This is a genomic window from Streptomyces sp. BE20, assembly GCF_036322525.1.
Lineage (GTDB): Bacteria > Actinomycetota > Actinomycetes > Streptomycetales > Streptomycetaceae > Kitasatospora.
In genome coordinates this window covers 57,672-168,317 of sequence record NZ_JAQYWW010001005.1, presented here as the reverse complement: position 1 = coordinate 168,317, position 110,646 = coordinate 57,672, and the positions used below count along the sequence as shown (strand labels likewise).

Annotated in this window: 95 protein-coding genes, 1 tRNA gene and 3 pseudogenes (1 of these 99 cut by a window edge); 43 read left to right on the top strand and 56 right to left on the bottom strand. The window is 74.5% G+C overall.

Annotated elements, in window-relative coordinates; genetic code table 11:
* Positions 1–51 precede the first annotated feature (51 nt).
* Together PUR61_RS45525 and PUR61_RS26245 are read left to right on the top strand one after the other, a co-directional pair.
* Entirely contained in the window at positions 52–135 is an 84-nt protein-coding gene (locus PUR61_RS45525) for a hypothetical protein (RefSeq protein WP_443035189.1), read from the top strand.
* Between the two features lie 289 nt (positions 136–424).
* Positions 425–1,060: a DinB family protein gene (locus PUR61_RS26245; protein ID WP_329881867.1), complete on the top strand. Its 636-nt coding sequence runs from the start codon at positions 425–427 to the stop codon at positions 1,058–1,060.
* A 52-nt stretch (positions 1,061–1,112) separates the two neighbouring features.
* On the opposite strand, the gene PUR61_RS26240 is transcribed toward PUR61_RS26245, so the two are convergent.
* Positions 1,113–1,697, bottom strand: coding sequence for a pyridoxamine 5'-phosphate oxidase family protein (locus PUR61_RS26240; protein ID WP_329881866.1), 585 nt, complete (start codon positions 1,695–1,697; stop codon positions 1,113–1,115).
* Positions 1,698–1,874: 177 nt separating this feature from the next.
* Here PUR61_RS26240 and PUR61_RS26235 point away from each other — a divergent pair, with 177 nt between their 5' ends.
* The 4 genes and pseudogenes from PUR61_RS26235 to PUR61_RS45520 all read left to right on the top strand — a co-directional run bounded on the left by PUR61_RS26235 (position 1,875) and on the right by PUR61_RS45520 (position 7,681).
* A complete protein-coding gene (locus tag PUR61_RS26235) occupies positions 1,875–2,684 on the top strand; it encodes a DeoR/GlpR family DNA-binding transcription regulator (protein ID WP_329881865.1) in 810 nt (269 codons plus the stop codon).
* Between the two features lie 547 nt (positions 2,685–3,231).
* A complete protein-coding gene (locus PUR61_RS26230) occupies positions 3,232–5,376 on the top strand; it encodes an alpha-galactosidase (protein WP_329881864.1) in 2,145 nt (714 codons plus the stop codon).
* Between the two features lie 178 nt (positions 5,377–5,554).
* Positions 5,555–7,228: pseudogene (locus tag PUR61_RS26225) on the top strand (NPCBM/NEW2 domain-containing protein); the annotation flags it as partial.
* Entirely contained in the window at positions 7,220–7,681 is a 462-nt protein-coding gene (locus tag PUR61_RS45520; protein ID WP_443035236.1) for an NPCBM/NEW2 domain-containing protein, read from the top strand. The pseudogene PUR61_RS26225 and the gene PUR61_RS45520, both read left to right, overlap by 9 nt.
* A 78-nt stretch (positions 7,682–7,759) precedes the next feature.
* Here PUR61_RS45520 and PUR61_RS26220 read toward each other — a convergent pair whose 3' ends face one another.
* On the bottom strand, positions 7,760–8,194 hold the full coding sequence (locus tag PUR61_RS26220; protein ID WP_329881863.1) for a CBS domain-containing protein: 435 nt from the start codon (positions 8,192–8,194) through the stop codon (positions 7,760–7,762).
* 149 nt (positions 8,195–8,343) lie between these two features.
* Between PUR61_RS26220 and PUR61_RS26215 the strand changes: the two genes are divergently transcribed.
* The 7 genes and pseudogenes from PUR61_RS26215 (at position 8,344) to PUR61_RS26185 (ending at position 14,065) form a co-directional block, all read left to right on the top strand.
* Complete coding sequence (locus PUR61_RS26215) at positions 8,344–9,258, top strand: helix-turn-helix domain-containing protein (RefSeq protein WP_329881862.1); 915 nt, start codon at positions 8,344–8,346, stop codon at positions 9,256–9,258.
* A gap of 61 nt (positions 9,259–9,319) precedes the next feature.
* Entirely contained in the window at positions 9,320–9,790 is a 471-nt protein-coding gene (locus PUR61_RS26210) for a VOC family protein (RefSeq protein WP_329881861.1), read from the top strand.
* Positions 9,791–9,795: 5 nt separating this feature from the next.
* The gene (locus tag PUR61_RS26205; RefSeq protein WP_329881860.1) at positions 9,796–10,197 is read left to right on the top strand and encodes an MmcQ/YjbR family DNA-binding protein; all 402 of its coding nucleotides are present in this window, start codon (positions 9,796–9,798) and stop codon (positions 10,195–10,197) included.
* A 35-nt stretch (positions 10,198–10,232) separates the two neighbouring features.
* Positions 10,233–11,405, top strand: a complete 1,173-nt coding sequence (locus PUR61_RS26200) for a saccharopine dehydrogenase (RefSeq protein ID WP_329881859.1) — start codon at positions 10,233–10,235, stop codon at positions 11,403–11,405.
* On the top strand, positions 11,402–12,064 hold the full coding sequence (locus tag PUR61_RS26195) for a TetR/AcrR family transcriptional regulator (RefSeq protein ID WP_329881858.1): 663 nt from the start codon (positions 11,402–11,404) through the stop codon (positions 12,062–12,064). Before PUR61_RS26200 ends, PUR61_RS26195 begins: the two co-directional genes overlap by 4 nt.
* Before the next feature lie 123 nt (positions 12,065–12,187).
* Positions 12,188–13,066: pseudogene (ligD, locus tag PUR61_RS26190) on the top strand (non-homologous end-joining DNA ligase); the annotation flags it as partial.
* A gap of 147 nt (positions 13,067–13,213) precedes the next feature.
* Positions 13,214–14,065: an ATP-dependent DNA ligase gene (locus tag PUR61_RS26185; RefSeq protein ID WP_329881873.1), complete on the top strand. Its 852-nt coding sequence runs from the start codon at positions 13,214–13,216 to the stop codon at positions 14,063–14,065.
* Between the two features lie 220 nt (positions 14,066–14,285).
* Here PUR61_RS26185 and PUR61_RS26180 read toward each other — a convergent pair.
* The 4 genes and pseudogenes from PUR61_RS26180 to PUR61_RS26165 all read right to left on the bottom strand — a co-directional run.
* Positions 14,286–14,843: pseudogene (locus PUR61_RS26180) on the bottom strand (type 1 glutamine amidotransferase domain-containing protein); the annotation flags it as partial.
* A 69-nt stretch (positions 14,844–14,912) separates the two neighbouring features.
* The gene (locus PUR61_RS26175; RefSeq protein WP_329881857.1) at positions 14,913–15,281 is read right to left on the bottom strand and encodes a PRC-barrel domain containing protein; all 369 of its coding nucleotides are present in this window, start codon (positions 15,279–15,281) and stop codon (positions 14,913–14,915) included.
* Positions 15,281–15,874: a DUF3040 domain-containing protein gene (locus PUR61_RS26170; protein ID WP_329881856.1), complete on the bottom strand. Its 594-nt coding sequence runs from the start codon at positions 15,872–15,874 to the stop codon at positions 15,281–15,283. Before PUR61_RS26170 ends, PUR61_RS26175 begins: the two co-directional genes overlap by 1 nt.
* Positions 15,875–15,941: 67 nt before the next feature.
* On the bottom strand, positions 15,942–16,394 hold the full coding sequence (locus PUR61_RS26165) for a hypothetical protein (RefSeq protein WP_329881855.1): 453 nt from the start codon (positions 16,392–16,394) through the stop codon (positions 15,942–15,944).
* Positions 16,395–16,856: 462 nt separating this feature from the next.
* Here PUR61_RS26165 and PUR61_RS26160 point away from each other — a divergent pair, with 462 nt between their 5' ends.
* Positions 16,857–17,387, top strand: a complete 531-nt coding sequence (locus PUR61_RS26160; protein ID WP_329881854.1) for a GNAT family N-acetyltransferase — start codon at positions 16,857–16,859, stop codon at positions 17,385–17,387.
* A gap of 112 nt (positions 17,388–17,499) precedes the next feature.
* Here the strand turns inward: PUR61_RS26160 and PUR61_RS26155 are convergent, their stop codons facing one another.
* Complete coding sequence (locus tag PUR61_RS26155; RefSeq protein ID WP_329881853.1) at positions 17,500–17,676, bottom strand: TNT domain-containing protein; 177 nt, start codon at positions 17,674–17,676, stop codon at positions 17,500–17,502.
* Between the two features lie 63 nt (positions 17,677–17,739).
* Between PUR61_RS26155 and PUR61_RS26150 the strand changes: the two genes are divergently transcribed.
* Both PUR61_RS26150 and PUR61_RS26145 read left to right on the top strand, forming a co-directional pair.
* The gene (locus PUR61_RS26150) at positions 17,740–18,441 is read left to right on the top strand and encodes a recombinase family protein (protein ID WP_329881872.1); all 702 of its coding nucleotides are present in this window, start codon (positions 17,740–17,742) and stop codon (positions 18,439–18,441) included.
* 651 nt (positions 18,442–19,092) lie between these two features.
* Positions 19,093–19,668: an RICIN domain-containing protein gene (locus PUR61_RS26145; protein WP_329881852.1), complete on the top strand. Its 576-nt coding sequence runs from the start codon at positions 19,093–19,095 to the stop codon at positions 19,666–19,668.
* Between the two features lie 404 nt (positions 19,669–20,072).
* On the opposite strand, the gene PUR61_RS26140 is transcribed toward PUR61_RS26145, so the two are convergent.
* The 6 genes from PUR61_RS26140 to PUR61_RS26115 form a co-directional block, all read right to left on the bottom strand.
* Positions 20,073–20,561 carry a hypothetical protein gene (locus PUR61_RS26140; RefSeq protein ID WP_329881851.1) on the bottom strand — a complete coding sequence of 163 codons (489 nt, stop codon included), beginning with the start codon at positions 20,559–20,561 and terminating at the stop codon, positions 20,073–20,075.
* Positions 20,562–20,944: 383 nt separating this feature from the next.
* On the bottom strand, positions 20,945–22,366 hold the full coding sequence (locus PUR61_RS26135) for a geranylgeranyl reductase family protein (protein WP_329881850.1): 1,422 nt from the start codon (positions 22,364–22,366) through the stop codon (positions 20,945–20,947).
* Between the two features lie 185 nt (positions 22,367–22,551).
* Entirely contained in the window at positions 22,552–23,079 is a 528-nt protein-coding gene (locus PUR61_RS26130) for a transporter substrate-binding domain-containing protein (protein WP_329881849.1), read from the bottom strand.
* A gap of 78 nt (positions 23,080–23,157) precedes the next feature.
* Positions 23,158–24,258 (bottom strand): calcium:proton antiporter, encoded by a 1,101-nt coding sequence (locus tag PUR61_RS26125; protein WP_329881848.1) that lies wholly within the window; start codon positions 24,256–24,258, stop codon positions 23,158–23,160.
* 73 nt (positions 24,259–24,331) lie between these two features.
* Positions 24,332–26,086, bottom strand: coding sequence for a protein kinase domain-containing protein (locus tag PUR61_RS26120; protein WP_329881847.1), 1,755 nt, complete (start codon positions 26,084–26,086; stop codon positions 24,332–24,334).
* Positions 26,087–26,092: 6 nt separating this feature from the next.
* Positions 26,093–26,911 carry a serine/threonine protein kinase gene (locus PUR61_RS26115; RefSeq protein ID WP_329881846.1) on the bottom strand — a complete coding sequence of 273 codons (819 nt, stop codon included), beginning with the start codon at positions 26,909–26,911 and terminating at the stop codon, positions 26,093–26,095.
* 267 nt (positions 26,912–27,178) lie between these two features.
* On the opposite strand from PUR61_RS26115, the gene PUR61_RS26110 reads away from it, so the two are divergent.
* From PUR61_RS26110 to PUR61_RS26095, 4 genes are all read left to right on the top strand, one after another.
* Positions 27,179–28,132: an SDR family NAD(P)-dependent oxidoreductase gene (locus PUR61_RS26110; RefSeq protein ID WP_329881845.1), complete on the top strand. Its 954-nt coding sequence runs from the start codon at positions 27,179–27,181 to the stop codon at positions 28,130–28,132.
* 148 nt (positions 28,133–28,280) lie between these two features.
* Positions 28,281–28,688, top strand: a complete 408-nt coding sequence (locus PUR61_RS26105) for a hypothetical protein (protein ID WP_329881844.1) — start codon at positions 28,281–28,283, stop codon at positions 28,686–28,688.
* A 324-nt stretch (positions 28,689–29,012) separates the two neighbouring features.
* On the top strand, positions 29,013–30,059 hold the full coding sequence (locus PUR61_RS26100; RefSeq protein WP_329881843.1) for a polysaccharide deacetylase family protein: 1,047 nt from the start codon (positions 29,013–29,015) through the stop codon (positions 30,057–30,059).
* Positions 30,060–30,367: 308 nt separating this feature from the next.
* Entirely contained in the window at positions 30,368–31,384 is a 1,017-nt protein-coding gene (locus PUR61_RS26095; protein ID WP_329881842.1) for a GNAT family N-acetyltransferase, read from the top strand.
* Between the two features lie 31 nt (positions 31,385–31,415).
* Here the strand turns inward: PUR61_RS26095 and PUR61_RS26090 are convergent, their stop codons facing one another.
* From PUR61_RS26090 to PUR61_RS26080, 3 genes are all read right to left on the bottom strand, one after another.
* Positions 31,416–32,549, bottom strand: a complete 1,134-nt coding sequence (locus PUR61_RS26090; protein ID WP_329881841.1) for an aminotransferase class I/II-fold pyridoxal phosphate-dependent enzyme — start codon at positions 32,547–32,549, stop codon at positions 31,416–31,418.
* Entirely contained in the window at positions 32,546–33,280 is a 735-nt protein-coding gene (locus tag PUR61_RS26085; protein WP_329881840.1) for a helix-turn-helix transcriptional regulator, read from the bottom strand. Before PUR61_RS26085 ends, PUR61_RS26090 begins: the two co-directional genes overlap by 4 nt.
* A 105-nt stretch (positions 33,281–33,385) precedes the next feature.
* Positions 33,386–35,035 carry a YVTN family beta-propeller repeat protein gene (locus tag PUR61_RS26080; RefSeq protein ID WP_329881839.1) on the bottom strand — a complete coding sequence of 550 codons (1,650 nt, stop codon included), beginning with the start codon at positions 35,033–35,035 and terminating at the stop codon, positions 33,386–33,388.
* Between the two features lie 432 nt (positions 35,036–35,467).
* Here PUR61_RS26080 and PUR61_RS26075 point away from each other — a divergent pair, with 432 nt between their 5' ends.
* A complete protein-coding gene (locus tag PUR61_RS26075; protein WP_329881838.1) occupies positions 35,468–36,361 on the top strand; it encodes a PaaX family transcriptional regulator C-terminal domain-containing protein in 894 nt (297 codons plus the stop codon).
* A gap of 55 nt (positions 36,362–36,416) precedes the next feature.
* Here the strand turns inward: PUR61_RS26075 and PUR61_RS26070 are convergent, their stop codons facing one another.
* The 10 genes from PUR61_RS26070 to PUR61_RS26025 all read right to left on the bottom strand — a co-directional run bounded on the left by PUR61_RS26070 (position 36,417) and on the right by PUR61_RS26025 (position 59,433).
* The gene (locus tag PUR61_RS26070; RefSeq protein ID WP_329881837.1) at positions 36,417–37,796 is read right to left on the bottom strand and encodes a hypothetical protein; all 1,380 of its coding nucleotides are present in this window, start codon (positions 37,794–37,796) and stop codon (positions 36,417–36,419) included.
* 100 nt (positions 37,797–37,896) lie between these two features.
* On the bottom strand, positions 37,897–42,924 hold the full coding sequence (locus PUR61_RS26065; protein ID WP_329881836.1) for a hypothetical protein: 5,028 nt from the start codon (positions 42,922–42,924) through the stop codon (positions 37,897–37,899).
* A complete protein-coding gene (locus tag PUR61_RS26060; RefSeq protein WP_329881835.1) occupies positions 42,921–44,945 on the bottom strand; it encodes a CHAT domain-containing protein in 2,025 nt (674 codons plus the stop codon). Before PUR61_RS26060 ends, PUR61_RS26065 begins: the two co-directional genes overlap by 4 nt.
* 5 nt (positions 44,946–44,950) lie before the next feature.
* Entirely contained in the window at positions 44,951–45,535 is a 585-nt protein-coding gene (locus PUR61_RS26055) for a hypothetical protein (protein WP_329881834.1), read from the bottom strand.
* Between the two features lie 238 nt (positions 45,536–45,773).
* Positions 45,774–47,621 (bottom strand): non-ribosomal peptide synthetase, encoded by a 1,848-nt coding sequence (locus PUR61_RS26050; protein WP_329881833.1) that lies wholly within the window; start codon positions 47,619–47,621, stop codon positions 45,774–45,776.
* A 145-nt stretch (positions 47,622–47,766) separates the two neighbouring features.
* On the bottom strand, positions 47,767–49,107 hold the full coding sequence (locus tag PUR61_RS26045) for an MFS transporter (RefSeq protein ID WP_329881832.1): 1,341 nt from the start codon (positions 49,105–49,107) through the stop codon (positions 47,767–47,769).
* Between the two features lie 4 nt (positions 49,108–49,111).
* Positions 49,112–49,987, bottom strand: a complete 876-nt coding sequence (locus tag PUR61_RS26040; RefSeq protein WP_329881831.1) for an alpha/beta fold hydrolase — start codon at positions 49,985–49,987, stop codon at positions 49,112–49,114.
* A complete protein-coding gene (locus PUR61_RS26035) occupies positions 49,984–56,391 on the bottom strand; it encodes a non-ribosomal peptide synthetase (protein ID WP_329881830.1) in 6,408 nt (2,135 codons plus the stop codon). The genes PUR61_RS26040 and PUR61_RS26035 overlap by 4 nt, the downstream gene beginning before the upstream one ends.
* Positions 56,392–56,737: 346 nt before the next feature.
* Positions 56,738–57,844 (bottom strand): ATP-grasp domain-containing protein, encoded by a 1,107-nt coding sequence (locus PUR61_RS26030; protein ID WP_329881829.1) that lies wholly within the window; start codon positions 57,842–57,844, stop codon positions 56,738–56,740.
* A 629-nt stretch (positions 57,845–58,473) separates the two neighbouring features.
* On the bottom strand, positions 58,474–59,433 hold the full coding sequence (locus tag PUR61_RS26025) for a helix-turn-helix transcriptional regulator (RefSeq protein WP_329881828.1): 960 nt from the start codon (positions 59,431–59,433) through the stop codon (positions 58,474–58,476).
* An 88-nt stretch (positions 59,434–59,521) separates the two neighbouring features.
* Between PUR61_RS26025 and PUR61_RS26020 the strand changes: the two genes are divergently transcribed.
* Complete coding sequence (locus PUR61_RS26020; protein WP_329881827.1) at positions 59,522–60,349, top strand: SDR family NAD(P)-dependent oxidoreductase; 828 nt, start codon at positions 59,522–59,524, stop codon at positions 60,347–60,349.
* 40 nt (positions 60,350–60,389) lie between these two features.
* Here the strand turns inward: PUR61_RS26020 and PUR61_RS26015 are convergent, their stop codons facing one another.
* Positions 60,390–61,238 carry an SAM-dependent methyltransferase gene (locus PUR61_RS26015; protein ID WP_380362985.1) on the bottom strand — a complete coding sequence of 283 codons (849 nt, stop codon included), beginning with the start codon at positions 61,236–61,238 and terminating at the stop codon, positions 60,390–60,392.
* A gap of 354 nt (positions 61,239–61,592) precedes the next feature.
* On the opposite strand from PUR61_RS26015, the gene PUR61_RS26010 reads away from it, so the two are divergent.
* The 5 genes from PUR61_RS26010 (at position 61,593) to PUR61_RS25990 (ending at position 66,486) form a co-directional block, all read left to right on the top strand.
* Positions 61,593–62,036 (top strand): RrF2 family transcriptional regulator, encoded by a 444-nt coding sequence (locus tag PUR61_RS26010; protein WP_329881826.1) that lies wholly within the window; start codon positions 61,593–61,595, stop codon positions 62,034–62,036.
* 124 nt (positions 62,037–62,160) lie between these two features.
* Positions 62,161–63,375 carry a globin domain-containing protein gene (locus tag PUR61_RS26005; RefSeq protein WP_329881825.1) on the top strand — a complete coding sequence of 405 codons (1,215 nt, stop codon included), beginning with the start codon at positions 62,161–62,163 and terminating at the stop codon, positions 63,373–63,375.
* A gap of 188 nt (positions 63,376–63,563) precedes the next feature.
* Positions 63,564–64,310, top strand: coding sequence for a (Fe-S)-binding protein (locus PUR61_RS26000; protein WP_329881824.1), 747 nt, complete (start codon positions 63,564–63,566; stop codon positions 64,308–64,310).
* Between the two features lie 14 nt (positions 64,311–64,324).
* Positions 64,325–65,782 carry a lactate utilization protein B gene (locus PUR61_RS25995; protein ID WP_329881823.1) on the top strand — a complete coding sequence of 486 codons (1,458 nt, stop codon included), beginning with the start codon at positions 64,325–64,327 and terminating at the stop codon, positions 65,780–65,782.
* A complete protein-coding gene (locus tag PUR61_RS25990; protein ID WP_329881821.1) occupies positions 65,779–66,486 on the top strand; it encodes a LutC/YkgG family protein in 708 nt (235 codons plus the stop codon). Before PUR61_RS25995 ends, PUR61_RS25990 begins: the two co-directional genes overlap by 4 nt.
* Positions 66,487–66,496: 10 nt before the next feature.
* On the opposite strand, the gene PUR61_RS25985 is transcribed toward PUR61_RS25990, so the two are convergent.
* On the bottom strand, positions 66,497–66,907 hold the full coding sequence (locus PUR61_RS25985) for a PPOX class F420-dependent oxidoreductase (protein ID WP_329881820.1): 411 nt from the start codon (positions 66,905–66,907) through the stop codon (positions 66,497–66,499).
* 172 nt (positions 66,908–67,079) lie between these two features.
* Positions 67,080–67,907, bottom strand: coding sequence for a dimethylargininase (ddaH, locus tag PUR61_RS25980; protein WP_329881819.1), 828 nt, complete (start codon positions 67,905–67,907; stop codon positions 67,080–67,082).
* A gap of 515 nt (positions 67,908–68,422) precedes the next feature.
* On the opposite strand from ddaH, the gene PUR61_RS25975 reads away from it, so the two are divergent.
* Entirely contained in the window at positions 68,423–69,205 is a 783-nt protein-coding gene (locus tag PUR61_RS25975) for an SGNH/GDSL hydrolase family protein (protein ID WP_329881818.1), read from the top strand.
* Between the two features lie 138 nt (positions 69,206–69,343).
* Here the strand turns inward: PUR61_RS25975 and PUR61_RS25970 are convergent, their stop codons facing one another.
* Positions 69,344–69,751: a ribosomal maturation YjgA family protein gene (locus tag PUR61_RS25970; protein WP_329881817.1), complete on the bottom strand. Its 408-nt coding sequence runs from the start codon at positions 69,749–69,751 to the stop codon at positions 69,344–69,346.
* Positions 69,752–70,045: 294 nt separating this feature from the next.
* Here PUR61_RS25970 and PUR61_RS25965 point away from each other — a divergent pair, with 294 nt between their 5' ends.
* Entirely contained in the window at positions 70,046–71,500 is a 1,455-nt protein-coding gene (locus PUR61_RS25965) for a DUF2252 domain-containing protein (RefSeq protein ID WP_329881816.1), read from the top strand.
* Between the two features lie 78 nt (positions 71,501–71,578).
* On the opposite strand, the gene PUR61_RS25960 is transcribed toward PUR61_RS25965, so the two are convergent.
* Genes PUR61_RS25960 through PUR61_RS25950 form a run of 3 tightly spaced genes read right to left on the bottom strand, consistent with a single transcriptional unit; the run spans position 71,579 to position 74,492 of the window.
* Positions 71,579–72,274, bottom strand: coding sequence for an alpha/beta fold hydrolase (locus tag PUR61_RS25960; protein ID WP_329881815.1), 696 nt, complete (start codon positions 72,272–72,274; stop codon positions 71,579–71,581).
* Positions 72,275–72,333: 59 nt separating this feature from the next.
* Positions 72,334–73,932: an MFS transporter gene (locus PUR61_RS25955; protein WP_329881814.1), complete on the bottom strand. Its 1,599-nt coding sequence runs from the start codon at positions 73,930–73,932 to the stop codon at positions 72,334–72,336.
* Positions 73,929–74,492 carry a helix-turn-helix domain-containing protein gene (locus PUR61_RS25950; protein ID WP_329881813.1) on the bottom strand — a complete coding sequence of 188 codons (564 nt, stop codon included), beginning with the start codon at positions 74,490–74,492 and terminating at the stop codon, positions 73,929–73,931. Before PUR61_RS25950 ends, PUR61_RS25955 begins: the two co-directional genes overlap by 4 nt.
* Before the next feature lie 232 nt (positions 74,493–74,724).
* Between PUR61_RS25950 and PUR61_RS25945 the strand changes: the two genes are divergently transcribed.
* Both PUR61_RS25945 and PUR61_RS25940 read left to right on the top strand, forming a co-directional pair.
* Positions 74,725–76,017, top strand: a complete 1,293-nt coding sequence (locus tag PUR61_RS25945; RefSeq protein ID WP_329881812.1) for a DUF5685 family protein — start codon at positions 74,725–74,727, stop codon at positions 76,015–76,017.
* Positions 76,018–76,166: 149 nt separating this feature from the next.
* On the top strand, positions 76,167–77,351 hold the full coding sequence (locus PUR61_RS25940; protein WP_329881811.1) for an alpha/beta hydrolase family protein: 1,185 nt from the start codon (positions 76,167–76,169) through the stop codon (positions 77,349–77,351).
* Here PUR61_RS25940 and PUR61_RS25935 read toward each other — a convergent pair.
* From PUR61_RS25935 to PUR61_RS25910, 6 genes are all read right to left on the bottom strand, one after another.
* Positions 77,324–77,512, bottom strand: a complete 189-nt coding sequence (locus PUR61_RS25935) for a hypothetical protein (protein ID WP_329881810.1) — start codon at positions 77,510–77,512, stop codon at positions 77,324–77,326. The genes PUR61_RS25940 and PUR61_RS25935 overlap by 28 nt on opposite strands.
* Positions 77,505–77,669, bottom strand: coding sequence for a hypothetical protein (locus PUR61_RS25930; RefSeq protein ID WP_329881809.1), 165 nt, complete (start codon positions 77,667–77,669; stop codon positions 77,505–77,507). Before PUR61_RS25930 ends, PUR61_RS25935 begins: the two co-directional genes overlap by 8 nt.
* Before the next feature lie 82 nt (positions 77,670–77,751).
* Entirely contained in the window at positions 77,752–79,014 is a 1,263-nt protein-coding gene (locus PUR61_RS25925; RefSeq protein ID WP_329881808.1) for a cytochrome P450 family protein, read from the bottom strand.
* Between the two features lie 227 nt (positions 79,015–79,241).
* Positions 79,242–79,643 (bottom strand): pyridoxamine 5'-phosphate oxidase family protein, encoded by a 402-nt coding sequence (locus PUR61_RS25920; protein WP_329881807.1) that lies wholly within the window; start codon positions 79,641–79,643, stop codon positions 79,242–79,244.
* A gap of 220 nt (positions 79,644–79,863) precedes the next feature.
* Positions 79,864–80,499, bottom strand: coding sequence for an MBL fold metallo-hydrolase (locus PUR61_RS25915; protein ID WP_329881806.1), 636 nt, complete (start codon positions 80,497–80,499; stop codon positions 79,864–79,866).
* A complete protein-coding gene (locus PUR61_RS25910; RefSeq protein ID WP_329881805.1) occupies positions 80,496–81,581 on the bottom strand; it encodes an S-(hydroxymethyl)mycothiol dehydrogenase in 1,086 nt (361 codons plus the stop codon). Before PUR61_RS25910 ends, PUR61_RS25915 begins: the two co-directional genes overlap by 4 nt.
* 446 nt (positions 81,582–82,027) lie before the next feature.
* On the opposite strand from PUR61_RS25910, the gene PUR61_RS25905 reads away from it, so the two are divergent.
* Complete coding sequence (locus PUR61_RS25905) at positions 82,028–83,269, top strand: cytochrome P450 (RefSeq protein WP_329881804.1); 1,242 nt, start codon at positions 82,028–82,030, stop codon at positions 83,267–83,269.
* Positions 83,266–83,706 (top strand): ferredoxin, encoded by a 441-nt coding sequence (locus PUR61_RS25900; RefSeq protein WP_329881803.1) that lies wholly within the window; start codon positions 83,266–83,268, stop codon positions 83,704–83,706. The genes PUR61_RS25905 and PUR61_RS25900 overlap by 4 nt, the downstream gene beginning before the upstream one ends.
* An 88-nt stretch (positions 83,707–83,794) precedes the next feature.
* On the opposite strand, the gene PUR61_RS25895 is transcribed toward PUR61_RS25900, so the two are convergent.
* Positions 83,795–85,024, bottom strand: a complete 1,230-nt coding sequence (locus PUR61_RS25895; RefSeq protein ID WP_329881802.1) for an aminoglycoside phosphotransferase family protein — start codon at positions 85,022–85,024, stop codon at positions 83,795–83,797.
* Positions 85,025–85,156: 132 nt separating this feature from the next.
* On the opposite strand from PUR61_RS25895, the gene PUR61_RS25890 reads away from it, so the two are divergent.
* Positions 85,157–85,717, top strand: coding sequence for a hypothetical protein (locus PUR61_RS25890; protein ID WP_329881801.1), 561 nt, complete (start codon positions 85,157–85,159; stop codon positions 85,715–85,717).
* Between the two features lie 115 nt (positions 85,718–85,832).
* On the opposite strand, the gene PUR61_RS25885 is transcribed toward PUR61_RS25890, so the two are convergent.
* Entirely contained in the window at positions 85,833–86,768 is a 936-nt protein-coding gene (locus PUR61_RS25885; RefSeq protein ID WP_329881800.1) for a PhzF family phenazine biosynthesis protein, read from the bottom strand.
* 153 nt (positions 86,769–86,921) lie between these two features.
* Complete coding sequence (locus PUR61_RS25880; protein WP_329881799.1) at positions 86,922–88,019, bottom strand: DUF5937 family protein; 1,098 nt, start codon at positions 88,017–88,019, stop codon at positions 86,922–86,924.
* A gap of 100 nt (positions 88,020–88,119) precedes the next feature.
* Between PUR61_RS25880 and PUR61_RS25875 the strand changes: the two genes are divergently transcribed.
* The 4 genes from PUR61_RS25875 to PUR61_RS25860 all read left to right on the top strand — a co-directional run bounded on the left by PUR61_RS25875 (position 88,120) and on the right by PUR61_RS25860 (position 92,410).
* Complete coding sequence (locus PUR61_RS25875) at positions 88,120–89,526, top strand: MFS transporter (RefSeq protein WP_329881798.1); 1,407 nt, start codon at positions 88,120–88,122, stop codon at positions 89,524–89,526.
* Positions 89,527–89,701: 175 nt separating this feature from the next.
* Positions 89,702–90,505 carry an MBL fold metallo-hydrolase gene (locus PUR61_RS25870; protein WP_329881797.1) on the top strand — a complete coding sequence of 268 codons (804 nt, stop codon included), beginning with the start codon at positions 89,702–89,704 and terminating at the stop codon, positions 90,503–90,505.
* Positions 90,506–90,511: 6 nt separating this feature from the next.
* Entirely contained in the window at positions 90,512–90,943 is a 432-nt protein-coding gene (locus PUR61_RS25865; RefSeq protein WP_329881796.1) for a nuclear transport factor 2 family protein, read from the top strand.
* 189 nt (positions 90,944–91,132) lie between these two features.
* Positions 91,133–92,410 carry an NAD(P)/FAD-dependent oxidoreductase gene (locus PUR61_RS25860; RefSeq protein ID WP_329881795.1) on the top strand — a complete coding sequence of 426 codons (1,278 nt, stop codon included), beginning with the start codon at positions 91,133–91,135 and terminating at the stop codon, positions 92,408–92,410.
* 155 nt (positions 92,411–92,565) lie between these two features.
* On the opposite strand, the gene PUR61_RS25855 is transcribed toward PUR61_RS25860, so the two are convergent.
* The 4 genes from PUR61_RS25855 to PUR61_RS25840 all read right to left on the bottom strand — a co-directional run bounded on the left by PUR61_RS25855 (position 92,566) and on the right by PUR61_RS25840 (position 94,847).
* Positions 92,566–92,712 (bottom strand): hypothetical protein, encoded by a 147-nt coding sequence (locus PUR61_RS25855; RefSeq protein ID WP_329881794.1) that lies wholly within the window; start codon positions 92,710–92,712, stop codon positions 92,566–92,568.
* Between the two features lie 57 nt (positions 92,713–92,769).
* The gene (locus PUR61_RS25850; protein ID WP_329881793.1) at positions 92,770–92,925 is read right to left on the bottom strand and encodes a hypothetical protein; all 156 of its coding nucleotides are present in this window, start codon (positions 92,923–92,925) and stop codon (positions 92,770–92,772) included.
* Positions 92,922–93,320 carry a DUF7848 domain-containing protein gene (locus PUR61_RS45515; RefSeq protein WP_443035235.1) on the bottom strand — a complete coding sequence of 133 codons (399 nt, stop codon included), beginning with the start codon at positions 93,318–93,320 and terminating at the stop codon, positions 92,922–92,924. The genes PUR61_RS25850 and PUR61_RS45515 overlap by 4 nt, the downstream gene beginning before the upstream one ends.
* Positions 93,321–93,632: 312 nt before the next feature.
* Positions 93,633–94,847, bottom strand: a complete 1,215-nt coding sequence (locus tag PUR61_RS25840) for a helix-turn-helix domain-containing protein (protein ID WP_329881791.1) — start codon at positions 94,845–94,847, stop codon at positions 93,633–93,635.
* A 388-nt stretch (positions 94,848–95,235) separates the two neighbouring features.
* Here PUR61_RS25840 and PUR61_RS25835 point away from each other — a divergent pair, with 388 nt between their 5' ends.
* Positions 95,236–95,832, top strand: a complete 597-nt coding sequence (locus PUR61_RS25835) for a hypothetical protein (RefSeq protein ID WP_329881790.1) — start codon at positions 95,236–95,238, stop codon at positions 95,830–95,832.
* A 227-nt stretch (positions 95,833–96,059) separates the two neighbouring features.
* Positions 96,060–96,794: an XRE family transcriptional regulator gene (locus PUR61_RS25830; RefSeq protein WP_329881870.1), complete on the top strand. Its 735-nt coding sequence runs from the start codon at positions 96,060–96,062 to the stop codon at positions 96,792–96,794.
* Between the two features lie 17 nt (positions 96,795–96,811).
* Here PUR61_RS25830 and PUR61_RS25825 read toward each other — a convergent pair whose 3' ends face one another.
* The 5 genes from PUR61_RS25825 to PUR61_RS25805 form a co-directional block, all read right to left on the bottom strand.
* Positions 96,812–97,012 carry a hypothetical protein gene (locus PUR61_RS25825; RefSeq protein WP_329881789.1) on the bottom strand — a complete coding sequence of 67 codons (201 nt, stop codon included), beginning with the start codon at positions 97,010–97,012 and terminating at the stop codon, positions 96,812–96,814.
* A gap of 61 nt (positions 97,013–97,073) precedes the next feature.
* Positions 97,074–97,298, bottom strand: coding sequence for a hypothetical protein (locus PUR61_RS25820; protein WP_329881788.1), 225 nt, complete (start codon positions 97,296–97,298; stop codon positions 97,074–97,076).
* Between the two features lie 33 nt (positions 97,299–97,331).
* Positions 97,332–97,403, bottom strand: a tRNA-Pro gene (locus PUR61_RS25815).
* A 153-nt stretch (positions 97,404–97,556) separates the two neighbouring features.
* A complete protein-coding gene (locus PUR61_RS25810; protein ID WP_329881787.1) occupies positions 97,557–99,170 on the bottom strand; it encodes an alpha/beta hydrolase in 1,614 nt (537 codons plus the stop codon).
* Positions 99,171–99,771: 601 nt separating this feature from the next.
* Positions 99,772–101,049, bottom strand: coding sequence for an MFS transporter (locus PUR61_RS25805; RefSeq protein ID WP_329881786.1), 1,278 nt, complete (start codon positions 101,047–101,049; stop codon positions 99,772–99,774).
* Positions 101,050–101,451: 402 nt separating this feature from the next.
* Here PUR61_RS25805 and PUR61_RS25800 point away from each other — a divergent pair, with 402 nt between their 5' ends.
* The 3 genes from PUR61_RS25800 to PUR61_RS25790 all read left to right on the top strand — a co-directional run bounded on the left by PUR61_RS25800 (position 101,452) and on the right by PUR61_RS25790 (position 105,810).
* Positions 101,452–103,920 (top strand): molybdopterin cofactor-binding domain-containing protein, encoded by a 2,469-nt coding sequence (locus PUR61_RS25800; protein ID WP_329881785.1) that lies wholly within the window; start codon positions 101,452–101,454, stop codon positions 103,918–103,920.
* Between the two features lie 112 nt (positions 103,921–104,032).
* Entirely contained in the window at positions 104,033–104,500 is a 468-nt protein-coding gene (locus PUR61_RS25795; protein WP_329881784.1) for a (2Fe-2S)-binding protein, read from the top strand.
* 119 nt (positions 104,501–104,619) lie between these two features.
* Positions 104,620–105,810: an alpha/beta hydrolase family protein gene (locus PUR61_RS25790; RefSeq protein ID WP_329881783.1), complete on the top strand. Its 1,191-nt coding sequence runs from the start codon at positions 104,620–104,622 to the stop codon at positions 105,808–105,810.
* Between the two features lie 136 nt (positions 105,811–105,946).
* Here PUR61_RS25790 and PUR61_RS25785 read toward each other — a convergent pair whose 3' ends face one another.
* The 5 genes from PUR61_RS25785 to PUR61_RS25765 all read right to left on the bottom strand — a co-directional run.
* Positions 105,947–106,546: a TIGR03086 family metal-binding protein gene (locus PUR61_RS25785; protein ID WP_329881782.1), complete on the bottom strand. Its 600-nt coding sequence runs from the start codon at positions 106,544–106,546 to the stop codon at positions 105,947–105,949.
* Positions 106,547–106,697: 151 nt separating this feature from the next.
* A complete protein-coding gene (locus PUR61_RS25780) occupies positions 106,698–107,453 on the bottom strand; it encodes an SDR family NAD(P)-dependent oxidoreductase (RefSeq protein ID WP_329881781.1) in 756 nt (251 codons plus the stop codon).
* 506 nt (positions 107,454–107,959) lie between these two features.
* Positions 107,960–108,724 carry a transglycosylase family protein gene (locus PUR61_RS25775; protein WP_329881780.1) on the bottom strand — a complete coding sequence of 255 codons (765 nt, stop codon included), beginning with the start codon at positions 108,722–108,724 and terminating at the stop codon, positions 107,960–107,962.
* A 670-nt stretch (positions 108,725–109,394) separates the two neighbouring features.
* On the bottom strand, positions 109,395–110,063 hold the full coding sequence (locus tag PUR61_RS25770) for a response regulator transcription factor (RefSeq protein ID WP_329881779.1): 669 nt from the start codon (positions 110,061–110,063) through the stop codon (positions 109,395–109,397).
* A gap of 196 nt (positions 110,064–110,259) precedes the next feature.
* Positions 110,260–110,646, bottom strand: partial view of a sensor histidine kinase gene (locus PUR61_RS25765; RefSeq protein WP_329881778.1) — the end only. Its footprint extends 1,326 nt past the window's final position; only the last 387 of its 1,713 coding nucleotides appear in the window; the start codon falls outside the window, past its right edge; its stop codon occupies positions 110,260–110,262.

Sequence of the window (110,646 nt, the reverse complement as noted above, 5' to 3'; positions counted from 1 at the left end):
GGCGGCACCACCTACGCCCCCCAGGCCCACCAGGCCACCAAGGCCCAGCAGATCGCCATCGGCGAAAAGGTCCTCGCCGCCCAGGGCCCCGGCGCCTGGCCCGTCTGCTCCGTCAAGGCCGGCCTCACCAAGTAACACCCCACCCCCACACACCCCACCCACCGGGCAACCCACCCACCCGGCCCACGACAACGCCGCTGCACCGACCACACCACCGGTCAGGTCCAGCGGCGTCGTGCATCCCCCCCACACCCCCACGGATGCGCAAAACCCACACCACGCGCGAGACGGACCCGAAAAGGTGTCGCCGCCCGGCCGCCGCTGTGGAAGGGTTCGGCCAGTCGGACCGGACGGTCCGGTGCCGCGCCCCTGCCCGCGCCCGGCGCACAGCTCGCACGCGCGCGCCCATCGGAGGAACGTCCGGATGACCCTGCCCGCACGTCTGGTCCCCCTGCTGGAACAGTTCGACTTCGCGCACCGCCGCCTCTCCGACCGGCTGGCCGGACCGGTGATGGACAGCGGCAACGGCACGGACGTCCCGGTCGGGCCGCTCACCGACGACGAGTACCTCTGGGAGCCGGTCCCCGGCTGCTGGTCGGTCCGCCGCCACGCGGACGGCCCCGGGGAGCGCGCCGCCCTGCTCGTCGGCCCCGGCACCTGGGGCCGCGACGCCTCACCGGCCCCGCACCCCGTCCCGCCTCCCTTCACCACCCTCGCCTGGCGACTGAGCCACCTGACCGAGATGCTGGCGCTGCGCGCCGACCACACGACCGGCACCCGCTCGCTGACCAGGGACGACCACCCGGTGAGCGGCGACGCCGACTCCGCGGTCAAGGGCTTCGACAGCGCGGCGGGCGCCTGGCGGGCGACGCTCCTCGCGACCGACGACGCCGCGCTCGACACCGTCGGCCACAGCGCGTACCCGTACGGCAGCGACCCGGAGGATCCGTTCCTCGACATCGTCTGGTGGGTCAACCAGGAGCTGCTGCACCACGGCGCGGAGATCGCCCTGCTCCGCGACCTCCACCGCTCCCACGCGCGGCCGGAACCGCTCTCCTGACCGGAGCCGCCGACCCGGACCGGTTACGCGGGCCGGTCGCGCGGGCCGGTGGTCACGCGGGCCGGGCCGGCAGGGGGAGCGGCAGCGCGGGCAGCCCGTCGAGGCTGGTGCCGACGTACGGCTTGCCCTCGCAGTAGGTGTTGAACTCCTCGTCGGTCTTCCGCCCGAAGTACTGCGTGTGCAGGTCGCGGTCACCCTGGTAGTCCATCAGCGGCACCGCGAACCCGCAGGAGTCGCTGACCCGCTCCGCCACCACCAGCACGATCGCCCGCAGCCCCGCCCCGTCGACCGCCGGGTCGAACTCGCCCAGCAGCCCCGCGAACCGCGGGTCGTCGCGGAACACCGCCTCGCCCTTCCCGTGCACCCGGACGACCGTCGGCGGCCCGTCGAACGCGCACCACATCAGCGTGACCCGCCCGTTCTCCCGAACATGGGCGAGCGTCTCCGCCGTGGAGCCCCCGAAGTCCAGATAGGCGAGGGTGAGTTCGTCGATCACCACCAGCGTCCCCGCCCGTCCCTTCGGCGAGACGTTGACGTGCCCCTCGCCCGCCAGCGGAGCGCTGGCGACGAAGAACACGGGCTGTCGCTCGATGAACCCGCGCAGGCGGCCGTCGATCTTCTCGTATGTCTTTCCCATACGGCCATTCTGGCGACTGCGCCGACCGGGCCGATCGGATATTCGCCATCCGGGACACTCCGGGGCGGCGCTCCCGCCTGCGGCTTCCCGCCCCGACCGGCCGCGACCCCACCGGGTTGACTATCCTTTGGGGCCTGTTCGCTTCCGATGTTCTACCAGGGTGAGGGGAGTCGGGTCTTGGCCGACACCGGGCTGCTGGCCCACCAGCGTCAGGCGCTGATCGCCGAGATGGTGCGCCGCAGCGGGGCCGTGCGCGTCGCCGAGCTGGTCGATCAGCTGGGCGTCTCCGACATGACCGTGCGCCGCGATCTCGATGCGCTGGAGCGTTCGGGTGTGGTGAAGAAGGTGCACGGCGGCGCGGTCGCCGCCTCGGGCACCGCCATCGACGAGCCGGGTTTCGAGGCGAAGTCCGGTCTGGAGTCCGCCGCCAAGGCCGCCGTCGCGGAGACCGCGGCGACGCTGGTCGAGCCGGGGAGCGTGATCGCCATCGCGGCGGGGACCACCGCCTACGCGGTGGCGGCCAGGCTCCTGCACGTGCCGCGGCTCACGGTGGTCACCAACTCCCTGCCCGTCGCCGAGCTGATCCGCTCGGCCGGTGAGAAGGGTGAGCCGGGCTCGCCCTCGCTGCTGCTGACCGGCGGTTCGCCGACGCCGTCCGCCGCGCTGGTGGGCCCGCTGGCCGACCTGGCCGTCCAGTCCCTCCACGTCGACCTGCTGATCCTGGGGGCCCACGGGGTGTCCGAGAAGGCCGGCCTGACGACGCCCAACCTCGCGGAGGCCCAGACCAACCGGGCGCTGGTCGCCTCCGCCCGGAGGGTCGCCGTGGTGGCCGACCACACGAAGTGGGGGGTCGTCGCGCTCAGCGGCTTCGCCACGCTCGACGAGATCGACGTCTTCGTCACGGACTCGGAACTCAACGCCCAGGCCCGCAGCACGCTCGCGGAGACCGTCGGGGAGCTGGTCGTCGCACCGCTGCCGGAGGCATGACCGCCCGACCGGCAGCGGCGGCCGGGCGCCGTTCCGCCGGACCGAGTCGGCGCCGTCGGCGATGAGACCGCGCCGCCGTTCCCGGACGCCGGGGACGGCGGCGTCGAGCGCCCTCGTCACACCCTTCACGCGGTCGCCCCGGCCTGCGCCGACCCGTGGCACGAGACCGCCCTCGGCGCAGGCCGGGCCGGGACGCCGCGCACACCCGGCGGCCGGAGGCCGGCCGCGCCGTCCCGACCTCCCGGGCAGCCCGAACGGCCTGCGGTCCCACCGCTGGTTCGCGCCACAACGGACCGCCTCAATCCATCAGAACCCAACCCATTCAAACGTCATGTGAAATATCACACCTTGCATGTGCTCGCCGTCAAGCCCTGGCAGCTGTCGAGATCGAGCCGTGACATGCCATATGGGACAAGCAAGTCGCGAATGGACAGGTCCATGCACACCTCTTGAGGGCGCCTCACGGGCATGCCTATGCTGCGTTGCTTTCCGTTTGAAAAACAGACAGAAAGCACCATCTGGCTCCCCCACCCACCTTGGAGCACCCATGCGCAGACCCGCGCCGCGTCTCCTGCCGCGCACTCTGCTCGCCCTCACCCTGGCCGCGTCCGGGCTGGCCGCGACCGCCCTCGGTCCCGCCGCGGCGACGGCCGCCACCGGCCGCGCCCCGAGCGCCGGACAGGCCGGCCCGACCTCTCCGGAGGCGACGGGTACGGCTCAGGACGGCGGACTCGCCCCCACCCCGCCCATGGGATGGAACTCCTGGAACACCCTCGGCACCGGCGTCACCCAGGAGGAGGTCGTCCAGACCATCGACTTCATGTCCTCCCGCGGCCTGGTCGCCGCCGGCTATGACACCGTCACCGTCGACGACGGCTGGTCAGTGGGCCACCGCGACGGCCAGAGCACCGACCTGGTCAAGAACTCCTACGGCGCGATGCAGCTCTACGACGCCGCGGGCAACCCGGTCAGCGGCACCGACGGCACCGGGTCCGACCCGACCACCGGCCACCTGGTGCCCCACCCGGACCGCTTCCCCTCCCGCGTCGTCGACGGCCGGACCGTCAACGGCATCGAGTACCTGTCCTGGTACGCCCACCGCAAGGGCATGAAGTTCGGTCTCTACGCCACGACCACGTACACCACGTGCCAGGGCCGTCCCGGCAGCCTGGGGCACGAGAGCGTCGACGCCGCCGACTTCGTCGCCTGGGGCGTCGACTTCGTCAAGTACGACGACTGCCCCTACGGGCCGCCCGTCCTGGGTCCCGACGGCCACAACTACGGCACCCAGGGCCAGGGCAGGGAGCTCACCCGTTCGATCTACGCCCGGGTCCAGGACTTCCGCCGCGCCCTGGACGCCGCCTCGGCCGCCCGGAACAGCCCCCGGGTGACCCTCAGCGTCTCCGCCCAGCCCGTCCACACCGGCGTGCCCCACCTGCTGGCCGGCGACGACCCGGCCCGTACCGATCCGGTGGTGGTCGCCGCCGGAACCCCCGCCCGCGAGGCGCCCGGGTACGCGCCGACCGGCGTCTGGTGCGGCCAGGTCGCGAGCCTCTGCCGGATCGGCGGCGACCGCGGCCCCGACCTCGAAGGCGTGCTGTACAACGGACAGTTGCGGACCTCGCTCGGCTACCCCGGCAACGTCCGGCCGGGCAGCTGGAACGACATGGACATGATGTTCGCCGGTTGGCAGGATCCGTACGGCCTGTACGGGGTCACCGACCACTGCACCTGCCACAAGCCGATGACCGACACCGAGTCGCGCAGCGAGATGGCGATCCTCGCCATGATGGCCTCCCCCTTGATATCCGGCACCGATCTGCGCACCGCGGCGGACTCCGTGCGGACCGACGAGGGGTACACCTGGTCCACCGGCATCTCCGACTCCGCCCTGGCGATCTACAAGAACGCCGACGTCATCGCGGTCGACCAGGACCGTCTCGGCAAGCCCGCCACCCTGGTCGGCGCCCCGCCGACCAGCAGCACCGCCCCGCTCGTCCTCAAGCGCCCCCTCGCGGACGGCGACACGGCCGTCCTGCTCGTCAACCAGGACCCGGCCGGCTCCCGCACGATCTCCACCACCCTCGCCGAACTCGGCCTGACCGGCCCGGGTTACACGTCCAAGGAGCTCTGGACCGGGGCCACCGGCACCGTGACCGGCGCGCTCGGCGCCCAGGTCGCCCCGCACGGCGTCGCCATGTACCGCCTCAAGGCGCTGCCGACCACCGTCCCGGCCGCCGTCATCGGCGACGGCCGGTACCACGGCATCAGCGCGGGGGGCACCGGCGGCCAGGCCCTGGAGGTGCGCGGCACCTGCAGCTCGCCCGACGGCTCGACCGTCGGCGTCAACACCTGGTGGAGCTGGCACACCTCGGAGCAGTGGATGTTCAGCCCCAACCCCGACGGCACCGTGCACATCACCGACAACTGCCGCACCGACACCCAGGTACACGGCACGCTGACCGGAGGCAACGGGCCCGGCTGGGCCGTCTGGGTCCTCAACCGGCACGACCCCGCCAGCCCGCACCAGAAGTGGCGGGTCGTCCAGGACACCGCGACGGGCGCGCTGACCATCACCAACGTCGCCACCGGGCTGGCCCTGAACGCCCCGCAGGCCGCCCCGACCTCCACGGTCGTCATCAGCCCGCCGGACCCGGCCGCCGCAGGCCAGGCCTGGACGCTGCTCTCCTGAGCCACCGCTCCCGCACAGCCGCACTCCCGCACTCCCGCGTTCCCGCACAGCCGCACAGCCATGGTTCCCGCTCCCCCGCACCAGGGGCGCCGGGCCCGGCCCTCCGGCCGCCCGGCGCCCTCCCCGAACCAACTTCCCTGTGCACCAGCCAGTTCGGTTCCGACCCCATGGAGGACTCGTGCGATCCCCCAACCGCAGGCCGGCCCGCCGCGCAGCGACGGCGCTGACCGCCCTCGCCCTGTTGGCCGGCGGCACCGCCCTGACCACCGGGCTCCAACTCGCCGCCGCGCCCCCGGCGGCAGCCCTCGACAACGGCCTCAACCTGACGCCCCAGATGGGCTTCAACAACTGGAACTCCACCTACTGCGGCGCGCAGTTCAACGAGGCGATGATCAAGGGCATCGCCGACATCTTCGTCAGCAAGGGCCTCAAGGCGGCCGGGTACCAGTACGTCAACCTCGACGACTGCTGGGCACTGCCCGACCGCGACGCCGCCGGCAACCTCGTCCCCGACCCGGTGCGCTTCCCCCACGGCATCAAGTCCCTCGCCGACTACGTCCACGCCAAGGGCCTGAAGTTCGGCATCTACTCCAGCGCCGGCGACCACACCTGCGACGTCAAGGGCTTCCCCGGCGGCCTCGGCCACGAGCAGCAGGACGCCAACCTGTGGGCCTCCTGGGGTGTGGACTACCTCAAGTACGACAACTGCAACAACCAGGGCGTCAACGCGCAGACCCGCTACAAGGCGATGGGCGAGGCGCTGAAGAAGACCGGCCGCCCGATCCTCTACAGCATCTGCGAGTGGGGCAGCACCGGCCCGTGGAACTGGGCGCAGCCGGTCGGCAACTCCTGGCGCACCACCGGGGACATCAGCGACACCTGGCAGAGCATGATCTCCATCGCGCAGGCCAACCAGGGCCTCGCCGGATACGCCAAACCCGGCGCGTTCAACGACCCCGACATGCTGGAGGTCGGCAACGGCGGCATGACGGGCACCGAGTACCGGACCCACTTCAGCCTCTGGGCCCAGATGGCCGCCCCGCTGATGATCGGTACCGACCTGCGCACCGCCGAGCCGGAGACGTTCGAGATCCTCACCAACACCGACGTGATCGCGGTGGACCAGGACCCGCTCGGCCGGCAGGGCACGGTGGTCTCCCGGGAGGGCGGGCTCGTGGTCATGAGCAAGCCCCTGGCGGACGGCAGCCGCTCGGTCACGCTGACCAACGAGGGCTCCTACGACACGACCGTCACCACCACCGCGCAGGCCGTCGGCATCGGCGGCGCGACCTCCTACACCGTCAAGGACCTGTGGTCGAAGAAGTCCACCACCGGCGACGGCACCCTCAGCGCCGTCGTGCCCGGACACGGCACCGCGATGTTCCGCGTCACCCCGCGGTCGCCGGTCTCGCCGCCGAACGGGATGACCCAGCTCAGTGACCTGCCGTTCGGCTCCGTGACCAACATGTGGGGCCCGGTCGAGCGCGACCGCAGCAACGGCCAGCACGAGCGGGGCGACGGACAGACCATCAGCATCCGCGACACCGCCTACCCGAGGGGCCTGGGCGTGCACGCCGGCAGCGACATCACCTTCCACCTGGGCGGCACCTGCAGGAACCTCGTCACCGACGTGGGGGTCGACGACGAGGCCTACGGCAACGGTTCGGTCGTCTTCCAGATCTACCGGGACGGCACCAGGGTCGCCGACAGCGGCACGCTCACCGGCAAGGACCGGGCCAAGCGGCTGACCGCCGACCTCACCGGCGCGAACGAGCTGCGCCTGGTGGTCACCGACGCCGGTGACGGCACCAGCTGGGACCACGCCGACTGGGCGGGTGCGCGGATCGCCTGCGGCAACGGCCCGGCGGCTGGCACGCACCAGCTCTCCGACCTCGCCTGGTCCTCCGCGGGCAACAGCTGGGGCCCGGTCGAGAAGGACATGAGCAACGGCGGCAACCAGGCCCGGGACGGCCGGACCATCACCATCGCCGGCACGACGTACGCCAAGGGCCTGGGCGTCAACGCGTTCAGCGAGATCGTCTACTACCTCGGCGGCGCCTGCTCCTCGGTCACCACCGAGGTCGGGGTGGACGCCGAGGCGGAGGGCCGGGGCACCGTCTCGTTCGAGATCTACAAGGACGACGTCAAGGTCGCCGACAGCGGCCGGGTCACCTCGGCGACCCCCGCGAAGCGGCTGACGGCCGACCTGGCCGGGGCGAACGAGCTGCGGCTGGTCGTCACCGACGGCGGTGACGGCACCAACAGCGACCACGCCGACTGGGCCGCCCCGGTGCTCACCTGCTGACACCGGCACGACGACGGGAGCCCCCGCGCCGTCCGGCGCGGGGGCTCCCCTGTGGCCGGGCGCGGCAGGACCGCGGCGTCACCGCTTCATGTAGACGCTGTCCATGAACTCGATGATCTGCCGGTCGGTCAGGCGCTGTCCGTCGCGGTGGCCCATCGCCAGGTCGGCCTCGCTGATCATGCCGACCAGCCGCTCGCCGTCGATGACCGGGATCCGGCGGATCTGGTGCTGCTCCATCTTGCTCAGCACCGCGTCCATGCTGTCCTCGGCCCTGACGCAGTGCAGGTGCCCGGCGAGTTCCATGGCCGTCATCCCGGCCGGGTCCCGCCCTTCGGCGATACATCGCAGGACGATGTCGCGGTCGGTGATGATGCCCTTCAGCTTCTGGTCGTCACCACAGATCGGGAGGGCGCCGACGTTCATGTCGCGCATCATCATGGCGGCCTCGGCGAGCGTCTGGTCGGCGCGGATGCACTGGGCGCCGGTGTGCATGATGTCTCGGGCAGTCGTCACGGGGACTCCTCCTCAGGATCTCCCCCCGAGCACCGGGCAGTCCGGTGCGTTCACCATAGGCACGACGCCGCGGGCCCGCGAGCCCACCGCCCGCGGGCCCGGTGACCGGCCGGTCACCGCCGGGGCCCGGACGGGCCGATACTGGAAGCGTGACGGAGCAGCCGGCCGGTACGTCCGGTGGAGCGACGACGACCCGCGACGTGGTGGACGAGGCGGTCCGGGCCCGGCCCGCGACGGCCCTGCGCCCGTACGTGGCCTGGTACTCGGGGTACCGCCAGCGCGGACTGGCGCCCGCCCTGCACCGGGGCCTGCCGTCCCCGTACCTGACCTTCATCCTCACGCTGGACGAGCCGCTCACCATGGCGGGCCACCCCGACCCGGCGCAGCCCCCCGGGAGCTTCACCACCCTGGTCGGCGGCCTGCACACCGCCCCGGCCCTGATCACGCACGACGGCCGCCAGTCCGGCATCCAGCTCTCGGTACACCCGCTGGCGGCGCGCGCCCTGTTCGGTCTGCCCGCCGGGGAGCTCGCCGGGCTGGACGTGCCGGCCGAGGCCGTGCTCGGTCGGACCGTCGAACGGCTCCAGGACGCCGTACGGGCGGCGGCCGGGTGGCCGGAGCGGTTCGCGGCGCTGGACGGCGCGCTGCTCCGGCTCGCGCGCCCGTCCGGCCAGGTGCCGCCGGAGGTCGTCCGGGCCTGGCACGTGCTGCGGCGCAGCGGCGGGGCGCTTCCGGTCGCGGACCTCGCCCGCGAGACCGGCTGGAGCGGGCGGCACCTCCAGGACCGGTTCCGCCGGGAGACCGGGCTGACCCCGAAGGCCGCGGCCCGGGTGATCCGGTTCGACCGGGCCCGCCGGCTGCTGGTCCCGACCGGCCCGGTGCCCCGGCTGGCGGAGCTGGCCGTGCGGTGCGGCTACTTCGACCAGGCGCATCTGGCCCGCGAGTTCCGTGCGCTGGCCGGGTGCGCGCCGAGCGTCTGGCTGGCCGAGGAGGGCTCGGACGAGGTGAAGTTCCGAAACGTCCAAGGCGAGCCGGTCGTGGCGGCGCCAGAGTGGGACGCATGACGGCCGACCGGCCGGGCGTCCGCCCCGTCCCGGCCGCCGCTATCCCGAGGAGGCATCCGCCATGGACACCGAGACCACCGACACCGGGGCCACGAGCACCGCGGCCGCGAGCGGCGGGGCCGCACCGGCCCCCCAGGTTTGGCCGAGCCTGCGGGCCGCCGACGCCCGGGCGCTGATCCGCCACCTGGTGGAGGCGTTCGGATTCGAGGAGGTCGTCGCCTACGGCGAGGGCGACTTCGTCACGCACGCCGAGCTGGCCTGGCCGGAGGGCGGCGGGGTGATGCTGGGCTCCGAGCGGCCGACGCCCGAGGGCTCCGCCCCCTGGCCCGGCGGTCCGGGATCCTTCACCGCGTACGTGGTGACGGCCGACCCGGACGCCGTGCACGCGCGGGCCGTCGCCGCCGGGGCGCGGATCACCGCAGCGCCCGCCGACACCGACTACGGGTCGCGGGGCTTCGCCGCCGCCGACCCGGAGGGCAACCACTGGCACTTCGGAAACTACCCGGGCGCGCCCCGCCCGTCGGCCGGGTGACCCCGGTGGCCGACCACCCACCGGCCGGCCACGCACCGTTCGACGGCGGCCCGGCCGCCGTCGAACGGCTGCGGGCGATCTGCCGGGCGCTGCCGGAGGTCGACGAGCGGGTCAGCCACGGCGAGCCGACCTGGTTCGCGGGCACCGGCCGGCGGGCGCGGGTGTTCGTGATGCTCGCCGACCACCACCACGACGACCGCCTCGCGTTCTGGTGCCCGGCGGCGGCCGGTGCCCAGGAGTTCCTGACCGCCGAGGAGCCCGACCTGTTCTTCCGGCCCCCGTACGTCGGCCACCGGGGCTGGATCGGCGTCCGTCTCGATCTTCCGGCGCTCGACTGGGAGCGGGTCGAGGACCTGGTCGGGGACGCCCACGCACTGGTGTCGGGCCGGGCCGGCCGGCCGAGCTAACGCCCCTTTTAGGTCGGGTGACCTATTTTTCTCTCATGACCACCTCCGACACCACCGAAGCCACCGCGGCCACCGGCAGCACCGACCACGCCGGCACCCGCCCCGCAGGCGTCCACGACGCCCTCACCCACGACCCCGACGGCCCCGTCCTGCTGGTCGGCGGCTACGGAACGGTCGGCGGGGAGCTGGCCCGCCTGGTCGCCGCCGACCACCCCGTCCTGCTCACCGGCCGGACGGAACAGCGCGCCGCCGCCCTCGTCCAGCAGCTCGGCGGCGCCCCGCACGCGGCCTTCCGCCGCTGGGACCTCGCCGACCCCGCGCCGTTCACGGCTGCGGTGCGCGCCGTCGTCGGCGTCGTCAACGACCCCGACGACCGGGTCCTGCGAGCCGCCGTCCTGGGCGCGGTCCCGTACGTGGACGTCACCCGCTGGACGGCCCGGCTCCAGCGGGCCACCACCGTGGCCGCCCTGCTGCGCCCGACCGCCCCGGTCCTGCTCTCCTCCGCCTGGATGGGCGGGGTCACCAGCCTGGTCACCGCCGCCCTGGCCGAGCGGCTCGGCGGCGCGGAGCGCGTCGAGACCGCCGTCCGCTGGGACCTCGCCGACCGCGCGGGCGCCGACTCCGTCGAGTTCATGGACCGCCTCGGTCTGGACTACGAGGTGATCCGTGACGGCCGCCGCCGCCCGGTCACCCCGCTCAGCGACGCCCGGACCGTCCGGGTCGGCGCCCACCCCACCCGGGTGGCCTGCATCGACACGCCGGAGCAGTTCACCCTGCCACTCGTCCTGGGCACCGCGACCGCCGTCACCCGGATCGGATTCAGCTCCCTGACCAGCACCCGCGCCCTGCTGGCAGCCAAGCACAGCGGCTTCTTCCGCTGGGGCCGGGGCGACCGGTGGGAGCCCGCCCGCCGGGCCCTCCTCCACTCCCCCGGCGAGGGCGGCACCGCCCTCGTACGCGTCGACGTCTCCCACGCCGGCCGGACCCTCAGCGCCGTGATCGAGGACCGCGCCGGACAGGCCCACCTCACCGCCGTCGGCGCCCTGCTCGCCCTGCGCCGCGTCCTCGGCACCGACGGCGCCGCGCCGCCCGTCGGTGTGGCCTTCCCCGAGCAGGCCCCCCGGCCCGCCCGGGTCCTCCCCGACCTGGCCGACCTCGGCGTCACCGTCGAGGTCCGGTCCGCCCACGACACGAAGGCGGCCGCATGACCTCCGCACCCGGCCCCGACGCCGAAGCCGCCCCCGACCCGCTTCCCGACCCCCTCCCGGACCCGTCTCCCGGAACTGCGACCGGCGGACGGGGACGGAAGGGGGCGCAGCGGCGGACGGAACTGCTCGACGCGGCGGAGGAGGTGCTGGTCACCGGGGGCGGGGCGGAACTCTCGATGCGGGCCGTGGCCACGGCCGCGGGGGTCCGGCTCGGGCACCTGCAGTACTACTTCCCCACCCACGCCGACCTGGTGGCAGCCGTACTGGAGCGGGTGCTCGGCCGCTCGGCGGAGCGCCTGGCACCGCTGCTGGCGCCGGGCACGGACGACCGGGCCGGGGAACTGGTGACGGCGTTGCTGGCGGAGCAGGAGGACGCCCGGCTGGTGCGCCTGTTCGCCGAGGTGTGGGCACTCGCGGCGCGGGACACGGCGGTGGCGGGCGCGGTCCGGCGGTTCTACGACGAGTACCGGGAGCAGGTGGCGGCGTTCCTGGCCCGGACCCGGCCGGAGCTGCCGGAACAGGTGCGCCGGGCCCGCGCGGCGGTCTTCGTCATGCTGGTGGAGGGAGCCGCCCTGTTCCGCTCCGGGGTGGCGGGCGACCGGGAGCCTGCCTCCGACGGGGAACTGCTCCGGGCCGCGCTGGCGCTGCTCGGCCCCTGAGTCGGCGGCTCCCCCGGGCAGGGTCGCGCCGGATCGGGAGTACGGGCAGACTGGCCGCAGGGGGCCCGGCCGGGACGCCGTGCCCGCCCGGGCCTGACGACCGGTGCAGGCTCGGAGGCGGCGATGCCGCAGATGCTGGTGGACGGGCGCACGCTCGCGCTCTCGCACCTGGACAAGGTCTACTTCCCGCGGACCGGCACCCTCAAGGGCGAGGTGCTGCGCTACTACGCGGCCGTCCACACCGCACTGCTGCCGCACCTGCGCGACCGGCCGGTGTCGTTCCTGCGCTGCCCGGACGGCGTGGCGGGCGAGGTGTTCATCGCCAAGAACCCGCCCGCCGGGACGCCCCGCTGGGTGCGCACCGTCGAGGTGCCGAGCAGCGGCGGGGACCTCCGTCAGGTGGTGCTGGACGACGGGGCCGCGCTGCTCTGGGCGGCGAACCTGGGCTGCCTGGAACTGCACGTCCCTCAGTGGCACGCGGCAGAGCCCGGGAGGGCCGACCGGTTGGTGCTGGACCTCGACCCGGGCGCCGGAGCCACCGTCCTCACCTGCCGGACGGTGGCCGGGCTGCTGCGCGACCGCCTCGCGGAGGACGGGCTGGAGGCGTGGGTGAAGACCTCCGGCGGCAAGGGACTGCACCTGCTGGTGCCGCTGGAGCCGACGCCCAGTCAGCAGGTCTCCGGGTACGCCAAGGCGCTGGCGGCCGAGCTGGAGGCGGCCCACCCGGACCTGGTCGTGCACACCATGGCGAAGGCCCGGCGCACCAACCGGGTGCTGGTCGACTGGTCGCAGAACGCCGCCCGGAAGACCACCGCCGCTCCGTACACCGTCCGGGCGCAGGACCGGCCGACGGTGTCGACGCCGCTGACCTGGGAGGAGCTGGGACGGGCCCGGTCGGCGGAGGCGCTGGTGTTCACGATCGCCGAGGTGCCGGAGCGGCTGGCCCGGCTCGGGGACCTGTATGCACCGCTCCTCGACCCGGAGCGGGCCCGCCCGCTGCCGCGCGCCACCGCCGCCCCGGGACCGACCGGCCCCGCTTCCACCACCGCTTCCACCACCGCACCCGCGGCCGCCGCTTCCGCTTCGGCCCGGACGGTGCGCCGGCCCGCCGTGGCGGACCCCGCCGTCCTGGAGCCCCCGGTGGAGGTCATGCGCCCGGCCGCCGTCCCGGCCGTCCCGGCGGCGGACGGGCTGGGCGGTTCGGGCGTGCTGTACGAACTGAAGCTGGACGGCTTCCGCTGCGTGGCGTTCGCCCGCGGGGAGCGCGCGCCGTACCTGCAGACGCGTTCGGGCCGGGACCTCGCGGCCGACTTCCCGTCGATCGCCGCCGCCGTCGCCCGGCTGCCCGCCGGACTGGTGCTGGACGGGGAGCTGGTCGCCTGGCGCGGCGGCCGGTTCGCCTTCGAGGAACTGCTGCGGACCCGGCAGGCGCGGGCCTCGGAGGACGTGGCGCTCGGATTGGTCGCCTTCGACCTGCTGGCCCTGCCCGGCCGGGACGTCCGGCGGCTGCCGCTGACCGACCGGCGGCGGCTGCTGCTGGCCGCCCTGGCCGACGTGCCGCCGCCGGTCCAGCCGGTGCTGGCGACCACCGACCGGGCGGAGGCGCTGGCCTGGATGGAGCGGCTGGCCGACACGGGGGTGGAGGGGCTGGTCTGCAAGGCGGCCGGTTCGAGCTACCGGGCGCGGGGCGCGGGCCACGTCTGGGTCAAGTACCGGCGCGGCGACACCCTGGACGCGACGGTGCGCGCCGTGACCGGACCACCGGCCCGGCCGCGCGCGCTGGTCCTGGAGCTGGACGACGGACGGGTGCTGTTGTCGTCCCCGCCGCTGTCGCCGCTCCAGTCGCGCCGGGTGGCGGAGGCCGCGGCCGGCCTGCTGGGCCCCGCGGTGCACGATCCCCAGTACGGGGCCGTCCGGCCGCTGGCCACTCCGCTGCGGGCCGAGGTGACGGTCACCGGGCGGACGGCGACCGCGACCTTCGTGCGGTTGCGCGGGGACTGATCCGGGCCCGCCGAACGGCCCGTGACTACTCCGGCGTGGGCGGGGCGGGGCGTTCCGCGGCGGGCCGTTCCGTGGCGGGCAGTTCCGTGACCGGGCCGTCCGTGACCGGGCGTTCCGCGGCGGGCCGTTCCCCCGTGGCCGGGTGCCCGGCGGCGGTGTGGCGCGAGGGTTCGGGCGTGTGGGCGGTGGGCCACGGCGGGGGCGGGCCCTTGCCGGCGGGCGCGTGCGCGAACTCCGTCACCAGCACCTCCTCGAAGGCCGGCAGGTCGGCCGGTTTCCGGCCGGAGACCAGCACGCCGGGGCCGTCGCGGCAGACATGGACCGGTTCGTCGACCCAGTGGGCACCCGCGTTGACCAGGTCGGTGCGGATGCCGGGCCAGGACGTGAGCGTGCGTCCGCGCACCGCGTCCGCCTCGATCAGTGTCCACGCGCCGTGGCAGATCACCGCGACCGGCCGACCCTCGGCGCACAGGTCGCGGACGAATCCGACGGCGGCCCGGTCCAGCCGCAGCCGGTCGGGGCCGGCGACGCCGCCGGGCAGCACCAGTGCGTCGTAGTCTGCCGGGTCCGCCTCGCCGACCACGTCGTCGACAGGGAAGGTGTCCGCCCGCTCCAGCCCCCGGAGGGCCTGGACGCGCCCGGGACGGGTGGAGAGCAGCCGGGGCGTGCCGCCGGCCTCGGCGACCGCCTGCCAGGGAGAGGTCAGTTCCACCTGTTCGACACCCTCGGGCGCGACCAGGAACGCGACCGTCCGCCCGGTGAGGACGACGAAGGTCATCCGTCCCACCCCGCTCTCGTCAGCTCCGGTCCCGGAAGGGGCCCGGCGGCCCCGTACGGGCCGTTTCCGTCAGGGCCCGGGAGTACCGGTCCGGCGTTCGTCCTGCACGTAGTGGTCGGCCAGGGCCGCCCGGCCGTGCGCGGTCAGGCCGCCTCCGGTGTGGTCGACCGCGGCGGGCGGCGGGGCGGAGCGGATCCGGGCGCGTGGGCAGTCGAGGTGGACCACCAGCTCCAGGTGGTCGATCCGGGCCACGAGTCCGACCGGGACCAGCACGGGGGCGCCCGGCACCCACGGCCGGGTGTCCACCAGCAGATGGTCCCCGGCATCCTGCTCGACCCGGCCGAGCGGACCGTCGGTCGCCTCGACCTCGTAGCCGACCAGCGTCAGGTCGGTGCTGTGGTGGGAGCCCGGACGGTACTCCCACAGGTCGGTCGTCATCACGCCTCCGGGTCGTCCCAGGGCCGCCGTTCGCGGTGCTGCCGGTGCTCGCGATCCTGGCGGCGGTCACCGTGCGGGCGCCGGTCACGGCGGTCGCGGCGTTCTCGGCGGCGGCGGGAGCCGCCGCGGTCGTCGGGTCCACCGGCCCCCTTGGCGAAGTCCGGGCCGCCGGCGGGATACCGCCCACCGGGATCCCGGCCGCCCAGGTCCGGACCGCGCAGGTCCGGCCGGCGGGCCGAGTCGCCCAGGTCGTCCGCACCGCCCTGCTGGTGCCGGTGCTGGTGGTGCAGCAGCGCCGCGATGCCGGCCGCGAGGGCGACACTGCCCGCCCACAGCACCGCCACACCGATCAGCACGGCCGCCGTGGGCTTCCGCACCGCGATGCTGAGGCACACCGCGGACATCACCAGCCCCGTCATCGCCACCCCGGTCGGTACCCGGCGGGCGAGGCCGCGTACCGCACGCCGGCCGCGGCTCGGACGTTTGGCGCCCATCGTGCTCAGCCGCCGGTCGAGGCGGCTGTCCTGGCGCAGGTCGTCCTCGATCTCCTCAAGGAGACGTCGCTCCCGTCCGCTCAACGCGGGTCCGTCCATCTCGGTCACCTCCGGGCTTCCGGTGACGGTGTCCACTCCTCCGGGCGGATGCCCGGTCCGGTATGTGCTAACCGCTCCGGCCCCCGGGCGCGACGGCGACCGGGAGACGGCCGGCGCCGAACGCCCGGGGCCGGGCGAGCAGGCTGTCGTCCAGCACGCGCAACAGGGCGACGGCGTCGCGGTGCACCTCGGCCGCGCCCGCCGCCCGCAGCTCCGGGGCGGTCGCGCCGCCGCCCCGTACGGCGACACAGGGCACTCCGGCCCGGCGCGCCGACCGCACTTCGGGAACGCTTCCGGCGACGAACACCGCGTGGGACGGCATGCCGCCCACCAGACCGAGCCCGGCTCCGAGCGGATCGGACCCCGGCGCGGTCACCGTGAGTACCGGTGCGCCGACCGGTCCGGGGGCGGTGAGGACCACCGTCCAGCCCCGCGCGGCGCACTCGCGCAACAGTTCGGCGGAGCCGGGCGACGCACCGCGCCAGTCGGTCCCGAAGAGTGCCGCCGAGATGACCGTCATGGCTCACCGATCCCGTTCCGCACCGCGTACCGGCGCGCCCTTCCAGACTAGGCCCGCACCCCCTGCCTCCGCCCGGCGCGACGGCGTCCGCGCAGCTCGGGGCGGGACCGGAGCGGTGGCGCCGCCAGTTGGACCGGGACGGGAGCACGGGGCCGGCCTCCGCCGCGGCGCGCAGCGCGCCCGTGCGCTCACCCGGAGTGATCGCGGCCACGGGGACGGGCAGTCCGACGGGCGAGCGGCCGGGCGGTCGGGCGGGCGGAGCGCGCGGGTCGGTGGCGAGGCAGCGCGGGCGGTGTTGCCGAGCAGCCCTCGCCGGCCCGGTCGACAGCGGCGAAGGCGGCGGCGTCCCCGCTCCTCCGGCCGACGGCGCGTCGGTGGTGCGGAGCGGGTGCCGGAAGGCGAGGTCCGGGTCGGCCGGGGACGACGGCGCGACGCGGCGCGCGGGCGTGCCACGATCGGGGCATGCGCGACCTCGTCACCGTCCACACCGCCCGGTTGGACCGCACGGCCCGGGAGGCGGTCCGGGGCCTGCTGTCCGAGGAGTTCGACGACCTCGCCGAGGAGGACTGGGAGCACGGACTCGGCGGCCTGCACGCGCTCGTCCGGGAGGGCGGCCTGCTGGTCGGCCACGCGTCCGTGGTCCAGCGCCGGATGCTGCACGGCGGGCGCGCGCTGCGCACCGGCTACGTGGAGAACGTCGTGGTCCGGGCCGACCGGCGCGGGCGCGGCCACGGCGCGGCACTGATGACGGCGTTGGAGGAGGTGATCCGAGGCGGGTACGAGCTGGGGGCGCTCTGCGCGGCGGACGACGCGGCGCGGTTCTACGCCGCGCGCGGGTGGCTGCCGTGGCGAGGTCCGCTCGCCGTGCTCGCTCCGCGGGGCCCGGTACCGACCCCGGAGGAGGAGGGCGCGGTGTTCGTGCTGCCGGGGGCGGCTCCGCCGGACCTCGGCGGGCGGTTGGCCTGCGACTGGCGCGACGGCGACGTCTGGTGACCGGCTCCCGTCCGGTGGCCGCCGGGGCCGGACGGGAGCCCGCGGACCCACCGGCTCCGGCCCGGCCGGAGCCGGGGTGACGGGCTCGGGCCGGGCAGGGCCGGAGCAGGGATCAGATGCGGGCCAGGTACCCGTTGTCGACGAGCCAGAGCACGTTCGGCCTGGACGGGCCGTTCGGCACCAGCGCGGCGTCGAGCTGGTACCGGAAGCCGTAGCCGGGCTGGCCGAACCAGGGCGCGATCGGGCCGGCGTGCACCTTGAACGGCTTCAGGACACAGTGGTCCTCCAAATGTAGTTTCTGCTTGTGGACAAGGAGCTGATCGGCCGAGTGAAGCAAGGCCAGTTCAACGGCATGAACTGGGCCGGTCTCACCCGACTTTCAACCGAAGAGGTAGAAGGGGAGCTCCCAGGCTCCGAAGAGCCGGGCAAGATCCCGTACCTTACGGGGAGGGACATCAAGAGCACCGACGAACACGAAAGAGACGATCGAGAGTACGTCGAGAGGCGTGGTGGAAAGTACGTCTGGACTTATCGAGAGCCGGACACCTCCGCATGGAAGCGGCGCCGAGTGAAACTGCCCGACGGGACTTACATCCATCGCGTAATTCGACCCGTCCTGGACAACGCTCTGGAAAATCTCAGAGCCCGCCGAGCACCCAATGGCGAACGGCTTGACGGGTTGATAGTTGTTGACCTTGATCGCCTGACACGCGACCCGCGCCGCCTAGAAGACTGTATCGACGTCGTTGAACGTTACGGAATTCCAATCATCGACATCAGTGGATCTCTTGATCTCTTGACTGATAAGAGACCCCATGGCCTACCGCGTCCGACCGGAAGCCAGCGCCGCCGCCCTCCAGGCCGAAGAAGGCGAAGCCGCCTACCTCGTCCAGCGCCTCTACACCCACGAGAGCAGCGGCACCCGCGCCCGCTACACCGCACTCCTGCCCATGGAAGAAGTCACCGGCACACTGCGCCCGCATGCCCCATCCCGACGAGCGTGCTGCCCTCCACGTCCCGGAGAACACCCCACCGCTCACCTCCCGGCGCGTGACCAGAACCCAGGCCGACGCCACACCGCTCACGATCACCCACCGCCCCGTTGTCCGGTAGCCGGTAGCCGACGCACGCATAGCGAGGCTGTATCCGGGGCGATCGCCCCCGGCCACCGCCCTGGAGGATGCTCAGACCGATCCGCGTCTTGGTATCGCCGTCCCCCGTCTCGGTGATCGGGCACGGCGGACACGCGTCGGCGGCCGGGGTATCGGCGGGCACCGCGCCAGTGGCGGAGGTCGGGGTGACACCCGCGAGTACCGCCAGAAGCAGACCCCCGGCGGGCAGCAGATGCCCGGCCGGCGGTTTGAAATTTCCCGGCCCCCACGGATGTTGATCACGGCACGACCCGAGGGTCCCGTGAACATCCCACCCATGTCGGAGAAATGCCCCTTAGGGTGACTTGGTCACCGTAAGTCCAATGACTCTACGATTAAACGACTCCCGTCGGGCCATTTGTGTACGTGTACTTCATTTCGGGGTGATTGGCGCCTGATTTCATCAATCAATTCATATCGGCACGAACCATGCATTTAAAATTCCTTGCGGTATCTACCCCTTCGGGCGGTCGTCGCATAGAGTTCAGGGTGGCACTCGATACGTGCCACGTCGGAAAACCTGTAAGTAAGTGGAGGGGTCAATGCTTCAGGTCATGAAGAAGGTAATTCGGGCAGGGGGCGCCGCCACTCTGGGGGCGACTCTCGTCTCCGCCACCCTGGTCGGAGCGGCCAACCCGGCCTCGGCCGAGACCACGGCCACGCGGACGCAGGTCACCGCCCAGAGCAGCAGTGCTCAGCTCGCCGGGCTCACGGTCGCCGGGCAGCACTACCAGAACGCGAACAGCGGAAAGTGTCTGGTCGTGCAGGGGAGTACCTACGGCAACGGTGCCTTCCAGTACACCTGCGACGACTTTGACGACCAGAAGTGGACCGTCCGCTGGGTCACCCAAACGAAGGCCCAGATCGGCAAGGTCGGCACCAACCTGTGCCTGGTCGTGCAGGGTCAGAGCAACGGCAGCGGAGCCTTCCAGTACGGCTGCGACAGCCGGTTCAACGACCAGCTCTGGTACACCTACAGGGACAGCGCCGGCCGGTATCAGTTCGAGAACGCGAACAGCAACGGGAAGTGCCTGGTCGTGCAGGGTATGGGCCTCGGCAACGCTGCCTTCCAGTACGATTGCGTCAACACCTTCGAGGCAGCCAAGGACCAGTGGTGGGTGGTGTACTGAACCCGCCTGGTTGATCGCGCGCGGACCTAGATGACGAGGGCTGCTGCGGTGCTCGCACCGAGGTGGATCCAGTCGCACTCATCGTAGCGCTGAGGCCTGCACTGGCTGGTGCAGGCCTCAGTCGTGCGCCTGCACGTCAGGCGGACCGTCATGTCGGTGGCAAGGCGTGTACTCCGCGCCATGGGCACCCTTCGGCTCGAATCACGGTCCGAAGCTGCCGGGTCGCACCCCAGCCTGCCTTCGTACCGCCGACCGACTTGTTGTTGTCGAATACTTTCTTCACTCACTCAAGGGCGGCGCACAGCGCCGCCGGTCGCCCCCGGCGCCCCGGCCGGGCATGCGGCCTGACGGCCGGTCCCGGCCGGACACCAGGACGCCCGACGGCGCACGACCCGCCTCAGCGCTCAGTCATCGACAGAGCGCCCCTCAGGGCTGTCACACACCGCACGGCCCGACACCTGCCGCTCCGTCATCCGGTAGAGCGCACTGCGCAGCTTCCTCGCCCCCGACAGCGTGCCCCTCAGGTACACGACCCCACGCCCGTCGTCCGACCACCCCGCCTGAGCCCGCACCTGATCATCACCGTGCAGCCCCAACCCGGCCGGCACCGTGTTCAACTCGCCAGCCGCCGCCCGCGCCTCCAACCACGCCGCCTCATTTCCGGTGCGCTTGTCGCCGATCAGCTCGCGGCCGACCGGGCCCCTGGTCGGGAGGTCGGCGGGACCGAGCCGGGGGTCCCCGTGGCGGTCGGCCTCCGAGCACTCGTTCGAGGGAGTCGTCGCGGCCGCCCGGGCGGCGAGCACGTCGGGGGCCGAATCGGCGGCCGCCGGGATGCTCGGGACTAGCGGGGCCACGACCGCGGCGAGCGGTGCGGCGAACAGGCGAAGGCGCACGAGGTCTCCGTCGTGAAAGCCGCCGGGTGGGTCGGTGGTCCGGTGGTCCGGTGGCCGATGGCCGGCGGCCGTTCGGCGCCGGCCGGGACCGGCCGGTGACGGACGGTGGCAGGCCGCAGGGCGCGACCGGCCGGATCCTCCCGGACACCGGGCGATCAGTCACCCTCCGTGTCCGGGCCGCGACCCAGGCAAGCGGATCACCTGACCCCGCGTCAACACACCGGGCCCGCAGTGCCGTCGATTCCCCCGGATTCGGCCAACCTGCGCACGCCGGCCACCGGGGGCGCGCAGACTGGAGGGTCACGCCCCCTCCCGTCGCGGTCTCCGCCGCGCGGCGGCCGGAGCGGACCGGCGGCGCGAGTCCTCGCGGCGGGACCTGGCGGTCAGCCCCGGCTGCTCGGCGCCAGCCGACCGAGCAGATGGAGCAGCCGGTCCAGCGCGTCGCGGGAGTTGGGCTCGGTCAGGTTGACCATCAGACGGAACGCCACCTTCAGCACGGCCGGGTTGCCGAGTCCGGCGGCCCCGGCCGCGCCGAGCAGCCGGGGGCGGCCCAGGGCCTCGGCGACGAGCCTGCCGAGCGCGAAGTAGCCGTCATAGGCGGCGCGCAGCGCCTGCGGATAGGCGCGCAGGGCGAGTTCGCGCCCCCGGTCGGTGCGCCGCGCCAGCGCCTGGACGACCGTCTCGGCGGCGAAGCGGCCGGACTCCATCGCGTAGGCGATCCCCTCGCCGGTGGCCGGGCTGACCGTTCCGCCCGCGTCGCCGACCAGCAGGAGTCCGTCGGCGTAGTGGGGCTGGCGGTTGAGCCCCATCGGGAGGGCGGAACCGCGGACGGGCTCGGTGACCCCCTCGGGGGTGTAGCCGTACTCGGGCGGCAGGTCGGCGCACCAGCGGCGGAGCAGCTCGCGCCAGTCCACCTCACCGGCCACGGCGCCGGTGTCGAGCACCCCCAGGCCGACGTTGGCGGTCCCGTCGCCCATCCCGAACACCCAGCCGTAGCCGGGCAGCAGGCGCCGTGCAGGGTCGCCGGGGTCGCGCAGGTCGAGCCACGCCTCCAGGTAGCGGTCCTCGTGGCGCGGGGTGGTGAAGTAGGTCCGGTACGCGACGCCCATCGCACGGTCGGTCCGGCGGTAGCGCTTCATCGCGAGCGAGAGCCGGGTGGAGTTGCCGTCGGCCGCGACCACCAGCGGCGCGCGGTAGACGACCGGGCGGCGTTCCTCGCCCAGCCGGGCGGTGACACCGGTGATCCGGCCGGACCGCTCGTCGATCATCGGGCCCGACACGTTGGCGCGTTCGACCAGCCGGGCACCGGCCGAGGACGCGCGGCGGGCGAGCAGCTCGTCGAAGTCCGCGCGGCGCCGGACCAGCCCGAAGCCGGGGAAGGCGGACAGCTCGGGCCAGTCCAGCTCCAGCCGGCGCCCGCCGGCGACCAGCCGCAGGCCGCGGTTGTGCAACCAGCCGGCCGACTCGGAGACGTCGATGCCCAGATCGACCAACTGCCGTACCGCACGCGGGGTCAGGCCGTCGCCGCAGACCTTCTCGCGGGGGAACGACGACTTCTCCAGCAGCAGCACGTCCAGCCCGGTGCGGGCCAGGTGGTAGGCGGCGGTGGAACCGGCCGGACCCGCGCCGACGACGATCACGTCGGCGCTGTCGACGTCCGGACCGTCGGGGCCGGCACCCTCCGCTGTGTCCCGGTCCCGGTCGGGACCGGCCGCGTCGGGACCGGCCGTCGCCGGGGCGGTGCCCGGGCGGCCGGTGCCCGGGCGGGCGGGGTCGGTGGACGGCTGCTGTGCTGGGCCGGGCATTCGGCGCTCCCACGGGTGTCGGTCGGTCGGTTCGGCGGCGGACTCGGCGGTCTCAGACGATATGGACACTGTCCACCGCGCCGCGCCCCGACACGCGGACCCGTTCCGACGACCGGTGGGGACCGGCCGTCGGGATGCCCCCGGGGGCGGACCCGGAACGCCGCCGCGCCCGCCGCCGGGTTCCGCTACCGGACTCCGCTGCCGGGTTGTGCCGTCGGAAGCCGCCGTCGACGACGGCGCCGGAGAACACCCCCTTCCGGATGTTCCACTTGGTCAGGGCCCGGTCGTACTCGCCGTTCCGGATCAGCCGGTCCACCGTCTTCACCAGGACGTCCCGCAAGGCGGTTCGTCCTGGCCGGTGCCGTGCCGGACGGCCACCGCGCGGCCGGAGAGCTCTCCGGGGCGGAGAGGTCCAGCGGGTTGCCCGCCTTGACCACCATCGAGGTGCCGGTCGCGAGGTGGTCGACGAAGTCGACGGCCGCGTCGGCCCGGCAGCCGTCCTCGGCGGCCCCGAGCCGGCGCTGCCGGGTGTCGACGACGGCGGACATCGCCAGGTCCGGGTGCCCTGTCCGGACGGCCGGAATCAGCCGGTCGAAGGGCAGGTCGGTGAACGCGACCCGCAGGCCGAGGTGGCGCCCGATCGCCCGGGCGAGCTCCGGATCGAGCCCGGCGGGGTCGCCGGGCGGGTCCTTGAAGTCGTCGCCGGGGCACACGACGCGGGCGGGCCGGCGACCGCTCCCGGTCGCCGGCCCGCCCGGTCCGTCCTGCTCCCCCGCGGCCGCGGGGCCGTGTCAGGGATTGATCGCCAGCACCACGTAGGCCGCCAGGATCGCCAGGTGCACCCCGCCCTGGAGCGGTGTCGCCCGGCGCGGCATGACCGTCAGGGTGCCGACGATCAGGGTCAGCACGAGCAGCACCAGGTGCGAGGAGTCGAGGCCGAGCACCAGCGGGCCGGTGAGCCAGATCGAGGCGATCGCCACCGCCGGGATGGTCAGGCCGATGCTGGCGAGCGCCGAGCCGAGCGCGAGGTTGAGACTGGTCTGCACCCGGTTGCGGACCGCCGACCGGATCGCCGCGATGGTCTCCGGCAGCAGCACGAGCAGGGCGATCACGACACCGACCACCGAGGCGGGCAGCCCCGCGGAGTCCACGGCCGACTCGATGGTCGGCGAGACGCCCTTCGCCAGGCCGACCACCGCGATCAGCGCCACCCCCAGCAGCATCAGGCTGGTCACGGTCGCACGGACGGTCGGCGGCGCGGCGTGGTCCTCCTCGTCCAGCACCTTGCCCTCCGGCGTGACCGGCAGGAAGTAGTCCCGGTGCCGGACCGTCAGGGTGGCCACGAACAGCCCGTAGAGCAGGAACGACGCCGCTGCGGCGAAGGCCAGCTGGGCGGGCGCGAACTGCGGGCCCGGCGAGCTGGTGGTGAAGGTCGGCAGGACGAGGCTCAGCGCGGCCAGGGTGCCGATGGTGGCGAGCGCCGCGCCCGTCCCCTCGGCGTTGAACACCGCCACCCGGTACTTGAGGGCCGCCACCAGGAGTGACAGACCGAAGATGCCGTTGCAGGTGATCATCACCGCGGCGAACACGGTGTCGCGGGCCAGCGTCGCGGCCTTGTCACCGCCGTCCGCCATCAGCGTCACGATCAGCGCCACCTCGATGACCGTGACCGCCACCGCCAGCACCAGTGAGCCGTACGGCTCCCCCACGCGGTGGGCGACCACCTCGGCGTGGTGCACGGCGGCGAGCACGGCGCCCGCCAGGAAGCAGGACACCAGGGCCACCACCCAGCCGGGCAGATCGCGGTGCCAGGTCAGGACGAGAACGAGGAAAGCCGCCGCTGGGACGGCGGTGGTCCACTGGGTGGCGGCCGATCGGAGCTTGGTGAACATGCGGCCGAGCATCGCATCCCGGAGTGCTCGCGGCCGGGTGACACCGCCGGGGAGGGCGAGGATGTGGCCCACCTCATGTACCGGAACCGCCCTGGTCAGCGTACTCGGCGAGGTAGCCGAGGACCTTGGCGACATGCGGCTTCACCCGCTCGGGGACGCCCCCGGCGTCGGCGACGGTCTTGTCGCTCGTCCGGTAGCCGGCCGCCACCAGGGCGGGCAGGCCGGTGGTGAAGCCGCGCTGTTTGAACCGCTGGTCGAGCCAGCAGACGTAGTTGCCCATCGAGGCGATCGCGTCGGCAGGATCGAGGTGGTTCTTCACGCCGTCGTGGTCGCCGTCCTGCGCCCAGGCGTTGAAGACGGCCGGCGTCCACATGGCGACGCCGTACTCCCCCGTCGCGGGGCGGGCGGCGGCCGGGTCGAAGCCGGATTCCGCCTTGAGCATCGCGGCCAGCAGGACCGGGGTGATCTCGGGTTCGGGACAGCGGCGGGCGGCGTCGTCGATCGGGCCGCGCAGTGCGGCCGGCACGTCGGCGCCGGGCGGGATCGCGCCGGGCAGCGGGGCCGTGACCGCCGACCCTGCCGCGGACCCCGGCCGGGGGACGGCCGGCTCCGGGGAGCCGGAGAGGGCGAGCAGGGCGCCGGCCGCCGCGAGCAGTGGGGCCACCACCGCGCGACGGCGCCGACGCCCGTTGGCGGCCGTCCCCGGCGGGGCGGGGTCCGGGGAGCCGGGGTCCGGGGAGGCCGGTGGTCCGGCGGCTCCCTGCGGGGCGGCCTCCCGGAGGGCCGTGGCGAGGAGGGCCGCGAGGTCGACCTCCGAGCGCCGCGCGCGGTCGGCCGCCAGGCAGGCGGTGACCAGGGGCCGCCACGGCGCGGGGAGCGCCCCGTCGAGGCGGAGCGGGGCGGTGCCGCGCGCGTAGGCGAGGGCGGCCAGCGAACGGGCCCGCGCGGTCGCGCCGAGGAAGGGGTGCAGACCGGTGAGCACCTGGTGGGCGAGGACGCCGAACGCCCAGAGGTCGGCACTCGGCCGGAGTGCGACCCCGCGGGCTCCGGTCCGCTGCGACCACCACTCCGGCGGGACGTGGTCGGGCGAGCCGAGCGGCGGGGCGTAGGCGTGGGTGCCCTCCAGTTCGGCGGTGAGGCCGAAGTCCGCGAGCTTGGCGGTGCCGTCGGGCATCAGCAGGACGTTGCCCGGCTTGAGGTCTCCGTGGACCCAGCCGACGGCGTGCATGTGGGTGAGGCCGGCCCCGACCTCGGCGAGGATCCGTTCGGCGCCGGGGACGGCCCCGGGCGGGCCCGCCGAGGCGAGGACGTCCTGGAGACTGCGGTCCGCGCGTTCCATCACCAGGGCCACCGCTCCGTCCAGGCCGGGGTGGGCCCGGTCCCGGACGGTGACGACGGCGAGGGTGCGGATCAGGTGGGGGTGATCGGCGAGGCGGCTGAACCGCATCTCGCTGCGGGCGACCTGCTCCATGGTGCGGCGCTGGCCGGGGCTGAGCAGTGCGGGACGGAGGAACTTGACGGCGGCGTCCGGAGGTTCGGCCGACCCGGGAGCCGACCCGGGGGCGGTCCCGTCCTTGCGGGCCGCGTAGACGCTGCCCCACGCACCGGCCCCGATCGGCTCGCCGACCAGGTACCCGGCGACGGGGTAGCCCGGCGGCACCTCGAACACCGGCTCGCCGACCGCCTGTTCGTCCGTTCCGGCCGTGGCCACCTCGACCGCCGCCCGTCCGCCCGCCGCCCGTCCGCCCGCAGGTGCGGCACCGGCCGGTGCCCCGGCCGGATCGCCCGGGACCGGCTCGGCCGCGCGGGCCCGGTCGAGCGGTTCCACGGCGGGTCAGCCGGTGCGCCGCGGCGGGAGCAGCGTCAGGTGCTCCTCCCGTACGAGGTCGAACTTGAGGGCCAGTGCCACCAGTTCCTCCCGCTTGCCACCGGCGCCGCCCTCGCCCGGACCGTCCTCCGGCGCTTCGCGGAGCCGGAGCTTGCTCGCCACCAGGTAGTCGATGTGGTAGTTGACGGCCGAGCGGGTGAGCCCCGCACAGGCCGGCAGGGCACGCAGCCGGGCCACCACCTCGGTCGCGCCGGGGACGGCGGCGGCGGACGGCGAGCGCAGCCGCGGTTCGCAGAGGGCGAGCAGGACGAGGAAGTACTTCGAGGTCGGGTCGAGGGCGAACGGGCTGACCGTCCGCTCGCCGCCCGCGCCCGCCGGCGAGCCCGGCACGCCGTCCAGGTAGGCGTGCTGGGGGGCGAAGACCTTGAAGGCGACCGGTTCGCCGAGAGCCGGCAGGAGGATCCGGGAGAACTCGAACGGAACCGGTGCGCCGAGCCGTCCGGGAGCGACCTTGACGTGCTCGCCGGCCCCTTCGAGGTTCTCGACGACATAGGTCGCGGTGGCGCTGAAGTTGGAGAGCCGCCAGTAGTCCTCGGCCGCGGTGATCTCGCCGGCGCGGCGCGAGACGCCCTGATCGGCGATCGGCACGCCGATCGGGCGTCCGGGCTCGCCACGCCCGAACTCGACGGCTTCGCCGGGGCCGAGGTGCAGCAGCGCGGGGCGCCGGGGCGGGGCGGTGCGCGGTGGCCGGGTCAGCCGGGCGAAGCGGCGGTCGGGCGGTACCGGCGGGCGGGGGTCGGGAAGTTGCACGATGACCGTGTCCATGCAGGTCACCTCCGTGGGTCGGCTCGATCGTAGCCGTCCGAACGGCCCCGCGCCGGTCCGCCACCCGTACGAGTGAACGCCGTGTCGGAGGGCGCCAGTTGGGTGGTGCGAGCCAGAGGTGTGCGCCTCCTCCGCAGGAGGGAGGAGGGTTCTCCTCCGGCCGGCCGGCGGACCGGGGCCGACCGGCCGGGAGACCCGGCCGATCGGCCCGCCGATCGGGCCGGTCGGCCGAGGGACACGCCGACCGCGGACTGTCAGGGTTTCGCCATGGACATCAACAACTCCCCCTCCCTCCCGCCGGGTTCGCCGTCGGACCCGGGCCGCCGGGCCCTGCTCGGCGCGTCGGCGGCCGGGCTGGTGGCAGCCGCCGCCGGCCTCGGGGCCGCCGGGCAGGCCCAGGCCGCACCCGCCGAGCGGCGCAGGCCGCGCCGGTTCGAGGACCGGTCGGTACTGATCACCGGCGCCACCTCGGGCATCGGCCGGGCCGCCGCCCTCGCGTTCGCGGCGGAAGGCGCCCGGGTCGGCTTCTGCGGCCGGCGCGTCGAGGCGGGCCGCCGCGTCGAGCAGGAGATCCGCCACGCCGGGGGCGAGGCCACCTACTTCCCGGCCGACGTACGCGATCCGGCCCAGGTCGAGCGGTTCACCGACCAGGTGGCCGCCCGGTACGGCGGTCCGGACATCGCGGTCAACAACGCCGGTATCGGCAGCGGCAAGCAGCTCCACGAGCTCACCGTCGCCGAGTGGGACGACGTGCAGGACACCAACGCCCGGGGCGTCTTCCTCGCGGTCAAGTACCAGGTCCCGTACATGCTGCGGGCCGGACACGGGGTGATCGTCTGCACCTCCTCCGCCTCCGCCGAACGGGCCCGGCCGAACGGCGCGGCCTACTCGGCGAGCAAGCGGGCGGTCCAGGGCATCGTGATGTCCGCCGCGCTCGCGTACGGCGCGCAGGGCATCCGGATCAACGCGATCCTCCCGGGCACCACGGACACCGCGTTCGTGCGACCGCCGGGCGTGCCGGACGCGGACTGGGCCCGGTTCAAGCAGGCTTTCGGGCCGCTGAACGTCGAGGGGCTGGAGCGGATGGCCGAACCGGAGGAGATCGCCCGGGCCGTCCTGGCGCTCGCCTCGGACGACTTCTCCTACCAGACGGGCACCTCGGTCCTGGTGGACGGCGGGGCGTCGGCCGGACGCCGGATGGTGCTGCCGCCGACCACCTGACGGTAGTCGTGACGTCACCGGCATGATTGCGGAATGTAGTTGAACGGTCACCTTGGGTGTGATGCAACACACACGGGGCATGTCCACGATCTGTGCAAGACTCGTCCCACAGAGTGAGATTCCCTTTCATTCCAAGGAGGTTCATATCATGCGCGCTCGTATCGCAGCTCTGATAGTGGCGGCGGCAGGGATCACTGTGGCGACGATCCTCCCGGCCTCGGCTGCGGCAACGACCGGCGACGCCGCGGGAGCGGCCTGCACGACCCTCGTCAACCACCCGTGCGTATGGCAGGAGAAGGACGGCGGAGGGATCGTCGGTGTGGCCCAGGTGTCGGCCGACCCGGCACAGCTGACGGTCGTCCAGGTCGAGGTCCGCACCCAGCGCGCCTGGGGCAGCCCGTGGGTGACGGTCGCGTCCGCGACCACCGTCACCCACGGGTTCGCCAGGGCCGTGACGCCCCGCGTGGTCACCGACGACCTCAAGCTCATCTGCGCCACCGGCGGCCCCGCCCTGGACGCGGCGCAGCGGGTGACCACCTGTACCGGCCCGTTCTGACGCCCCGTCCGCGCCGGAAGGGTTCATGAGCCGGGGCCCCGCGCCCCTGCCCAGGGCCGGCCGCCGGTCCCGCAACCGGCGGCCGGCCCGTCCCGCGCGCCGCCCGGGTCACGAGCCTGCCGACAATGCGCCATCCTCGCTCCGAAAAGCCGCCCGCCACGCACAACCCTCCTCGGAGCATGGGATTTTGCACTACCTTGGTATTGCGTGGAGCGGGGCGGGCCGCCCACCCGACAGGTGTGCGCCCGAGCGGCCGCGCCTGCCGCTGCACCGTGTTCCGCCCCGCCGCCGAAGCACCGACGGGGAGGAAGGGGGAGCGCGTCCATGCCCGACGGAAGCGCCCGATCGACCGGGGCCGCCGATGGCCACCTCATCACCACGACCGCGCCGCGCGGCGACACTCCGGCCGGGGGCGGCACCGGCCCCGGCCTCGCACCGCCGCGCGGGCGACTGGCCGGCCGCCGCGCCACCGTCGACGCCGTCCTGCGCAACTCGCCGCTCCAGCCGCTGTTCCGGCTCGCGGCCACCCGCCGGCTCGCGGTGCTCGCCTACCACGGCGTGGACGACCCGCAGGTCTTCACGCTCCAGATGGAGCGTCTGGTCCGGATCGCCCGTCCCGTCTCGCTGCCCTCCGTCGTGCAGGCCGTCCGGACCGGTCGGCGGCTGCCGGCCCGCAGCGTACTGGTCACCTTCGACGACGGCGACCGCACCGTGCTCTCCGAGGGGCTGCCCGTCCTGACCCGCCTGGGCATCCCCGCGGCGGCGTTCGTGGTGACCGACCTCGTCGACGGCGACCGGCCGTTCTGGTGGACCGAGGCCGCGTTCCTCGCCGCGCACGGCGGCACCGCCCACCGGCTGGCCGACTGCCCGCCGGGCGCGGTGGTCCGCCGGATGAAGTCCCTCGCCGACCACGACCGTCGCGCCGCCCTCGCCGAACTCCGCGAGACCGCCACCGAGCCCGCACCCCGCCAGGAACAGCTCACCCGCGAGGACCTCCGGACGCTGCGCCGGCACGGCGTGGAGATCGGCAACCACAGCGCGGGCCACGCGTGTCTGGACCGGTGCGACGACGACACCGTCCGCGACGAGATCGCCCGCGCCCACGACACGCTCACCGGCTGGCTGGACGGCGAGCCGCCGACCGCCTTCGCCTACCCCAACGGCAACGTCGACCCGCGGGCCGACGCGGAACTCCGGCGCCTCGGCTACCACGTCGGCTTCCTCTTCGACCACCGGCAGGACCGGCTGCTCCCGCCGAACCCGCTGCGCATCAGCCGTCTGCGGGTCAACTCCACCACCGGCCGGGACCGCTTCGACACCATCCTCTCCGGCCTCCACCCCACCGTCCACCACCTCCGTGGCGGTGCCTGAGCGGGGCCCGGACCTCACCGGTGGTGGTGGACCCGGACGGCCTGCGCCGAACGCCGCCACCGGGCGACCGGATTCCGGGAGAATGCGGACCGGCCCGCGACCGGCCGCCGACCGGCGGTGCACCGGGGGCGGGAGAGGCGTGGGGGGCTGGAGACGTGGGGACGAGGCACACCGATGCGGCGGGTTCGTTGCCGGCCGTTCCAGAACAGGCCGGGTCGGTGCCGGCCGGAGCGCAGTCGGCCGGAGCGAGGCCGGTCCGGTACCGGACGGCCGCCCTTCCGCCGGAGGTCGTCGACGGATGGCGGGAGTTGGCAGCCGGTGAACCCGGCGGATCCTGGTTCACCACGCCGGAATGGGCACTCGCCTGGTGGGAGACGGTCGGCGCGCGCGAGGGCGCGGGGTCGGAGGCGGGCGAGATCGTGGTCTGGCGGGAGCCGGACGGCCGGGTGTCGGCGGTCGTTCCGCTGCTGCGGACCACCCGGCGGCTCCACCCGCGGGCACCGGTCGCCGTCCCGTGCCTGACGGTCCTCGGTTCCGGCCCGGGCGCCGCGGACCACTGCGGGTTCGCGGTCGCACCGGAGCGCCGGGCCGACGTGGCCGACTGGCTGGCCCGGCGCGGCCGGCGCCGCAGCCTGCTGCTCACCGACCTCGACCCGGACCAGGCGGACCTGCTGCCGCCGGGCGCGGTCGAGATCGGCCGCACCCCCTGCCCGCGCGCCGATCTGACGGCGGGGCCGGACGCGCTGGGCTCACGCCAGTTCCGGGCCGACCTGCGCCGCTACGGCCGGAAGCTGGCCGCCGAGGGGATCACCTTCCGGTGGGTGCCGCCGGCCATCGCGGAAGCCGAACTCGCCGAACGGTTCGACCTGTTGAAGGCGGCGGTGCGGCTGCACCGGCTGCGCCGGGCCGCGCTCGGCAAGCCGACCACCTTCGACGCCGCCCGGGCGCCGCTGCACGTCCGGGTGATCGAGCGGGCCGCCGCGACCGGCCGCGGCGACGGCCCCGCCTTCCTGGTCGCCGAACGGGAGGGCGAGGTGGTGGGCGTGCTCTACGGCTTCCAGTGGAAGCGCACCTTCTCCTACTACCAGATCGGCTGGGACCAGACCTGGGCGCCGCAGCGGCTCGGCACCGCGGTGATCGCCGAGGCGATCCGGGCCGCGGCCGGACGGCGGCTGTCCACCTTCGACTTCCTGCGGGGCACCGAGCCCTACAAGTACCGCTTCGACGCGGTCGACCGGGAGGACATCTCCTGGCTGGTGCCGCACGGCGCCTCGGGCGCGCTGCTCGGACTCAAGTACCGGTCGAAGGGCGCCCGTTCGACCTGATGAGACCCCAGTTCTGTGCAGCGGGGTCGGACTACCGCCGGCCCTCCAGCCAGCCGGCGAACGCGTCCAGGGCGGGGCCCGGGTCACGCCGGCCGAGGCCGATCCGGAACCGGTCGGTGGGCGTCGGGGCCAGGTCGGAGCGGTAGATGGAGGCGGGCAGCAGCAGGACCCCCGCTTCCTCGACCAGCCCGGTGCAGAACGCCTCGACGCCGTCCCGGCCGAGGTAGCGCGGGTAGGCGACGCAGCCGCCGTCCGGGGTGCGCCACTCGAAGAGGTCCGCGAAGCGCGCGAAAAACGCGTCGAAGAGCGGGAGGTTGGCGTCGATGACGGCCCGGTTGCGGCTCAGGATCCCCTCGCGGGCGTTGATCGCGATCCGGGCCAGGATCTCGCTGGGGGCGGAGTTGCAGATCGTGGTGTAGTGCTTGGCGCGCTCCAGTCGGGAGCGCAACTCGCGGTTGCGGCAGGCGATCCAGCCGATCCGCAGGCCGGGCAGGCCGAGCGACTTGGAGGTGACGTTGAGCGAGAGGGCCCGCTCGGAGAGGTCCGCGGCCTGCGGCAGTGTGCGGGCCCGGTCACGCTCCAGGCCCCGGTAGACCTCGTCGCTGAAGAGGTGGATTCCGCGCTCGTCGCAGAGTTCGGACAGCCGGACGAAGTCGGCGGCGCCGATGACCTTCCCGGTGGGGTTGTTCGGGAAGTTCACCGAGACCACACGGGTGTTGGGGCGCAGCGCGGCGGTGAGCCCGTCGAGGTCGAGCGCCCAGTCCCGGTCGGGGTCGAGGGCGACGCCGGTGACCTCGCAGAGGGAGAGCGGCACGGTCTCGGCGGACTGGTAGTTGGGGGTGAGGACGACGGCGTGGTCGCCGGGGCCGAGCAGCACCTGCATGGCGAGGTTGAGGGCCTCCTGGGCGCCGCCGAAGCAGATGACGTCGTCGGCGTCCACCCGGTCGTACATGCCGGCGATCGCGTGCCGGAGCGCCGGGTCGCCGAAGGTCTCGGTGTAGCCGAGGGTGAGGGACTCCCAGGCGTGGCGGTCCTCGGGGCCCGCCAGGGCGAGGAGTTCGGACATCGCCATGGTCTGCGCGTCGGAGGCGGTGAGGTGGTGGCGGGCGGTGAACTCCCAGCGGGAGAAGTAGGTTTCCAGCCGGAAGTCGGGCAGCTCGGTCATCTCTCGGTCCTCGGTGCTCGGTTCTTCGATGTGGGGTTGCCCGGTGCGCGGTCCGCCGGTCGGGGATCCGGCGCCGGTTCGGGGACGGGGGCGGGCTCGGGGGCGGACCCGTCGCGGAGTTCGGCGAGCAGGGTGTAGACGGTGGACCGCGACACCTTGAGCGCGGTGGCGACGGCCGGCACGGCCCGGCGGACGGCGAGCACTCCGGCCTGGTCGAGTTCGCGGAGCACGGCGAGCCGGTCCTCGCGGCCGAGCCGCTCCGGGGGCCGGCCGTGGGCCCGGACGTAGCCTCCGATGACGTCGTTCATCCGCTCGGTCCAGTCGTGCTCGAAGAGCGGTTCCGGGCGTGGGGCCGTGGGGGCGGCGAAGCCGGCCAGGAGGGCGGCGGCGTGTTCGAGCGGTCCGCGGTCGAGGTTGACGCAGAGGACGGCGGCGGGGCGTCCGTCGTCGTCGCGGAGCACCGCGCTGACCGAGGAGAGCCGGCGGCCGTCGGGCAGCAGTTTCGGGTAGGGGCCGTAGACGTCCGGGGCGGACTGGTCCAGGGAGTCGAGTTCGCCGAGCAGGGACGGGTCACCGGGGGCGCGGCCGCCCATCGGGTTCCAGACGGCGAGCACCTCGTCCCGGACGGCGTCGTGCAGCACCACCTCGGCGTAGGGCCCGAGCAGCAGGGCCACCGCCCGGCAGACGGGCTCCCAGGTGCGGGCGCGCCGGTCGGGGGTCTCTGGGGTCATGTTCGGACTGTACGTCCAGACTGGACGTTTCGTCCAGCAGTGGCGCGGGCCGGCGCGACGACGGGCCCGCCCCCGGTCGGAGGCGGGCCCGTCGCGGAGAGGCGGTCAGTCGCAGCTGATCAGCAGGCCGAGGGTGGCCCGGCAGGTGCGGGCGGCCGCGTCGTTGGCGGGCGCGGTGTCGACCGGGGCGCCGGCCGTGCGGGTGGTGGTGACGGTGAACGTCCGGCCGAGGTTGAGCAGGCCGACCTGGACGGTGAAGTGGCGCGTGACGGAGGCGCCGACGGCCAGCGGCTGGGTGAGGGCGCAGGTGAGCTTGGAGGCCACGATGGTGCAGTCGCCGCTGTACGAGCCGAAACCGGCGGGCAGCGACGAGGTCACGGTGGCGGCGGTGACCTGGCCCGGACCGTTGTTGGTGAGGGTCAGGGTGTAGTCCACCCGGCCGCCGAACAGCCCGGGCACCGGGGTGGCGGCGAGCGCGACGCCGAGGTCGGCGGCGGGCGCCTGGTACTCGAACCGGCCGGCCGTCACGACCGCACTGGTGCCGCCGGGCGTGGTCACCCGGACGTCCACCGTCCCGGCGGCGGCCGAGGCGGGCGCGGTGGCCGTGCACGCGGTGTCGGTGCAGGAGAAGGAGGCCGCGTTCCCGGCGGCGCCGAAGCCGACCGCGGTGGCGCCCGACAGGTCGGTGCCGGTGACGGTGACGACCGTGCCACCGGCCTGCGGACCGCTCGCCGGGCTGATCCCGGTGACCACCGGAACCGGCAGCGGGAAGCCGAGGACGGTCACCGTGTCGCCGCCGAAGTCGGCGAGGTAGCCGCGCCGGCCGTCGGGGGCGAGCGCCAGGGTGAAGGGGTTCGCCCCGACCGGGACGGTGGCGGTCACGGCGCCGCTCGCGGCGTCCAGAACGCTGAGCGTGGAGTCGGCGTAGTTGGAGGCGTACACGGACCGGCCGTCGGGGGCGACGGTCACGGCGTACGGGTTGGCCCCGACCTGCACGGTGGCGGTGACGGTGTTGGTGGCGGTGGACAGCACGCTGACGGTGGAGTCTCCACCGTTCGCCGTCCAGAGCCTGGATCCGTCCGGGGCGAGCGCCAGGCCGAAGACGCCGTGGCCGACGGGGACGGTGGCGCTCACCGTGCGGGTGGCGGTGTCGATGACGTCGACCTGCTGGGCGCCGGACGCGGCGACGTAGACGTGCGCGCCGTCGGGGGCGACGGCGACCCCGTGCGGCTCGGCGCCGACCGGCACGGTCGCGACGACGGCGTTGGTGGCGGTGGACAGCACGCTCACCGTGCCGGCGTCCGCGTTGCTGACGTACGCGTGCGCGCCGTCGGGGGCGACGGCGACCCCGAAGGCGCCGGCGCCGACGGGGACGGTGGCGGTCACCGCGGCCGTGGCGGTGTCCACCACGCTGACCGTGCCGTCGAGGTGGTGGGTGAGGTAGGCGTGCCCGCCGTCCGGGGCGAACGCGACCGCGTAGGAGCCGGTGCCGGCGGTGACGGTGCCGGTCACCGCGCCACCGGCGGTGTCCAGGACCGTCACGACGCCGCTGCTCTGGCTGGTCACGTAGGCCCGCCCGCCGCCCGGGGCGACCGCGACGCCCGCCGGGTAGGGCGCGACGGCCACCGTGGCCGTCACGGCGGGCGGCGGCGCGGCCGCGGCGGCGGTGCCGGGCTGGACCAGCAGGGCGGCCGTGGCGGCGGCGGTGGCCGTCACGGCCGTCCAGTAGCGGCGCGGGGCCGGGCGTTGTCTCACGGAAGATCTCCAGACTCGTCGAATCGGTGCACGTCACAGCGGTGCTCGTCCCGGCCGCGCCCGTCACGCGGCGCGGTCACGCCGGTGCGCGTCACGGTGGCGCCGGTGGCGGCGTTGCCTGTCACGGCAGCGCTCGTCACGGCGGTACCGGGCGGGCCGCCCGTCGGGCGGCCCGGGGGGACGCCCGGACCGCCCGAAGCGTAGAAGGCCGACTGACTGAGCGTCAGGAGATGACTGCGATTGTCTTGAAATATTCAAACTCGGTCAGTCGGTCGTCACCCGAACTTTCCGCGGAGGCCCGGCCACCCCCCCGCCTCCGGGCCGGACGTGAAACTATTGACATGAAAACTATCGTCCGACATTCGATAGTTTGCGGCGGACTAGACTCGCCGGAGAGCACCAGCCCGTGGACACCGGAGAGGAACGGCAGCGATGACCGAGGAAGGACGGCCGGAGGTCCCCACCCGGACCCTCGTCGAGGGCATGGTCCGCGCGGACGGCACCGTCGACGCGGGCGAGCTCTACGCGGTGGCGGGCGAGCTCGGCATGACCGACCAGCAGGTCCGCCTCTGCATCAAGCGGATGGCCGCCGACGGGCTGCTCGTCCAGGAGGGGCGCGGCCGCCGGGCCGTCCTGCGGGAGACCGACCGGGCCCGGCGCGCGGCCGAACCCGAGGTCGACTTCGTCCGCCACATGTACGCCCAGGACGCCGGGCTCGCACCGTGGGACGGCCGGTGGCACCTCGCCGCCTTCGCCGTCCCCGAGTCCGCCCGTGCCGCCCGCGACGCGCTGCGCGAGTTCCTGGTCCGGCTCGGCGGCGCGGCCGTCCAGGGCGGCGTCTACGCCGGCGCCAACAGGTGGGAGCCGTACGTCGAGGCCGAGGCCGAACGGCTCGGCGTCGGGCACTGCGTCACCCTGCTCACCAGCACCGACCTGCGGGTCGGCGGCGAGAGCGACCCCCTCCGCCTGGCCCGTCGGCTCTGGCCGCTCGACGAACTCGCCGACGGCCACCGGCGCCTGGCCGCCGTCGCCGCAGACCGTCTGGCCCGGCTCACCGGCCGCTCCCCCGCCCCCACCCGGGTCGAACGCCTCGCCGTCGCCCTGGAGCTCGCCGCCGAGTTCACCCGGGCCACCGCCGACGACCCGCTGCTGCCGCCCGAGCTCCTCCCCCGCCCCTGGCCCGGCGCCGAGGCCCGCGCCCTCACCGCCGACTGCTGGCGCCTGCTGCGCCGCGCCGAGCGCGACGACCCCGCCCCCGACCCCCGCTTCTTCCGGCGCTACGACGAGGCGATGACCGAGATCACCGGTGAGCCCCACGGCTCCTGACGGGTCGTCCGGCAGGTCGTCCGGCAGGTCGTCGGACTGATCGTCCGGCAGGCGTTCACGAGGCGGCGTCCGCCGGCGGGTCCGCTCCCCAGCCGTCGAGCAGGGCCCTCAGCCGCGACGCCGACTGGGCGCCCCGGTCCCCGGGGGTGTCGGTGGCCTCATCGCCCCCCGCGCCGCCCCGCACACCGCGCGTGCGGTCCTCGGCGGCGAGCCGGAGGATCCGGTCGGTGAGGTCCTTGACGACGACGGCGTAGCGGTCCGGATCGGTGTGGAAGGCGAAGGCCGCGGCGGGCAGCAGGACACCGGCGGTCCCGGGCACCGACTTCGGGATCGGCGACCGGCGCAGCAGGGCGTCGGCGGCGGCGCGAAGGCCGGCGTCCACGCCCCGGGGGAAGAGATCGAGCAGGGTTCTGCCCCCGAGCGCAGTCAACGGGGCCGAGAGCAGGGCCCGGACGGTCGGCCGCAGTCCCTCGGGTGCCGGCCCGCTCCCGGCGGCGTGCTCGGCCCAGTGGGCCCGCAGCTCCACCGCCGCCTCCTCGCCCCCGGCCTCCGCCAGGGCGTCGGCCACCAGAGCCACCCGCACGCGGGGCACGGGGTAGCGCGGGCTCGGCGGCCCCTCCGGGGTGAGTGCCACGAAGTCCGCGAGGATGAAGGCGAACCCGGAGCCGGCGCACAGGGCTCCGTACAGGTCGGCGAAGACCTCCGGCAGCCGGTCGGTCCACCAGTCCGGGCCCTCCGCCGTCCGCCGCAGCACCTCGGACAGCTCGCCGGTGAGCCCGAACGCGTCCAGGACGCAGTGGCCGACCTCGTGGGCGGCCAGGACGGCCTCCGGCAGGTGCCGGGACTGGACGAACGGCAGCCCCACCAGCGCCACCGGCAGGGCGCGCAGCAGCTCGTCCACCCGCGCCTGCCGGTCCTCGGACACCAGGCGCGGCAGGGCGAACGGGACGGCGTGCGCCGTGAGGTGGACCAGCGGTGGTTCCACCGGGAGGATCTCCGCGCCCGGCACGGAGGAGGCAGCGGTGAGCGCGGGCCGGTAGCAGGACCAGACGAAGTCGTCCGCCAGCAGGAGGAAGTCCCCGAGCGACCGGTCGTGCCGCTGCGTGAGTGCGTCGCGCAGCCGCCACCACACCTCCTGGAGGAGGCCGAGTTCGGTGTCGGCCCGCCGGGTCTCCGCCTCCCGGACCCGGGCCAGCAGCGGGCGCAGCGCGGCGTCCACGGCGCGGACCTGGGTGTGGTGCTGCGGGAAGGGCGCTCCGGCGTCGCCCCGGCCGGCGCCGCCCCGAGCCGCACCGCCCTGACCGGCGCCTGCCTGACCGGCACCGCGCGCCCCGCTCGTGGGCCCGTCGGTGAGGGCGAGCCAGTGGTCGAGATCGGCCGCGAGCCCGTCGGCCCGGGCCAGCAGCGCCGCCCGTCGCCGCTCACCGGCGTTCACGGCCGCGCTCCGGCGGTGGCCCCGGCCGCGGCCGGGCTCGCGGCCCCGCCGACGTCTGTGTGCGGGGTGCCACGGAGAGCCTGCACAGCGGACGGACCGGTCACAGCGAGGTCCAGAGCGGCAGCAGGAGGCCGGTCGGCAGGGCGCTGAACAGCGCCGGGAGCGCGACGGTCGGCCGGGGGACGCCCAGTTGGTCCCGGGTGAGCTCCGCGACCACGACGGCGGGGTGCCGCCCGGTGAGCAGCCCGTGGATCAGTCGCCGCCGGGCCCGTTCGCTCTCGCCCGGGCGCCGCAGGAACGGGCCGATGGCCACCACGGCCGCGAAGTCCCCTCGGGCCAGGACCTCGGCGGCGAACAGGTTCCGCAGGACCAGCTGACGCATCGCCTCCTCGCGCGTCCCCGGATCCACCGCCTCCAGGACGAGGACGCTCTGCGGGGGGCGCCGCCATCCGAGGTACTCGCCGAGACCGGCGGCGTCGCTCCCGCCCCGGGAGTCCCAGTGGACGTTCAGCTTGCCCGACGATTCACGGAAAGTCCCCTGGACGTGCAGGAGTTGGGGGCCCGACGCGGAAGCACCGAAGCGCCGTGAGCGGGCCGGTGCGACCAGCCGGGCAAAGTGCTCGGCCTCGTACACCGACGACAGCGGCGCCATCGGCGCCATCAGCTCCCGGACAGCGGTGTGTTGCTGGGCGCGCGCCTCACGGGTGCCGGAGAGCACCCCGACCCGGACGGCGGCGTGGGGTTGGGCCCAAAGGCTCTCGACGAAGCGGCCGAGGGGCACGGACGGCGGGGCGTCGGAGGGTGCGGCCTGCCGGAGGTTCTGCACGACGGTCCGGAGCCGGCCGAGCGCCGCCGCCTCCCCGCTGCGCCCGGGGAGCCCCCGGTAGAGGTGAAACCCGTCCGGCGGGACCGTGAGGTGTGCCAGGGCCGCCTCCCACGGGGCGGCGAGCAGGGTGGGCTCGTACCTCGGGACCTCCAGCCGGAGGCCGCGGACCTCCTCGGAGCGGAGCAGGCCGTCCAGGGCCTCGTCCAGCAGGAGGCCGGTCTCCTCCGCCCAGTCCGCCGCCGAGGAGGAGAGCGCCGACTGGAGCCCGTCGGGACTGCGGAGCCAGTCGTCCGCGAGGTCGGCCGTCCGCAGCAGACTCACCCGGGCCCCTGGACCGGTGGACCTCAGGAGGTCGATCTCCAGGACGGGCGGCCGTCCGCGGAACCGGGTGTCGGCGGTGAGCACCAGGACGTGTTCCCGCCACTCGACGTCGACCTCGCCGGCCCCGGGAGCACCGTGCCCCTGGTCGAACAACTGCTCAGGAGGCAGGCCGAGTTCGGCGTACAGGCCGTGCGCGAACTCGGCCGACGGGCCCGTCTCCCCGGGATCGGCGCCCGCCTGGGCCGCTGTCCGGGCGACCAGTGCCGCGCACCTCGCCCTGGCGAGGCTGGGATCCCGCTCCGCCAGCAGCGACCAGGCACGGGCGACGCTCCGCCCGGCCAGGTCGCCCCGCCCCGACCTGAGCGCCACCAGCGTCTGGTAGGTGAGAACGACGGCCGCCGCCTCGGGCGCCGCCGGGTAGGCCCGTTCCAACGCGTCGGGGAGGCCCTGGAGCATGACGGCGTCGAGCGCGCCGATGTCACCGAGGACGTCCGTCTCCAGGTCGAGACGGCGCAGCCACACCGCGCTCTCGGCCGGGGCGAGCTCCCCCGCGCAGGCGCGGGCGAGGTCGACCGCCTCCTCGGACCGTCCGAGCACGCGGAGCAGTTCGGCGTAGGTCAGGCCGAGGGCCGCCGCGTCGGAGCCGGAGTTCCGCCGGGGACCGGGCCCGCAGAGCTCGGTCAACCGGGCGGCGGTGGGGCCGGTGACGGCGAGCGGCCGCCGCAGCTCGTGGAGGCGTTCCAGCGCCACCAGGCGTGCCCCCGGGGACCCGAGGGGGGCCAGGGCCTCGACGAGCTCGCCCACGAGCTCCTCGTCCCGCGCGGCTTCGACGCCCGTCAGCAGGCCGAGCACCCAGACCACCCGGTCCGGCGGCGGTGCGGCCGACCTCTCCGCGGACCGCGGACGGTCCAGCTGCCAGGCCGCCGCCTCGGGCCACCGGGCGAGCTCCGCGAGGATCGGGACCGGGACGTCCGGGGCGGGAGCGTGCTCGGACGGACCGGCCAGCCGCAGCACCCGGCCGACCAGCTCCGAGGCCTCGCTCCGGCTGCCGCCCCCGGTCACCAGCAGCCGGGCCGTCCCCACCAGCGCGGACATCCGCTCGTGGTCGGTGACGGCGCCCTCCTCCAGGGCGGGCCGCAGCGGCGCCATCGCCGCGCCGGGCGCCCTGAGCATCGCGTACGCCTCGCCGCGGAGCACCAGGCCCCGCAGGGTCACCGCAGGTTCGCTCCCCCCGTCGGACAAGCCCTCCAGCGGGCCGTCCTCGGCGAGGACGAGGCCGGGGCGATGGAGCCGGAGCGCCGCCCGGCCCGCCCACTCGGCCGTCCGGCGGCGGTCCCCGGAGCCGAGGCCCCGGTGCACGGCCAGCACCTCCTCGAACCGGCCGACGGCGAGGAGCAGCCTCAGGTGCAGCTCGGGCGCGGTCCCCGCGTCGAACCGCGGCAGCCAGGAGGCGGCGTGGCCGACCAGGCCGGAGTCCAGCAGGCTTGCCACGGCCTCGACCGACTGCTCCGACAGCGGCCCCCCGTCGGGCGCCGCCAGTCGGTCCGCCTGCACGAACGACTCCTGGGCCCGGTCGCCCTGCCCCTCCGCCAGCAGGGCGCACCCGGTGAGGTGGAGCAGTTGCAGCGCGGTGTCGCGGTCCGCGGAGTCCGGCTGCCGCTGGACCCGGGCGAGCCGGCTCCGGGCCTCCCCGAGCCGGCCCAGCCGGAGCAGCAGGGCCGCCGAGAACAGCTCCACCCCGGCGGCCAGCTCCGCGTGCGACTCCTCCGCCAGCAGGCCGGCGGCCTCGTCCAGCCGGGCGATCCCGCGTTCCCACGCCGTGAGGTCGGTGGCGCTCGCGGCGTTCCGGCCGAGCAGCACCAGGGCGCGGGCCCGGGCGACCACGGAGACCTTCACCTCGTCCAGCAGCTCCGGCGACACCAGTGCCTCGGCCAGCGACGACAGGCGGTGGTCCCGGCCGGCGGAGCGCTCCGAACCGACCAGACGGGCCCAGGTCGCGGCGCCCTCCTGCGGGTCCGCCGAGAAGCGGTGGTAGAGCTCCTCCAGCTTCCACTGCTCCCAGCGCTCCGGCTCAGCCTCGGCCCGCCGCGCGAAGTGCTCGGCGAGATCCCGGTCGAGCAGCCGGGACACCTCGTGGTCAGCGAGCAGTCGGCGCAGCGGGTGGCGGACGGTGCGGTCCAGCACCAGGCCCTCGGGGTCGTCCGGGTCCCGGTCCACCCAGGCGGCGTCACCGGCGTACCGGCTGAGGGCGGCCCAGAGGTCGGGGATCTCCCCGCCGTCGTCGGTGAAGCCGGGCACGGCCCGCAGGAAGATCGAGATGTGCAGTTCCTCGCGCTTGTCCAGGCTCGGGTCGTCCGCCGTGTTGCTGCCGCGGATCCCGCGGCGCAGGTGCGGGAGCATCACCTCCTGGACCAGCCGCAGGGTGAGCCGCCGGGGGATCACCCCGTACCGGAGGAGCCAGCGGATCCGGTCGTCGTGGACGCGTTCGAGGACACGGTCGATCGCGTAGAGGAGGCTGGGCCCGGAGGAGGCCCGGACCTGGTCGGCGGTGAGGTCCGCGGCCAGGTCGGCGAAGAGGGCCAGCGTGTACGGCAGGCCGTCACTGCTCTCCACCACGGCCGCGCGCAGCTCGGGGTCGGCGACATCGCGCACCTCCCGCAGGTAGTCGTCCGCCTCCTGCGGGTCGAAGGACTGGAGCCGCATCGGGACGGCGGGCAGCGGTACGGCATCGGCGAGGTCGTACCGGCCGGAGAGCACGATCCGGAGCCCCTCCGCCGCCAGCGCCCCGGAGAGCACCTCCGCCAGGTCGTTGATCCGGCCGCCGTCGCGGAGGACGACCTCCTCCAGGGTGTCCAGGACCAGGACGGCCCGGGTGCCCCGCCGCCGGAGGGCCTCGTCGAGGACGGCCACGAAGCGCCGCTGGATCGAGGCGCCACGGTGTCCGAGGGCCGCCCGCCCGGCGAGCCACTCGGCCGCCACCGGGCTGCGGTTCCTCGGGAGCGCCGCGAGGTCCGCCGCGTGCTCGTCGAGGAGTTCGCCGAACGGTGCGCCCGGGAGCTGCTCGTTCAACTGGGCGGCGGCCTCCAGGAGGAACAGTGCGGGGTGGGCGACCGCCAGGGCCGGGTCGCACCGGTCGAAGTCCAGGTGGGCACAGGGCACCGGGACCGGGCGCTCCTGGCAGTGCCTGGCCATGAACCAGCGCAGCAGCATGGACTTGCCGGAGCCGCCGGTGGCGTGGATCCGCAGGACCGCCGGGCCGTCGGCCTCCAGCAGGTCCCGCAGCGGCTGTTCGGCGCGCGCACGCCCGTAGTAGCCGGCGGTCCGGTGGTGGTCGGGCCGCCAGAGGGCGCGCGCCCGGACCCGGACCCGGGCCTCGGCGACGACGGCCCCGAGTTCCTCGGGCAGGAGCGCGGCGACCTGCGGGTCGGTGACGGCGTCCACGAGGTCGTGGCAGCGGGCCAGGTCGAACCGGCGGTCGGCGGCCTCGAAGGCGGCTCGGAAGGCGTCGGACTCCAACGCCCCCGCGATGGCAAGCTGCCGCAGGCTGCCGGGTTCGTCCCCGGCTTCGGCGTAGCGGGCGGCCAGTGTCGCGGCGAGCTCTCGGAGCTGCCCCGGCGCCTCCCCGCCCGGCGGCAGTCCGGTCCACCAGTCGTCCCAGCAGGGGAAGCGCAGCAGGGCGACGATCCGGTAGTGGTCCGGCCGGGCGGAGTGCTCCAGCAGGCCCTGGTCGAGCAGGTCGGCGACGTCGACCGGGCTGTCGACCGCGAGCACGGAGTGGTACAGCTCCTCGGTGAAGTCCGGGACGACGCTGCAGCGGCGGAGGACGTCGCGCCGGGTGAGGTCGAGCCGGGCCAGGAGGATCCGGGCGAGCGGGTCGCCGCGGCCGACGAGCTCGACGAGATCCTCCGGGCCCGGCCCGACCCCACCCGGGCCGGTGGGCTCGTCGGGCCCATGGGGGGAAGCAGGGCCGTTGTCGGTCATCGGGGCACCCGTCGTCCTTCCTTGAAGAGCGTCATACCGTCCTGCAGCATTGCCGGTGTCAGGTGGCCGTGCCGGGCGACGAGGATGGCCATGAACTCCTTCCACTGCTCCACACTGTCCGCTTCCACGTCCCTCACCCGGCTGTAGTCCCCCACGACCTCGCTGATCTCCTCGGCCGCGAACGCGCCGAGCGGGATCCGCCGGACGGTGTCGCGCAGCGGATAGGGCAGCAAGTCGGCCTCCTCCTCCTCGTTCAGAGCCAGGATCACCTTCGCACGCCCGTCCGGGCGGACGGCCAGCGGCTCGATCAGGTGCGGGACGATCAGGTCGGCGACGGCCCGGTGCTCCAGCCTGCCGAGACCGGCCAGGGCGAGGACCAGTCCGGTGTCCTCGCCGAGCCCGAGCAGGGCGTCGGCGAGGTGCCGAAGCGCGGTGTGCCGGCGGTCGGCGACGTGACCGACGCTGTTGCCGGGCACGGTCTCCTGCCAGACCCGGTCGGGTTCGAGGGACAGCCAGGGTTTGTTGTCGTCGGTCGTCCAGCCGTCGTGCAACTGGGCGAGCCGGTGCTCGAACCGCTGGAGCGGTTCGAGCCCGGGACCGGCCGGCCCGAGCTGGTCGACGATCGTCCGGACCAGGTCGAGCCAGGTCGCGGTCCGGCCGAGCGGGCGGAGGTCGCTCCAGACCGTGCGGGCACCGTTGCGGTACCAGATCTGCAGGGCGGACCGGACGAGGGTGGCCTTGCCGCTGGCGGCCTCGCCGACGACGGCGCTGACGGGCGCCGCGGGGCCGGTCGGCGCGAACCCGTCGAACAGCGCGCGGCGTTCCCGGACCCGGTCCACCGCGTGCCCCAGGTTCCACCGACGGTCGGTGAACCGCTTCTCGGCCTCGGCCTTGCCGCGCAGCGCGGCGTACCGCCCCAGCACGACCTCGGGGTGGACCCGGGCGGCCAGCACCGGCAGGGCCCAGTCGGTCCCGTCGACCTGGTCCACGAGCAGGGCGAGCCGGGCCGTCCGCACGGCCCGGTCGACGCTCTCGCCACGGCCGAGGGCCGTGTAGAACTCCGCCGAGAACCGGCAGGCGGTCTCGGACTCGATGCCACCGTTCATCCCCACCACCGACGCCGCACCACCGCGGAGCAGGGCCGCCAGGAGCGGCCCGGCCGCCGGTCCGGCGGTGTCGCAGGCATTCAGCACCACCAGCCTCGGCCGGTGGCCCGCCAGGAAGGCGTGGACGTTGTCCCCGGTGATCGACCAGGGCTCGGTGCCGGGCGGGCGGATCGTGAGCAGGCCCCGGTCCCCCGCGTCCCGCTGCTGGTGGCCGATCACGTGCAGGACGTGCGGGGCCACCTCCCGCAGGGTCTCGGCCAGTTCCCGGGACGTCGGGGCCCGCACCACCTCGACGTGCCACTCCCCGGACGGGCCCCCGAGCCGGGTGCGGATCCGCTCGATCTCCTCGTCCGCCCTGATCAGGGGGTCCGTCTCGCCGACGACGACCAGCACGCGGAGCGGCAGGTGCAGGGCGGCCGGAGGGTTCTCGGCGCCGAGCAGGGACGTCGGGCGGTCGATCCGGGTGAAGGTGAGACCCGGATCCCCGCTGACGCAGAGCGACTCCGCTCCGTCGGCATGGGTGACCAGCTCCCACGGGAGTTCGCGCAGTGCCGCCGGGCGGATGTCGAACAGGGTCCGGGCCTGGCGTCCGTTCTGGTGGCACGTGCGGACTTCCTCGATCCACGGACCGAGGAGGCCGAGCGCGTCCAGGGCGTCCCGCAACAGGCCGGCGACGGTACGGACGGCCTCGGGCAGCGGCGCCCCGGTCTCGAAGAGGTCCCGGCAGAGGCCGCGGTCGTCCGCGGACAGGCACTCGTCGGTGAAAGCGGCACCCTGGTGGACCGGGCGGGGTGAGCCGCCCTCCTCCGCGGGTCCGAAGGCGAGAAGGGTCGGATGGGCGCCCGAGGCGTTCGCCTCGCCGATCCGAATCAGGGTCGTGAAGGGCGGAAGCCACCCCGGTTCGTCGGCGTCCACCAGGCTCAGCCTACCCGTCGCTCCCGCAACGCCTGGGCGAACTGCTCCAGTTCGACCATGCTCCACGACCGCGGGGCGGCGGCGGACGGCCGGGCTCCGTGGGCTCCCGGCGGCAGTTCGGCGGCCCGCGGGGCACCCGGGCCGGCCTCCCCCGCCGTCCCGCCGCGCTCGGCGTCGGCACCGAGCGAGATGGCGGTCAGCAGACCGTTCAGGACCTCGCTGTCGCCGCGCGCGGCCTCGGCCGCCGCCCCCTGGCGGCCGGCCTCGGCCCGCGCGTTCGCCGCGTCCTCCCGGGCCGCGGTGAGCGCGCCGCGCTGCACCGTCCCGCCGAACGCCAGCCCGGCGGCGGCGAAGACGATGGCCTCCAGCCCGGCGAAGAGGAACACCAGCCGGTCCCAGTTGGCGTCGCCCCGCTTCACGGCGAGGAACACCATCATCGCCGTGTAGCCGAGGAGGACGGCACAGATCAGGAAGTAGATCGACCAGTGGATCGGCGGCGCGTCCGCGCGCGCGGGCGGCTCGGCCGACCCGCCCTGGTTCCGGCCCGGCCCGGCCGGCCCCCGCCCCGCTTCGGCGTCCCTGTTCGGCATTCCGTGTACCCCTCCAGTCCGCACGGGCCCGTCGGCGCCTTCGCAGCCCCCCCGGCCGACGGTGGTGCGAGTATGCCAGAAACGGAACGGCCCTGATCTCCTCTGTGGGAAAACGGACTTCACGCACCGTCAGCGCGTTCGCCCGGACGTGCGCGGCCCGCACACGCCTCCGGTCGGCGGAGGGCGTGCGGGCCGCGCTCGGGCTCGGCGGTACGGGCGCCGGGCTACGGGCGGCGGGCTACGGCGTGCCCGCCGGCGCCGTGGGTCTCGCCCGGTCGGCCGCGGCGCGGGCGGTGCGCTCCGCCATCAGCTCGGACGGGCGCAGCCGCCAACCGCGTTCGCGCAACGCGCCGCTGACCCGCAGGGCGATCAGCGAGTCGCCGCCGTGGGCGAGGAAGTCGTCATCCGGCCCGAAGCCCGGCGCACGGAGCAACTCGCCGAGCAGGATGACCAGTTGGTCCACCACAGGGATGTCCCGAGGGTCCGCCGGGGCAGCCTCCGCGGTCACCGGGGGGTGCTCGGCGGCGGCCAGGGCGGCGACCGCCCGGCGGTCGATCTTGCCCGAGGGGGTGAGTGGCAGCCGGTCGAGGACGAGGAACGGGCCCGGGACCATGTAGGCGGGCAGCCGGGAGCGCAGGCGGTCGCGGACCTCCTCGGGGGTGGGCCCGTCGGGAGTGCGCGAGATGCCGGCGCCCAGCGTCCGGCCCCCGGCCCCGTCGTCGAGGGTGACGGCCGCGGCGGCGGTCACGCCCGGGGTGTCCAGCAGGTGGCGGTCGACCTCGTCGAGCTCGATCCGGTGGCCGCGGACCTTGACCTGGTTGTCGAGCCGGCCGAGGAACTCCAGGTCCCCGCCGGGGTGGCGGACCACCTGGTCCCCCGTGCGGTACATCCGCGGGTCCGGCGCGGCCGGGGAGCCGGGCACGTCCGCGAACGGACCGGGCACGGCGGCGAAGGGGTCGGGCCGGAAGCGGTCGGCGGTCCGGTCGGGGTCGTGGAGGTAGCCGGCCGCGAGCAGCGGGCCGCCGATCCACAGCTCGCCGGGGACGCCGTCCGGGGTCGGGCGCTGCTCCTCGTCGAGGACGTGCAGCAGGCGCTCGCCCACCGGACCGCCGATCGGCAGTCCGGTGGTGCCGGGCACCGGCCGGTCGGGCGGCAGCACCAGCGCGGAGGCCGTGATCACGGCCTCCGTCGGCCCGTAGCCGTTGACCAGGGTGCAGTGCCCGAGCGGGCCGCGCCGGTGGACGCGGACGTCGTCGGCGGTGGCGCTCTCGCCGCCGACGACCACCGTGCGGACGCCGGCGAAGCCGGCCAGGTCGGCGCCCTCGGCCTCGGCGCACAGCAGCCGCCAGTAGGCGGTGGGCAGTTGGAGGACCGTCACGCCGAGGGCGCGGACCCGGTCGGCCAGCCGGGCCGCGTCGGGCGTGCCGCCGGACCGGAAGGCGAGGGTGCCGCCGGCCGCGAGGGTGGGCCAGATCTCCTCCTGGGCCACGTCGAAGCCCGCGCTGGCGAACTGCAGCACGACGTCCTCGGGGCCCAGGCCGAGCAGGTCGACGACGGCCGCGGTGTGACCGGCCAGCGCCCGGTGACCGACCAGCACGCCCTTGGGAGTGCCGGTGGAGCCGGAGGTGTAGATCACGTACGCGGGCCGGTCGCCCGCGGCCCCGGCGGGCTCCGCCGCGGCGCCGGGCCGGGCGCCGGCCAGAGCGACCGGCCCGCCGGAGCGGTCGAAGAGAGCCGCCGCGCCGGAGTCGCGCAGCAGCCGGGCGCAGTACTCGTCCGGGGCGGCCGCGTCGATCGGCAGGAACGCGGCACCGGCCAGCCAGCCGCCGAGCATCGCGACGACCAGCTCGGGGCCTGCGGGCAGCCGGATGCCGACGATGTCGCCGGCACCGACCCCGAGGGCGGCGAGGTCCCGGGCGGTCCGCTCGGCTCGTTCCCGGAGTTCGGCGTAGCCCACCTCGCCGTGCTCGGTGCGCAGCGCGACGGCCGGGCGGGCCGCGGCGGCGGCCTCGGCGGCCCGGGCCTCGATCAGGTCCGGCAGCCAGGCCTGCGCGGCCACCGCGGGCCGGGTGGCGGTGTCAGTCATCGGTCCACCTCGTGTCGGTCATCGGTCCACCTCGGGTGGAAAGGGCAGGAAGGACGGGAAGGACGGGAACTGGCGGGAACGACCGGAAGGCGCGGACGAGGACCGGCACGGCCCCCGGCGCGGTCCCCGGGGTGCCGACGGGCGGTCACACCGGCTCCGGGAGCGGCTTCACGGCGACCCGCTGCCGGCCCGCCGCGGCGACCGCGAACGCGACGCCCCCGAACGCCAGCGCGCAGCCGTAGGCCGCGTGCGATCCGGTGGTGTCGGCCAGACGCCCGCTGACCGCGGAGCCGGCGGCCACCCCGAGCCAGATCGCGGTGGCCTGCCAGGCCATCGCCTCGGTCCGGCGGGAGGCCGGGACCCCGTCCTGGACGAGCAGCATCCCGGCGACCATGGCCGGCGCCGAGGACGCGCCGGCCAGGGAGAGCACCAGGACGGCGACGACGACGTCGTTCACCAGGAGCATCGGCGCGATGCCGAGCGCCATCAGGGCCGTCGCGCCCAGCAGGATGCGGGTGGTCGACAGGTTCCACTCGCGGGCCCCGTAGGCCACGCCCGCCACCGAGCTGCCGATCCCGTAGGCGGCCAGCAGCAGGCCGGCCAGCCCCTCGCGGTGCAGCTCGGTGGTGAAGGCGACGGTGGCCATGTCGATCGAGCCCCACATGGCGCCGAAGCAGAGGTTGACCCCGGCGATCACGGCGACCGGCCCGAGGAACAGGGCGCTGCCGGCCGGCCTGGGCCCGGTCGACCTCGGGGGCTCGGTGGCGGTGCCCAGCGCGAGCAGGACGCTCCCGCCGCACACCAGCACCAGCGAGCAGACGATCCCGGCGGCCGGGTCGACCCCGGTCGCCAGGAAGGTGGCGACGATCGGCCCGAAGATGAAGATCACTTCATCGACGACCGATTCGAGCGCGAACGCGGTCGACATGATCGGCGACCCCGAGAGCAGCCCGCTCCACCGCGCCCGCACCATCGAGCCGATCGCGGGCGTCGCGGCGCCCATCACCGCCGCGGCGGGGAACAGCGTCCACAGCGGGGCCCCGCGCAGCGCGGAGAGGACGAACAGGGCGCCGTCGACCGCGCCGACGGCGGCGCAGGCCAGCAGGATCCGGCGCTGGCCGATCCGGTCCGCCAGCCGCGCCAGTTGGGGCGCGGCCACCGCGAAGCCCACGGCGGAGGTGGCGGACAGCGCCCCGGCGGTCCCGAACTCGTACCCGACGGAGCGGATGAAGAGCAGGATGCTGATGCCCGTCATGCCGATCGGGAACCGGGCGAGGAGCCCGGGGATCACGAAGCGGAGCGCACCGGGGGTGGTCAGCGCCAGGCGGTAGCGGTTGACGCCCGAGGGCGCGCCGCCCCCGGGCGCGCCGTTGCGTGCGCCGTCGGGTTCGGCGTCATGTGCGCCGTCGGGGGCGCGGTCCACGGGCGCGCCGACCGGAACGCGGTCCGCGGGCACGTCGATGTCGGGTTCGGGTCCGGCCGTCACGGGATCAGCCCGCCACCGGGTGACCGATGAAGTCCCCGAGCAGCGCGGCCAGGGCGTCCGGCTCCTCGAACTGGAGCGCGTGGCCGGTGTCGAGCTCGTGCACCCGCAGGTCCGGGTGGGTGGCGAGGAACGCGCGGACCCGGGCGTTGTCCACCAGCTTGTCGCGGGTGCCGAACACGGCCAGCAGCGGGAGCGGACCGATCCCCGCGAAGTCCTTCTCGGAGCGGACGGCGATCTCCTCCCAGGCGTCGATGGTGCCCACGGTGATCCGCAGCAGCCGCAGCTCGTCGGCGTCGATGAACGCGTGCCACTCCGGGCGGTCGGTGAAGTCCGGGGTGCGCAGCGGGATCTGGATGAAGGCGCGGTCCGGCTCGGGGGTCAGTCCGAGCTCCTCCGCCGCGATCAGGGCGGCGTCGATGGAGCGGTCCAGGACGTCGTTGTAGCGGTCGTTGAAGAAGAAGCCGGGCGAGGTCATGATCAGGCTGCTGATTACCTCCTGACCGGCGAGGCCGGTCGCGACCACGGTGGCGATCTGGGCACCGAAGCACCAGCCGGCCAGGTGGATCCGGCCGTAGGAGTCCTTCAGGTGGCGCAGCAGGTGGGCGATGTCGTCGACGGCGAGCTGACCGGCGGGGATGTGCCCGCGGCCGTCGTTGAGCCCGGAGCCGCGGAAGTCGACGGCGACGAAGGCCGTCCCGGGCAGCTGCCCGAGGCGGGTGCCGAGCGGCGCCTGCCAGCCCGAGTGGCTCATGCCGCCGTGCAGCATGACGACGACGTCGTCGGCCTGCGCGGGGCCCCAGACCCGGTAGTGGGTCCGGTAGCCGTCCGGCTGCTCGAAGGTCAGGACCTGCTCGGTCTCGGGGGTACGGGTGGTGGTCATCGGTTCTGGGTGTCCTCTCCGTCGGTCGGCAGCTGTCGCGCCCGGAGTTCGGCTCCGATCGCGCGGATCTCGTCGGTCGTGTCCAGGACGCGGCCGGTGGGGTCGGTGGTGATCTGGGCCAGGACGGCCACGTGGAGCCTGGCGACGGCCTCGGTCACCGCTTGCGGGAGCAGGCGGCCGTCCGCGTTGACGGTCAGTTCCAGGCGGGACTGGCCGATGTCGCGGCCGACGTTCACCAGGAAGGGGACGTCGGTGTGCTCGAACCAGCGGACGTCCGTGATGACGGCGCCGCCGTCGGCAGCCTCGGCGTAGGCCGGGAACTCCGTGTAGTTGAACAGCGCGGGGAAGAGCGCGACGCGTCCGAGGGCGTCGAGCCCGGCGTCGGCGCCGGCGGCGACATCGACCGCGGGGCCGGCCGCGCGGTCGTGGAGGACGTCGCGGGCGACGGCCGCGGTCGGGTAGCGGCGGTGCGGCAGGGCGCGCGCCTCCGCCCGGAACACCGCCTCGACGAGCTCGTTCCAGGTCCGGTCGGCCAGCCGGGCCCGGTGCGGCTGGAAGTTGAGGAACATGCCGGTCATCCGCTCGGCACCCTCCGCCTCCGGCCGGCCGTGGGTGAAGACGCCGGTCACCACGTCCTGCCGACCGCTGATCAGCGCGAGGACGCGCAGGTGGGCGGCGAGCATCAGGTACTTGGGCGGGCAGCCCGCCTGCCGGGCGACCTCGCGCAGCGCGGCCTCCTGCCCGGCGGGCACGGTGAGGGTCGTCTCCGTCCAGCGGTTGCCGGTGCCGTCGGGTGCGAAGCGGGGCAGCGGCGTCCCGGGGTGGTCGCGCAGGACCTCGCGCCAGAAGGCGCGGGACTGCCGCGAGTCGCGGGCCGCGACCTCCGCCCTGACGTAGTCGCGGTAGGCGGGAGCGGGCGGCACCGGCGACTGCGGCGCCGGCCCGGACGGGCTCTCCCCGGAGGGCCCGTCCCCGGACAGGCTCGCCGCGTACGAGGTGAGCAGGTCCCGGACGAGCAGCGAGAGGCTCCAGCCGTCGATCACCGCGTGGTGGAAGCCGAACGAGAGGACGAAGCCCTCCGCTCCGGTCCGGTGGGCGGCGAACCGGATCAGACCGGGCCGGTCCCAGGTGAAGCCGGAGCCGCGCTCGCGCTCGAACCACTCGTCGGCGGCACCGGGCCGCCCGGTGGCGTCGACCACGAGGTCGGGTTCGACCGCGGCGTGGACGTGCTGCAGCGGCGCCGGCCGGGCGTCCAGCACAAACGCCGTCCGCAGGGTCGCGCAGGATGCGGTCGCCTGCCGCAGCGCCGCCCGCAGGGCCTGCTCGTCCAGCGGCAGCCGGACGGTGTAGGCGAACACGTCGTGGTAGGCCGACTGGGCCGGGTCCCGCCGGGTGGCCCCGATCATCTGGAGCTGCATGGCGGTGGCCGGGTAGGCGTCGACGACGCCGTCCGGCAGATCGACCGTCGGTGCCGGAAGGCCCTCACCCGCCGGGACGGGTTCGTCCTGCACGGCGTCCCGGTCACGGCTCTCCAGCCGGTGGGCCAGGGCGCGGGCGGTGCGCAGCTCGATGACGTCGCGCATGACGGCCGCCGGGAACAGCTTGCGGATCTTGGCGAGGATCCGGATCGACGTGATGGAGTCGACGCCCGCGTCGAGGTAGTTGGCGTCCACGGCCAGGGCGTCGACGCCCAGCGCGGTGGCGATGATCCCGGCGATCGCCGTCTCCGCCCCGGCGGGACGGTCGTCCGCCGCCGTGTGCGGCGCCGCCGGTGCGGCCTCCGGCGCCCGGGTGCCCGGGAGCGTCAGCGGCTCCCTGGTGTCCGGGGCGGCGACCTGTCCCGGCGCATCCGGGGCCGCGAGCGACTCCAGCGCCTCCAGCAGGCCGTCCAGGAACCGCTCGACGGCGGAGGACTTGATCCGGCCGGGGTCGTGGCAGACCGCCAGCCGCATCACACCGTCGAACTGGTCCTTGTGGACGTGGACGACCATCGGGAAGCTGGTCAGTTCGAAGTACCGGGCGCCGTCGATCCGGACGCCGTCCGCCGGACCGGTGTAGGCGTGGAAGTCCGTGTAGTTGAACACGACGTCGAACTGCGGCCCGCCGCGCAGGCGTTCGATCTCGGCGAGCGGGAACCGCCGGTGCGGGAGAACCGCCCGCTCCGCGGCGAAGACCGCGGCGACCAGGTCGGGCCCGGGCGTCTCCGGCACCTCCACGGGGAGCGGCACCGTGTTCAGGAACAGGCCCACCATCTCGGTGCCGCCCGGGACTTCGGGCCGGCCGTGGCCGACCAGGCCGGTGATCAGGCGGGCGGTACCGGTGAGGTCGGCCAGTGCCGCGCAGTGCGCCGCCAGGTAGACCGACTTCAGCGGCGCACCGAGCCCGGCCGCACTCCGCCGCAGCCGCTCGGCGAGTTCCGCCGGGACGTCCCGTTCCAGGGTCGCCGTCTCGACCGAGCCGTCGGGCTGCGGACCGGCCGGGAGCGTGGCGGGGAACCCGGCGAGCAGGCGCCGCCAGACCTCCTGCTCCGCAGCGCTCGTGGCGCTCGCCCGCTCCAGCGCGACGTAGCCGCCGAACCCGGGTTCTGCGGCCGGTTCCGCCGGCTCCCGCCCGGCGAGCAACTCCGCGTAGCGCTCGCGGATCCCGGCCACCACGAGGGCCACGCTCCAGCCGTCGAGGATCAGGTGGTGGAACGAGACGCCGAGGTTGAACCGCGTCGCGTCCCGCAGGTGGACGCGGAACCGGACCGGCGGGGCCGCCAGGTCGAAGGGGCGGAGCTTCTCCTGCTCGACCCACTGCGCGATCGCCCGGTCCTGTCCGGCGCGGTCCAGTCCGGTGAGGTCCACGACCTCCACGGCGGCGTCGGCCCGCGGCAGGACGATCTGCAGCGGCTCGCCGTACCGCTCCAGGTCGAAGCAGGACCGCAGTTGGGGGTGGCGGGCCACCGTCGCGGCGATCGCCTGCCGGATCTGCCCGGCGCGGACCTCCGCGGCGGCCTCACCCGGTTCGGCCCCGCCGGAGCGGGCCTCGCCGGAGAACTCGTAGTCGAAGATGTCGTGGTAGACCGGCGAGTCCTCGTCCAGCAGCGAGTGGTAGATCATGCCCGACTGGAGCCTGGTGAGGGGCCACGCGTCGAGGGCGTCCGCCGGCAGCAGGGCCCGGTCGGCCGGGCCGACGAGCCCGAAGGGCCCCGGGTCCGCCGCGGCGGCCGGCTCCTGCGGGTCCCGCTCCTCCAGCGCGGCGGCCAGTTCGGCCACCGTGGGCAGGGCGATCACGTCGCGCAGTTCCACGGCGTAACCGGCCTCGCGCAGCCGGGCCGCGACCCGCAGCGCGAGGATGGAGTCGCCGCCGAGCGCGAAGAACCGGTCGTCGGCGCCGACCTCGTCGACGCCGAGCACCTCGCGCCAGACCCGGGCCACCTCGTGCTGACGAGGTCCGGCGAGCGCGGCGGCGCTCCGGGCCGACGCGCCGGCGGCGACGGGGTCGGGCAGCGCGCGCCGGTCCAGCTTGCCGTTCGGAGTGGTGGGCAGGTCCGGCACGGCCACCAGGTACTGCGGGACGAGGAACTCCGGCAGCCGGCCGCGCAGCCGGGACCGCAGGTCCTCCGCGTCGAGCCCGGCGCCCGTGGGCACCACGTACGCGGCCAGCGCCTGGGCGGCGCCGGTGGTGTGCACGACGACGGCGGCGTCCAGCACGCCCGGCAGCTCGCGCAGCACCGCCGCGACCTCGTCCGGCTCGACGCGGAGTCCGCGCAGCTTGACCTGGTTGTCGATGCGCCCCAGGTACTGGATCCGGCCGTCCGGCAGGAAGCGGGCCAGGTCCCCGGTCCGGTACAGCCGGGCCCCTGGCTCCGTGCCGTACGGGTCGTCGAGGAACACCTTCGCCGACAGCTCGTCCCGGCGGTGGTAGCCGGCCGCGACGGCCACGCCGCCGATGCACAACTCGCCCGGCACGCCGACCGGTTGCAGCACCTGGTGGCGATCCGTGACGTACAGCCGGACGTTCGCGATCGGTGTGCCGATGGGCACCACCTGGCCGGGGTAGTCGAGGGTGCACGCCCAGTGCGACACGTCGATGGCGGCCTCGGTCGGCCCGTAGAGGTTGTGCAGTTCGCAGTCCAGCGCCCCGGCGAACACCTCCAGCGTCCTGCGCGGCAGCGCCTCGCCGCTGCACACCACCCGCCGCAGGGAGCCGCAGTGCTCCGTCAGCTCCTCCGCCTCCAGGAAGACGTTGAGCATCGAGGGGACGAAGTGGACGGTGGTGACCCGGTGGTCGCGGATGACGCGCTTCAGGTACTCCGGGTCCCGGTGCCCGCCGGGTTCGGCGACGACGACGGCCGCGCCCACCATGAGCGGCCAGAAGAACTCCCAGACGGACACGTCGAAGCTGTAGGGCGTCTTCTGCAGGACCTTGTCCTCGCCGGTCAGGGCGAAGGCGTCCTGCATCCAGTGGAGCCGGTTGGCCAGCGAGTCGTGCCGGTTGATCACGCCCTTGGGCTGCCCGGTGGACCCGGAGGTGTAGATCATGTAGACGGGCGAGTCGGGACCGAGCGCGCGGACGGGGTCCGCGTCGTCCTCGGTGTCCAGGGCGGGGTCCGGCAGGACCAGCAGGGCGGCGCCGCCGGTGCCCGTCGCTTCGAGCGCCGCACGGTGCCGCTCCTGGGTGAGGATCAGCGGGAGGCCGGCGTCCTGGATCATGAACTCGATCCGGGCGGCCGGGTAGTCGGGGTCGATCGGCACGTACGCGCAACCCGCCTTGACGATCGCGAGCAGCGCGACGACCATCTCGACGGAGCGCTCCATGTAGACGCCGACGAACGGGCCGCGCGACACGCCGCCCGGCGTGTCGCCGAGCCCGGCGCGCAGCGCCCGCGCCACCTGGTTGGCCCTGCGGTTCAGCAGGTCGTAGGTGAGCAGCCGGTCGCCGTACTCGACCGCGACGGCGTCCGGGGTGCGGCGGACCTGCTCCTCGATCACGTCGACGACCGTGCCCGGCGGGTACGCCTTCGCGGTGTCGTTCCAGGTGTCGAGGATCAGGCGCTCCTCGTCCTCGCCGAGCATCGACGGGGCGCCGACCGGGGCGTCGACGGAGGTCGCGAGCGCCCTGAGCAGCCGCGCGTAGTTCCCCAGCAGCCGCTCGGCGGTCTCCGGGTCGAACAGATCCGTGTTGAACTCCAGCTCGAACTCGTAACCGCCGTCCGTCCGGGCGATGTAGAGCATCAGGTCGAACTTGGCGGCGGTCCGGCGCACGGGGCGGTAGCGGGCCGTGGTCTCGGGACCGAGGTCCAGCTCCGGCTCCGGCCCGAGCAGGGTCAGCATGGTCTGGAACACCGGGTTGTGGTTGACGGCCCGCTCGGCACCGAGGGCTTCCAGCACCTTGGGGTACGGGGCGTCGCCGTCGTCGAGCAGCCGGTCGGTCGCCTCCCGGGCCGCCTCCAGGAGGTCGCGGAACGGCGCCTCCCGGTCGACGGGCAGGGCGAGCGGGAGCGTGTTCACGAAGCAGCCGACCAGCGACAGGTCCGCCTCGGTCGGCCGGTTCAGGACCGTGGTGCCGATGGCGAACCCGTCCTGGCCGGTGTACCGGTTGAGCAGGGCCGCGTACGCCGCCAGGAAGACCGGGAAGGCCGTGGCCCGGCACTCGCGCCGGCCCGCCTCCAGCAGCGGCTCGACTTCGGTGAGCGGCACGGTGAGCGTACGGCTGCTGCCGCGGAAGGTCGGCCGGGCCTGTCTGGGGCGATCCAGCGGCATGCCGAGCAGGTCCGGGGTGTGCGCCAGCGAGTGCCGCCAGTCCTCGATCTGCTCGGCGTACTCGCCGCGCTCGAAGGCCGCCCTGCTGCTCCGCACGAAGTCGCGGAACGTGGCGGCCGGTCCGGGGCGCCGCACCGGGTTCCCCGACTCGGTGATCGCCCGGACGTCCTCGCCGACCTCCTCCAGGACGAGGCGCAGACTCCAGTCGTCGACCACGATGTGATGGGCCGTCAGCGCCAGCAGCCACCGGTCCTCGGGCAGGGCGACCAGGAGGGTGCGCAGCAGCGGAGCCGCGCCGAGGTCGAACGGCCGGTGGTGGTGGTCGGCCAGGAGGTGCTCCGCGCGGGCGTCGGCCTCGGCGGGCTCCAGCGTCCGCAGGTCGGTGAAGTCCAGCGTGTCCGGGACCGTTACGAGGACCTCGGCGCGCGGCAGGCCGTCCGGGGCCTCGCGGAACCGGGTGCGGAGCGCCTCGTGCCGCTCGACGGCCGCCCGGACGGCGCCGCGTACGGCGGCCGGGTCGACCTTGCCCGCCACCTCGAAGGCCAGGGATTCGTTGTACGCGGGTTCGTCGGGGCGGGCCAGGTGGTGGAACAGCCACAGGCTCTCCTGGGTGTAGGAGAGGGAACCGTCGTCTTGCGTGCTGGATATCAGGGTCATGACATTCCATCTGCCGCGAATGGACTGGTTTGTCTAACTCAAGACTGCGGGGTCGGCCGGCGGTGGAACGCCTGCCGAACAACTACCGAACGCCGCAGGGGTTTCAGGCCCGACGGCCACCCCGCCCCGTCGCACCCGGACCGCCCCGGGGCCGGCCCCGGGGCCGGCCCCGGACCCGGGTCCGGGCGCGACGGGGCGACAGCCGGAGGGCGCCGCTCGGCGCCCCCGGCACGGGGCAGGACACGGGAGTCGGGAAGCGGAGACCGGCGGGGGCGTCCGGTCGGCACCGCCGGGCGGCGAGCCGCCCGGCCGTGCCTCGAACACACACCCAGGACCGCGCCTCGGGCTACGCCTCGAAGGGGTCCAGGACTTCGTCGAACTCGCCCAGCAGCCCGTCCAGCGTGGCCGGTCGCTCGGCCGCCGCCGGGGCGGGCTCGGTGACGATCTCGATACACTCGGCCGCCTTCCGGGCCAGCCGGACCGCCGCCTCGGCGCTCTCGGCCTGCACGATGACGTGCCCGCACCGGTCCTCCGACCAGCGCAACTCACTGACGACGGAACCTGGTTCGACACTCACGGCGGCCACGACCACACCGTCGAGCTCCCGCGCCCGGTCCAGCCCCGCCACGGAGACGACCGTCCCGGGCGCGGCCGTGAGGAAGCGGACCGCCGCAGCGCCCCGCGCCGGCCGCAGATCGGCCAGAGGGGCGGACGGTCCGGCCAGCCGGTACGTCGCCTCCTCCAGGTCCACGCCGTACACCAGGCGCACGAGGTCGTTGATGAAGTCCCCGCCCCGCCGGCAGTGCGATTCGACGATCCGCGGCCCCTCGGCCGTGAGGATCATCTCGGTGTGCGAGGGCCCGTCCTGGAGGCCGACCGCATCCAGCAGGCGCACCGTCAGATCCCTGATGGCGGAGAGCTGTTCGCCGTCGAAGGAAGCCGGCACGACGTGCCCGAGCTCGACGACCCCGCCCTCGGTGTCCTTCGCGGTCACCGCGACGACCGTGTGCCGACCCGCCTCCGAGAATGCCTCGACACTCAACTCCGGTCCCACCAGGAGCTTCTCGACCAGGAAGTCCCCGATGCCGAACTCCTCGCACCAGGCCCACACCTCGTCGACCTCGTCGACCGAGCCGACCGGCCGCACCCCCAGGCTGCCCGAGCCCTTGGTCGGCTTCACCATCGCCGCACCGTGCGCCGCGACGAACTCCGCCAACTCCTCGCGGGTGGGATTGACCACGAACGGCACCGCCGCGATCCCCTGCTCGTTGAGCAGCGCGCGCATCACCGACTTGTCGTGCAGCAGACGTGTCGTGCGGGCGCTGTTCCCCGGCAGCCCCAGCAGGTCGACCAGGTGCCCGCCGACCAGCTGCGCCGCCTCCGTCTGCGTCACGACGCGGGTGAGGGGCCGCACCCCGTGCAGCGCCCGTGCCAGAGCGACGACGGTCGGCACGTGCTGATAATCCACCAACAACAATTGATCGCAATGCGGGACGACCGCCGGATCGAATTGCGAAGGCTTCTGCGCATAAACGACATCGACATTCGCCGGCCCGGCTTTCCGGACAAGCCGAATGCTGTCTCCAATAACCAGAACTCGCGGTTTCGCCATTGAAACAGTCCCCCTACTGGCCATGAACAACCCGCCATTGCGCGATGGCGCACCTGTGCGCCGACCGTTCGCCCCCGGTCACCGCTCCCCCGGCTTCCGGCGCGACCAGTCGGCGTCGCACGCTGATACGTGTGTGAGGCTCTAACACCCGCCCGGCGCAGCGGGGAGCAGGCGGCCGGGACAACGTCCGGGTGCGCCGCGCAGCACACCGCCGAACCGTCCGTTCATTTCCGCCTCCCCCCGTGGACCGATCCCGGCAGATCCACGCCGGGCTGTGCAGGATTCGACGAGGCACCCCGGCTCGTTGTTCCGCAGAGCCGCCCCCGGGCACCCTCGACCGCTCGGTGCCTCGATCAGCATTCCGGTGAAACACCGGCCCGTCAAGGCCCTGCCGCCGCCTGGCGCAACTGTTCTCCCGCTATTGGCAGACAGCACCTCGGGGGTACACAGCTCTCTCCACACCCCTTCCGTCACTCGGTCCCGCCGGCGCCCCGGCGGCGGAACTCGGCCGGCCCGCAGCCGTGGTGCTCACGGAAGCGGCGGGTCAGGTGCGGGTGGTCGGTGAAGCCGGCGGCGGCCGCGATCTCGGCGAGCGGCAGCCGGGTCCGGCGAACCAGGTGGCCGGCGACGTCCAGCCGGACGGCGGCCAGTTCGGCCTGGAAGGTCGTCCCCGCCCGGGTGAAGGAACGCTGCAGGGTACGCGGCGCGACGCCCAGTGCGGCGGCCACGGCGGAGAGCCGCCAGTCCGCCGCCGGCTCTCCCGCGATCAGTTCCCGTGCCGCACCCGGCAGGCCGGTGGCGGACGCCCCGGCGGCGGAAGGCCGGGCGGGACCGTGCGGGCCGACCCGATCGTCCCACCGCAGCCGCCACCCCCGGACGGCGGGCGCCGGACCGGGCCGCCAGGGTGCGTCGGGTGCCAGGACGGCGCCGTCCGCGGCGAGCAGCGCCACCTCGACCGGGCGTCCGGTCACGGCCGCCACGGCGGCGGTGTGCACCGCGCAGACGAAGACGCTCTCGGCGGACACCGGATCACCGCCCAGGTAACGCCGGTGACTGACCGTCAGTTCTCCCGGCCGCAGCACCGTCCGGGTCCGGTGGCCGACGTGGAGCCAGAGCTCGACCGGACGGGCGCGGGCGATCAGCGCGGCCATGTCGTCCCCCGTCATCAGCGCGCGCAGCAGCGGATCCCGCGGCCGCTCGAAGAGCAGCCGCCCGGCGTCGGAGACCGCCTCCCGTCCGCAGCCGTACAGCGCACCCAGCAGTTCCCGGTGCACGCCCTCGGGCACCGGAGCACCGGCGGCGAGCAGCCGACGCACGGTCCGCCCGGCCGGCCCGAGCGGCCCGGACCCGTGTCGGAGCAGCGCGGCGAGCGCGGCGCCGGCCAGCTCCGGGTGGACGGTCCGCGCCATCTCCCGTACGGCGGTGGGCACGGCGCGATGCTACCGGCGGCTGCCTGGTCCCGCGGCGGTGGCGCACTGGTACAAGCCGGCGCCCGCACCCGGCCCCAGGCTGGCCGCCATGAACGTGAACGGAAAGCGCATCCTCGTCACCGGCGGCACCAGCGGGGTCGGCCTCGCCCTGACCGGGGCCCTCACCGCCGCCGGGGCGAGGGTGGTGACCTGCGGACGGCGGGCGGACCGGTCGGGGGCCGGCCTCAGGTCGTTCACCGCCGACCTCGCGGTGGCGGGCGAGGCGACGCGGGTGGTGGACCTCGCCGCCGGGTTCCTCGGCGGACTCGACGTCGTGGTGGCCAACGCGGGCGTGCAGCACCTGATCGACCTGACCCGGGGGCCGGACCTTGAGGTCCTGGCGCTCGCCGAGCAGGAGCTCGCGGTCAACCTGCGCTCGGTGGTCGAACTGGCCGCCGCGAGCTGGCCCCACCTCACCGGCCCCGCCGGCGGGAGCGCCGGAACCGCCGGGAGCGCAGGGGACCCGGGCCGTTCCGGGAGCGCCCGCAGGGACGCCGCCCGCGGCGGCGGTCCGGGCCGCGAGACGGCCTTCGTCGCGGTGACCTCGGGCCTGGCCTACGCGCCCAAGAAGTCGGCACCGGTCTACTGCGCGACCAAGGCCGCCGTGCACACCCTGCTCCGGTCGCTGCGCTACCGGGCCGAGGACGAGACCCCGTGGCTCCGGGTCCAGGAGGTGGTGCTGCCCCTGGTGGACACGCCGATGACGGCCGGCCGCGGGGGCGCCGCCCGCAAGATCCCGCCGGCCGCGGCCGCCCGGGCCGTCGTCCGCGGGCTGGAGCGCGGCCGGCCGGTGATCGCGGTCGGCGTCTCACGGACGCTGCTCGCACTGCTGCGGGTCCACCCGGGGACGGCCTACCGGATCCTGCGGAACAGCTGAGGCGGACGCGCCGCCTCCCCCGGGCCGGCGGCGCCGCGGTTCAGCGCTTGACGGCCACGCCCCCGTACATCGCGATGCTCGCGTCCCGCACCGGCGCGGCGTCCGGGTCCGGGTTCCAGTGGTGGACCAGCGTGACCCCGGGGTCGAGCAGGTCGTAGCCGTCGAAGAAGGCGAGGGTCTCGGCCTTGTCCCGGATCTGGAGCGGGATGCCCCGGGCGTTGTACTCGCGACCGACGCCGCCGACGCCGACCGGGTCGGTGTCGCCGGTGAAGACGGTCAGGGCGAGGAAGCTGCCGGGGGCGAGCCGGTCCATCAGCCGGCGGACGATGCCCTGCGGGTCGTCCCCGTCCAGCACGAAGTGCACGATCGCGATCAGGGAGAGCGCCACCGGCCGGGAGAGGTCGAGCACCTCGCGCAGGCGCGGCGAGTCCAGGATCGAGTCGACGTCGCGCAGGTCGGCGTCCAGGTAGGCGGTGCGGCCCTCCGGGGTGCTGGACATCAGGGCGCGCGCGTGGGTCAGCACGATCGGGTCGTTGTCGACGTAGACGACCCGCGCATCCGGCGCGACGCCCTGGGCGATCTCGTGCACGTTGGGCGAGGTGGGGATGCCTGTCCCGATGTCCAGGAACTGCCGCACGCCGTGCTTCTCCGCCAAGTGGCGGACGACGCGCTCCATGAAGGTGCGGGTCGTCCGCATCGAGACCGGGAGGGCCGGCCAGGCCTTGACGGAGGCGTGGGCGGCGACCCGGTCGGGCTCGAAGTTGGTCTTGCCGCCGATGAGGTAGTCGTAGACCCGCGCCGAGTGCGGGACGTCCATCCGCAGGTCGACGCCCGTCCACCCGGTCTGTTCCCCGCCCCGGTCCCCCGATACCCAGTCAGCGCGCGACATCCTCGCCCTCCCCTTCGACCCCGTTGTCGTTTCCGTGTCACCCGTGCCCGGCCCCGGCGATCAGCCGGGCGGCGGACCCATGGTGCGCATGGTAACCGTAATCCGCGGGCAGTGGCCGCGAGTTCCGGGCCCCGGGGCGGACCTCCGGGCGGCCCCTCGGACGGGCCGCCGAGCGGCCTCCGGCCCGCTTCTGCGGCCACGTCGGCCCCCTGCGCCGCACCGACCCGACCCGCACCGCCCCCACCACCGTCCGGATCACTGCCCGGATCGCTGCCCGCGCGGGCAGCGGGCCCGGCCCGCACCCCGTGTGCAGAAAATTGGAGTCCTGCAGTCGCATTCGCTAGCCTCTCGAACGTGAGGCTGACCAAGAGCACCGACATCGCCCTCCGCATCGCCATGCGGCTGGCCGTCCTCGACGAGGAGGCCAACCCGACCACCCGCGAGGTGGCCGAGGCGGTGGGCGTGCCGTACACCCACGCCGCCAAGGTGGTCAGCCGGCTGCAGCACCTCGGCGTGGTGGAGGCGCGACGCGGCCGCGGCGGGGGGCTGACCCTCACCGCGGCGGGCCGTACCGGCTCTCTCGGACTGCTGTTGCGCGAGCTGGAAGGCGTGGGTGACGTGGTCGGTTGCGAGGACGAGCCGCCCTGTCCGCTGCGCGCGGCCTGCCGTCTGCGGGGAGTGCTGCGCTCCGCGCAGGAGGCGTTCTTCACCACCCTCGACCCGCTCTCGATCGGCGACCTGGTCGCCGCCCCGACCGGGCCGGTCCTGCTCGGCCTCTCCCGCAGACCCCCCGGCTGACACCCGTTCCCAGCCCGGCCCCAGGGCCCGCACCTGCCGGGCCCGCGCCTCCGCACGCCGCACCCGTCCGCGCATCCTCGCGGCCGATAATACGACTTTCAGATACCAATTTGGAGCGAACCCGATGCTGTCCGCCAAGTCCGCCGAGGTCGTCGAAGCCACCCTGCCCGTCGTGGGCGGTGCGATCGGCTCCATCACCCCGCTCTTCTACGACCGGATGTTCGCCGCCCACCCGGAGCTGCTGCGCGACCTCTTCAACCGGGGCAACCAGGCCAACGGCAGCCAGCGGCAGGCGCTGGCCGGCTCGATAGCCGTCTTCGCCTCCGCGCTGATCGCCGACCCCGACGGCCGCCCGGACGCGCTGCTGGCCCGGATCGCGCACAAGCACGTGTCGGTCGGCATCAGCAACGACCAGTACCGGATCGTCCACGAGCACCTGTTCGCCGCCATCGTCGAGGTGCTCGGCGACGCCGTCACCCCCGAGGTCGCCGCCGCCTGGGACGAGGTGTACTGGCTGATGGCCAACGGGCTGATCGCCGTCGAGGACCGGCTGCGCGCCGAGGCCGTCGCCGTCCAGCAGGGCGACCCGGCCGACCTCTGGCGCCCGTACACCGTGATCGACCGGCAGCAGGAGACCGACGACGTCACCAGCTACCTCGTCCGACCGGCCGACGGCCGCCCGCTGCCGGCGTCCCGGCCCGGCCAGTACGTCTCGGTGCGTGCCGAACTGCCCGACGGCGCACGACAGATCCGCCAGTACAGCCTCTCCGGAGCCCCGGACGGCGCGCTCCGGTTCACCGTCAAGCGCGCCACCGCCGACCGCCCGGACGCACCCGCCGGCGAGGTCTCCAACCACCTGCACGACCACCTGCACGCCGGGGACGTCCTCGACGTCGCGCCGCCGTTCGGCGACGTCGCGCCGGCCGACGGCGACGGACCGGTGCTGCTCGCGTCGGCCGGCATCGGCAACACCCCGATCACCGCCGTGCTGGCCCACCTGGCCGCCACCGGCTCCACCCGCCGGGTGGTCACCGTCCACGGCGACCGCGACCAGCTCTCGCACGCCTTCCGCGCCGACCTCACCCGGCTCACCGCCAAGCTCCCGGCCGGCACCGCGCACGTCTTCTACGAGCGGCCGCTCGGCGACTGGCCCGCCGACCGCACCGGCCTGGTCGACCTGTCGACGGTCGAGGTCCCGACCGGGACCACCGCCTACCTGTGCGGCCCGCTGCCCTTCCTCCGCTCGGTGCGGGGGCAGCTGCTGGCGGCGGGCGTCCCCGCCGCCGACATCCACTACGAGGTGTTCGGTCCGGACCTCTGGCTCGGCCGGGACGCCTGAGCACGACCGCCCCGCCCCGCCCGGCCCCGCTCCGGCGCCGCGCCCCCGCGGCGTGGTGCCCTGCCGCCCGGCCGGCCCGCTCGGTACGATCACCGACGGGCCGGCCGGTCCGGCGCCGGGGCGGCCCCGGCCGCCGCCGACCACCGTCGCCGTCACCGGGACGCCGACCGAGGGCCCGGGGAGGACCGTTGCGCGTCGCACTGTTCGCCACCTGCGTCAACGACGCGCTGTACCCGTCCACCGCGATCGCCACCGTACGGCTGTTGGAGCGCCTCGGCGTCGACGTCGACTTCCCGCCCGGGCAGAGCTGTTGCGGCCAGCCGCAGTACAACACCGGCTACCGGCGGGCCTGCGAGCCGCTGGTGCGGCGCACCGCCCGGGCGTTCGCCGGCTACGACCACGTGGTGACGCCCTCCGGCTCGTGCGTGGCGACGGTCCGCGACGCCCACCCGCGGATCGCCGCCCGGGCGGGCAGCGAACTCGTCCGCGAGGTAGCGGAGTTGACACCACGGGTGTACGAGCTGACCGAGTTCCTGACCGACGTCCTCGGCGTCGAGGACGTCGGCGCGTGGTTCCCGCACACCGTGACCTACCACCCCTCCTGCCACGGACTGAGACTGCTCGGCCTCGGCGAGCGGCCGCGGCGGCTGCTCCGGGCCGTCCGGGGGCTCGAACTGGTCGAACTGCCCGGCGCCGAGGAGTGCTGCGGCTTCGGCGGGACGTTCGCGGTGAAGAACCCTGCGGTCTCGGCGGCGATGGCCGCCGACAAGGTCCGCAGCGCCCTGGCGACCGGCGCCGAGGTGCTCTGCGGCGGCGACAACTCCTGTCTCCTGCACCTCGACGGGACCCTCCGCCGCCAGGGCGCGCCGCTGCGCCCGCTCCACCTCGCCGAGATCCTCGCCAGCACCGAGACCGAGCCCTGGCGGGCGGTGTGAACACCTTCCTGGGGATGCCCGCCGTACCGGCCGCTCCCGCCTTCCCGGAAGCCGCCGCCGCTGCCACGGCCGACGAGCGGCTGCGCGCCAACCTCCGGCACGCCACCCGCACCATCCGGGAGAAGCGGGCCCGCGCGGTAGCCGAACTCTCCGACTGGACCGAACTGCGCGCAGCCGCCAAGGCCGTCAAGGACCACACCCTGCGCCATCTCGACCGCTACCTGGTCCAGTTGGAGCAGACCGTGACCGCCGCCGGCGGCACCGTGCACTGGGCCTCCGACGCCGACGAGGCCAACCGGATCGTCACCGGACTGGTCCGGGCCACCGGTGAGCGCGAGGTGGTCAAGGTGAAGTCGATGGCCACCCAGGAGATCGGCCTCAACGAGGCACTCGCCGCCGCCGGGATCACCGCGTACGAGACCGATCTCGCCGAGCTCATCGTGCAGTTGGGCGAGGACCGGCCCTCGCACATCCTGGTCCCGGCGATCCACCGCAACCGCGGCGAGATCCGCGAGATCTTCGCCGCACGGATGGCCGACTGGGGCCGCCCCGCCCCCGAGGGACTCTCCGACGCACCCGCCGACCTCGCCGAGGCGGCCCGCCTCCACCTCCGGGAGAAGTTCCTGCGTGCCGAAGTCGCCGTCTCGGGCGCCAACTTCATGGTCGCCGAGACCGGCACCCTGGTGGTCGTGGAGTCCGAGGGCAACGGCCGGATGTGCCTCACCCTGCCGCGCACCCTGATCTCGGTGGTCGGCATCGAGAAGGTGGTGCCGACCTGGCGGGACCTGGAGATCTTCCTCCAACTGCTGCCCCGCTCCTCCACCGCCGAGCGGATGAACCCGTACACCTCGTTCTGGACCGGCACCGCCGGGGGCGGCGACGCGGGCGCCGGGGCCGGCGGAGCCACCGGGGCCGGCGCGGACGGCCCGTCCGTGTTCCACCTCGTCCTGCTCGACAACGGGCGGACGGCCGCCCTCGCCGACCCGACCGGCCGCCAGGCGCTGCGCTGCATCCGCTGCTCGGCCTGCCTCAACGTCTGCCCGGTGTACGAGCGGGTCGGCGGGCACGCCTACGGTTCGGTCTACCCTGGCCCGATCGGCGCCATCCTCACCCCGCAACTCCGCGGCGTCACCACCGAGCTGGACGCCTCACTGCCGTACGCGTCGTCGCTCTGCGGGGCCTGCTACGAGGTCTGCCCGGTGGCCATCGACATCCCCGAGGTCCTGGTCCACCTGCGCGAGCGGGTCACCGACCGGCCCGGGCACCGGCTGGAACGCGCCGCCGTCGCCGCCGCCACCTACGTCCTCGACCGACCGGCCCTGCTCCGGGCGGCCGAACGGGCCGCCGCCCGGACCCCCCGGTTCCACCCGCGCCGGCTCCCGGGCCCGGGCCGCGCCTGGACCGACACCCGCGAGCTGCCGGCGGTCCCGCCCGAACCGTTCCGCGACTGGTGGCGGAGGAACCGCACATGAGCGACCGACCGACGGGCGGATCGCGCGAGGCGATCCTGTCCCGGATCCGCGCCGCGGTCCGCCCCGGCAGCTCTCCCGACAGCCCGCCCGACAGCCGCCCCGGCGCCCGCGCCACGACGGAGGAGCCCGTCCCCCGGGACTACCTCCGCAGCCACGTCCGCACGGACGATCCGGACGCGCTGATCGACCTGCTCCACCACAACCTGGCCGACTACCGGGCCCTGGTCCACCGCTGCACCGTCGACCGCCTGCCCGAGGTCATCGGCGCCCTCCTCGACGCCCGGGGCTCCCGCACCGTGGCCGTCCCGCCGGGCCTGCCGCCCGGCTGGACCGCCGCCGCCTCGGCCCGCCCGCTGCCGGACGGCGGCCCCGGCGGAGCCCTCACCGCCGCACGGCTGGACACCGTCGACAGCGTGGTGACCGGCTGCGCCCTGGCGATCGCCGAGACCGGCACGCTCGTCCTGGACGGCGGCCCGGGGCAGGGCCGCCGGCTGCTCAGCCTCGTCCCGGACCACCACGTCTGCGTCGTCCTGGCGCCCGGCCAGGTGGTCGCGTCCGTCCCGCTCGCCCTCCCCCGACTCGACCCGGCCCGACCTCAGACCTGGATCTCCGGCCCGTCCGCCACCAGCGACATCGAGCTGAACCGGGTGGAAGGCGTGCACGGTCCGCGCACCCTGGAGGTCGTCCTGGCCACGCCCCGGTGACGGGCCGGGCTCACCCGACGTCGCGCGCGAAGGTCCCCCGCTCCCCCAGGTTCCAGGCGACGACCCGGAGCGGGCGGACGCGGATGATGTCCCGGCTGAAGTAGCCGGGCGCCACCGGCGGCACCTCCACCGCCAGCGTCTCGGCCTCCCCCCTGATCTCGACGCCGCGCCCCCACCCGCCCGCGACCGGGTCGTCGGCCGGGGCCATGTCGTCCACCAGCACGGCGACCTCGGGGCGGGCCTGCGCGTTCAGGTACTTCCGGCTGCGGGCCATGTCGGGTCCGCCGATGTCGATGGTGCCGTCGTCGTTGAGCCGGAAGCCCACCGGACGGACCTGCGGGCGGCCGTCGGGGCCGATGGTCGCCAGGCGCGCCAGCGGTTGGGCGGCCAGGTAGGCGAGTTCCCTCGCGGTGAAGATCATGCCTGGACCCTAGAAGCTCAAGCGTGGTTGAGGTCAAGCTCTCCCGGTCAGCCTGACCGGCCGGTTCTGCCGGGCCGGAACGGGCCTCCGGGGCGGGCCTCCGGTCGGGAGGTCAGGTCGGCCGGGCGCCCGGCCGGGTCGGGCGGATCCGCGTTGCCCGGCCGGGCCCGCCCTACGCGGGGCGCAGCTCCAGGGTGCAGCACTTGGGGCCGCCACCGCCCTTGAGCAGCTCGGAGACGTCGACCGGTACCGGCTCGTACCCCTGCTCGGTCAGCCGCGCGGCCAGCGCCTTGGCGGCCTCCGGCAGGAGCACCCGGCGCCCGTCGGAGACGGCGTTCAGCCCGAACACCTCGGCGTCGGCCCGGTCGGCGAGGATCGCGTCCGGGTAGAGGCTGCGCAGCAGTGCCTGGCTGTCCGGGGTGAACGCCTCCGGGTAGTACATGACCTGGTCCTCGTCGAGGACGGCCAGCGCGGTGTCCAGGTGGTAGAAGCGCGGGTCGACCAGGGTCAGGCTGAGCACCTGGACGCCGAAGAGCGCGCGGGCCTCGGCGTGCGCGGCCGGGTCGGTGCGGAAGCCCGTGCCGGCCAGCACCCGGCGACCGGCCACCAGGTGGTCGCCCTCACCCTCGTTGACGTGCCCGGCCCGCTGCACCTCGCGGTAGCCGGCGGCCCGGAACCAGGCCTGGTGGGCGTCCGACTCGCCGGCCCGCTCGGGGTGGCGGAAGGTCGCGACCAGCGCCCGGCCGCCGAGCACGGTCGCCCCGTTGGCCGTGTAGACCATGTCGGGCAGCCCGGGAACCGGATCGATCAGCTCGACGGTGTGGCCGAGCCGCCCGTACAGCGCGCGCAGCCGCTCCCACTGGAGGACGGCGAGCTCGGTGTCGGTGGGCCGGGACGGGTCCATCCAGGGGTTGATCGTGTAGTCGACCGTGAAGTACGTCGGCCGGCACATCAGGTAGCGCCGCGGTTTCGCGGCGCGCTCCGGGATTCGGTTCGGCATGCGGCGACCTCCGCCGTCCGGGGGTGAGGGGTTCGAGGTGCTCGGTGCTCGGTGACGGCTGCGGGGCGATGGCCGCCGGGCGAGGTGGCCGGTCGGGCGCCGGGACCGTGCCGCGCAGTCCAGAGGGCCGCTGCCCGGACGGCGCCGTTCGTACACCCGCGCGGGAACGCCGGACGACGCAGTCCCCCGCGCACCCGGCGCATCCGCCGGCGCGTCCCCCGGCGCACGGGGAGCGCACCCACCGGCCCGGCTCCGACCGGTCCGAAGGGCGGGCGGCCCGCCGGTCACCGGGCCGCGGAAGCGGAAGGGCCGCCGCCCCGCGAGACCGGCAACCGGTCTCCGCCGTAGACCTCCTGACGCCCCGCCCGGTCGTACGGCCCGCCCCGTCGCCGACCTCCCGGACCACCCCCGCCCACCGCCGGAGGGCTCCCCGAACGGTACGTGGCCGATCTCACGTACCGCCACCGGCCACCTACGGTGGCGTAGGTTACTTGAGACAGTGAACTATCTCCTTCATGCCGAATCTCCAGGAGACCCTTGACCTCAGTTCGTACGTCGCCATCGGGGACAGCTTCACCGAGGGCCTCAACGACCCCGGCGTCGGCGGTGCCTTCGCCGGCTGGGCCGACCGGCTCGCCGGGCTGCTCGCCGACGGGCAGCCCCCGGGCGACTTCCGCTACGCCAACCTCGCGGTGCGCGGCCGGCTGCTCGACCAGGTCATGGCCGAGCAGGTGCCGCAGGCCCGGCGCATCCGGCCCGACCTGGTGACCTTCTGCGCCGGCGGCAACGACATCCTGCGACCCGGCAGCGACCCGGACGAGGTGGCCGAGCGGTTCGAGGCCGCCGTCGTCCAACTCGTCGAGGCAGCAGGGACGGTACTCATCTGCACCGGCTTCGACACCCGCGGCGTGCCGCTGCTGAAGCACCTCCGCGGCAAGATCGCCACCTACAACAGCCACATGCGGGCCGTCGCCGACCGGCACGGCTGCAAGGTGGCCGACCTCTGGTCGCTCCGCGCCGTCCAGGACCGCCGGGCCTGGAGCGAGGACCGCCTGCACCTCTCCCCGGAGGGCCACCAGCGGGTCGCCCTGCTGGCCGCCCGCTCGCTGGGCCTGCGCACCGCGCAGGACCCGGAGGCACCCTGGCCGGTCCTGCCGGTGGCGTCCCCCGCCGAGCAGCGCCGCGAGAACCTGCAGTGGGCCCGCGAGTACCTGATCCCCTGGGTCGGCCGCCGCCTGCGCGGCGAGTCCTCGGGCGACCACGTCGAGCCCAAGCGGCCGGAGCTCATGCCGCTCTGACGCCCCGTCGGATACTCGACCGGACCACCGGCCCCCGGATCCGTCCGGAGTGCCACCGCCGCGCCACCGCCGCGCCCCGACCGGCGGTGGCACCCGGCCGCAGGGGTGCCACCGGGCCCGACCCGGCCCGCGTCTGCCTCAGACCCGGCGGCCGGCCGGGCCGGCCCTCCCCGCACCCGCGTGCACGAGCGCGGCCAGGACCGCACCGACCAGGTACCAGAGCAGGTCGGGCGGGTTGAAGGTGGAGCCGAGCACCAGCCGGGCGAGCGCACTGCGGTGGGCCAGCTCCTCCGGGACCCCGGTGAGCTGGAACAGCTCGACGGCCCAGCTCAGCCCGGCCGCCCACGCCCCGGCCGCGACCGGCCGCAGGCCCGGCGCCGCGGTCACGGCCAGCGCGTACACCAGCACCGTGTACAGCGCGTCCCCGGCGTACTTGGCGACCTCCCCGCCGACCGCGGCGCGCACCCCGAGCCCTGCCGCCACCGTCAGCACCGCCGCCACCACGGCCACCGCACGCACGGCGCCGCGCCCTCGAAGATCATCCATTCCGGTACCCTAACCAGCCGCCGGACCCGGCACCGACGGCCGGCGCCGCTCCGCCGACATCGGGGACTCGACCGCGGCGGCGACCGCGAGCCGGGGGTGTCGCCACGGCCTCCCCGCGGCGCCTTCCGCGCCCCGTCCCCGTCTCCCGCGGACCGTACGGAACCGCCGCCGCCCCGCCCGACGTCCCTCCCTCCCGGCGGGCCGCGCCTGCGGCCCGGTAACCTGCTGGCCGGTCCGTGTGGGACCGGGTCCGTGCGGGTCGCGGGCGGGAACGACAGAACAGGGCGGGGCACAGTGACGCAGCTGACCGATGCGGTGAACGGGTCCGGGGTGGCGGCGGACACGACGGAGGCCGGGCAGGGCCGGGGGCGGCGGTTCGCCGTCGAGGGCTTCGCGCCGCGCCAGGACGGCCGGTCCCGCGACCGCGGCAAGGAGCTGCGCACCCGCACCCCGCGCGAGCGGCACGCCGAGTTCGCCCCGTCCGACGACCGCCCGTCCGCCGTGGCGGCGATCGAGGCGTCCAACGCCGGCCGCCTCACCGACCTGGTGCCGATAAGGCTGGGCCGGATGGCCGCCACCCCGTTCGCCTTCCTCCGCGGCTCGGCCGGTCTGATGGCCGCCGACCTCGCGGTCACCCCCACCAGCGGGATAACCGCCCAGCTGTGCGGCGACGCGCACGCGGCCAACTTCGGCCTGTACGGCGACGCCCGCGGCCACCTGGTGATGGACATCAACGACTTCGACGAGACCGTCCCGGGCCCGTGGGAGTGGGACCTCAAGCGGCTCGCGACCAGCCTGGTGCTGGCCGGCCGTGCGGTCGGCGCGGACGAGACCACCGCCCGCCGGGCCGCGTTCGACGCGGCGGGCGCGTACCGCCGGACCATGCGCACGCTCGCCAAGCTGCCGGCGCTGGACGCCTGGAACGCCGTCGCCGACGAGCAGTTGGTCTCCTTCGCCCAGGCGCACGACCTCACCGAGGTCCTGGAGAGGGTCGGCGCCAAGGCGCTCGGCAACACCAGCGCACGCTTCGCCGCCAAGTCGACCGTGCGGGCGGAGGACGGCGGCCACCGCTTCACGGCGGCGCCCCCGGTGCTCAGCGAGGTGCCGGACGACACGGCCTCCGACGTCGCCACCGCGCTCGGCGCGTACGTGCGGACGGTCCCGGCCGAACTGCACCCGCTGCTCTCCCGCTACCGAGTGCAGGACGTGGCGTTCCGGGTGGTGGGCACCGGCAGCGTCGGCACCCGTTCGTACGTGGTGCTGCTCACCGACCACCGCGAGCAGCCGCTCGTGCTCCAGGTGAAGGAGGCGCGGCCGTCCGTGCTGCTGCCCCACCTGGCCCGCGCGGGCTACCCCGTGACGACGCCGGAGGTCCACGAGGGCCGCCGGGTGGTGCTCGGCCAGAAGCGCATGCAGGTGGTCAGCGACACCCTGCTCGGCTGGACCACGGTGGACGAACTCCCCTACCAGGTGCGGCAGTTCCGCAACCGTAAGGGCAGCGTCGACCCGGCCGCGCTGCTGCCCGCGCAGTTGGACGACTACGCCCGGATCACCGGCGCCCTGCTGGCCCGGGCCCATGCACACACCGCGGACCCCGGCCTGATCAGCGGCTACTGCGGCAAGAACGAGGCGCTGGACGAAGCGGTCGCCGGGTTCGCGGTGGCGTACGCGGACCGCACCGAGGCGGACCACGCCGAGCTGGTCGCGGCGATCCGTGCGGGCCGGCTCCCGGCCGAGCACGGGGTCTGACGCCCCCCGGGGCCCGGCCCCGGTCCGGCCGTTCCCGCCGGTCCGGGGCCGGACCCGCGGGAGCGGCCGACCGGGGCCTCAGGACCCCGCCGGCTCCAGGAACGGCGCGACCGCCGCCACGAACTCCGCGGGCCGGGTCCGGTGCACCAGGTGCCCGGCCTCGACGGTGACCGCCCTCCCGTCCGGGAGCAGCCCGGTCAGCTCGGCGATCCGGTCCTGCGGCACGTGGCTCGCCGGGCCGCCGGCCACCACCAGGGTGGGCGCGGTGATCGCCGTCATCCGCTCCAGCCAGCGCGGGTCCGGCCGGTCCATCCGTCCCTTGACCGCCTTCACCACGGCCCAGTCGAAGTCGATCGGGCCGGCGGGCCGGTCGGGCACGGGGCTCGCCGGGCGCGGGTGGGGGGCGGGGACGTCCTCCAGCACCAGCCGGGCGACCCGCTCGGGCCGCTCCTGGGCGACCAGGTAGGCGACCACGCCGCCCATCGAGTGCCCGAGCAGGTCGACCCGCTCCAGCCCGAGAGCGTCCAGGAAGCCGAGCACGTCGTCGCGCATCAGCTCGACGGCGTACCGGCCGGGTCGGCCGCTGTCACCGTGGCCGCGCAGGTCGAGCGCGTAGACGCGGTGGTGCGGGGCCAGGGCGGGCAGGACGTCGTCCCAGTCGGTGGCCCGCTCGCCGAGCGCGTGCAGCAGCACCAGCGGCGGGCCGTCGGCCGGTCCGCTCTCCCGGTAGGCGAGGGACAGCTCGGGAAGGTCGACCGTGCGATGAGCAGTCATGCCGCTCACCGTACGGCGCCCCGGCCGGCCCGGGGACGGAGCGGCCGTTCGCCCGCCGCTCAATTTCCCGGTCCCGCACCGGAGGCGGATCCGGACGGCGCGCCGGAGGCCGGCGCCTGCGCCGCTCCGGGCGCCGAGGCCGACGCCCCCGCCCCCGATCCGGGTCCCCCCTCCCGCGTTTCCTCCGCCGTCCGCTCCGGAGCCTCACCGGTCCGCGTCCCGCCGTCCCGTCCCGCGGCCCGGCCGGCGAGCATCGACGCCACCACCGCCAGGCCGGCCACCGCCGCACAGACCGCGGTCGCCCACGCGTACGCGGCCCGGTGTCCGCCACCGTCGCCCGTCGCCCGCAGGTAGACGCCGGAGAGTGCGGAGATGCTGACCGCCGCCGCGATCCGCTGCGCCATCTGCAGGATCGCCCCGCTCACTCCGGCCGCCTCGGACGGCGCGTGGCGCAGTACGTACGCCTGGTTGGTCGCCGTCATCAGTCCGACCGCCGCGCCGCCCAGCAGCTGCAGCAGCGCGAGGAGCCACGGCAGCGGCCCGGCCGGAGCCCAGTGCGCGACCAGGCCGCCGGCCAGCATCACCAGTGCCGAACCGGTCATGCCGGCGGTGACGGTCCGCCGGCCGAACCGCTGGACCACCCGCCAGGCGACCGCCGAGGCGAATCCCATGGCCACCGCCGAGGGCAGCGAGACCAGGGCCGCCCCCATCGGCGAGAGGCCGAGGCCGTCCTGCAGGAACATCGTCAGCACCAGCCCGGCCGCCAGCGAGGAGCCGAACTGGGCCATCGCCACCGCCGTGCCCAGCGCGTACGGCGCCGAGCGGATCAGCGCCGGGTGGATCAGTGGGTGGCCGCCGGCCCGGGCGTAGCGCCGCTGCCACCAGGCCAGCGCGCCGAGCAGCAGCACCGCCCCGGCGGCGAAGCCGAGCCAGCCGGTCCAGCCGGGCGGCTGGACGAACGGCAGCATCAGCGCGAGAGTCAGCGCGGCGACCAGCAGCAGGCCGACCAGGTCGAGGTCGGCGTGCCGCGCGCTGGGGCGCGGGCGCGGCAGGTAGCGGGCGGCCAGCAGCACGGTGGCCAGCCCGAACGGGACGTTGAGCAGGAAGGTGATCCGCCAGCCGTACTCCGGTCCGACGACCGCCAGCACCGCGCCGCCGACGGGCGGGCCGAGTGCGAAGGCCAGCCCGCCGGTGACGGCGTAGAGGCCGAGCGCACGGGCCCGCAGCTGGCCGCTGAAGACGTCCTGGAGGGTGCCGATCATCTGCGAGTTCACGAGTCCGGCGCCGGCACCCTGGAGCAGCCGGGCGGTCACCAGCACCCACGGTTCGGTGGCGGACGCCGAGAGCAGGCTGACGACGGTGAACAGGGCGAGCCCGGAGACGAAGAACCACTTGCGGCCCTTGACGTCGCCGAGCCGCCCCCCGGGTATCAGGTCCAGTCCGAAGGCCAGCGAGTAGCCCGCGACGATCCATTGGAGGTGGGCGGGCTGGGCGTGCAGCGATTCGCGCAGCGCGGGGATCGAGGTGTTGAGCACCGACTGGTCGAGCAGGGTGGTGAAGCCGCCCGCGACGCAGACCAGCAGCACGCGCCGCCCGGCGGCGTCGAAGCGCTCCTTGACCGGCGGGGTGGACGCCGCGCGGTCGGTGGTGGCCGTCACGGCACGACCACCACCAGCGCGTACCGGGCGTCTTCCGGGCCGGGGCAACGGAAGCGGGTGGTCTCGGCGACGAACCGCAGGCAGTCGCCGGCCGCCAGCGGCTGTGCCTCCCCGTCGACGGTCAGGTCCAACCGGCCCTCCAGCAGCCAGAGGTGGTGCTCCACGCCGAGCGCGCAGGGCCGGTCGTAGGCGATGTCGGCGCCGGCCGGCAGCCGCCCCTCCACGATCTCGGCGCGCAGCGACCCGTGCGGCGGTGAGACCGACCGCCGGACGAACCCGGTCGCCTCGTCCCGCCAGACCCACTGCTCGTCGGCCCGCACCAGCCGCGCGGGCGCCGACTCCACCTCGGCGAGCAGCCGCGACATGGTCCGCCCGTAGACGGCGCAGAGCCGTCCGAGCAGCGCCGCCGTCGGGCTCACCTCCGCCCGCTCGACCCGGGACAGTGTCGACCGGCTGACGTCCGCCTGCCGTGCCAACTCCTCCAGTGTCCACCCGCGTTCGACCCGCAACTCGGCCAACCGCCCCGCCAGCCGCTCGTCGGCGGCCGTCTCGATTCCCATATCCACGATGCTATCCCGGATATGGGATCCCCTTCGGGGCTTCCCGCCGGCCGTTCCACGGCGGGGCGGCGGAGCCGTGCACTCCCGCCGGTCGGCGCCGGCGCCGGCGGGACGGCACGGTGGCCGACCCGGGCTCCACGGTGGCCGACCTGGGCTTCTGCGACACCGGCCGCCGATCATATGATGTCCGCGACCATGGGCCGGACGGCCCACGCGCATCACGGGGGATCACATGTTCGGCATCATCAGACCGTGTCGGCACCGGCTCTCCGAACGGTTGCAGGCCACGTGGATGGCCCACCTCTGCGGGCTCTGCCTCGCCCTGCGGGACGACCACGGGCAGCTGGCCCGAACCGCCACCAACTACGACGGTCTGATCATCTCGGTCCTGGTCGAGGCCCAGGCCGCCGCCGACGCCCCCGGCGGGCGGCGGACCGCCGGGCCCTGCCCGCTGCGCGGCATGCGGACCGCCTCCGTCGCGCGGGGCGAGGGCGCCCGGCTCGCCGCCGCCGTCTCGCTGACCCTCGCCTCGGTGAAGATCCGCGACCACGTGGAGGACCGGGACGGCGTCTTCGCCCGCCGCCCGGTCGCCGCCGGGGCGCGCGCGGTGACCCGGCGGTGGGACCGGCGGAGCGCGGGCAGCGCGTCGGTGGTCGGCTTCGACACCGCCGTCCTGCTCGACGCGGCGGCCCGCCAGGGCGAACTGGAGCGCGGACTGCAGGTCGGCGGGTCCGTCCTGCTGGTCACCGAGCCCACCGAGAGCGCCACCGCCGCGGCCTTCGCGCACACCGCCGTCCTGACCGGCCGGCCGGGCAACGCCGCACCGCTGACCGAGGCCGGGCGGCTGTTCGGCCGCCTCGCGCACCTGCTGGACGCCGCCGAGGACGAGGCCGCCGACGCCGCGAGCGGCGCGTGGAACCCGCTCACCGCGACCGGGACCGACCGCGCCGAGGCCGAACGCCTCTGCCGCGACGCCGTGCACGGCATCCGCCTCGCACTGGCCGAGGTCGAGCTGACCGACCGCACCCTGGTGCACGTCCTGCTCGCCCACGAGACCGAACGCGCCGTCGAGCGGGTCTTCGGCCCCGCCGCGCACACCGCCGCCTGCCGCACCAGGACCGGCTCCGGGGCGGCCGGCGCACCCGACACCGCGCCCGCCGGCTCCAACCCGTACCAAGCACCGCCCCGGCACGACCCGGACCAGGCCCCGCCGCAGGGCCCGGGCGCGCCCGTCCCGCCCTGGATCCCGCAGGGCCCCGGCTTCACCCCGCCCGGCTCCCCGCCGCCGGACCGCCGCAACCTGCTGGCCGGCTGCGCCATGTGGGCCCTGATGGCCTGCACGTGCCAGCTGTGCTGCTGCGAGCACGAGGACCCGTTCTCCCGCGAACGCCGCGAGGGCTGGTGCCACCAGTGCGACTGCTCCAACTGCTCGGACTGCTGCGACTGCTGCCAGTGCTGCGGGGAGAACAGCAGCTGCTGCTCGGACTGCGGGTGCGGCTGCGACGGGTGCGGCTGCGACTGCTGAGCCCCGGCCGGCCGCCACCCCCCACCACGGGCGGACCCGGCCCCGGACCTCCGGCGTACGGGCGGCCGCGCCGGGTCCGCCTCCCGGCGTAGCCGCCGTCCACCGGCGGGCCGACGTGCCGCCCGGAGAACCCGACCTAACGTGGCGTCATGTCCAAGACCACTCGGTGGCGTTCCGCCGCCCTGCTCGGCCTGCCCGTCGCCCTGCTGCTGACCCTCGCCGGTCCGGCCGCCGCCGCGGCACCCCCCGCCCCGACCCCCGGCGCCGCCGGCCACCGCCCCCCGGCCGGCGGCGCGCCCCGGGTCCCCGCCCCGACCGGACATCAGCCGGTCGGCGTCACCGACGTCCGCCTGGTGGACGACAGCCGGCCCGATCCGTGGCGGGCCGGCACGCCGTCCCGCGAACTGATGGTCACCGTCCGGTACCCGGCCGGCACCACCCGCGGCAGCCACCCGGCCTACGTGTCACCGGAGTTGTCCCACGCCCTGTACCGGGGCCTCTTCGACGCGAGCACCGTGCGGACCAACGCCCTGGCCGACGCGCCGCCCGCCCGAGGACGCCTCCCCCTCGTCGTGCTCTCCCCCGGCTTCGGCAACAGCCGCACCTCGCTGACCGCCCTGTCCGAGGACCTCGCCTCCCGCGGCTACGCGGTCGCCGTCGTCGACCACACCTACGAGACCTCCGTGCAGTTCCCCGACGGCCGGATCGAACCCTGCCTGATCTGCGGGGAGCCGGAGGACCCGTGGGCCTTCGGGGTCGACGTCTCCCGCAGCCGGGCCCGCGACCTCCGGTTCGTGATCGACCGCTTCACCGCCCCGGGCAGGGGCCCGGTGCGCGGCCTCTCGATCGACCCGGCGCGGATCGGCGCCGCCGGCCACTCGCTCGGCGGGGCCGGCTCCCTGGAGGCGATGCGCGAGGACGGCCGGATCCGGGCCGCCGCCAACCTGGACGGCACCGTCTTCGTCCCGCCCGCCGAGGGCCTCTCCCGGCCGGTCCTGCTGCTGAGCGCCCGGCTCGGCGGCTCGGTTGAATCCGCGGCCAACTGGGAGGACACCTGGAACCGGCTCGGCGGCTGGCGCCGCTGGCTGGACCTGCCCGAGGCAGGACACCTCTCCTTCTCGGACGTGCACTGGCAGGTCGACGCGTTCGGCGTCCGCGACCAGCTGCCGCCGGAGCTCGCCGACGAGAGCTTCGGCACGATCCGCGGCACCCGCGCGCTGGCCGCCACCCGCGCCTACCTCGGCGCGTTCCTCGACCGGCACCTGCGCGACCGCCCGGGCCCGCTGCTCGACCGGCCGTCCCGCGCCTACCCCGACGTCCGCTTCGTGAAGTAGCCCGCCTCACCGGCCGGTCCGGCCGGCGCCGCGCCCGCGACGGGCCCGGCGGCGCCGGCCGGCGCCGCCTCCCGCAACTCGCCCCCGGCGTGCTCCGGACCGCGCACCCAGAGCGGCAGCACCTCGGCTCCCCGGGTACGGCCGCCACCGGCCTCAGACATCCCGGGACACCGATCTCGCCCCCGCCGACCGCCGGTCGGCCGCCAGCGAATCCTCCAGCCGGGCCAGCAGCACCCGGAACCGGTCGGTGTCCTCGGCCGTCATCCGGCCCTCCGCCAGGGCCCGCACGCCCTGGTCCCCCGTCGTTCCCTCGTTCATGCCCCGACGTTAGGCGACGGCGATCAACGCGCGATAAACACCCGTCACTCCCGCCGCCTCCCGCCCCCGCGGCCCCGGGGTGTCAGCCGTCGGCCCGGCCCGCGCCCGGGGCGGACGGGACCAGGACCACCGGCAGGTGCCGGTGCCCGTTGGAGATGAAGGACTCCACCGGCGCCAGGCCGGCCCCCGCCGCCAGCGCCAGGTCCGGGAACCGCTCGAAGAGGGCCGGCAGCGCGATCTGCGCCTCCATCCGGGCCAGCGGAGCGCCCAGGCAGAAGTGCGCGCCGTGGCCGAACGCCAGGTGGTCCTTGGTGGGGCGCCGCAGATCGAAGACGTCCGCGTCGGCACCGTGCACCTCGGGGTCCCGCCCGGCGGCGGCGAACGCGGCCAGGATCGGCTCGCCCCGGCCGATCAGCACCCCGCCCGCCCGGATGTCCTCCACGGCGTAGCGCAGCGGCAGGTTGGCGACGGGGGACTGCACCCGCAGGGTCTCCTCGATCACGTCGCTCCACCCCGCCTTCCCGCTCAGGACCAGGTCCAGCTGCTCGGGGTGGGTGAGCAGCAGGTGGATGGCGTTGTCCAGCAGGTTGACCGTGGTCTCGTGCCCGGCGCTGAGTACCAGCAGCAGGGTGTCCAGCAGCTCCTTCTCGGTGAGCGAGCCGCCGTCGCCGTCCGCGTCGCGCGCGGCGATCAGCCCGCTGGTCAGGTCGTCGCCGGGCGTCTCGCGCTTGATCGCGACCAGCTCGGAGAGGAGCACGTACACCCGCTCGCCGTTGGCGTGGGCGTCCTCGGGGGTGATGGTGGTGTCGAAGAAGCCGTCCACGCACCTCCGCAGACCCTCGTGCAGGTGGTCCGGCACCCCGAAGAGCTCGCAGATCACCTGGATCGGCACCGGATAGGCGTAGCCCTCGCGCAGGTCGACGACCCGGCCGGGCTCGGCGACGGCGGCCAGGCCGTCGAGCAACCCGGTGACGATTCCCTCGACGCGCGGGCGCAGCGCCTCGGTGCGCCGGGCGGTGAAGGCGCCGGCCACCAGGCGGCGCAGCCGTCGGTGGTCCGCGCCGTACGCGGTGAACATGCTCTCGACCGCGACCCAGAGCATCAGCGGCCAGTCGGCGGGTATCTCGCCGGCGGCGAAGGCGCTCCAGTGCTGCCGGGCGTTCTTGGACACGTTCGGGTCGGCCAGCAGCTGCTTGACGAGTCGCTGGCTGCCCACCGACCAGGCGACCACGCCGCCGGGGAGTTCCACCTGGGCCACCGGACCGTCCTGATGGACCCGGCGGGCCTCGCCGTGGATGTCACGGCCGCCCGGGTCGAGCCGGACGGGGCAGCGGTCGCGTTCCACGGAGGGCCTCCTGAGGCGTCGTCAGGCGCTGCGGGGGGGGGTACGGCCGGAACCGTGCCCCGGGGCCCCGGGTGCACTCCGGGGCGATCCCGCCAGCTTGCCAGCGGACGGTGGACCCGACAAGCACGCCTCCCCACCGCCGGAGGCGGTGGGGGACACGCCGGCGGACGGGCCGGCGGTCGGGCTCGCCGGGGGCCCCGGAGGTACGTCCGGCGGTCGAGGCGGTCTCAGGCCCGGCCGAGCACCCGGTCGACGGTGATCTCGATGACCACCCGGTCCGGGTTCACCCGCGGTTCGCGGTAGCGCTCGGTGTAGCGCCGCACCGCCTCGGCGACCTCCGCCGGCTCGTCCCGGACCACGGCCACGCCCTCCAGCGTCGACCAGCGGGCCCGGTCCACCTGGCAGACCGCCACCCGCATGCCCTCCGCCCCTGCCGCCAGCACGTTCTGCACCTTCCGGCTGGTCCGGCTGCTGATCACCCGGGCGATCCCCGCCTCCGGCTCGTACGTCACCCCCACCGGCACCACGTGCGGCGTCCCGTCGGGCCGCCGGGTGGTCAGCGTGGAGATGTGCCGCTCCTGCCAGAAGGCGAGGAAGGCTTCGTCGAGCTCGCGTGGATCATGGGCCATGCCCGCGATCGTACGTCGCCGGACCGGGCGCCCCGCCCACCGGACGCTCCGCTCACCGGGCACCGGCTTCCTCCGGCGCCGCCGGTCCCGGCCGCCCGGCGGGACCGGCCCGTGCGGGTCCGGCCCGCACCCGCGGCCGGGCACGCGCGCGGCCCGGTGCGGGGCGCACCGGGCCGCGTCCACGCCGCCGCACGGTCACCCCTGCGGCGGCTCCCCCGGGTCAGTGCCCGCGGGCGATCCACTCCGCGAGGGCGGGTGCCTCGGCGCCGATGGTCGTCGGGTCGCCGTGGCCGGTCCGGACGACGGTCTCCCCGGGCAGCGTGAGCAGCCGGTCCCGGATCGAGTCGATGATGGTCGGGAAGTGCGAGAACGAGCGGCCGGTGGCACCGGGCCCGCCGTGGAAGAGGGTGTCGCCGGTGAACACCGTGCCCAGGTCGGGGGCGTAGAGGCAGACCGCCCCCGGGGCGTGGCCGGGCGTGTGGAGGACGGTCAGCGTGGTGCCGGCCACCTCGATGCGCCCGCCGTCGGCGAGCTCGCCGTCCGGGAGGCGGTCGGGGTGGGTCAGCTTCCACAGCGGAAGGTCGTCCGGGTGCAGCAGGACCGGCGCGCCGGTGCGCTCGGCAAGCGCGGGAGCGGCGTCGATGTGGTCGTTGTGCGCGTGGGTGGAGACGATGGCGACCAGCCGTCGCCCGCCGAGCGCCGCCTCGATCGCCTCGGCGTCGTGGGCCGCGTCGATCACCACGGCCTCGGCGTCGTCGCCGACGATCCAGACGTTGTTCTCCACCTCCCAGCTGCCGCCGTCGAGTTCGAAGGTGCCGGCGGTGACCAGCCGGTCGATCCGGGCCGCGCCGCTCACAGGACCACCACCGAACGGAGCACGTCGCCGTGGTGCATGCGCTCGAACGCCTGCTCCACCGCGTCGAGTTCGATGGTCTCGGTGACGAACGCGCCCAGGTCGAGGCGGCCCTGGAGGTAGAGGTCGATCAGCATCGGGAAGTCCCGCGAGGGCAGGCAGTCCCCGTACCAGGAGGACTTCAGCGCGCCGCCGCGCCCGAACACGTCCAGCAGCGGCAGCTCCAGCTGCATCTCGGGCGTCGGCACGCCGACCAGGACGACCGTGCCGGCCAGGTCGCGGGCGTAGAAGGCCTGCCGGTAGGTCTCCGGCCGGCCGACGGCCTCGACGACCACGTCGGCGCCGTGGCCTCCGGTCAGCTCACGGATCGCCTCGACCGGGTCGGTGTCCTTCGAGTTGACGGTGTGGGTGGCGCCGAGCTTCTCGGCGGTGGCGAGCTTGCGGTCGTCGATGTCCACCGCGATGATCTTCGCCGCGCCGGCGAGCCGCGAGCCGAGCACGGCCGCGCTTCCCACGCCGCCGCAGCCGATCACGGCGACCGTGTCGCCCCGGCCGACGTTGCCGGTGTTGATGGCGGCGCCGATGCCCGCCATCACGCCGCAGCCGAGCAGGCCGGCGACGGCCGGCTCGGCGGCCGGGTCCACCTTGGTGCACTGACCGGCGGCGACCAGCGTCTTCTCCGCGAACGCACCGATACCCAGGGCCGGGGACAGCTCGGTGCCGTCCAGCAGGGTCATCCGCTGCTTGGCGTTGTGGGTGTTGAAACAGTACTGGGACCGCCCGCGCCGACAGGCGCGGCACTGGCCGCAGACGGCGCGCCAGTTGAGGATCACGAAGTCACCGGGAGCGACCTCGGAGACGCCCTCGCCGACCGACTCGACGATGCCTGCGGCCTCGTGGCCCAGCAGGAACGGGAACTCGTCGTTGATGCCGCCCTCGCGGTAGTGCAGGTCCGTGTGGCAGACACCGCAGGCCTGGATCCGCACCACCGCCTCACCCGGCCCGGGATCGGGGACGACGATCGTCGTCACCTCTACGGGCGCGCCCTTGGCACGCGCGATGACTGCCTTGACCTGCTGGGCCATCCGATTCCACCTCCGTCGGCCGGCGCGACTCTGCAACCGGCTTGACCTGCGTCGACGCGAGTCCGACGACTCGCCCACGAAGCCTAGCGTCCGGCCCGGCGGCCTTCCGTGGAACGGCTCCGGTGATCCGGCTCACCACGGGATCGGAGGCACCCGGGGCCGGGTTCGGCGCGGGGGCCGGGAGGACGGCGGAACCGGTCCGTGCGACGGGCGGAACCGGCCGCCCGCCGGGGCGCGCGAGCGCTGCCGAGCGCCCGTCAACGTGCTCTCGGCGCCCCGGCGTTGGCTGGAATCGTAGCTGACTGTGGCCCGTCGCCCACGTACGGTCGAACCGAACCTGGCCGACCGGCACATCGTCAACCGCCCTGCCGTCCCCGCGCACCGCCCGGATCCACCCCCCGCACGGCCGCCGCCCCGCGGCCACCGCCCTGGAGTCTGGAGTACGGATGTCCGCCGAGAACAGTGCCACCGGTGCCGGAACCGGCACCGACCCGAACCCCGGAACCGCGTCCGCCGTGCTGCCGCCCCTGCACTGCCTGCGCCTGCTCGCACCCGGCCCGCCCCGGCTGGCCGCGCTGCCCACCGGCACCCCGGTCTGGCTGGTCAGCCGACACGCCGACGTCCGCAAGGTGCTCACCGACCAGCGCCTGGGCCGGTCCACGCTCTACGCGCCCGGCGCCCCGCCGGTCTCCCGCACCCCGAACCTGCTCGACGACCCGTCCAGCATGCTCAACATAGACGGCGCCGAACACCAGCGGCTGCGCCGCACCGTCCAGCGCGCCTTCACCCCCCGGGCGACGGCCCGCTGGCGCCCGTGGGTGGCCTCGGTGATCGAGAGTCTGCTCAACGAGCTGATCGACCAGGGCTCCCCCGCCGACGTCGTCGCCGGCTACACCCGCCCGCTGCCGGTCGCCGTCATCAGCCGCCTGATGGGCCTGGACGGCCTCGACGGCAAGCGCCTCGCGCACTGGAGCGACCACGCCCTCTCCACCTCCGCCTACTCGGCGGAGGCGATCCGGACCGCCATGGACGAGTTCGCCGCCTTCGGCGCCGACCTCATCGCCGAACGCCGCGCCGCCCCCGGCGACGACCTGGTGAGCGGCCTGCTCGCAGCCGCCGCCGAGACCCCGGGGATCACCGAGCAGCAACTGGTCTCGCTGGTGATCGGCCTCGTGGTGGCCGGGCACGAGACCACCATGACCTCGCTCGGCAACGCCGTCGTCTACCTGCTCGGCGACGGCCGGGACGCCTGGGGGCAGCTCGCCTCGGACGAGCGGAGCGCCGCCGCCGCGACCGAGCAGCTGCTGCGCGCCGTCCCGCTCGGGGACGCCGACGTCCTGCCCGGCCTGCTGCGGCGGGCCGTCGAGGACGTGGAGATCGGCGGCGTGCTGATCCCCGCCGGCAGCGTGGTCGCCGCCAGCACCGACGCCGCCAACACCGACCCGTCGGTGTTCACCGGGGACCTGCTCACCGAGCTGTTCTCCCCGCTCGCCGGGCCGATGCTCACCTTCGGCGCCGGTCCGCACCACTGCCTGGGCGCCTGGCTGGCCCGGATGGAGCTGGAGCTCGCGCTGCACCGGCTGGCCCGCCGGCTCCCCTCGCTGCGGCTCGCCGAACCGGCGGACGCCATCGGCTGGCGGCGCGGTCTGCTGACCCGCAGCCCGCAGAGCCTCCAGGTCGCCTGGTGACGGCCGCCGGCCGTCCGGTCACCGAGCCGGGCCTTCGGACGGGCTCGGGGCCGGGACCGGCTCACGGCCCCGCCACTGCCACCACTGCCACTGCCACTGCCACTGCCGCCCAGGTCGCCACGCACGCGGCCGAGCCGGTGGTGGTCGTCCGGGTGAACCGGGACCGGTGCATCGGCTCGGCCATGTGCGCGAACACCGCACCCGGCTCCCTGACCCTCGGCGCCGACGGGCTCGCCCTGCCCTTGAACGGCCCGTTCGCGGACGCCGACGGCGACCTCGCCGCGGAGTTCTCCGGGGAGTTCTCCGGCCACCTCCCCGAAGGTCTCGCCGGAGAACACCTGACACCGGAGCTGACCGACGCGGTCGACTTCTGTCCGGTGGAGGCGCTCGCCCTGTACGCAGCCCACGACGGCCGCCCGATCAGCCCGACCGACTGATCCCGGGCCGACCTGAACGCCGACGGCCGTCGGAGCCCCCGGCCCGGAGCGACGACGGCCGCACGGCGGGCACCGCACCCGTCGGGCGTCAGCCCGCCGCCCGCAGCGCCTGCCGGACCTCCGAGGCCGGGTCGCCCTCGTGGTACGGACGCTCGCTCACCTCGATGTGGTCCAGGAACTCCTGGTACCGGAGCGCGTACGCGAGGTGGTAGAGCGGGCCGACCAGGTCCAGGGCCCGCTCCGGCTCGCAGCCGGGGAGCTGCGCCCGCCACGCGCCCGCCCACTCCCGGACCACCTGCGCCCATCCCTCCTCGCTCACGAACGCGCGCGGCCGCATCCCGTCCATGGCCGGGTGGCCGAGGCAGGAGTCCGCGTAGTCGATGACCACCGGATCTCCGCCGTCGGAGCGCCAGTTGCCGGGGTGGAAGTCACCGTGGACGAGGGTCTCCGGCAACCCACAGGCGGCCAGCTCCTCGACCAGGGCGGGCAGCCGGGCGGCGAGCACCCGGGCGGCGGCGAGCTCGTCGGCCGTCAGGTCCGACTCGGTCTCCAACCGGTCCAGCAGGCCGTCGACCCCGGCGGCGAGCGCGCGCGGGGTCCGGTCGCGCAGACCGGCCGCGGCGGCCCGGCCGTCGGCCGCGAGCACCGCCTGGGAGGTGACCAGCCGCGACACGGCGCCGGCCACCTCCGCCTCCGAGGGGCCCCAGCAGTCCTCTCCGGCGACCTCGTCCAGGAGCAGCCGGCCGGCGCCGGGGTCGGCGGCGATCACCGACGGCACCAGCGCCGGGTCCACGGCCCCGAACAGCGCGATCACGTCCGCCTCGCGGGCGTTGAACGCAGGGTTGATCACCTTCAGCCAGGCCGGTCCGGCGGCGGTCGGGAAGCGGAACAGCCCCGACAGGTTCCACGTCCGGACCTGCTCGGCCCGACCGGTGGCCGGGCGGCCGGCCGCGGCCAGCTCCCGTTCCGCCCAGGCGAGCGCCTCGCGCAGCCCTGACGGCGTGGCCCAGCCCGCCCGCCGCTCGGCGGGTCCGAGGAGTGCGGCGACGTCGGGCTCCGCAGGCCGCGGCGCCGCCGCGGCCGGGCACTCCCACGTCTCCACGTGGTAGACGGTGTGTCCGCCGCCGCCCCCCTCACCGCCCGTCACCCCGGTGAGCCGGACCACCACCACGGGCACCCCGACCTCCGCCGCGACGCGTTCGGCCACCGGCCCGGCCGACGACCACCACGCCTCCGCCAGCTCGAAGGGGCCCACCGGGCCCAGGTAGTCGTCCCCGTGGGTGAGGTGGACGCTGACCGTCCGACCGTTCGCTCGCATCCGGGCATGTTCCCCCAGCTCATCCCATCCGCGCGAGCGATTTACCGCCCCGTCCGGGGCCGGTGCGGATCATGGCCGGTTCTCCGGGTGCGGGGCAGACGCGGGGGGCGCGGCTGCCTACGCTACCCAGCCATGCAGACAACCACTTCGGCGACGAAGCGCACGGGTCTCGTCGCCGCACTCGTCCTGTTCCTCAGCCTGCTGGGCTTCGGTGGGCAGGCCACCGCCGCGCCCGCCGTCCTGGCGCCGCACTTCGCCCTGAGTGTGGACCACGCCACGGTGACACCCGGCCAGGTCGCCAACCTGACCGTGACGTTCACCAATCCGCAGACCACTGCCGTGCAGTTCCTCTACCTGTGGCTGCCGATGGTCGAGGTCGGCCCGCAGCCCGCAACCGGTGCGCGCGCGGAGTTCGTCGGATGTACCGGCGACGTGAGCCTGTGCGACTACCAGAGCAGCCGGGTGATCCTCAACCTGACCTCGCCCCAGGTGCCGATCGATCCGGGGACCAGCCGGACCATCACGCTGTCCTTCCGGTACCCCGCGACCTCCGACTGCACCGTCCACCCGGTCGTCGACTTCGCCCCGCACTACTTCCACTACGAGTACGCACTGGGCACGCTGTCCCACGACGGCGCGGAGGTCCCCACCCCCGCCGTCACCAGCACGCTGGTGTGCCCGCCCACGGTGTAACACCCCACCGCCCGCTCGCACCCCACGTGTCCCTGTTCGCCCCTACTCGGTCCCCGTTCATCCCCCGCGGGGGGCGAACGGGGACCGCCACCGGCCGGGCCGGCCGCCGCACCGCCTACCGGATCGCCACCGCCGCGCCGGACACCCGCACGCGGGTGTCCCCCTCGCGCAGCTCCACCCGCAGCACGCCCGGGCGGCCCAGGTCCTCGCCCTGGTGCAGGGTGAGGACCACCGGGTCCGCAACGGCGCCGAGTTCGCGCAGGTAGGCGCCGAACGCCGCGGCCGCCGCGCCCGTCGCCGGGTCCTCGACCACACCGCCGACCGGGAACGGGTCCCGGACGTGGAAGACCTCGGGGCCGGCGCGCCAGACCAGTTGGACGGTGACCAGGTCACGCGCGGTCATGAAGGCGGCCAGGCCGTCGAAGTCGTAGGCCAGGCGGGCCAGCCGGTCGCGGGTGGCGGCGGCCAGCACCAGGTGCCGGGCGCCCGCGTAGGCGATCCGGGGCGGCAGCGCGGCGTCCAGGTCCCCGGGCGCCCAGCCGAGCAGCGCGAGCGCCTCGGCGACGTCCGCCCCGCCCACCTCCTCGACGTACGGCTCGACGCTGGTGAGGGTGGCGCGCAGCGTGCCGTCCGCGCCCGCGTCGACCTCGACCGGAACCTCGCCCGCCGCGGTGACGAAGACGTACCGCCCGGGACCGACCTGCTCGGCGAGGGCGACGGCGGAGGCGACGGTGGCGTGGCCGCAGAAGGGCACCTCCGTCAGCGGGCTGAAGTACCGCACGGTGTAACGCCCCCCGGCCCCGGCCTCGGCCTCGGACCCGCCCGCCCCGGCGGGGACCAGGAAGGCCGTCTCCGAGTAGCCGACCTCCGCGGCGAGGGCGAGCATCCGCTCGGCGGAGAGCCCGGAGGCGTCCAGCACCACGCCCGCCGGGTTGCCGCCGCCCGGGTCGGTGGCGAACGCGGCGTAACGGAGGATCTCGGGCCCGGCGGCCCCGGCGGATGCGGAGGTCTCGGGGGTCAGGGGGGTCGCCGACACGGCGTCACTGGTCATGTCCGCTCGAACGTGGCAGGTCACACCGCTGTTCCCGATCACCGTCCCCGTCCGGCGGCAGATCCCTCACGCGGCCCGCCGGCCCCGGTGTTCCGCACGCCGAACCGTCAACGCGGCGCCGTCATGACGCCGCACCGTCACCACGGCCCGCCGTCAGCGCAGCACCGCCTCCAGCAGGTCGGTCCCGAGCCGGGCACTGCCCGCCAGGTCGAGCCGGTACAGCATGTACCGCCCGCGCCGGTGGGTGACCAGCAGCCCGGCCTTGCGGAGCACCGCCAGGTGCCGGGACACCTCGGGCGCGCTGAGCTGCCAGGCCGCAGCCAGCTCGCCGGTGGTGTGCGGCCCGCGCGCGATGGTCCGGGCCAGCCGCAGCCGGACGGGGTGGGCGAGCGCCTCCAGCCGCTGCTGGACGACGGCCAGCGAGACGGGCTCGGGCACGCCGTCCTCGGCCAGGGGGTACTGCACCACCGGCCGCCACCCGGCCGTGTGCACCACCACCAGGTGCGGCCGGCCGAACGCCGTCGGGATGAAGGTGACGCCGCCGGCGCCGGCCCCGTTGGTGGCGTTGTCCTGCAACTTGTCGACGACGATCCGGCGCCGTCCCCCGCCGGCGTCCTCCAGCGCCACCGAGGAGGAGACCGCCGCCAGCGCCTCGGCGGCGCCGCACCGCACCAGCAGGTCGGTCTTCCGCCGGGCGTCGGCCGCGAGGTCGGGCAGCACCCGCCGCCAGGCGTCGGCGAAGAACGCCTCCGCGCAGTCCTCCAGCATCCGCCGGACCAGGGCGCGGACCGCCGTCGGGTCGGTGAGCAGCCGGTCCGCGAAGTCGGCCTGCCGGGGGCCGCGCGCCAGCGCGAGTTCGCGGGCCCGCTCCTGCGCCACCGGGTCGGTGAGCGGCGAGGTGATCCGGTGGGCGAGGCGGGAGGCCCCGCAGGTCAGCACCAGCGCGGCCCGGACGTACTGCTCGTCGTCGATCCGGTCGACGGCGTCCAGTTCGTCGGCGAGGGTGGCGCCGGGGATTCCGGGGACGAGGAAGTCGGCGCGCGAGGAGCGCCAGAGGAAGTCCGCCTCGGCGAGCCGCTCGGCGAGTGCGGGCGGGACGGACGCCGTGGTGCTCGCCGCCCACCCGTGCCGCTCGGGATGGTGCGCCGGCTCGCCGAGGACGTGCAGCATCGCGCTCATCTCGGCCAGCGGCGAGGGGGTGAAGATCAGGCGCTCGTCGGGCAGGGAGGTGATGTCGATGGTCAGGCTCACGCCCTGATCCTGCCACCCGCCCGTCGGCCGACCCGCGTCGATTGACGGTACTCGTCAATCGACGTGCCCGCGCGCGGGGTCCGGGCGGACGGTACCGGCCATGACCCCGTTCCAGAGCCCGGCCCGGCAGCAGCCCGCGCCGACCGTCCCGACCGACGTCCCCGACCCCCGCACCGTTCCGGCTCCGGCTCCGGCTCCGGCTCCGGCTCCGGCGGCCACTCCGGCAGAGCCTCCGGCCGGTCGGCCGGGCCCGAGAGGCCCCGCGGGCCCGGCCGCCCTGATCTCCCTGCTCACCGCCGCCGGCGGTCGCCGCTACGCCGCCGCCCTCGTCGTCGACGCCCTCGGCACCGGCCTGCTCCGGCCGTTCCTCCTGCTCTACGGCATCGGCGTGCTGGCCCTGGACGCCGGGACGGCCGGCCTGGCCATGTCGGCCGGCATGGTCGTCGGCCTGCTGGTCCTCCCGCTCACCGGCCGCTGGATCGACCGGGGCGCCCGCAGCCTCCCGGCGGCGGCCACCCTGCTGGTCCGGGCGGCCGGCGCGCTGACGCTGCTGCTGTCCGACGGGGTGGCCGGCTTCACCGCGGCCGCCGTGCTGCTCGGCGTCGGCAGCCAGTCCTGGCCGACCACCCACGCCGCCGTGGTCTCGACGCTCACCGAGGGCCGCACCCGGGACGCCGCGCTGGCGGCCGGCCGGACGCTGCGCAACGCCGGTCTGGGCGCGGGCGCGCTGCTCGCCACCCTGGCGGTGGCCGGCGGCTCGGGCACGATCCGGCTGCTCGCCGGGGTGACCGCCGTCGCCTGCCTGGTCGCGGCGGTCCTGGTCCACTCCCTGCGGGTCGACACGAGCCGGCCGCCCGGCGCGGCCGACGCCCCGGGCACCGGCGGCACCGTGGCCACCGGGAAGGCCGGCGGCGCTCCCTCCGGCCCGGCCGCGACGGGCCCCGAGCTGCGGCGGATCACCCTGCTCAGCCTCGCCAACCTTCCCTACTCGTTCTCCTTCGACGTGCTGGAGGTGGCGCTGCCCGCCCTGCTGGTACTGCACCTGCACGCCTCCCCCGCCTGGTCGTCCGGGGTGTTCGTGGGCAACACGGTGCTGGTGATCACGCTCCAGCTGGCTCTGGTGCTCCGCCTCGCCGACCGGTCCCGACGCGCGGTGCTGGCGGCCGGCGGCGCCGCCCTCGCGCTCTCGTACCTGGGGTTCTGGGCGGCCGGAACGCTCGGCGGCACGGCAGGCGCCGCGACCGTGGCGGCCGTCTCGGTGCTCTTCACCCTCGGCGAGATCCTCTACTCCGGCTCCGGGACGGCCCTGGTCGCCGCCACCGCACCGCCGCAGCAGCTCGGCCGGGCGCTGGCCCGCTGGGAGCTGTCGATGGGCGTCGGCCGCGCGCTGGCCCCGGCGGCCCTGACGGCCCTGCTGGCCGTCGGCCCGGGCGTCCTCTGGGGGGTCCTCGCCGCCACCACCCTGCTCGCCGCCGCGGCCGTCACCCGCCTCGCCCCGACCGGGTGACCCCCGACGGCCCGGCCGTTCGACCGTCCGGCCGTCCCGCCCCTCAGCCGCCGGGCCGTCCACCCGCCGGCCCGCCCCGGGGTGCGGGCGGGCGCGCGGTCGCCGATGCTGGGCGGCGACGCGTGGACGCACTCCGCGCGGGACGACGCGCCCGGCCGCGAGGAAGGACACCCGCATGAGCGCCCTCGACTTCGAGATCATCGACAGCCCCGACAGCTCCCTGAACAAGACCTCCGTGCTGGTGACCGGCCCGAGTGACGCCCTGCTGGTGGACGCGGGGTTCACCCGGTCCGACGGGCGCCGGCTGGCCGAGCGGGTGAGGGCCACCGGCAAGCGCCTCACCACGGTGTTCGTCAGCCACGGGGACCCGGACTTCTACTTCGGCGCCCAGGAGGTGCAGGACGTCTTCCCGGAGGCCCGGTTCCTGGCCTCCGCCCTGACCGTCGAGCACATCGACGAGACCTTCGACACCAAGCTCGCGGCCTGGGAGCACCTGGGCCCCGAGCTGCCCACCCGGCTGGTCCGCCCCGAGGTGCTGCACAACGACGAGCTGGTCTTCGAGGGACACCGGTTCGAACTGCGCGGCGCCGACTTCCACCTGCCCGACCGGCACTACCTGTGGCAGCACCACCACCGCGCCGTCCTGGGCGGGGTCCTGCTCTTCCAGGGCCTGCACGTGTGGACGGCGGACACCCCGACCCCGGAGCAGCGCGCGGCCTGGATCGGCCTGCTCGACGACATGGCGGTGCTCGAACCGGAGTTCGTGGCGGCCGGCCACCGGACGGCGGGCTCGCCCACCGACACCGGTCCGATCGACCACACCCGCGACTACCTGCGGGCCTTCGAGACGGAGGTCGGCCGGGCGCCGGACGCGGCGTCCGCCAAGGAGGCGCTGGAGCGGAGGTTCCCGGAGCTGGGCATGACCTTGGCGGTCGACCTCGGGACCAAGGTCGCCAAGGGCGAGATGACCTGGGGCTGAGACGCGATGATCGAGATCCCGAGGTCCACCGCCGCGTTCGCCGAGTCCGACGCGCCGGCCGACGTGGTCCGCCGCCAGTACCTGGCCTCGGCGCGCGGCGATCTCGCCGCGCTGCGGGCCACCCTCGCCGACGACGTCGAGTGGACCGAGATGGCGGGCTTCCCCCTGGCCGGCACGTACCGGACGCCCAAGGGCGTCACCAGCGGGGTGATGGAGCGGCTGGCCGCCGACTGGGAGGGCTGGACCGCGCACGACGACCGCTACGTGGTGGACGGCGAGAACGTGGTCGTGCTGGCCCGCTACACGGCCGTCCACCGGTCGACCCGCCGGTCGCTGGCGATCCGGGTGGCGCACCACTTCACGGTGCGGGGCGGCCGGATCGTCCGGTTCGAGCAGTTCACCGACACCGCCCTGGTCCGCGACGCGATGTCACCGTGACGCCCTGACTCCGCCCCCCGCCCCGCTCCGTCCCCGCCGTTCCGGACCGTCCGTACGCGGTGGGGCCGCCGCCCGGTCCTCGTCACCCGTTCGGGGGAGCCCGCGCGGCGCGCCCGAGTGCGGTCTCGACAGCCCCGCCGGGCGACGGCAGGCTGTCCGTGATTCCGGCCGGAGAGCGAGGAGTTCACCATGAGCACGGACAGCACGAACAGCACGGGCACCACCGGCGGCACGGGCGACGGCGGGACGGAACACCCGTACGTCATCGTCGGCGCCTCCCTCGGAGGCGCGAAGGCCGCCCAGGCACTGCGCGAGGCCGGCTACCGGGGCGGCATCGTCCTGATCGGCGACGAGCACGAGCGCCCGTACGAGCGGCCGCCGCTCTCCAAGGGCTACCTGCTCGGCAAGTCCGCGCGGGAGAAGATCTACGTCCATCCCCCGCAGTGGTACGCGGAGCACGACGTGACCCTGCGCCTGGGCACGGCGGTGACCGCGATCGACCCGGCGGCGCACACCGTCACGCTGGCCGACCACAGCCGGGTGGAGTACGCCAAGCTGCTGCTGACCACCGGTTCGGTGCCGCGCCGGCTGCCGGTGCCCGGCGCCGACCAGGACGGTGTGCTGTACCTGCGCCGGGTCGAGGACAGCGACCGGCTCCGGGCGGCGTTCCGGTCCGGCGGGCGGATCGTGGTGATCGGGGCCGGCTGGATCGGCCTGGAGACGGCGGCGGCGGCCCGGGCGGCGGGCGCCGAGGTGACCGTCCTGGAGGCGGCCGAACTCCCGCTGCTCCGGGTGCTGGGCCGCGAGGTCGCCCAGGTCTTCGCCGACCTGCACCGCGACCACGGGGTGGACCTGCGGTTCGGCGCGAAGGTCGCGGAACTGACCGGCGAGGACGGGCAGGTGACGGGTGTCCGGCTGGCCGACGGCTCGTCGGTGGCGGCGGACGCCGTCGTGGTCGGCATCGGCATCGCCCCGGACACGGGACTCGCCGAGGCGGCCGGGCTGGAGATCGAGAACGGCGTCAAGACCGACGAGCACCTCCGGACGTCGGACCCGGACGTCTACGCGGCCGGTGACGTCGCCAACGCCTTCCACCCCCAGCTCGGCCGGCACATCCGGGTCGAGCACTGGGCCAACGCGGTCAACCAGCCGCAGACGGCGGCGCGGGCGATGCTCGGCGAGGACGCCGCCTACGACCGGGTGCCGTACTTCTTCTCGGACCAGTACGACCTGGGGATGGAGTACGTCGGCTACGTGGAGCCGGGCGGCTACGACAAGGTGGTGTTCCGGGGCGACGTGAAGGCGAAGGAGTTCATCGCCTTCTGGCTGAAGGACGGCCGGGTGCTGGCGGGCATGAACGTGAACATCTGGGACGTCGTCGATCCGATCCGCAACCTGATCCGGTCACAGCGGACGGTGGACGTGGACCGGCTGACGGATCCGGACGTTCCGCTCGGCGACGTCTGAGACACGTCCGGCACTCCGGCTCGATAGCCGACCGTCCGTGATCCTCACGCCGGTTCGGCACCGAGCCCCCGGACAGCGCCCGCTGTCCGGGGGCTCTGCTCCACCCTTCCGTCCCGGTGGCTGCTCTGCCACGATCCGGCTGCCGGGACGGGAGCTCAACCCCCTTGGCGCCCCAGGCGGGCAGCCGTGGTGTCGGCGTTGTTGGCGTGAGTGGTCGACTTCCCGGCGGCCTTGCCGTTGTCGCTCTTCTCCCGCGCGTCGTTCGTGTGGGCCTTGGCGGCCTGGCGGTGCTGATCGCTCAAGGGCGGGTCGGGACCAACGGGCCCGGTGACGGGCCTCGGTAGTCCTCCATGCCGTCGTCATCCACCGTGCTCGGCCTCACGGTGTCGTGCGGCGTGGATCCGGGCGTCGACAGCCCGGGAGTGGTCTTCGGCCTCCTCGGAAACCTGCTCCAGCGCTGCCCACGCGGCACACACCAGGCAGTTGACGACCTCGGGCCCGGTCTCCGTGATCACAGCTCGTCCTTCGGCACCATGACCCACGGCGTCGTCACGACGTGCGCGTAGCTCCGGTGATCCTGGTGGTCCCGCAAGTGCTTCCCGGGCCACTGCTGTGCGACCTCGAACGACTCCGTGACCGGGCTCTGCGCCGCGCACGGCCGGCCGTCCTCGGACTCCCCTTCGCACCGGTAGCGGTGCAGGACCGGGGGCCGGTCGGGTTCCACGTCGATCCGCAGCACCCAGTCCATGAACCGCCACCGGCCGCGAACCGGGCGGGGAGCGTCGGACGACGATGCCAGCGTGCTGCTCTCCGCCTCCGCGCCCGCTTGGATGACCCTCGCCAGCCCGTTCCGTGGGATTCGGAGGAGGTGGGTCCACGGGTCGACCGGCTCCAGCCTGCGGGCCGTCATACCGACCGCCGGCTGACACAGGTGACGCACTCGCAGTGCGCGAGGATCGCGTCCCGCTGGAGGGCTTCGCCGGTCGAGGTGAAGTCGCTTCGCGGCGCCGACCGGTAGTCGTCCAAAGGGTGCCAACCGCTGGGCACCTTGACCGTCCCGCCCGACCGTCCGGGGAACGGTCGCCTCGGGTCGTCAATCTGCCCTTGCTTCCGCTGTCTTGCCGCCGCCATTCGTTCGCCCCTTCACGCAAAGAGCCCGTTTCGTCACACGACGCTACGGGCTCGTTACGGGGAGGAGGGGCAGAGTATCTGCCCCCTGTTCTCAGGCGGCCATCCCGATGGCATCGGCAAGTCTCCGGCCGGCCGCGTGATCGGCGGGGCCACCGTCGATCAAGGTCCGCACCATGGAACGGGTTTCCTCGTTCCATCGCGCCGTCTCCGGGGCAACCGCCACAGCGGTGGTCAACCGCTCCGCAACCTTGTCCGTCTCCCCCCTCAGCGCGTGTGCCCGGGCCACCTCAATGAGGTGCCTCCCCCGGCGCGGAACCGCCACTACGTCAGCGTCGGGCAGCCGTCGTGCCCACCGAAGGGCCGTACCGCTCTGCCGCAGTTCCACAGCCACCGTCACCGAGTGCAGCGCAGCAGCCTGCCGGGATCCTGATGTCGGCGCGCTCCAGTGACCGACCGGCAGCATCTCGGAGACGGCGGACGCACGGTCGATCCACCTCCAGGCGTCACCACCTTCCCCCGCAACAGCGTGAGTGATGGCAGCGTGATAAGCCATGTCAGCCCAAGCGCAGGCGAGAGCAGGGCTTTCCGTTCTCACGGGGTCCAACAGCCTGAGTGCGTCCTCGGTGAGGGTCTGTGCGCTCTCCCACTGTCCCGCCTTGCGGAACGCCTCCACCAGGAACCAGCACGCTTGACTGATGGCCGCTGGAGAACCGGACGCGCGCGCCGTGGCGAGGGCCCGCTCCGCCACCCGCCAGACGAGGTTTCCATCCCCCTGGAATGCTGCGTACATCTGCGTCAGGTTCAGCGCGGAGGCGTACATGATCTCCGCACGGCGTCGATCGACACACCCCGGATGCGATGCGGCCACGGAGGCGGCCGAGACGAGCGGAGGGAGAAGTTCTGCCAGCGCCGTGCGGTGATCGCCCCGCGTCATCCTCGTCCGCCATGCCTCCGAAAGCTGTACCGCGATGTGCTCCAGCTGCGGAGCCGGCCCGCCCGCGGTACCGAGCGGCGCGCTGTCAACGGCTCGGCGAACCGAGGCCAGCGCGGGGTGCTCTATCTCGGAGTACAGTGACCGGGGCATGCTGACGTCACCAGTGAGCGCCGAGAGATCATCGATCCCCAGGTGTTGGGCGATGCGCATCAGCACAGGAAGGCGCGGCGGCAACAGGACGCCGATCTCGATTTGCTTCAGCCAAGAGGGCGACCGGCCAAGCAGCGCCGCGAACACGACTCGGCTCTTCCCGGCGCGCTCCCGGTAGTACTGGATACGCCGGCCGACAGGCAGGGCGGGATCTAGTGCCATGGGCTCAGCGTAGAACGCCGAGCGTCCGCCAGTCTCTATGGAGAGAACACAACCTTCAGCCTCAACACCGGCCTCCCGCACCACCCCCCGCCCATGGCACTCGTGAGACTGCTTTCGGGGCGACTGCGAGCGATCCGGGCGCGGAGGGGCGTCGGACACGGGAGGCGTGGGGGTTCCCGGCAGCTTCGACAGCCGAGCCGAGATGATCGCTCCGACGCTGCGGGTGATCCTCTCCGGGAGCGGAGCAGAGAGGCGCCCGCCCGGACAACGCTGGCCAGCCCGTTCCGTGGAATTCGGAGGAGGTGGGTCCACGGGTCGACAGCCGGGCGAACGCTTGGCCTCCGGATAGTCGGTCCGGTTGGGTTTCGGCCGGGACTACAGTGGACGCATGTTGGGACATCTGGAGCCGGCTGGACTCCATGACCTCTTTCCGATCACCAACACCGACTCGAAGGCCGATCTGGTCCAGCGCATCCGTGAGGCTCGGTTGCGGATCACGATGTTCGGTCTGACGCGCAACTTCTATGGCAGTGAAGAACTTCTGAGCCTCCTTGTCTCCACGTCGCACGAGGTTCCGATCAGGGTCTTCATCATGGATCCTTTCTGCGCCTCCAGGAAGGACCGGTATCGACTGGAGCCGGCGGAGGCAGCCATGGAGGATCCCGCACGGTACATGCACGAGGTGCTAACCCCCTTGACCGAGGCCGCCCGGCGCGGCGGCGACTTCAAGATCTACCTTTTCAACTTTCCTTGCTCATTTGCCATGGAAATGATCGATGACACGATGCGGGTCATGATCTACGGGCACGGAAAGCGCGGCACGGACGGGCCGATTCTCGTCTTCGGGAAGGGAGATACTGCGACCGGTCCCACGCCGTACTGGCAGTATTTCGAGAGCCAGTTGGCATGGATCCAGCGACTCGCCGACGCCGAGGAAGCGCCGGAACCATGGCGGTCGAAGGGGATTCGCGTCACGCAGTGTTAGGTCACTGTGCGGCAGCCGGGGCACAGCTTGCCTGCCACCGACACCGGCCTCCCGCACAACCTCTCCCACCCCTGACATGAGACACCCCTTGCAGTCCATAACGTCACGGGGTGGACAAGGCTGATCGTGGCGCGTTCGGCACGGCCGTTTCGACGCCGACCGGGCGTCACTACCACTGCTTTGACAGGCCGTCATTTAGGTTTCCCAGAGCCCCCTTTGGGGTTTGGATTCAGAGGTGCGACCTCAGTCAGGACGAACCTGCCCGCCAGCTGCGCGACGTCGGCGAGCAGTTGGGCGAACCCAACGACGCCAGCAAGCGGCTTGTGCAACGCTGGGAGTCCGGGGAGGTTCGTGCGCCTCGACCCGTGTACCTTCGAGCGCTGGAGGCCGTGACCAACGTGTCCGCCGACCGCCTTGGCTTCACGTCGGCTCAGCTACCCCCGCGAGTCACGGACGACGGGACTGGAGGTCACGACATGACCTCCGACCGCTCGTTCCCGACTCCTCAGCCGTTGCCCGCCCCCACGGGGGGCGACTACAGCGGGGTCTGGCTCAGTCACTACGAGTACTTCAGCAGTAGCCGTGAGAACACGTACTCGGGGCCGCACCACGTGGTGCTCACCCAACGGGGCAACCGGCTTGCGGCGTCGTCGCTACCGGGCGCCTCGTCGAACGCCGATTCGCCACTTCACCTGGACCTGACCGTCGACCGCAACGTGGTCACGGGCACCTGGACCGAGCAGACTGCCGACGACGGCTACTACCGGGGGGCCCGCTACCACGGCGCGATTCAACTGCTCGTGGACCCCACGGGGCGGCGCATGACCGGCAAGTGGATCGGCTTCGGGAAGGAGTTCGACGTCAACACCGGCCCGTGGGAACTCAGTTTGCTGGATCGGTCGACCGCTGATGACGCCATTCGTCGGTTCAGCGTCGTCCCGACGCTGCCCGACCCCGTCTGAACCGGGGTGAAGTGAGATCAGCCGCCGATCCGGGTTCGCCATCCACCCCGTTCGCGGAGGCAGGCACCTGATCCAGGAGAACGGAGCCGATGCCGCGCGCCACCCAGGTAGCCGGTGTTCTCCACACGCAGCACCTGGCCGTCGTCGCCAGCAGCGTGGCCGTTCGTCGGGTCGCCGATGGTCACCGCCAGCAGCGTGAAGCCGACCTCATCAGACATCGTGACGTCGGTTGTGCCGCGTTGCCCGGTACTTCCAGGCGCATCATGGAGGCAGCAGGAGTCAGTCCGTTCGGCCGTCTCCGGGTGACTGCTTCTGGCGTCGCCGGACCTCGGCGAGCTGCTGACTCTCGTCAACGGCGGGCGGCTGCGTTACGTGGGACACGCCGTCGGGGTCTTCGGTGGCGACAGACTCACCGTTCCGCGCCGCGTCCATCAGCCGTCGCATCCGTTCCATGCGGAGCCGCCGGAGTGCTTGACGGTCGCCCGGGGTCTGTTCGTCGGCCATGCCGGCCAGCGTACCCGCACGGCTCTCAGAGTGCCTGGTCGGCAGGGTTCGAACCTGCGACGTCCCGCTCCCAGAGCAGGCAATCCACCGTTGAGATACGACCAGTAGCCACCGAACGTTCCGCTGACCGAGGTCTGACGCCCCGCGTCCGCTCCCCCTCCGACGAAGCGGCCCGCCCCGGGAATCGGATCCCGGGGCGGGCCGTCGGTCCTCGGCGCGTCGGCACCGCCGTGCGGGGCGCCGAGGACCGGCACGGTGTCAGGCGACGGGCGGGAACGCCTCGGCGTCGGGCTTGAGCAGCTGACCGGGCGCGGGCGCCTTCTGGTTCACCAGGTAGTCGGTGACCAGCACGTTGAGCGCCTTGCTGCGGCCGACCGCGCAGTGCTCGACCACGTCGACGGAGACCAGCACGGCGTTGCCGAGCTGCCGCTGCATCCGCTGCGAGAACTGGTAGTTGGTCGCCGGGTCGTAGAGGTTGCCGATCACCATGACCGGGGTGGCGGTCCGGCGGTTCCACGGGCCGGTGAAGCGCTCGGCGTCACGTGCCGGGGCCGGCCAGCTGGAGCAGGTGGGGCCGTCGAAGGCCTGGTAGCGGCCGAAGGTCGGGGACTCCTTCTCCCAGGCCCGGGCGAGACCGACGAACACCCGCGGGTTGGACGGGTACGGCTTGTCCTGGCAGTTGACGCCGTAGTACGAGTCGTCCGACGAGTACGGGGTCTCCGGCAGGGCCTCGCGCAGCGCGTTCGGGGCGGTCACCGCGAGCACGTTGGCCGCCTCGGAGCCGGCCGGGGCGGCCGCTGCCGCCAGGCCGTTCACGGCGGGCGCCCGGAGTACGTCGTCCAGCGCCTGGATCGACTGGGCGAGCGGCGCCTGGAGGCGCTGCGCGTAGAGCGAGCTCGCCACCTGGCTGGTGAAGCTGGAGAGGGTCACCCGGGAGCCGTTCGGCAGCGTGACCGGGCTGGTGCGCAGGTGGTCGCGGATCGCGTCGAACCTGGCCCGGGTGTCGCCCGCACCGAAGGCGCAGCGCGGCGCGCCCGCGGCCTCGCAGCGCTTGAGGAACTGGTCCAGGGCGAGTTCGAAGCCGGCGGCGCGCTGCTTGTCGTACTCGACGCCGTCGCGCATGCGCAGGTTGGGGTCGACGTTGCCGTCGACGATCACCGCGCGCACCTTGTTCGGGTACATGCCCGCGTAGGTGGCGCCGATCAGGGTGCCGTAGGAGAAACCGGCGAAGGTCAGCTTGGCGTCGCCGACGGCCCGGCGCATCCGGTCGAGGTCCCGGACGACGTTGATGGTGGACATGTGCTCGATCAGCGGGCCCGCGTTGCGGGAGCAGGCGTCGCTGTAGTCCTCGGTGGCGTCGATGGTCTCGTTTATCTCGGCCCTGGTGACGGGTACGCCGACCATCCGGTCGTTGACGGCGGCGGCCTCCTCGTCGGTGGTGAAGCACTTGAGCGGGTTGCTGCGCGCGACCCCGCGCGGGTCGAATCCGACCATGTCGAAGCGGTCCTGCACGTCCTTGCCGAACCGGGGCGTGGTCGCCCACAGGTAGCCGCTGCCGCCCGGACCGCCGGGGTTGAGGAACAGCGAGCCGATCCGCTTGGCCGGGTCGCCCGCCCGGCGGCGCATCATGGCGATGCCGATGGTCTCGCCGTCGGGGTGGTCGTAGTCGATCGGCACCGGGTAGACGGCGCAGTCGTAGATCTTGGGATCCGGCTGCGTCGGGTCGGGGTTGCAGGGCTTCCAGTCGACCGATGCCACCTTGGCCTCGGCATTCGGGCCGGGATCCGGCGCGGCCACGGCTGCGGCGGCGCTGCCTGCGACGAGGGCGAGGGCACTGGCGACCGCCAGGGCCGCGCTGGTGAGACGGGACACGAAACCTCCTCAGGTTCTACAAACCCGCACAGCCTGTCAGCCCTCGGTCAAGAGGGGAAGACCACGAACGGCAGAAGATTCTTCCGGCAGTGCGTCGACACAGCGTCAATCTCCCCATGAATCGACCGATTGACGGGACATCACGCGGTGCCGGCCGAGGACAGGTGCCGATCACGTCCTCCACGGGTCGACCCGAGGATTGACGGCCGGCCGGCCTCGCGCCCCTGCCGTCCCCACCCTGCAGGGCGGTCCCCGGTGCCTGGTCCGCCGAGCGTCCCGAGCGCCCGGGGCGGCCGGGTGCGGGCCGTGGTGCTCGCCGACGAGATCGGGCTGGTCACGCCCCGCCGGCCCCGGAGGGCCGTCCGTCAGCAGGTGGCGGCCTTGTCGATCCTGACCGCGTCCACCACCCGGCCGCCGACGGTCCTTCCCCTTCCGAAGGGGGTGGCCTCCGGCCTTGCCGAACTGCCGCGGTGCTGGTCACGACGGTACGAGCCGCCGTGTGTCCGCGTCGTCCGACACCGGGCCGGCCTTGTGGTATACCCCTGCGGCAGCAGGCCCGTCCGCCCCGTCAACCCACCTCTCCAGGGCGCGGGTTCACGCCTCACCGACCGGCCGCGGCCGGAGCCGGCACCGGGCCGGCCGGTACCGGGCCCGTCCGCCACGGGCGGTCCCGCTCCGCCCGGCGCACGGCCGGGCCCATCGCGCAGCCGGCCGCCAGGAAGATCCCGCCGAGCAGCAGCCAGCCCGGCGCGCCCCCCTCCAGCAGCAGCGTCGTCAGCAGCAGCGGACCGGCCGTCCGCGCCACCGCGACACCCGTCCCGAAGAAGCCCTGGTACTGGCCGAGCCGGTCGGCCGGGGCCAGGTCGAAGCCGATCTGCCAGGACCCGGCCGACTGCTTCATCTCGCCGAGCACCAGGAGCGCCGTGGCCGCCACCAGCAGCACCGCCGTCGCCCCGACCGGAACGCCGGCCGCCGTCACCGCGAACACCGCGCAGGACGCGAGCAGGATCGCCCCCGACCGGCGGACGGCACGGACGGCCGACCGGAGACCGGTCACGGCCCGCGCCGTGCGGACCTGGAAGAGCGTCACGCCCGCGGTGTCGAGCACGAAGAGCACCGGCCCGAGCCAGCCGAGCCGTGGCTCCCGCTCCGCGATCCAGAGCGGGAGCACCAGGCTCAGCAGCGGCATCCGCAGCAACAGCACGGTGTTGACCAGCGTCACCACGGCGTACCGGCGGTCGGCCAGCACCGCGAGCCCGGGCCCGTCGCGGCCCGCCCGGTCGGCCTCCGGCGCGGCCTGCGGCACGACCTCCGGCAGGCGGCGCAGCACCAGTCCCGCCACCAGGAAGCCCAGTGCGGTGAGCGCGAACGCGGCAAGGAAGGCCGTCCTGGTGCCGACGGTCAGCGCGACGCCGCCGAGTGCGGCACCGACCGCCAACCCGGCGTTGAGCGTCGACTGGAGCCGGGCGAGCACCCCGGTCCGCTCCTCCCCGGGGACGAGCCCGCCGATCAGTGCCTGACGGGCGGCGGCGAGTCCCGACTGCGCCGTCGCGTAGAGGCAGGCCGCGCCGAGGAACGGCAGGAAGGAGCGGACGACCAGGAAGGAGGCGACGACGGCCGCGGTGGCGAAGGCGAGCGTCACCGCGACGCCGCGCGGCCCGCGCCGGTCGGCGAGGTGGCCGAGCGGAACGCCGGCCAGCGACCCGATCCCCCAGGCCACCGCGAGGCCGAGGCCGAGCCGGGTCGGCGAGAGGCCGACGATCCGGGTGAAGTACAGCGCCGAGCTCGTGTAGTACGCGCCGTCGCCGATCGCACTGACCAACTGGGCTGCGGCGAGGATCCGTCGGGGTCCGACGGCCGGAAGGGGGCGAGGTTTCACGATGCTCCTGGAAGGCGGTCCCGGTCGTTCGACCTCAGGCTAGGGCGCCGGCGGACCACCCGGCAGCGCCAATGGCCGTGCGATTCCCTGGGCCACTTGGCGACCGGCGGATCTGGGAGCTGTACCTCCGCCGACGCCCCGACCACCCACGCCGGGCCCCCTGCGGCGGACCTCTGTGCCCGGCCGGCGACGCGTGTCGCACGGTGCGCGGGGACCGGCGCCGACCGCACCCGCGCCCGCCCCGGGAACGCACGTGCGCCCCCGCCCGAGCATCACCCGGACGGCGGTACCGGGCAGACTCCGGCCGTGCCGCGCACCGTCCGTGCCCGCCCCATCCGAGCTCCGGTCAGTTGTCCGATCCGGACTAAAGTGCCCGTGTTGACCGGCCAGTAAGGCGCTCCTATGCTCATCCGCGTTCGCGAACGTGGACACGACCAATCCTGTCCGCGCACACGAACACCGTTCACGCTCGCGTCCGCGAAACCGTTCCCGTTCGCGTACCCGAAGACCATCCGGCACCGGGGCCGGGGCCCACGAAGGCCCGCCCCGCCGGAGCCGTCACCGGCTCGAAGGGCTCCCGCCATCAGCACCTCCACCGCACCCCCGGACGGCATCGCCGAGCAGCCTCCCTCGTCCACCGGACGCCGCCGCTTCCTGACCTACCTGCTCGCCGCGCCCACCCTCACCGTCGCCGCCCGGGCCGGTCTGGACGCCGCCGCACCGACCGCCGCCCGGGCCGCGGTCCGTGCAGCCGCGCAGGTCGCGGCCCCCGTCGCCGGACCCGCCGCCGGTCCCGCCGCCGCCCCCTCGCAGTTGCTCGGCCTGCCCGGCGTCCCGGACATCCTCGACCTCGGCGACGCGCTGCTCGTCGCGGGCCTGCCCACCGCCCACCTCCTGGTCCTGGAGATCACCGCCGCCGGCCGCGCCGTGCTGCACCTCCCCAGGCTGGAGGTCGGCCAGGGCCTCACCACGACGGTCGCGATGCTGGTCGCGGAGGAGCTCGACGCCCGGCTCGGCGACGTCGACATCCCGCTCTCCGACGGCCGCCCCGACCTGCTGTTCGGTCAGCTCACCGGTGCGTCCAACGCGGTCCGCACCCTGTACGACCCGGTCCGCGCCGTGGCCGCCGCCGCCCGCGCGCGGTTGGTCACCGCCGCCGCCCGCCGCTGGTCGCTGCCGGCCGGCACGCTGCGCACCGCCGACTCCGCCGTCCTCGCCCCCGACGGCCGACGCGCCGGCTACGGCGAACTCGCCGCCGCAGCCGCCCTCGTCGCCGCCCCCGCGGTGCCCCCCACCCCCAAACCCGCCGAACAGCGACGCCGGGTGGGCCGCCCCACCGGCCGGATCGACGCCCGCGACATCGTCACCGGCCGCGCCCGGTACGCCGGCGACCTCGCCGTCCCCGGCGCGGTACCCACCGTGGTCGCCCGCCCCACCACCATCAACGGCACGCTCGCGAGCCTGGACGCCTCCGCCGCCCGCACCATGCCCGGCGTGCTGGGCGTGGTGACGATCCCCAGCGGCGTCGCCGTGCTCGCCGAAACCTTCGACCAGGCCCTCAAGGCCCGCGACGCGCTCCGGACCTCCTGGCACCCCGGGCCCGTCGCCGCACTCTCCGACAGCGACATCCGGGCCGCCCTCCGCGCCGCCCACGCACCGTTCCTCGTCCCGCCCCTGCTCACCCAGTACGTGGACGGCGAGTTCGACTTCGCCTTCGTCAACCACGCGCCGATGGAGGTGCTGACGGCGGTCGCCGACGTCCGCCCGCACCGCGCGGAGGTCTGGTTCGCCTCGCAGACCCCGATCGTGGCCCAGCAGACCATCGCCGCCGAACTCGGCCTTCCGCAGGACGCGGTGACCGTGCACGTGGTGCGCGGCGGCGGCTCCTTCGGCCGGCGGCTCTTCTTCGACGCCGCGCTGGAGGCCGCCCTGATCTCCCGGGCCGCCGGCCGCCCGGTCAAGCTGATGTGGACCCGCAACGACGACATGCGGCACGGCCGGATGCGCCCCGCCAGCCACCACCGGATCCGCGCCACCTACGGCCTCGGACAGGTGCTCAGCTACGAACACCGGGCCGCCACCGTCACGACCGACTTCGGCCACGGACTCGGCGAGGCCCTCACCGCCGCCGGCTTCCAGCTCTCGGCCGCCGGAATCTCGCTCGCCCAGGCGTTCTTCCTGCTGAGCGAGAAGAACCCGTACAACGTGGGCCTCCCGACGCAGTTGCTCGCCGAGGTCCCGCTGAAGATGCACACCGGCAGCTGGCGGTCCGTCTACTCGGGCACCGTCCGGGTCGCCGACGAGATCATGACGGACGAGCTGGCCCGCCGCTTCGGTCAGGACCCGGTCGCCTTCCGCCGGGCCCTGCTGCGCGACGCCCGCGGCCGGGCCGTCCTCGACAAGGCCGCCCTGGCGGGCCGCTGGGGCCGTCCCATGCCGGCCGGCCACGCCCAGGGCATCGGCTACCACGACGAGAACGGCGGCCGCGCCGCCTACCTGGTCGAGCTCGACGCCACCGACCCTCGGCAGCCACGCGTCACCAAGGCCGTGATCGCCGCCGACGTCGGCACGGTGATCAACCCCACCGGCCTGGAGGCGCAGCTGACCGGCGCGCTGGTGGACGGCATCTCGGTGATCCTCCGGGCGGGCAACCACATCGACCACGGCGCCGTCCGCGAGGGCAGCTTCGGCGACTTCCGCTACGCCCGCCAGCGCCACACCCCTCCGGTGGTGGAGATCCACCTCCTGCCGCCGAGCGGACCGCCCGGCGGCGCGGGCGAGCTGGGGGTGCCGGCCGCGTCGGCCGCGGTCGCCAACGCCTACGCCCGGGCGACCGGGACCAGCCCGCGGTCCTTCCCCGTCAACTTCTGAGCCGCGCCCTCCCGCCCCGCGCACCTCTTCTCCCGAACCCGGCCCGCGAACCCGGCCCACGAACTCCGGCCCACGAACCCGGCCCACGAACCCGAAGGACACCCCGTCCCCCATGCCCAGCCACACCTTCGTCCTCAACGGGCAGCCGGTCACCGTCGAGGCCCCGGACGACATGCCCATGCTCTGGGTCCTGCGCGACAAGCTCGGTGTCACCGGTCCCAAGTACGGCTGCGGCGTCGGTGTCTGCCGGGCCTGCACCAGCCACCTGGACGGCGACGAGTTCCAGCCCTGCACGGTGGCGGTGAAGGACTGCGCCGGCCGGAGTGTCACCACCATCGAGGGCCTCGCCGACGGCGACACCCTGCACCCCGTCCAGGAAGCCTGGCTGGAGTGCGACGTCGCCCAGTGCGGCTTCTGCCAGCCCGGGCAGATCATGACCGCCGTCGCCCTGCTCCGCCGCACGCCGGCTCCCACCGACGCCGACGTCGACCAGATCCAGAACATCTGCCGCTGCGGCACCTATCCCCGCATCCGGGAGGCCATCAAGCGCGCGGCGGCCCGGACCGCGTCCGGCACCTGAACCGGCCCGGGCCGGGGGGCTCCGGCCGCTCGCCGTTCCCGCAGGAGACACCCCTAGCCATCGATGGTCTAGTCCACCTAGGGTGAGCTGCCGTCAGGATCACCGAACCGAAGGGTGGGATGACGATGCTCCGGCGCCGTTCCCTGCTGACCGTCGCGGGCCTGGGCGGCGCCGCGCTCGCCCTGCCCACCGCCGTGGCGCAGGCCGCACCGGCCGCCGCACCCGCTCCTGCGGCCCGGCCCGGTACACCCCGGCCGATCGACCTGCCCGAGCCGACCGTCCGGCGCACGGTCGGGACGGTGCCGCTGCACCTCGTGGACCAGGACCGGCAGGACCCCTTCGTGCCGGGACCGCGCGAGCTGATGGTGCAGCTCTGGTACCCGGCGCTCGGGAACGGCGGTGCACCGCGCGCCGCGTACACCACGACCCGGGTGGGCGCGGCCTTCGAGGAGACGCTGCCGGTGGATCCCGGCACCATCGCGGCCCTGCGCCCGACCGCCCGCACCGGGGCGCCCGCCGTACCGGACCGGCTCCCGCTGCTGCTGCTCGGCCACGGCCGCCAGGGCGGGCGGAGCAACTGCACCGCGCTGGCCGAGGAGTTGGCGGCCCACGGCTACCTGGTCGCGGCGATCGACCACACCTACGACGCGGCCGCCGTGGAGTTCCCGGACGGACGGCTGGTGCGCAGCGTCCTGGAGGCGGATCCGGCCGACTGGGGCGCCGCCGAGCGCAAGGAGGTCTCCGCCCGGGTCGGCGACCTGCGGTTCGTGGCGACCGAGCTGACCACCGGGCGGACCGCCCGACGGGCCGGGCTGCCGCGCGCCGACCGGCGCCGGATCGGCGCTTTCGGCCACTCCATGGGCGGTTCGGCCGCCGCCGAGGCGGTCCGTCAGGACAGCCGGTTCGTGACAGGGCTCAACCTCGACGGCGGCTTCTTCGGCTCACCGGTCGCCGACGAGGGCCTGGACCGGCCGTTCCTGTTGCTCACCTCGCTGGCCGACCACGACACCTGGCAGCGCTGGCGCCAGCACCAGCGCGGCTGGGGGCGCCAGTTGCAGTTGCGCGGTGCCGGGCACCTGAGCTTCACCGACCTGCCGCACGCCGCCGACCCGGGCCGCCTCGCGGATCACCTGCCGGCCGACGTCTACAGCGACCTGCTCGGCACCGTCGCACCGGAGCGGGCGACGGCGGTGACCCGCGCGTACGTCCGGGCGCACTTCGACCGCTTCCTGCGCGGTCGGCCGTCCCCGTTGCTGGAGGCGCCCTCGCGGCGCTACCCGGAGATCGCGTTCGTCTGGAGCCGGGGCTGACCGGACCGGGACGGGCGCGGGACCGGCCCGGGACGCGTCCGCCCGGGACGCGTCCGCCCGGGACGCGTCCGCCCGGGACGCGTCCGCACAGGACGCGTCCGTCCGGGACGGCCCGCCGGCCCCGGCACCCCGCGCGTCAGCCGGCGGACTCCGGGTCGCGCCCGAAGAACGCGACGAGCCGGTCGTACACCGGCGCATCCTCGTCGACCTTCACCTCCGCGCCGAACGAGCGGCCCTCCTCCTCACTCCCCCGGTACTCCGGCCGCAGCGCGCCGCGCCCCCAGGCCAGGGACGCCCGGGCGACCTCGTGGTCGAGGCCGTCCGTGGACTGACCGGTGGCCTTCGCCAAGTCCCACGCGTGGACGGCGAACTCGGCGATCTGCTGGTCCACGGGGAAGCGGGCGGGCAACTCGCCCGCGCCGGGCACCTGGACGACCCCGTCGAGATCCCCGGCCTGTCGCCAGGCGGCCACCAGCCGCTCCGCGCCGGCCTCGAAGCGGTGCAGCCAGTCCTCATCGACCCGCTCGAAGGACGCCGACCAGTCCGGTGTGCCGCCCTCGGCCCGGACGGTGAACTGCTCCAGGTCGAACAGGAGGTGACTGATCAGCTGTCCGACGTCCCAGGACCGGCAGGCGGTCGGGTGACCGGCCTGCTCGGCGCCGGCGCCGTCGATCAGGCCGGCGGTCTGGGCGAGCGCACGGGCGAGCAGCTCGATCGGGTCTTCCGCTCCGGTCATGACGCACCTCTCGGGTCACTCGGGACCCGCACCCGGGCGTGCGCCCGCGTGCGGGTCCCCGCATACGTGGTCGGACCGGGCGATCGTAAACGGGACCACTGACTACCGGCCCGGAACAACACCCCGGGCCGGTAGTCCGGGTGCCGTTGCGTCAGACGGCGAAGCCGCCGTCGACGGCTATCTCGGCACCCGTGATGTAGCGGCCCTCCTCCCCGGCCAGGTGGGCCACCGTCGCGGCGACGTCGGCGGCCCGGCCGAAGGAGCCGAGCGCGGTGAACCCCGCCTGGAAGGCGGCCGACGGCCCGTCCGCCGGGTTCATGTCGGTGTCGATCGGGCCCGGGTGGACCACGTTGGCGGTGATCCCGCGCGGGCCGAGCTCACGGGCCAGCGCCTTGGTGAGTCCGATCACCGCGGCCTTGCTGGTCGCGTACAGGCTGCCGCCGGGGAAGGCGGTGCGCTTGGCGATGCAGCTGCCGATGGTCACGATCCGACCGCCCTCGGTCAGGTGGGTAGCGGCTGCCTGGGCGAACAGGAACGGCGCGCGGACGTTGACCTCCAGCACCCGGTCCACGTCGTCCAGACCGATCTCACCGATCGGCCCGAGCACGCCCACCCCGGCGTTGTTCACCAGGATGTCCAGCCGCCCGAACCGCTCGGCGACCGCCGCGACCACGGCCCGCACCTCCTGCGGGTCCGCACTGTCCGCCCGGACCGCCCGCCCCCGGCGCCCCATCGCGGTGATCTTCGCCGCCACCGCCTCGGCCCGCTCCGCGCTGCCGAGGTAGGTCAGTGCGACGTCCGCGCCGTCCTCGGCCAGCCGGAGCGCCACCGCCTCCCCGATGCCCCGGCTGCCACCGGTCACCAGGGCCACCTTGCCGTCGAGCTTCGCCGGCACAGTCGTCGTCATATCGTCGGAACTCCTTGCCTCGTTCGTGGACATGACTCGATCCTCGGGCCTCGCCGTCCGGGACTCCGGCGGTATTCGGACGTCGCGTTCAACGTTCAACAATCAGCACACGACCCCCCACCTCCACGTCCGGCCCGGCCCGACCGGCGGACACGCCGAACGGCCGCCCCCGGGCAGGGGACGGCCGTTCGGAGGTTCCGGAAGCCACGTCTCGCGGGCGTCCGCGCACGGACCCGCCGGGCCCGGGGGGCCTGCCCGGGGGCGGTCCGGGCGGTCCGGGCGGTCCGGGCGACGGGCCCGGATTGCGGCAGCGGAGCGCCGAGCACGACCCGGGGGCCGCGGCGCCACCGGTGCACCGTTCGTCAGGGCGCGATCCTCCCGGAGCGCCGGCCTTCAGCGGCGGCCTTCAACACGCGGGCCTCCGGGGCACGGACCCCCGGGGCACGGACACCGGGCGCACGGACTCCCGGCGCACGGGTCGTCAGGGCTGCACCGCTCGCCCCGGCTCAGACCGTCAGGGTCTGGCCCGGGAAGATCAGGTTCGGGTTGCCGCCGATCGCCCGGGCGTTCTTGGCATGCAGGCTCGTGGCGTCGGTACCGAACTTGGCCGCGATCCCGCTCAGCGTGTCACCGCTCCTGACGGTGTAGCTGCCGCCGCCGGTGTTCTTCTCGGACGCGGCGGGCCTGGCCGGCTTCGCGGCCTCCTGGGCCGGCGCCTTCCGGGACTGCGGCTTCTGGTCCTGCGCCTGCTGCGGCTTGGCGGCGGGCTTCGCGGCAGGCTTGGCCGGCTGCTCCTTCGCCGGCTGCTGCGCCTTGGGCGCCGGAGCGGCGGTGTCGACGGCGGCCGGGGCGCCGCCCCTGGCGAGGCCCGCCTTGGCCGAGCAGACGGGCCAGGCGCCCGGGCCCTGCGAGGAGAGGACCTTCTCGGCGACGGCGATCTGCTGCGCCCTGGACGCCTGGTTGGCCTGGGCCGCGTACGCGGTGCCGCCGAACGCCTTCCAGGTCGAGGGGGTGAACTGCAGTCCGCCGTAGAAGCCGTTGCCGGTGCTGATGCTCCAGTTTCCGCCGCTCTCGCACTTGGCGACGGAGTCCCAGGCGGAGGCGGGTGCGGCGGAGGCCGAGGTGGCCGTGACGAGGCCGGCCACCGGCAGGGCCGCGACGGCGGCTCCGGCCACGACAGCCATCCGGACACGGTTGCGCTTGGTGGCGCCGGTACCCGAAGTGGTGCTGTCGGCAGCGGTGGCAGCGGCGGTCTCGTGACGGGGATCCATGGAAGTCCTCTCGACAAGCCCCGGGCAGGCATGCGGAACCAGGCCCCTGCCGGGGCCGGTTGTCGCTCCCTCACTCGATGGGCGGTCGCACACGTGTCCGACGTGGCGCGCCGCCCCGGCCACCCCCGCTCGCCGACGGCCTCTTCGAGCCGGCCGGTTCGGCGGACACGGCCCTCGCGCCGGTGGTCAGTCGGCGGGCCGTGCGTCGGGGGTGAACCCGGGTGGTGCTCGTTGCACCGCCAATGAAGCTACGGGCGCTACCGGGCCGCTTCAAGCAGTTCTTGGACGCCGCAGGTCAGTTGACTGTTACCGGCGGTATTGATCATGAAAGCATCCCCGATTCGACCGGATTCGACCGGGTATTCAGGCCCAAACGATCGATTTCCGTGCCCTCGCTCACACCGAACAGGCTGTGAGGGTTCCCACATCGTCCACAGGGAGCCACTGCTGCCCGACACTCCGTCACCGCCGTGATCGGAGTTCCCGGTTCCGCGGGCCGTCGACGTGGCGTTCACCACGCCCACTACCCAGCGTCACCAAAAAGCCACTCAGATCACCGCACGCGATCGGTCCGTACCAGGACGACATGCGCCGTCAGAACCCGTGCGGCGGACGGCCTAAGGGGTTCTGACCGCCCTTCGGGGGCGGCCGGCGCCCCGTCAGGAACCCGCTACCGCGCGCCGTCCAGGCCCGCGTCCCGGGCCAGCAGCGCCGCCTGGACGCGGTTCTCGCAGCCCAGCTTGGCGAGGATCCTGCTGACGTACGTCTTCACCGTCGCCTCGCTCATGTGGATCCGGGCGCCCGCGTCCGCGTTGGACAGCCCCTCCCCCAACAGCGCCAGCACCTCCAGCTCACGCCCGGTCAGCACCTCCAGCCGCCGCCGGGCGTCCGCCCCGCGCGCGGCGGCCGGGCCGGACCGCCCGGCGGCCAGCGAGTCCACGATGTGGCGGGTGGCGGCGGGCGAGAGGAAGGCGTGTCCGGTGGCGGCCGCACGGACCGCCTGGATCAGCTCGGCCGGCGCGGTGTCCTTCAGCAGGAAGCCGGCACCGCCGTCGCTCACGGCGCGCAGCACGTTGTCACGCTCCCCGAAGGTGGTGAGGATCAGCGCCCGCGCGCCGGGGGCGCTCCTCGGCAGCTCGGCGAGCGCCGTCAGCCCGTCCATCACCGGCATCTGGATGTCCAGCAGGACGACGTCCACCCGGTGCGCGCGGGCGAGTTCCAGGGCCTGGCGGCCGTCGGAGGCCTCGGCCACCACGTCGATGTCGTCGGCCGAGGACAGGATCATCCTGATTCCGGCCCGGATGAGCGGCTCGTCGTCGGCGACGAGGACTCGGATCACTGCTGGTCATCCCCTTGGGCTGGTCCTGACGGCGTGGCACAGGATCCCCCCGGTGCTGCCGGGGACCATCCTCACACCTCCGCGCACCGACGCGGGACCGGCCGACGCGGGACCGGCCGGACCTCCCGGCCCGGCGGGTTCCGCACGACGGCTCCGCACGACGGCTCCGCGTGGAGGCTCCGCGTGGCGGGCGGTGTCAAGGCGACACGTTGTAGTGCTTCTTCTCCACCAGCACACCGTCCTTGAAGCAGAACCGGACGACGTTGTCGCCCTCCCAGCCGTCGCCGTCGGTGTCGGAGAGGAAGTAACGGCAGGAGGAGTCGGCCGGCGGGGTGGGTCCGCCCCGCTCCAGGTCCTTGGTGAAGAAGCTGTTGCCCGGCGGGAGCATCCGCCTCACGTCCGCCTCCGCCGTGCCCACCTCCACCGAGTCGTACAGCGGGCGCCGCACGGTCGAGTCGTCGGTGGCCCGGATGAAGGCGACGACGCCCCACACCACCAACCCGAGCACGGCGAGCAGCACCACGGCCCCGCCGATCGCGCAGCCGATCGCCGGGCTCCGCCGCCGAGGCGGCGCGGCCTCGAC

Excerpts from the sequence above, each read along its gene's own strand:
- PUR61_RS26050 (WP_329881833.1), bottom strand. The coding sequence starts at position 47,621 with ATGACTGACACCGCCACCCGGCCCGCGGTGGCCGCGCAGGCCTGGCTG.
- PUR61_RS25785 (WP_329881782.1), bottom strand. The coding sequence starts at position 106,546 with ATGACCGGAGCGGAAGACCCGATCGAGCTGCTCGCCCGTGCGCTCGCC.
- PUR61_RS26035 (WP_329881830.1), bottom strand. The coding sequence starts at position 56,391 with ATGACCCTGATATCCAGCACGCAAGACGACGGTTCCCTCTCCTACACC.
- ddaH (WP_329881819.1), bottom strand. The coding sequence starts at position 67,907 with ATGCCGAACCGAATCCCGGAGCGCGCCGCGAAACCGCGGCGCTACCTG.
- PUR61_RS25800 (WP_329881785.1), top strand. The coding sequence starts at position 101,452 with ATGCTCATCCGCGTTCGCGAACGTGGACACGACCAATCCTGTCCGCGC.
- PUR61_RS25840 (WP_329881791.1), bottom strand. The coding sequence starts at position 94,847 with ATGGCACTAGATCCCGCCCTGCCTGTCGGCCGGCGTATCCAGTACTAC.
- PUR61_RS25870 (WP_329881797.1), top strand. The coding sequence starts at position 89,702 with ATGAGCGCCCTCGACTTCGAGATCATCGACAGCCCCGACAGCTCCCTG.
- PUR61_RS26145 (WP_329881852.1), top strand. The coding sequence starts at position 19,093 with ATGAAGAAGGTAATTCGGGCAGGGGGCGCCGCCACTCTGGGGGCGACT.
- PUR61_RS25790 (WP_329881783.1), top strand. The coding sequence starts at position 104,620 with ATGACGATGCTCCGGCGCCGTTCCCTGCTGACCGTCGCGGGCCTGGGC.
- PUR61_RS25905 (WP_329881804.1), top strand. The coding sequence starts at position 82,028 with ATGTCCGCCGAGAACAGTGCCACCGGTGCCGGAACCGGCACCGACCCG.
- PUR61_RS25945 (WP_329881812.1), top strand. The coding sequence starts at position 74,725 with ATGTTCGGCATCATCAGACCGTGTCGGCACCGGCTCTCCGAACGGTTG.
- PUR61_RS25990 (WP_329881821.1), top strand. The coding sequence starts at position 65,779 with ATGAGCGACCGACCGACGGGCGGATCGCGCGAGGCGATCCTGTCCCGG.
- PUR61_RS26125 (WP_329881848.1), bottom strand. The coding sequence starts at position 24,258 with ATGTTCACCAAGCTCCGATCGGCCGCCACCCAGTGGACCACCGCCGTC.
- PUR61_RS25825 (WP_329881789.1), bottom strand. The coding sequence starts at position 97,012 with ATGTCTGATGAGGTCGGCTTCACGCTGCTGGCGGTGACCATCGGCGAC.
- PUR61_RS26240 (WP_329881866.1), bottom strand. The coding sequence starts at position 1,697 with ATGGGAAAGACATACGAGAAGATCGACGGCCGCCTGCGCGGGTTCATC.
- PUR61_RS26110 (WP_329881845.1), top strand. The coding sequence starts at position 27,179 with ATGGACATCAACAACTCCCCCTCCCTCCCGCCGGGTTCGCCGTCGGAC.
- PUR61_RS26040 (WP_329881831.1), bottom strand. The coding sequence starts at position 49,987 with ATGACCACCACCCGTACCCCCGAGACCGAGCAGGTCCTGACCTTCGAG.
- PUR61_RS26185 (WP_329881873.1), top strand. The coding sequence starts at position 13,214 with ATGCGCCCGGCCGCCGTCCCGGCCGTCCCGGCGGCGGACGGGCTGGGC.
- PUR61_RS25875 (WP_329881798.1), top strand. The coding sequence starts at position 88,120 with ATGACCCCGTTCCAGAGCCCGGCCCGGCAGCAGCCCGCGCCGACCGTC.
- PUR61_RS25865 (WP_329881796.1), top strand. The coding sequence starts at position 90,512 with ATGATCGAGATCCCGAGGTCCACCGCCGCGTTCGCCGAGTCCGACGCG.
- PUR61_RS25860 (WP_329881795.1), top strand. The coding sequence starts at position 91,133 with ATGAGCACGGACAGCACGAACAGCACGGGCACCACCGGCGGCACGGGC.
- PUR61_RS26170 (WP_329881856.1), bottom strand. The coding sequence starts at position 15,874 with ATGGACGGACCCGCGTTGAGCGGACGGGAGCGACGTCTCCTTGAGGAG.
- PUR61_RS25775 (WP_329881780.1), bottom strand. The coding sequence starts at position 108,724 with ATGGATCCCCGTCACGAGACCGCCGCTGCCACCGCTGCCGACAGCACC.
- PUR61_RS26165 (WP_329881855.1), bottom strand. The coding sequence starts at position 16,394 with ATGACGGTCATCTCGGCGGCACTCTTCGGGACCGACTGGCGCGGTGCG.
- PUR61_RS25930 (WP_329881809.1), bottom strand. The coding sequence starts at position 77,669 with ATGAACGAGGGAACGACGGGGGACCAGGGCGTGCGGGCCCTGGCGGAG.
- PUR61_RS25835 (WP_329881790.1), top strand. The coding sequence starts at position 95,236 with ATGTTGGGACATCTGGAGCCGGCTGGACTCCATGACCTCTTTCCGATC.
- PUR61_RS26015 (WP_380362985.1), bottom strand. The coding sequence starts at position 61,238 with ATGTCGCGCGCTGACTGGGTATCGGGGGACCGGGGCGGGGAACAGACC.
- PUR61_RS26020 (WP_329881827.1), top strand. The coding sequence starts at position 59,522 with ATGAACGTGAACGGAAAGCGCATCCTCGTCACCGGCGGCACCAGCGGG.
- PUR61_RS25985 (WP_329881820.1), bottom strand. The coding sequence starts at position 66,907 with ATGATCTTCACCGCGAGGGAACTCGCCTACCTGGCCGCCCAACCGCTG.
- PUR61_RS26115 (WP_329881846.1), bottom strand. The coding sequence starts at position 26,911 with ATGGACACGGTCATCGTGCAACTTCCCGACCCCCGCCCGCCGGTACCG.
- PUR61_RS25895 (WP_329881802.1), bottom strand. The coding sequence starts at position 85,024 with ATGCGAGCGAACGGTCGGACGGTCAGCGTCCACCTCACCCACGGGGAC.
- PUR61_RS26085 (WP_329881840.1), bottom strand. The coding sequence starts at position 33,280 with ATGACCCCAGAGACCCCCGACCGGCGCGCCCGCACCTGGGAGCCCGTC.
- PUR61_RS26090 (WP_329881841.1), bottom strand. The coding sequence starts at position 32,549 with ATGACCGAGCTGCCCGACTTCCGGCTGGAAACCTACTTCTCCCGCTGG.
- PUR61_RS25940 (WP_329881811.1), top strand. The coding sequence starts at position 76,167 with ATGTCCAAGACCACTCGGTGGCGTTCCGCCGCCCTGCTCGGCCTGCCC.
- PUR61_RS26005 (WP_329881825.1), top strand. The coding sequence starts at position 62,161 with ATGCTGTCCGCCAAGTCCGCCGAGGTCGTCGAAGCCACCCTGCCCGTC.
- PUR61_RS25975 (WP_329881818.1), top strand. The coding sequence starts at position 68,423 with ATGCCGAATCTCCAGGAGACCCTTGACCTCAGTTCGTACGTCGCCATC.
- PUR61_RS25935 (WP_329881810.1), bottom strand. The coding sequence starts at position 77,512 with ATGTCTGAGGCCGGTGGCGGCCGTACCCGGGGAGCCGAGGTGCTGCCG.
- PUR61_RS26245 (WP_329881867.1), top strand. The coding sequence starts at position 425 with ATGACCCTGCCCGCACGTCTGGTCCCCCTGCTGGAACAGTTCGACTTC.
- PUR61_RS25890 (WP_329881801.1), top strand. The coding sequence starts at position 85,157 with ATGCAGACAACCACTTCGGCGACGAAGCGCACGGGTCTCGTCGCCGCA.
- PUR61_RS25995 (WP_329881823.1), top strand. The coding sequence starts at position 64,325 with ATGCCCGCCGTACCGGCCGCTCCCGCCTTCCCGGAAGCCGCCGCCGCT.
- PUR61_RS25820 (WP_329881788.1), bottom strand. The coding sequence starts at position 97,298 with ATGGCCGACGAACAGACCCCGGGCGACCGTCAAGCACTCCGGCGGCTC.
- PUR61_RS26200 (WP_329881859.1), top strand. The coding sequence starts at position 10,233 with ATGACCACCTCCGACACCACCGAAGCCACCGCGGCCACCGGCAGCACC.
- PUR61_RS26210 (WP_329881861.1), top strand. The coding sequence starts at position 9,320 with ATGGACACCGAGACCACCGACACCGGGGCCACGAGCACCGCGGCCGCG.
- PUR61_RS25970 (WP_329881817.1), bottom strand. The coding sequence starts at position 69,751 with ATGGATGATCTTCGAGGGCGCGGCGCCGTGCGTGCGGTGGCCGTGGTG.
- PUR61_RS25920 (WP_329881807.1), bottom strand. The coding sequence starts at position 79,643 with ATGGCCCATGATCCACGCGAGCTCGACGAAGCCTTCCTCGCCTTCTGG.
- PUR61_RS25885 (WP_329881800.1), bottom strand. The coding sequence starts at position 86,768 with ATGACCAGTGACGCCGTGTCGGCGACCCCCCTGACCCCCGAGACCTCC.
- PUR61_RS26160 (WP_329881854.1), top strand. The coding sequence starts at position 16,857 with ATGCGCGACCTCGTCACCGTCCACACCGCCCGGTTGGACCGCACGGCC.
- PUR61_RS25910 (WP_329881805.1), bottom strand. The coding sequence starts at position 81,581 with ATGGCCCAGCAGGTCAAGGCAGTCATCGCGCGTGCCAAGGGCGCGCCC.
- PUR61_RS26175 (WP_329881857.1), bottom strand. The coding sequence starts at position 15,281 with ATGACGACCGACCTGTGGGAGTACCGTCCGGGCTCCCACCACAGCACC.
- PUR61_RS26105 (WP_329881844.1), top strand. The coding sequence starts at position 28,281 with ATGCGCGCTCGTATCGCAGCTCTGATAGTGGCGGCGGCAGGGATCACT.
- PUR61_RS26230 (WP_329881864.1), top strand. The coding sequence starts at position 3,232 with ATGCGCAGACCCGCGCCGCGTCTCCTGCCGCGCACTCTGCTCGCCCTC.
- PUR61_RS26150 (WP_329881872.1), top strand. The coding sequence starts at position 17,740 with ATGAACTGGGCCGGTCTCACCCGACTTTCAACCGAAGAGGTAGAAGGG.
- PUR61_RS25950 (WP_329881813.1), bottom strand. The coding sequence starts at position 74,492 with ATGGGAATCGAGACGGCCGCCGACGAGCGGCTGGCGGGGCGGTTGGCC.
- PUR61_RS26135 (WP_329881850.1), bottom strand. The coding sequence starts at position 22,366 with ATGCCCGGCCCAGCACAGCAGCCGTCCACCGACCCCGCCCGCCCGGGC.
- PUR61_RS25795 (WP_329881784.1), top strand. The coding sequence starts at position 104,033 with ATGCCCAGCCACACCTTCGTCCTCAACGGGCAGCCGGTCACCGTCGAG.
- PUR61_RS26100 (WP_329881843.1), top strand. The coding sequence starts at position 29,013 with ATGCCCGACGGAAGCGCCCGATCGACCGGGGCCGCCGATGGCCACCTC.
- PUR61_RS25780 (WP_329881781.1), bottom strand. The coding sequence starts at position 107,453 with ATGACGACGACTGTGCCGGCGAAGCTCGACGGCAAGGTGGCCCTGGTG.
- PUR61_RS26075 (WP_329881838.1), top strand. The coding sequence starts at position 35,468 with ATGACCGAGGAAGGACGGCCGGAGGTCCCCACCCGGACCCTCGTCGAG.
- PUR61_RS26195 (WP_329881858.1), top strand. The coding sequence starts at position 11,402 with ATGACCTCCGCACCCGGCCCCGACGCCGAAGCCGCCCCCGACCCGCTT.
- PUR61_RS45515 (WP_443035235.1), bottom strand. The coding sequence starts at position 93,320 with ATGACGGCCCGCAGGCTGGAGCCGGTCGACCCGTGGACCCACCTCCTC.
- PUR61_RS26055 (WP_329881834.1), bottom strand. The coding sequence starts at position 45,535 with ATGCCGAACAGGGACGCCGAAGCGGGGCGGGGGCCGGCCGGGCCGGGC.
- PUR61_RS25960 (WP_329881815.1), bottom strand. The coding sequence starts at position 72,274 with ATGACTGCTCATCGCACGGTCGACCTTCCCGAGCTGTCCCTCGCCTAC.
- PUR61_RS26065 (WP_329881836.1), bottom strand. The coding sequence starts at position 42,924 with ATGACCGACAACGGCCCTGCTTCCCCCCATGGGCCCGACGAGCCCACC.